Consider the following 113757-nt stretch of genomic DNA (forward strand, 5'->3'; position numbering starts at 1 on the left):
CCTCGGACCTGCTCGGCCGGCTGGTCAGCTACGCCGATGCGCTGCTCTCGGAACTGTTCGCCAATGCCACCAGCATCCGGCTGATGGAACACGCCGCAACGCTGGACCTGGAGGACTTCGAAGACCCGGACCTGCAGGACAAGCTGGACCGTGCGCGGCGCCAGACAATGGGCCGGATGAACCTGATGAGCCAGCTGTTCGGCCAGGTACAGGACGCGATCACCGTAGCCAGCCTCGCCGTTGGCCTGCTGGTCTACGCACCGTGGCTGATCCTGCTGCTGGCGCTGGCACTGGTGCCGGCCTTCATCGGCGAATCGCACTTCAACGCGGCCGGTTACAGCCTCAACTTCCAATGGACGCCCGAGCGCCGCCAGCTCGACTACCTGCGCCAGCTCGGTGCCAGCGTGGAAACGGCCAAGGAAGTGAAGATCTACAACCTGCACCGCTTCCTGGTGGAACGCTACCGGCGGCTGTCGGTGGCGCTGTTCCAGGCCAACCGTGCACTGGCCCGGCGCCGCGCGTTCTGGGGCACGCTGCTGGCTGCACTGGGCACGCTGGGGTACTACACCGCCTACGCCTACATCGCGTGGCGCACGGTGCGCGGCGACTTTTCGATCGGCGACCTGACCTTCCTCGCCGGCAGCTTCCTGCGCCTGCGCCAGCTGCTGGAAGGCCTGCTGATCGGCTTCTCGCAGGTCGCCAGCCAGGCGCTGTATCTGGATGACCTGTTCTCGTTCTTCCAGATCGAGCCGGAAATCCACTCGCGTGAAGGCGCCGTGCGCGTGCCGCAGCCAATCCGCCAGGGCTTCGTGTTCGAGAACGTCGGCTTCCGCTATCCCGATGCCGAACAGTGGGCGGTGCGCCATCTGGATTTCCAGCTGTACGCAGGTGAAGTGCTGGCCCTGGTCGGTGAGAACGGCGCCGGCAAGACCACGCTGGTGAAACTGCTGGCACGGCTGTACGAGCCGGACGAAGGCCGGATCCTGCTCGATGGCCGCGATCTGCGCGACTACGACCTGGACGACCTGCGCGCCAACCTCGGGGTGATCTTCCAGGACTTCGTGCGCTACAACCTCAGCGCGGGCGAGAACATCGGCGTTGGCCAGGTCGAGGCGATGGACGACCAGGCGCGCATTGCCGACGCCGCAAGGCGCGGCATGGCCGAGGAAGTGATCGAGGACCTGCCCGGTGGCTACGACCAGCAGATCGGCCGGCGCTTCAAGCAGGGCGTGGACCTGTCCGGCGGCCAATGGCAGAAGATCGCCATCGCGCGCGCATGGATGCGCGATGCGCAGGTCATGATCCTGGATGAGCCAACCGCAGCGCTGGATGCGCGCAGCGAGTTCGAGGTGTTCCAGCGGTTCAGGGAACTGGCGGATAATCGCACCGCAGTGCTGATTTCCCACCGCTTTTCCTCCGTACGCATGGCCGACCGCATCCTGGTCCTGGCCGACGGCCGGATCGAGGCCAGCGGCACCCACGCGCAGCTGATGGCACAGGGTGGCCGCTACGCCGAGCTGTTCGAGCTGCAGGCGGCGGGTTATCGCTGAGAACGCCTCTCGTTCCGCCCAATGAGAACCTGTCTCATTTGAGATAGAATCACCCCCGACGACTTTTGATAGATACGCCCATGTCCACCGCTTTTGGCGCCGAAACGGTGCTTGAGGTCCGCCACTGGACCGACGCCTACTTCAGTTTCACCACCACCCGCGACAGCGGCTTCCGCTTCGAGAACGGCCAGTTCGTGATGATCGGCCTGGAAACCGAGGCGCGCCCGTTGCTGCGTGCCTACTCCATCGCCAGTGCCAACTGGGAAGAGCAGCTGGAGTTCTTCAGCATCAAGGTGCAGGACGGCCCGCTGACCTCGCGCCTGCAGCACATCAAGCCGGGCGACAAGGTGCTGGTCGGCAAGAAACCCACCGGCACCCTGCTGATCAGCGACCTGCACCCCGGCAGGAACCTGTACCTGCTGGGCACCGGCACCGGCCTGGCGCCGTGGCTGTCAGTGATCAAGGACCCGGAAACCTACGAGCGCTTCGAGAAGGTGATCCTGTGCCACGGCGTGCGCTACGAGAAGGACCTGGCCTATCGCGACTACTTCGAGAAGGAACTGCGTGAGCACGAGTTCCTCGGCGACATGATCGGCGACAAGCTGCTGTACTACCCGGCTGTCACCCGCGAGCCCTTCGCCAACCAGGGCCGCCTGACCTCGCTGATGGAAAGCGGCCAGATGCAGCGCACCCTCGGCCTGCCGGAACTGAGCCCGGAAAATGACCGCGCGATGATCTGCGGCAGCCCGCAGATGCTGGCCGACCTTCGCACCGTGCTCGATGCCCGGGGTTTCCAGGTTTCGCCGCGCATCGGCCAGCCGGGTCACTACGTGTTTGAGCGCGCGTTCGTCGAGAAATAATCCATCGTATCTGTAGAGCCGAGCCCGCGCTCGGCTTGCGCGCGGCGCGCGCTCTCGGAGTCAGCCGGAAAAGCAGCCGAGCGTGGGCTCGGCTCTACAGCAGCGCTTCAATCGCGCCGCGCAGCTGTTCCGGCCTGGTGGTGGGCGCATGCCGCGACACCACCCGCCCTTGGCGATCAACCAGGAACTTGCTGAAATTCCACTTGATACGGGCACTGCCAAGCAGGCCGCGCTTCTCGCGTGACAGCCAGGCCCACAACGGATCAGCCCCCTCGCCGTTGACCTCGATCTTCTCCGACAGCGGAAAGCTGACCGGATAGTCCAGCGAACAGAACTGGCGGATCTGCGCCGCATCCCCAGGCTCCTGCGCACCGAACTGGTTGCAGGGAAAGCCGATCACCACCAGGCCGCGCTCGCGATAGTCCTGCCAGAGCTGTTCCAGCCCCCTGTACTGCGGGGTGAAGCCACAGCGGCTGGCGACGTTCACCAGCAGCAACGGGTGGCCCTGATAACGGGCCAACGCATGCGGCTGGCCTTCGAGGTCACGGAAACTGAAATCGTAGGCGCTGGTCATGATGGCGGGCCGTGGGCGGTGAATGCATGGTACCCGCGCCCGGCCCCGGCAACATGCCTTTTGACACAAGTGCGGACGCCGCCGGCCGGGTTACCCTCGGGCCCTTGTTTGCCTTACCGGAGTTCCTGCCTTGACCACCCGCCTTGCCCTTGCCGTGGCCATGTCCCTCGGCCTTGCCCTGCCCGCCTTCTCGGCCGGCGCCGCCCCGGCCGCCAGCAGCACCGCTCAGCAGGCCAATCCGTTCTTCGCCGAAAGCCCGTTGCCGCTGCACTTCCCACAGTTCGACAGAATCAAGGACAGCGACTTCGCCCCGGCCTTCGACGCCGGCATGGCGCAGCAGCTGAAGGAAGTGGAAGCGATCGCCAACAACAAGGCCAAGCCGACCTTCGACAACACCATCATCGCCCTGGAGAAGAGCGGTGACATCCTCGACCGTGCGACCACCGTGTTCTTCAGCCTGGTCGGCGCCGACACCAATGACACCCGCAAGAAGCTGCAGGCCGACTACTCGGCGAAGTTCGCCGCGCACAGCGATGCGATCGCGCTGAACGGCAAGCTGTTCGCCCGCATCCAGGCGCTGTATGACACCCGCAGCCAGCTGGGCCTGGACGCCGAAGGCGTGCGTCTGGTCGAGAAGTACTACGACAACTACGTGCGCGCCGGCGCCAAGCTGTCCGAGGCCGACAAGGCCAAGCTGAAGGAGATGAACGCCGAACTGGCCAGCCTGGGCACCAGGTTCAGCCAGAACGTGCAGTCGGAAGTGAACGCCTCGGCGATCACCGTCGACGACGTCAAGGAACTGGACGGGCTGTCCAAGGAGCAGATCGCCGCCGCCGCCGAAGCCGCCAAGGCCCGGGGCCTGGAAGGCAAGTATGTAATCACCCTGCTCAACACCACCGGCCAGCCGCCGCTGACCAACCTGGCCAACCGCGCCCTGCGCCAGAAGATCTACGAAGCGTCGGTCAGCCGCGGCAGCCGCGGCGGTGAGTTCGACAACACCGCGCTGGTTTCGCGCATCATGCAGCTGCGTGCCGACAAGGCCAAGCTGATGGGCTTCCCGAACTTCGCCGCCTACAACCTGACCAACCAGACCGCCAAGACGCCGGAAGCGGTCAACGCGATGCTGGGCAAGCTGGCCCCGGCCGCGGTGGCCAACGCCAAGCGCGAAGCCGCCGACCTGCAGGCGATGATCGACCAGGAACAGAAGGCCGCAGGCAAGCCGACCTTCAAGCTGGAACCGTGGGACTGGGCCTTCTACAGCGAGAAGGTGCGCCAGGCCAAGTACAACTTCGACGAGTCGCAGCTGAAGCCGTACTTCGAAATGAAGAACGTGCTGGAGAACGGCGTGTTCCATGCCGCCAACCTGGAATTCGGCCTGACCTTCAAGCAGCGCACAGACCTGCCGGTCTACCACGACGACGTGACCGTCTACGACGTGTTCGACGCCGACGGCAGCCAGCTGGCAATCTTCATCTTCGACCCGTACGCACGCGCCTCCAAGCGCGGCGGCGCGTGGATGAACTCCTACGTCTCGCAGTCGAAGCTGACCGGCTTCAAGCCGGTGGTCGCCAATCACCTGAACATTCCGAAGCCGCCGGCCGGCCAGCCGACCCTGCTGACCTGGGACGAGGTGAACACCACCTTCCACGAGTTCGGCCACGCCCTGCACGGCATGTTCTCCAATGTGAAGTACCCGTACTTCTCGGGCACCTCGGTGCCGCGTGACTTCGTCGAGTTCCCCTCGCAGGTGAACGAGATGTGGGCCGACAACCCGGTCATCCTGAAGAACTACGCCAAGCACTACCAGAACGGTTCGGCGATGCCGCAGGCGCTGCTGGACAAGGTGCTGGCGGCGGCCAAGTTCAACCAGGGCTTCGCCACCACCGAGTACCTGGGTGCAGCGATGCTGGACCAGCGCTGGCACCAGATCGGTGCCGACCAGGTGCCGACCGCCAAGGACGTGATGGCCTTCGAGCGCGCCGCGCTGGAGAAGGACGGCATCTACTACGCGCCGGTGCCGCCGCGCTACAAGACCCCGTACTTCAGCCACATCATGGGTGGCTACTCGGCCGGCTACTACGCCTACATCTGGTCGGAAGTGCTCGACGCCAACACCCAGAAGTGGTTCAAGGACAACGGTGGCCTGAGCCGCAAGAACGGCGACCACTTCCGCGCCACCCTGCTGTCCAAGGGTGGCAGCGTCGACGCGATGCAGCTGTTCCGCGATTTCGCCGGCCACGAGCCGCAGATCGAACCGCTGCTGGAAAAGCGTGGCCTGACCGGCGCCGGCAACTGATCGCCTGCGCGCTAGCGTGAAACGAAAACCGCCCGGGAGACCGGGCGGTTTTTTTCGTTGAGGTCATCGCCGGAACAATCGTTCCCACCATCGTTTCTGCGTGTTTGCCGCCGGAGCCGTATCCGTATCCAGGGTTTCCGGCACGAACTGCGCCAGCTGCGCCGCGACGGCCTCTGCGTACAGCAACGCGCCATCGGGGGCGCAGTTGAGCAGATTGCTCATGCTGGTCGATGCGTTGAGGTCCATCGGATTCGGCTCGACCACCTCGCTTGCTTCCAGCAATCCGCATCCCTTGCCGATGGCATCATCGACAACGCTCCAGAATACGGCCAGTCGACCATCGGAGAACAGCTCGTGCAGACGCGCGCGCAGGTCATTGTCCCCGGCGTAGTCCGCGCGCATCTGCTTCAGCCGGTCATGCGTGATGAACACACCACCACCGTAGTTTTCGCGCAGGTGGTTGCCTGCAGCGGCGTCCGCCCACTGTGGCGGCACCAGTTGCCGCCAGTCCGCGAAATAGCGGGCAACCACCGGATCGTCGATGAAGAACGAAAGGGCGCTCCCGCGAAGATAGTGATACCGGCGCAGGTGACCGGCCACGATCGCCAGGTACAAAGCATGCCCCTTCTCGAAGGGCACGTCTGCGCTGATCGAGCGAGCCTCGTCGATGCGTTCCTGGAGCTGCTCCATGTAGAACGGCTCGATCCGGAATTGCTGCTGCAGCGGCTCAACCAGCGTCGCGTCCTCCAGCGCACGGAAATAGAGGCCACGGATTTCCGAGTCCGCGACTGGATGGTAGGTGATGTCCCAACCCATGCTGCAACGCCTTCAGGAATGCGGTAATGCCGCCGACCCGACAGCTTAGCGTCGTCGGCACCCTTGCGGAGAGCAGGCCGTGCAATACCCGTAGTCAACGTCAATGAGTGTCGTATCAGGCCTGATCTATCCCTCTCTCCCGACGCAACACTACCGTGGCGCCACGTACCCGCCCGGCACGCCTTCCGGCGACAGCACCAGCTGCCACAGCTGCGCGTGCCGGCAGCGGAAGGTGGCCATCGACCCGGCCAGGTAGAAGCGCCACATGCGGCGGAAATGCTCGTCATAGCGCGCATCCAGCCGTGGCCACGCTGCTTCCACGTTGCGCCGCCATGCCTGCAGGGTCAGGTCGTAGTCGGTGCCGAAGTTGTGCCAGTCTTCCAGCACGAAACGGCCTTCGAACGCCCGGGTGATCTGCGCCGCCGACGGCAGCATCGAGTTGGGAAAGATGTAGCGCGCGATCCACGGGTCGGTGCGATGCCGGGAGACGTTGGTGCCGATGCTGTGCAACAGCAGCAGGCCACGCGGCGACAGGCAGCGTTTGGCCACCTCGAAGAAGCTGGCGTAGTTCTTGTCACCGACGTGCTCGAACATGCCGATCGAGAAGATCGCATCGAACGGTTCGTCCAGCTCGCGGTAGTCCTGCAATCGGATCTCGATCGGCAGGCCCGCGCACAGGTTCCGCGCGAACCCGGCCTGCTCCTGCGAAATCGTCACGCCGACGCCACTCACACCGTAGCGCTCAGCGGCGAACTTCAGCGCTTCGCCCCAACCACAGCCGATGTCCAGCACACGCTGGCCCGGGCGCAGGCCCAGCTTGCGGCAGACCAGGTCCAGCTTGGCTTCCTGCGCGGCATCGAGATCATCGGCATTGCGCCAGTAGCCGCAGCTGTAGACCAGACGCTGGCCCAGCATGGCCTGGTAGAGATCGTTGCCGAGGTCGTAGTGGCGGCGGCCGACCTCGTAGCTGCCCTGCCCGGCCTGCAGGTTGAACAGGCGCGCCTTCAGCGCATCGGCCACTTCGCGCCAGCCGTGCACCCGTTCATCCAGGTGCGCCTGCATCAGATGGACAAGGAATTCATCCAGGACGTTGGCATCCCACCAGCCGTCCATGTAGCTCTCGCCCAGGCCGAGCGAGCCGTGGGCCATGACCCGCGCGAAAAAGCGCGGGTCATGCACCTGGATGTCCTGCGGCTGGGTACCGCAGATGCGGACCCCGGCTTCGTGAAGCAGGCCGGTGACCCGCTCCTGCAACCCTGTATCCACGCCACCTCCTCCACTGCGGTCAACCGCGTGCGAACAGCTCCACGTAGTCCCTGGCCACGTGCGGCAACAGCACCGCCGCCGGTACATCGGCGGTCTGGGTGCCGTCCGAGTATGGACCCACCTGGTACGGAGGGAAAACAAAGCGCAGCGCGGTGATCTGCCCCTTGTCGTCGGTCAGTGGCTGGAACTGGCTGAAATTGTCGGCCTGCGGGCCAGTCCCGTCGGCGATCATGCGCGATGCGTTGCGCAGCGATTCCTGCAGTTGGGCCGGGTCCATGTCCTCGCCGCTGAGCCGCGTGGCCACGCGTTCGCGCAGCTGGTCGGCGACGAACTCACTGATCACCTTCCAGCCCTTGGCATCGGTCACCAGCTTGTCGGCACTGAGCATCTGCTGCTGCTGCGGCAGCCATACGAAGCGCGCCACCAGCGGTTCGCCGTGGGCGCCACCGGTGTAGCGGCTGCCATCAGCACTGACCACCACCAGCTGCGGGGTTTCCAGCAGTTTCTCGAAACTCAGCGACAGCTCGTAGGGCATGGTCGGCTTGTCGTTGCCGAGCCCGTCCAACGCCTGTTGCAGGTCACTGCGCGCACTCGTCGCATAGTTCTGCAGCGCACGGGCCAACCCCGGATAACGGTCGATGCCGGCCGGGTAGCTGATGCCCACCACTTCGCGCTCGTTGTTCTCGATCACGTCGCGCAGGTCCAGCGGCGCTTCCGTGGCCGGCGTTTCGGCTGCGGCGGTGGCCTCGACGGCGGGAGCCGCCTCAGCCGCCGGTGCCGGCTCGCTTTCACGCTGGCAACCGGCCAGCAACAGCACGCCCACCACGCCGGCCAACGCACTGCCGCGCAGTGGCCGGTTGTTTCCAATCTTCATCGGGATCCCCTGTTCATGTTTGTACATCATTGCCTGCCATGGCTGAAGCGTGGCCCGCCGGCGTTCAGCCAGCGAGCAGGTCGTGATACTCCTCATGCCGCTGCAGGAACGCCTCGGCGTAGGAACAGGCCGGCACCACCTTGTACTTCTGCTCGCGGGCGAAACGCAGTGCCACGCGGGTCAGCTCACCGGCGATGCCACGGCCGGCGATCGGCTCAGGCACCTCGGTGTGGGTGATGACCATGCGTTTGCGCTTGATCTGGTAGTCCAGCACCGCCAGCTGTCCACGCACACGGGCGGTGAAGCGATGGTTGGCCAGGTCGTGTTCGACCTCATAGGCCAGACCGGGGGGCGTGACCGAAGCCATGGAACTGTCTCCTGCGGCGACTGCGTGGATGGTGCGCAGCCGGGCGCCATGATCGCGTGAAGCCTGAACAGGGGCAAGTCTGATCCATTCACGTCAGTTTGCGACCCTCAAGCTGGAGCGCTGACGGCCGCTATCGCCTGTGGAGGGGTACGGCCAGCTTGGCACGCCCCTTGCGACCGTTGACCATGCGCACCCCCGCGGAGGCTCCGATGCACCCCAGCGATTCCCATTCAGATACTGACCGCGCCCTGCTGGAGGGCCTGCTGCAACTTGCGGTGGAAGGGCAGACCGAAGACCAGGATTTCCAGCGCATCGGCGAGGAAGTGTTCGCCCGCCTGCTGGATACCTACGGCCAGCAGCACACGCTCTGAAAACCGGGGCGAATCGTCACCGATTCGCCCCGCTACCCGCTTCAACCGCCGCCGAGGCGGAAGGTCGGGTTGGACAGTTCGCGCAGGAAGTGGTTGAAGATGCTCGGCTGCATGGCCAGCATGAAGATCACGCCGAACGCCGCACCGGCCAGATGCGCGCTGTGGTTGATGCGGTCGCCGCCGCGCTTGTCCATCCAGATGCTGTAGCCGACATAGAACGCGGCATAGATGATCGCCGGTGCCGGGATGAAGAACACCAGGATGATCGACCACGGCTTGATCAGGATGAAGGCGAACAGCACCGCCGATACCGCCCCGGACGCGCCAAGGCTGAGGTAGTTCGGGTTCTTCTGGTTCTTCAGGTAGCTGGGCAGGATCGAGACCAGCAGCGCGCCGATGTAGAACGCCGGGTAGGTCAGGTAGCTGCCGGTCAGCTGCACCATCACGCTCTCGATGAATCCCCCGAAGAAGAACAGGGTGATCATGTTGAAGATCAGGTGCGACCAGTCGGCGTGGATGAAGCCATAGGTCACCAGCCGGTCGTACTGGCGGTGACGGTCGATGGCCGGCGGCCACAGGATCAGGCGGTCGGCCAGCTTGCGATTGTTGAACGCCATCCACGACAGGAGGGCGGTGATGGCGATCAACAGCAGATTGACGGGGGTCATGTCAGGCTCAGGCGCTACGGTAGTTGTCGACCATACGATAGCGTTTCGCGTACCAACCGAAGGCCAACGCCGCGACGAAGGCGAAACCGGCAAAGAAGAACATCAGGAATGCCGCCTCGCTGAGGCCTGTACTGGCGATCTTGTGGGTCACCGCGTCGTTGCGCACGGCAGCGTTCGACAGCAGCACCCACAGGTTGCCGATGGTGGTGGTCAGGTTCCAGAAGCTCATCACCACGCCCTTCATCGCCTGCGGCGCCTGGCTGTAGGCGAACTCCAGGCCGGTGGCCGAGACCAGCACCTCACCGAAGGTCAGCAATGCATACGGCAGGATCTGCCAGAAGATCGACAAAGCGTTGCCGCCGTCCATCACCACCTGGATGCCGCCGACCACGATCCAGGCCAGGCCACTGAAGGCGATGCCGGCGGTCATGCGGCGCAGCGCGGTCGGCTCCAAGCCGAAGCGGCGCAGGGCCGGGTACAGCACCAGGTTGTTGAACGGAATCAGGATCATCACCAGCAGCGGGTTCAGCGCCTGCATCTGCGAGGCGGTGAACCAGCTCGGCATCTGCATCTGCTGGCCCTGCAGGACCCAGGTCGAGGCCTTCTGGTCGAACAGCGAGAAGAACGGCGTGGTCAGCGCGAAGATCACCAGCACGCGCAGCACCGAGCGCACGCCTTCCACGGCTTCGGCTGGATGCTGGCCACGGGCCCGGTCCAGCTGCAACCAGGTGCCGCCACCGATGCCGGCGAGAATGGCCACCAGCGCCAGGCACAGGCAGATCACGATGCCCAGCGAACCGACCAGGCCGAACGACGCCGCTGCCAGCACCAGGCCGAGCACGGCGATCACCAGGCCCGGGCGGCCCTGGCCGGCCGCGCGTGCGGTCAGCGCAGTGCGCACCACGTTGGCGAACGAGTGCGGGTCCTTCGGTGGCAGCGGCACCAGCACGTAACGCTTGCGGCCCAGCCAGAACACGAAGGTGGCGATGAACATCAGGATGCCCGGGATGCCGAACGCCCACTGCGGGCCCCAGTTCTTCAGCGCCAGCGGGATCAGCAGCGAGGCGAACAGCGAGCCGAAGTTGATGATCCAGTAGAAGGCGTCGAAGACGATCTTGGCCAGGTGCTTGTTGCTCTGGTCGAACTGGTCGCCCATGAAGGAGGCCACCAGCGGCTTGATGCCACCGGCACCCAGGGCGATCAGGCCCAGGCCGAGGAAGAAGCCCTCGCGGCTGTTCTCGAACAGGGCAAGGCACAGATGGCCGGCGCAGTAGACCAGGCTGAACCAGAGGATCGTGTGGTACTTGCCGAAGAACCTGTCGGCCAGCCAGCCACCGAGCAGCGGGAAGAAATACACGCCGATCATGAAGCTGTGCATGATGTCCTTGGCTTCACCGGCACGGCCTTCCGCAGTGATTTCCTGCAGCAGCAGCGAGGTGATCAGGAACTGGACCAGGATGTTGCGCATCCCGTAGAAACTGAACCGTTCGCAGGCCTCATTGCCGATGATGTACGGAATCTGGCGCGGCATCTTTCCTTGGCCGGCGATGGGGGCGACTGCGTCGTGGCTCATCCTGTAAGGCATTCCTGCAAAGCGAAAGGCGCAAGGTTACCGGAACCGGGGCTTGCGAAGCACGCTGCAGGGCTGCATGACAACGGTGCCAATCCATGGCAGGCAGTGCAGGCCCTGCCGGAAGTCACGGCACCTGCACGACAAAAGCGTAAACTTATCGTTATGCGCCCCCTCGCCCCCGCCCGCCTCCTGCTCAGCTGTCTCGTGCTGCTGCCGGCGTTGCAGGTACAGGCGCGGCCGCAGGCGCCGGCCGCCGCCAGTGAGAGCGCGCCCCGTCAGCTGACGGTGGCCGCGCTGGAGTTGCCCAGCCGCGATGACGCGCAATGGAAGCAACGCCGCGAGCAGGTCGCACAACTGCTGACCGACCTGCAGCCGGACGTGATCTCGGTGCAGCAGGTGCTGCAGCAGCAAGGCCGCAACCCGGCCTGCTGGCTGGCCAGCCGGCTGCGTTACAGCTGCGACTTCGTTACCGCCGATCCACCCAGCCAGACATTGCGGCATGGCAACGCGATGCTGACCCGGCTACCGGTCAGCGAGGACGGCGTAACCCTGCTGCATCCTCCCGGCACCTTCAGCGCGGCCGGCATGATGCGGCTGAAGCTGGGCGAGGCGCTGGTCAACATCTATGTGGCACGGCTCCGCCCCGACCCGGACGAGGCCGCCGCGCGCCAGCACCAGACCAGCGACCTGATGACCTGGATTGGTGCCACCGCCGAGGGCATGCCCAGCCTGATCGCCGGCGACTTCTCGGCCAACACGATGGAACTGGTGCGCAGCACGCCGGGCTTCCAGCCGGCGCGGCGCAATCCCGGCGGCCGAGCCGAGGCGCCTGCGGCCAGTGGTGGGGGCAGCACTGGCCATGGTCTGGATGTGCTCTTCCAGGTCAAGCATTTCGACGGCATCCGCCAGCAGCCGATCCTGCTGCCGGCCGACGGCGACCTGCCCGGCCTGCGCCTGGGCGTGATGGCCACGTTGCGCCTGCAAGGCAATACGGCCACCGCCGAATAGGGAGTACCGGCCGCTGGCCGGCTCCCCGGGGATCACACGATTGCCGGCCAGCGGCCGGCACTACCGAATGATTGCTGGAACAGAAAAGGCCGGGTTATCCCCGGCCTTCTCCGTTCATCCCATCACCGCGATCAGGCGATCGCTTCCTGGTAACGGCGCTCGACTTCGTTCCAGTCGATGACGTTGAAGAACGCGCCGATGTATTCCGGGCGACGGTTCTGGTACTTCAGGTAGTACGCGTGCTCCCACACGTCCAGGCCGAGGATGGGGGTGTTGCCTTCCATCAGCGGGCTGTCCTGGTTGCCGGTGCTTTCGACCACCACCTTCTTGTCCGGGGTCACGCTCAGCCACGCCCAGCCGCTACCGAAACGGGTCAGCGCCGCCTTGGTGAAGGCGTCCTTGAACTTGTCGAAGCCGCCCAGGTCCTTGTCGATGGCCTTGGCCACGTCGCCCACCGGGTTGCCGCCAGCATTGGGAGCCATCACGGTCCAGAACAGCGAGTGGTTGGCATGGCCACCACCGTTGTTGCGCACCGGACCCTGCAGGTTCTCCGGCAGCGACTTGAGCTTCTTCACCAGTTCTTCGACCGGCAGGTCAGCGTACTCGGTGCCTTCCAGCGCCGCGTTGACGTTGTTGATGTAGGTCTGGTGATGCTTGGTGTGATGGATTTCCATCGTCGCCGCATCGATATGCGGTTCCAGCGCGTCGTAGGCGTAGGACAGCTTGGGCAGGGTATAGGCCATGGTGCATCTCCTGATTGCGAGGGCACCCGACGTTGTCGGGCGGTGCGCGGTGAATGATGGGGACAGAACGGCAGATTACCAAGGGGGATGTAAAGGAAATTGCGTCCCGCCGGTGAGCACGACGGCAATTGTTACGCGGCGGTGACGCAGCCCCCTCCTCATGCGCCGTGCAGCGCGCAGGCGCTACAGTGCGAGCACCACCCTCGCCCGCTCCCTTGCCCATGCGCAACCCCCGGCTGCTGATCACCGCCATCGCCCTGCTGCTGCTCGGCCTGGTAGTCAACCATTTCATGCAGCGCCCGCCGGCGCCGCAGTTCGCGCCGGACCTGCAGGGTGCGCCTGCCGCGCGCGCACCGGCCACGGCCACGCCCGGCAAGGGCAACGGTCTGCCCGCCTTCCTGCCCGCCGAAGCCCTGCAGACGATCGCGCTGATCCAGCGCGGCGGGCCGTTCCCGCACCGCCAGGATGGCAGCACGTTCGGCAACCGCGAACAGCAGTTACCGCAGCGTCCGCGCGGCTACTACCGCGAATACACCGTGGACACCCCCGGCGCGCGCACCCGTGGCACGCGCCGCATCGTCACCGGCGGCGATCCGCCGGAGGCGTGGTACTACACCGACGACCATTACGAATCATTCCGCAGCTTCACCGTACCGGCCCAGGGAGCGCAGTGATGAGCCATGACGATTTCGGCCTCGGCCTGCACGACATCAACAATGCCGGTGTCTACGCCATCGACAGCGACGACATCGGCGCCCTGGCCGCCGCAATGCGCGATGCCGGGCTGAAGGTGATCCGCATCGATCTGGAAGGGGTGGCCGACAAGCGCACCCTGCTCGCACGGCTGGCCGCGCAGCTGGATTTTCCGGCCGGTTTCGGCGGCAACTGGGATGCGCTGTCGGACAATCTACGCGACCTGCAATGGCTGCCAGCCAACGGCTATGCACTGTTCCTGTGCGACGTGGACGCGCTGCGCGCCACCGCGCAGAAAGACTTCGACACCCTGCTGGACGTGATGGACGAGACCAGCCGCGACTGGCTTGGCCGCGACGTCCCGTTCTGGGTGTTCCTGTCGCAGAGCGCGTAAGGTCACTGCCGTGGTGGATGCCGACCTTGGTCGGCGCTTCTGCGCCAACCAAGATTGACACCTACCCAAGCGAGCCTGCCAGGGCGTGGCGCGCTCCCTAGCCTACCGGCTCCCGTTATCTTCCTGCAGTTCTTTCTTGAACGGAATGTCCGGCGGTGGCCGCGCCACGGCCGGCTGGTCCTGCATGTTCGGATTGGTAAGGCCACAGCCACCACCGGCCTGCAGGATCGAGATCACGCAGGAAATCTTCGTATTGGTACCCGGCAACGGAATCTCCATTGCCTTTATTCCCTTGCGCACCCACTCGGCCAGCAGCGATTCCTGCGGGACCCAGTATTTGTCGAATGACGTGGGCGTGTAGTCGTAAGGCGGTCGCTTCAACCAGGTGCCCGATTGCGCGATGCGTTCCTTGCTCCAGCCATCGTTGGCACCACCGGGCGCACCGCGCTCGGCACGTCCATCGCCTTCCTGGCCCGGCACGCGGACGCTGCCATCGGCGTTGAACAGGCCACTGCCCTTGCCGGTGGCGCTGGCCTGGCGGGCGCCCTTGTCGGCGCCGTCCTGTTTGCGGCTCGACGCCCCCCAGTCATCGCCCTTGGCGGGCGTGGCCCAGTTGCCCGGATCGGGGGCCGGGCGCGCTCCAGCCTGGGCCGGTGCCGTGCTGGAGGCGGACGGCCGTGGCGTGCTGCTTTCGGCCTGGCGCGCACTGCCACTGGCCGCAGGCGCGGCCGTTGTCGCTGGCGCGCTGCCGCTGGACGTTGAAGGCGCCGCCGCGGGTGCCGACGCGACTTCGCGCTCGCGCACCTGCAGGTCACGGCCTGCCGGCGCTCGCACGGTCGGCTCGCGCCCGGCCACAGCAGCCATCCGTACCTGCGGATCGACCACGGCCTGCACTTCGCGCTCGCGCACCTGCACATCGCGCTGCGGCACACGGACCTGTACATCGGCCGTGCGCAGCGGCTGCGATATCGCCGGTGCATCGACCGTACTGATTTCACGCTCCTGCACCGGGATGTCACGCAGCTGCGGCGTCCGCACCGCGATCTCCGGCGCACGCAGTGCGGCCGGGGCCGGCGGCACCTGCACCGGCTGCACACTGCGCTCGCGCACCGTCGGTACCGTGTCGCGCGGCACGATGCTGATCTCCGTGCGCGGCACGCTGACAGGTGGCACCACGAAATCCGTACTGGCCTGCGCCACTTCGGTGGCCTGCACCGGAGACGGCGGCGGTGCCGCGACCGGCGCCAGCTCGGATTCGGCGGGCGGCGGCGGCACGCTGGCCACTGCAGCCGGAGCGGGTGCGGACGCAGCTGCCGACGCGGACGCCGGACGCGGCTCAGGCGCCGTTGCGGCCCCTGCGTTCTGGCCAGCTGCAACCTGGCCCGGCGGTGCAGCGGCCGCCGCTTCCGCACCTGGCTGATCGCCGCCGCCTTCCTGGGTAGCGCGACCGACGAACTCCACCTGCACGCGCTCGCCCTCGGCGCCTTGTTCTTCCGGTGCCGAGGTGCGGATCACTGCCACCCATAGCAGCAGCATGAAGAACAGCAGATGCAGCAGCGCACTGGCCAAGGCCGAGACGCAACGCATCCAGCGCTGGTCGCGCGGCGCAGCATCCCAGTCCTGCCAGAACAAGCGGCGCAGCGCCTGCCACGGCGACAGCTGCGGCGATTGACCGGGTGGCCCCGGCAACGATCGGGGCAGCAATACCGCGATCACGTCGCGCGCGTGGTACGGCCGCGGCAGCGGCCCCAGCGAGCGCAGCCACAGCGCCCAGCCATAAGGCAGGCGCGTGGTCTTCTCGAGGACGGCGCGGGGCTGCTGGCGCGCCAGCAGTAGATCGATGAGTTGCTCGGCCCGGGTCAGAGGCACGCGTCAGCGATCAGGCGACGTTGTCGCGCGGGATGTACGGCGCGTGGCCGCTGTCGTGGTCGGTCGCGTCGCGCACGGCGGTCACGCCCGGCACGCGGCCCATCAGGGTCTTTTCGATGCCCTGCTTCAGTGTCACATCGGCCATGCCACAGCCCTGGCAGCCACCGCCGAAGCGCAGCAGTACCACGCCGTCGGCCGAGACTTCCTGCACGGCCACCTTGCCGCCATGCGAGGCCAGCTGCGGATTGACTTCGTTCTCCACCACCCAGTGCACGCGCTCGACCAGCGAGGCCGCATCACCGGGCGCTTCACCCTTGATGCGCGGCGCCTTGATGGTCAGCTGCTGGGTACCGGCACTGCCGGCGACGATGTCGATCTCGGCCCCGTCCAGCCAGCCGACGCTGCCGGCATCGACGTACAGGGTGAATCCTTCGCAGTCCACCGCCCACTCATCGCCGAGCAGGTCGGTCGGTTCGGCGAACTCCAGCCGGGCGTCGGCGCGCGGGGTGCCGGGGTCGACCGCGCTCAGGCGCACGCCCATGCCGGGCACGCCCTCGCGTTCGATCAGCTTGCGGAAGTGGGTCTGGGCAGTGTCGGAGATCTGGATCATCAGGCTATTCTAGCCAAGTACGCGTCAGCCGCTCATTCGGTTTATACACCGTCCGGCGCATTGTTCAGTCAACACGAGGTGGAGATTCCCATGGCCGACCTGATTCCACTGGCCCAGGCCCGTTGCGTGCCACGCAAAGGCAGCGACCACAAGCTCGGCGAGGCCCGCCTGGCCGAACTGCTGCCGCAGGTTCCCGGCTGGGAGCTGAGCGAGGGCAGCCAGGCCCTGACGCGCACCTTCCGCTTCAAGGATTACTACGCCACCATGGCCTTCGTGAACGCGCTGGCCTGGATTGCCCACCGCGAGGACCACCATCCGGACCTGGCCGTGCACTACGACCGCGCTGTGGTGCGCTTTTCCACCCACGACGTGGGCGGCCTGAGCGAGAACGACTTCATCTGCGCTGCGAAGACTTCGGCCCTGACGGAGCAACTGCCATGAACGTACGCTTGCTGAGCCTGTCCCTGATTGCTGCGACCGGCCTGGCCGGTTGTGGTGCCTCCGAGCCGCCGGCGCCGCCAGCGACCGCGCCGACCGAGGTGGCCGCGGTGAAGACGCCGCCGCCGCAGTACCCGCTTGAACTGGCCTGCATGGGCGTGGGTGGCACCAGCACGTTCAAGGTGACCATCGGCACCGACGGCAAGCCAAGCGAGGTCGCCCTGCTCACCGGCGCCGGCAATCCGCAGCTGGACGAGCTGGCCAAAACGGCCGTTCAGGGCTGGCAGTTCAAGGCTGCCACCCGTAACGGCGCTGCCGTGCCGGCCACCATCCAGGTGCCGGTCAGCTTCAACCCGCCGCAGCCGAAGCCCGATCAGTGCTTCGCCATCGAAGAACGCTTGCGCCGCGGCGGCTGATCGCGCGCGCCCCGACGAGGCCAGCCGACGCCCGCCTCGCCCTCCCCGCCCCGGGCTTATCCGGGGCGGCTGTCTGTTGACCAGGACCGCGTCGGTACATGCTGCAGATTCCCCCCGAAAATGTCTGGATCGCACTGGCGGTCACCCTCGCGGCCGGCCTGGCCACCGCCATCGGCAGCCTGCTGGTGCTGTTCTCGCGCCGCCCCAACCCGCGCCTGCTGGCCTTTGGCCTGGCCTTCGCCGGCGGCGCGATGGTCTACGTGTCGCTCTCGGAAATCCTCAACAAGTCCATCGCATCGTTCGCCCTGGCCTATGGCGAGCGCAGCGGCTTCACCTACGGCACCCTGGCGTTCCTGCTGGGCGTGATCGTCATCGTGCTGATCGATCACTTCATTCCCAATCCGCATGACAGCCTGGACAAGCAGGACCCCGCGTTCCGCGAAAACAGCCGCGAGTACCTGAAGCGGGTCGCGCTGCTGACCTCGGTCGCGATCACAGCGCACAATTTCCCGGAAGGGCTGGCGACCTTCTTCGCCACGCTGGAAAGCCCGTCGGTGGGCATGCCACTGGCCTTTGCCATTGCCATCCACAACATCCCCGAGGGCATCGCGATCGCGGTGCCGGTGTACTTCGCCACCCAGAACAAGGCCTATGCATTCAGTGCCAGCCTGCTGTCCGGCCTGGCCGAGCCGGTGGGCGCGGCGCTGGGCTACTGGCTGCTGTCAGGATCGCTGTCGCACGCCACGTTTGGCTGGGTGTTCGGACTGATCGCCGGCGTGATGGTGTTCCTGGCGCTGGATGAGCTGCTGCCGGCGGCCAAGCGCTATGCCAAGGGCCACGAGACGGTTTACGGACTGGTGGCCGGCATGGGCACCCTGGCGATCAGCCTGGTGCTGTTCAAGTGGTGAGGGGTTCCCGGCCAACGGGCTGAGCCCCCTCGCGGCTGGCGGAGCGACATTCCGGGTTGGGCCGGCCGAGGTGGGTTTGCGGGGGACGCCGTAAACCCATCCTTGGGGGCTTGGGCGCGCCATCCATGGCGCTTACACCCCCGCAAACCCACCTCGCCCGGCCTCTGACAGGCTATAGGCGTGCCAGCCGCGCGATGAAAGAATGAAAAAGCGAAGCCCGCGCTGCGCGCGTGAGTCGAGCGTGGCTCGACTCTACAAGGGCTGCGTGCGGGTATGGGTCTACGCTGCGGCTGTCAGGTCCGCCTTGTAGCGAGCCGAGCACCGCAGGTCCGGCGAGGGCGAAGAGGCGCGGGTGTCTGAGCGCAGCGAGTTCCGCGCCGCCCCTCGGCGGACCGAGGAGCGCAGGGTACCGGCGCGCAGCGCCGGCTCGCGGATGGCGGCGTGTTTCTTTGGTTACTTTACTTTGCACGAGCAAAGAAAGTGACGAGCCCACTCATCGCAGGGAAGCGACGGCGCCGACCAAGCACCCGGCCCCGCCGAACCGCCGTCAGCGCAGGCGGCCCAGCGCCTCAACCAGCTCATCGGCCAGCGGTGCATTCAGCACGTACGGGCTCTTGCCGTCATCCAGCGCGAACTCCAGCGAAGCCGCGTGCAGAAACAGGCGCTTCAGCCCGATCTGCTCACGAAGCCGCTTGTTCACCGCCGGATCGCCGTACTTGTCGTCACCGGCCACCGGGTGGCCCAGATGCTGGGCATGCACGCGGATCTGATGGGTGCGGCCGGTTTCGATGCGCACCTCGCAGTACGAATGGCCGCCGCGGCGCTCCAGCACCCGGAAGTGACTGATCGATTCCTTGCCGATCGCGTTGACCTGCACATGGCGCTCGCCGCCCTGGCGCAGGCCCACGTGCAGCGGCGCGTCCACCGTCATCACGCCATCGGGCATGCGCCCGGCCAGCAGGGTCAGGTAGCGCTTGCGGATGCCGGCGCCATGGTCTTCACGCAGCAGGGCCTGCAGTTCACTCAGCGCCGAGCGCTTCTTGGCCACGATCAGCAGGCCGGAGGTGTCGCGATCCAGCCGATGGACCAGCTCCAGGGTCTGCCCCGGGCGCAGCGCACGCAGGGTCTCGATCGCCCCGAAGCTGATGCCGCTGCCGCCATGACTGGCCACGCCAGAGGGCTTGTTCAGGGCCAGCAGGCGGGCATCCTCGAACACGATGGCCTGCTCCAGGCGGCGCATGAACGCCTCAGGTGGACCGGCCTTGTCTCCCTCCTCGCTGAGACGCACGGGTGGTACACGCACCTCATCGCCCGCCTCCAGCTTGCGCTCGGCCTTGGCGCGACCGCCGTTGACCCGCACCTGGCCACTGCGCACCAGCTTGTAGACCAGGCTGCGCGGGGCCCCCTTCAGCTGGCCGAGCAGGAAGTTGTCCAGGCGCTGGCCGGCGCGGTCGGCGGGAACGGTGATCATGCGCACGGAAGGCTTGTCGCCTGCGGGCTTGGTGGGGTCTTGGGCGGTCATCAGGCTGTTTATTCTGTTACACTCGGGGGGCGAGATAAGGGATTGATTTCGTTGGAAGTTACTCAGGGCCAGAAGCCCAGCTTCCGACGAATCCGGCACAGTGCGCGACCACCGCCCGCGGGGCGGCCATGTTAGCGGCTCACCGGCCTTCCCGGCCATCGCCGGATGCCTGACACGCAACCGTGCTGAACATGTCCCGCGTGGCGCTCCAGCCTGGCTGACAGCTGCCTGCGGCCCCGCAACACCCAAAACCCATAAGAGTGAAGCGCTCCCGCGGCCTGCCGTGGTGTCGTAGCGCTGGAAACCCAAGCCGCCCTCCCCGCGCTTGCGCGAATGGGCGGCGAGCCGTGTCCAGAGGCGAAACCCCATGGCGTTCCGCGCGGTAGCCGCTTGCGAGGAACGCAACAATGAAGCGAATGCTGATCAACGCAACGCAGGCTGAAGAGCTGCGTGTTGCCATCGTGGATGGCCAGTCGTTGTATGACATCGACATCGAGCAGCCGTCGAAGGAACAGAAGAAGTCCAACATCTACAAGGGCCGGATCTTCCGCATCGAGCCCTCGCTGGAAGCGGCCTTCGTCGAATACGGCGGTGGCCGCCATGGCTTCCTGCCGTTGAAGGAAATCTCCCGCGACTACTTCCAGGCCGGCGTCGACCACAACAAGGCCGGCATCCGCGAACTGCTGAAGGAAGGCCAGGAGATCGTCGTCCAGGTCGACAAGGAAGAGCGTGGCAACAAGGGCGCCGCCCTGACCACGTTCATCTCGCTGGCCGGCCGCTACATGGTGCTGATGCCGAACTCGCCCAGCGCCGGTGGTGTGTCCCGCCGCATCGAGGGCGAAGACCGGGCCGCGCTGAAGGACGCGCTGGACAAGCTGAACATTCCCGACGACATGGGCGTGATCATCCGTACCGCCGGCGTCGGCCGCGATGCGGAAGAACTGCAGTGGGACCTGGACTACCTGCTCAACGTCTGGCGCGCCATCGCCGAAGCCGCGCTGAGCAAGCCCGCTCCGTTCCTGATCTACCAGGAGTCGCGCCTGATCGTGCGCGCCCTGCGTGACTACCTGCGCGCCGACATCGGCGAGATCCTGGTGGACACCGAGGAGATGTACGAGCACGCCCGCGAGTTCATGCAGCAGGTGATGCCGCAGACCCTGCGCAAGCTCAAGCACTACAAGGACGACATCCCGCTGTTCAACCGCTTCCAGATCGAGTCGCAGATCGAAGGTGCATACGAGCGCAACGTGCGCCTGCCGTCGGGCGGCTCGATCGTGGTCGACCAGACCGAAGCACTGACCGCGGTCGACGTGAACTCCTCGCGCGCCACCAAGGGCAGCGACATCGAGGACACCGCGTTCCAGACGAACCTGGAAGCGGCCGAGGAAGTGGCCCGCCAGCTGCGCCTGCGCGACCTGGGTGGCCTGGTGGTCATCGATTTCATCGACATGGCCTCCAACAAGCACCAGCGCGAGGTCGAGAATCGCTTGGCCAACGCGCTGAAGTACGACCGGGCCCGCGTCCAGGTCGGCCGCATCTCGCGCTTCGGCCTGCTGGAAATGAGCCGCCAGCGCCTGCGCCCGAGCCTGGGCGAGTCCAGCCAGATCGTCTGCCCGCGCTGTGACGGCCACGGCCGCATGCGCAGCGTCGAGTCGCTGTCGCTGTCGATCATCCGCGTCGCCGAAGAGCATGCGATGAAGGAGAACACCGGGCAGGTGCTGGTGCAGGCCCCCGTGGAGATCGCCAATTACCTGCTGAACGAGAAGCGCAGCGCCCTGCGCGAGATCGAGCAGCGCCACGAGGCGCCGATCGTGATCGTGGCCGACGAGCAGCTGCATACCCCGCACTACACCGTCACCCGCCTGCGCGAGAACGAGTTGGGTGAAGAAAGCAGCAAGCCCAGCTACCAGCGGGGCACCCCGCGCAAGCTGCCGGTGCACGCGCTGACCAAGGGCCAGCTGAACATCCCGCCGCCGGCGGTGACCCAGGTCAAACACACCTCGCCCGCCCCGGTTCGCGAGGAAGTTGAGCCGGCCAAGGCAGCCCCGGCCCCGGTCGCGGTCGCACCGACGGCCCCGGCCCCCAGCGGCGGCGTGATCGGCTGGCTCAAGCGCGTGTTCGGTGGCGAGCCGGCCCCGGCGCCGGCGCCGGCCGCTCCGGCGGCGCGTCAGTCGCAGGACGGTGGCCGCAAGGACCGCAACAAGGATCGCAACAAGGACCGCAAGGACCGTCGCGACGACAGTCGTGGCAATGGCAACGCGCAGCAGCAGAAGGATGGCGGCAACCGCAAGGACCGCGGCGAGCAGCGCAAGGACGGCCGCAACGGCAACAACGGCAATGCGCAGCAGCAGCCGCAGCAGGGCAAGCAGAAGGAGCCGCAGCACAAGGATGGCCAGCAGCAGCCGCAGCAGCAGAACAAGCCGCGCAACGAGCAGCAGGGCCAGAACCAGAACCAGCAGCCAAAGCTGAAGCAGCCCAAGCAGCCGCGCCCGCAGCAGCAGGACGGTGACAAGCCGGCCGAGAAGCCGCAGCGCAATGCCGCCGAAGCAGCTGCCGAAGCCGTGACCGCAGCGGCAGCCGTAGCCGCTACGGCCGTCGCCGCCAACGGGGTGAACGCGCTGGAAGCCACCGCGCCGGTGACGCCGGTTGCTCCGGCACCCGCCGCTCCGGTGGAAGCCGCTGCGTCGGCCGACACCGCTGCCAACGCTGGCAGCGCGGCCGAGGTGACTGCGGTTGCCGGCGAGGAGGCTGCAACCGACACCAATGGCGAGCAGGCAGGCGAAGGCGCAACCCGCCGTCGTCGTGGCCGTCGTGGTGGCCGTCGCCGTCGTCGCGGTGGCACCGAGAATGCCGTCGGCAGCGACGCCCTGGGCGATGACCAGGACGATGGTGATGACGGTGAAGACACCGACGGCGCCGAGCCGAGCGTCAACAACACCGCCGGAACCGCTCCGGTTGCTGCGGTGCAGCCGGTCCGTTCGCAGCCGGAGTTCGACTTCGATGACGAAGTCGAGCCGATCGCCATCGAAGCCGGGAAGCCGGCCCGCGCTGCCGCCGCTGCGGTTTCCGCACCGGTTGCGGTGGTGAGCAGCGCCGTGGTCGAAGTCTCCGCCCCCGTCGCGGCTGAAGCGCAGGCGCCGGCCGAGGCTGCTGCGAAAACTGAAACGGTGTCCTCGCCGGTGCAGACCAGCATGCTCGATGCCATCGACGCTGCGACCCCGGTCCAGCCGGTCGCCGACGCCACTCCGGTGGTGGACGCTGCCGCGCCGGTGATCGAAGCAAAGCCGGTTGTGGCTGAAACGACCGCAGTGGCTGAAGCCGCTCCGGTGATCGAAACGAAGCCGGTCGCGGTCGAGGCCGCGCCGGTCGTGGAATCGAAGCCGCAGGTGGTTGAAGCAACCCCGGTGGTTGAAACCAAGCCGGTGGCCAGTGAGAGTGGCCCGGTGGTGGAGGCCGCCCCGGCCGTTGAAGCCACGCCGGTCGTCGAGACTGCGCCGATCGTGGAACAGCCGGTCGCGCCGGTGGCGGTGGAAGCCGCGCCGATCGAGGCCGCTGCCCCGGTCGCCGAAGCCGTGGTGACGCCGTCGATCGATCCGGTCGCCGATGGCCATGCCGACGCCGCAGCGCAGGCTGCAGAAGCCAGGGCCGATGAAGAAGACGAAGAGGCAGCCAAGCGCACGCCTCCGTCGAACTGATCGCGCCTTGATAGCGTGAAAACGAAACGGCGGGGATCAATGATCCCCGCCGTTTTTGTTTGTGCGTCGGGCCGAACCGTGCCGACCAAGGTTGGCACCTACCCAAGCGTGCCTGCGTCAGGGTTTCGGCGCGAACTGCAGGCGGGTCCACACGCCGTAGTGGTCCGAGGCCCAGCGACCGCTGTCATCGGGCTGGTCGAACAGGATCTTCGCCTCGCGTGCGACCATCTCGTCCTGCTGGAAGAAGATGTGGTCGATCCGCGACGGCGCCTGGTAATAGTGACGGTTGAGCGTACTGACCGCGGACAGATCGGTGTTGACATGCACGCTGCCGTAGCTGTCGCCGTAGTGGCTGCGCAGCTCGCTCAGGTCGCCGGCATCCACCAGTGCATTGAAGTCGCCGGCGATCACCACCGGTGCACCGGCCGAGGTTGCAGTGATGAAGCGCAGCAGGTCTTCGACCTGGGTGCGACGGATGCGCTGCCCGTTCTCGTCGCTGCGCTCGTTCAGATGCGTGGCGTAGATGTTTACCGGCGTGCCGTCGACGTCGATGCGCAGGTGGGCCACGGTGCGGTAGTCGTCCAGCGGCTGCAGCAGATGATCGCCCTGAGCGAGGATCGGCCGCCGGGTCAGCAGCGCATTGCCGTAGCGCTTGGGTGCCGCGACCGGATCGGTGGACACGAACACATACCTGTAGCCGAGTTGGCCGGCCAGCCATTGCGCCTGGTTTCGCACGTTGCGGCGCTGGATCACTTCCTGCAGGGCAACCGCATCCGGCTGCAGGCGCTTGAGCTCGGCCAGGATGGTGCGGCGCCGGCTCGGCCAGTCTTCGCGGTCGTGGTGCAGGTTGAAGGTGACCATGCTCATGCCCGGCGCGCTGGCAACGTCGGGCGCCACAGTCGTGCCAGCCGGTTCAGCCGCCATCATCACGCCCGGCAATGCCATTGCAATGGCCAGCCCCAGGGCGCGCACCGACGTGCGCACCTTCGCCCGCTGCTGCTTCATCGTTACTGCCCCTTGCGTTCGGCGCGGCGCACTGCGCTCGGCACGTCGATCTCGATCCGCGCCGGCAGCTGGTGCACGTGCAGTTCTCTGTTGATCCACTGGGCCGCTTCACCGTTGATGCTCGCCTCGCCCGGGTCGCCAGCATACGGCCACGGCAGCACCACACCACCGACCGGCGGCACCAGGCCCGGTTGCACCTCCAGCACCAGCTGCTTGTCGCTGCGCTGCAGGCGGTAGTTCAACTGCCCCTGCGGCGTGCGCAGGCCCTGCACGGCAATGCCCTCGCCCTGCAGCCACGCGGTCGGCACGCCGGCGGCCAGTACCAGCGCATCGTCCAGATCACGGTTGTAAGCGAACATGTCCAGCGCAGAGCGCACGAAGTCCGAAGCCACCCAGGCGTGCGGCAGGTCACCGACGAAGAACGGCTTGCGCGGCGTGCGCGAGACCACTTCGGCCCACTGGTTCCAGGCCTGTGGCGCGCGGTCCCTGAAGAAGAACTCGGTGGCCTGCCAGGCGCGGTCGCGCCAGCCCAGGCGCACGAACGCTGCCACGTTGCGCCATTCGTACGGGGTGTAATCCTTCCACTCGCGCTTGCCATCGCGACGGGCAACGAACTCGTTCCAGTAGCGCTCGAAGGTCGCCTCCAGCGCCTGCTGCGGCAGCCGGCCCTGCTCGCCGCCGGGGGCAAGCGCGATCGTGGTGGAGGTGGCGTCGAAGTCGCCCAGCTCGGCCGAGCCCGGCAGGTAATCGATGTTGTGCTGCTGCATCGCCGACAGCAGCGAGGCCTGCAGGTCAGCACGGAACTGGTCGCGCGATTCGGCGATCTGCATCGCCTCGACCTTGCCCAGCTGGGTCGCCAGCAGCGCCGCGTCCTTGTAGCCGCGCAGCGCCCAGAAGTTGTCCCAGTAGGAATGCATCGGCTTGGCCGAATAGCCTTCATGGCTGATCGAGGCCGGCATCATCCCGTAGAACGCCGGGTTGCGCGCGCGGTTTTCCTCGGTGCGCTCGCTGGCGCGCAGCTGCTCCATGTAGTTGTAGGCGCCCTGCACGTGCGGCCACATCAGCTCGGTGAACGTGCTGTCGCCGGTGTAGCGCCCATACTCGGCGATGCTGTAGATCAACTCGCCATGGCTGTCGTTCTCCGGCACCGGGTCGCTGCCGCGCGCGTCGACGCAGCACGGCACCTTGCCGTTTTCGAACTGGTACGGCGCATACCAGTTGATGTAATCGCGCACCGCATCACTGCGCCCCATGCGCAGCAGGCCCTCGGAGATCATCGCGCCGTCGCGGATCCAGCTGCGCGCATACGACCGCGTGCCCGGCTGCAGGCGCGGTCCGACACGCGAGATCAGCATGTGCGCCACCGCCGTGCGCAGGGTGTCGACCAGTGGCTGGCCTGCAGCAGGCACCTGCAGCGAAACCACGCCCAGCTTCTTCCGCCATTGCTCGGCCACCTGCGCCTGCGCCTTGGCCACATCCAGCGCCTGCGGCGCCCAGCCACCGGTCTGTGGCAGCACCACCGCCACCTCACGGTTCTGCCCGGGCTCCAGCCTGATCGTGTACACCAGCGCACCCGACGCCATGCCGGTGCTGTCCTTCACCGCCGTGGTCGCCGGGTACGTGCCGCTTTCCAGATGCATCGCATCGAGCTTGCCATCGAACGTACTGGCAAAGCGCGCGTCCGGTACCTGCAGCGGATAGATCCGCGGCTCACCGTTGACCCGAACCAGCTGCTCACCTACATCCAGGGCATCAATCCGGCTGAAGCCTCCGACGGTATTAAGGAACTGGGTGGGCGGATTGACCTGCCACGGCCGTATCGCCAGTGCCAGGGTGTATTCGTGCGCGACCTTGTCCGGATTGCTCAGCCGGTAGCGGCCGATCAGCTGCGCACGCTCGGGCGTGCCCTGCACGAAACCGGTCACCGAGAGTCCGGCCTTCTCATGCACCCAGTCGACGGTGGCGATCGGCAGGTAGTGATCCTGCAGCGACTGAGTGATAGCCACTTTCGACCAGTCCAGCAGCTTGCCGTCCAGGCGGATGAACGGCTCGATGCTGAAGCTGCCCTTGGCCGGCTCCAGCGCGCCATCTTCGCTGATCAGCGCCTGCTCCTGGCCACCATCGAGGCCGAGCAGGGTCCAGTAGGGCTGTTCGCCCACATACGCGCGCGGCAACGAACCGCGCGGCAGATCGGCGGCTACCGAGGACAGGAAGGCATTGGGCGTGGCGGCGAACGCCAGCGGCTTGAGTGCGATGTCACGGATGCCATAGCGCCAGTTCGGGCCATCGCGCAGATCGAAACGCACGTAGCGCGCGTCGGTATCCGGCAGGGCAAGCCAGTCGCGGCCACCGGCACCGCTGGTCACTTCGCGCACGATGCGCCAATCCCGGCCATCCTCGGACGTCCGCACGGTGTAGCGATTGGCTTCCAGGTTCGGCAGCCAATCGATCACGACACCGCCGATCTCGCGGCTCTTTTGCAGGTCCAGGCTGATGGTCTGCTGCTTGACGCCACCGCTGATCCAGAACGTGTCGCTCTTGCCGTCGATCATGCGGTCCTGCAGCGCGGTGGCGGTATCGGCAATCACCGACGGCACCAGCGCCGAATCATCCTGCGGTGGCAGCCCCTGCAGGGTCAGCCTGTCGAAGCATACGGTGCCGCGGCCGCCGACCTTGCTGTAGATCGTGAACTCGACTGCGGCGCTGCGCGCCATCTCCTTCTCGGGCGAGGGACCCCACGCCTTGTCGATCTGGCGGCGGCGGTACTCGACCGGCGTCCAGCCCTTGGGGAAACTGTAGCCGGGACGATTGACCCACCAGACGTTGTCACCGCTGGCATCGATCAACTTGAACTGCAGGTCGTTGCCCGGTGAATCACCGCGCAACTGGAAGCCGAAACGGTAATTGACCGGGTATTCGATGTTCAGCGCGCGGCGGATGCCGACGTAGCCGGAGACATCGTGGAAGTCATAGTCCAGGCACAGCGCGCGGCCGCCGCCAGCGCCACTGACCGGGCGCAGCGAACCGCTGACCTGGTCGGACAACACCAGCTTCCAGGCCGCGACGTCGTCGAAGTCGTCCAGCACCTTCGGTGCCGGCAGCGCCGGTGGCGCGGCGATCGCCAGGGAGGTCCACAGCAGGCCCAGTCCAACGGCGATCGCTCGCTTCATCCCTTGACGCTCCCCAGCAACAGACCTTGAATGTAGTACCGCTGCAGCACCAGGAACAGCGCCAGCACCGGGACCACGGTGACCACCGCGCCGGCCATCATCATTTCCACGTCCATGATGTGCTCGCGCGAGAGGGTGGCCAGCGCCACCGGCAAAGTGTAGTGCTCCTGATCGGTCAACACGATCAGCGGCCACATGAAATCGTTCCATGCGCCCATGAAGGTGAAGATCGCCAGGGTCACCAGCACCGGCTTGAGCATCGGCAGCACGATCTGGAAGAAGATGCGCAGCTCCCCTGCCCCGTCGATACGCGCCGCTTCAAGCAGCTCGTCCGGGATCGAACGCGCGTACTGGCGCACCAGGAAGATGCCGAACACGCTGGCCAGCGCCGGCACGATCACCCCACCAAAGCTGTTGACCAGGCCCAGCTGCTTCATCAGCAGGAACAGCGGCAGCATCGCCACCTGCGCTGGAATCACCAGCGCCGCCATCAGCACCTGGAACAGGCGCTCGCGGCCGACGAAGTTGAGCTTGGCGAACGCATAGCCGGCCATGGTGTTGAGCAACAGTGAGCCAAAGGTGATCGCCAGCGAGACGAGCAGGCTGTTGGCGAAGTTGCCGCCCATGCCAGTGCGCGCGAACAACTCATGGTAGTTGTGCGTGGTGATGCTGGAAGGCAGCAGCGGCGGCGGGAAATGGCTGGCCTCGCCCTGCGGCATGAACGAGACCGAGAGCATCCACAGCAGCGGTGCCAGGCTGACCAGGGCCAGCACCAGCAACGCACCATTGATCAACCACGGGTACCAGCGCGACTGGCCGATTTCACGACTCATACCAACTGCCTCTTGCGGCCGAAACGCAGCATCACGGTGGTCACCGCCAGGATGATCAGGAACAGCAGGAACGCCACGGCGGAGGCGCGTCCCAGGTTCCACCACTTGAAGCCTTCCTCGAACATGAAATACAGCACGCTGACGGTGCTCTGCAGCGGGTCGCCGCGGGTCATGACATACGGCTCGGCGAACAGCTGGAAGTAGCCGGACACGGTGATCACCCCGACCACCAGCAGCACCGGGCCGAGCATCGGCAGGGTGATGTGCAGGAACTGCTTCCAGCGCGAGGCGCCGTCGATGCGCGCAGCCTCGTACAGGTCATGCGGGATCGCCTGCAGGCCGGCCAGGAAGATCACCATGTTGTAGCCGAAGTTCTTCCACACCGCGAACAGCATGATGGTCGGCATCGCCCAGTTGGGATCGCCCAGCCAGTCGATCGGGCTGATGCCCAGGTGGCCCAGGCCGTAGTTCACCAGGCCGTAGCTGGTGTGGAACAGGTAACGCCAGATCACCGCCACCGCCACCAGCGTGGTCACCACCGGCGCGAACAGCGCGGTGCGGAACAGCGCCTTGAAGCGCGCGGCCGGCGCGTTGAGCAGCATCGCCGCGCCCAGCGACACGCCGATCGACAATGGCACCCCGATCAGCACGAAGTAGGTGGTGTTCCACAGCGACTTCCAGAACATCGGTGTCTGCAGCAGGTCGATGTAGTTGCCGAGGCCGACAAACCGCAGGTTGCTGCTGTCAGCCAGGGCATACAGGTCGAAGTCGGTCACGCTCAGCGCCAGCGCCGAAGCCACCGGCAGGCCGAAGAACACGCCCAGCACGATCAACGAGGGCCCGGCGAAGATCCAGCCGGCAAGCGAAGTACGTTTCATTGCGCGCTCCCGGCGGCTACGGCACTGCTGGACTGCGACGACGGTGCGCGCTGCTGCAGGCGTTGTTGTTCATGCATCCAGCGGCGCTTGGCCAGCACCTTGTCCACGCGCTGGTCCAGTTCTTCCACGGCCTTGTCCTGCGGCAGGCCACCGCGCACCACCTTCTCGGTGACGATGCGCATTTCCTGCACGATGCGCTCCCATTCGAGCACCTTCGGCGTCGGCTTGACCCGCTCCAGCTGGTCACGGAATGCCGCTGCCAGCGGATCGTTGGCCAGCGACGGTGCGTTCCAGGTACTGCGGCGCGGCGGCAGATCGCCGATGATCGAATGGAAACGCGCCTGGATCTGCGGCCGCGACAGGAACTCGATCAGCTTCCACGACGCTTCCTTCTGCTGCGACTTGCGGAAGATCACCAGGCTGGTACCACCGGCGATGCCGGCGCCGGGGCCGTCCGGACCCGGTAGCGCCGCGGTGCCCCACTGCCCTTCCAGTTCCTTCGGCTGCAGCTTCTTGAACTCGCGGATGTTCCAGGGGCCGGAGATGTAGAACACGTTGAAGCCGCGGAAGAACTCGTCCCAGACGTTGGAGATCTGCGTCTCGGACATCTTCGGCGCCCAGCCCTGCTCGAACATGTTGGCGTAGAAGGCCAGCGTGCGGCGGAACCCCGGGCTGGCGAAATTGCCGCGGGTGTCATCGTCGCGCAGCAGCGGATCGGGTTGCTGCAGTGCCAAGGACAACTGCTGCTCGAACTCATTGATCGGCATCAGCACCGCATAGCGGTTCGGCCCCTGCATGCGCTTGATCGCCGCCATCTGCTCGTCCCACTCGGCCCAGGTACGCGGCGGGTGGTCGTAGCCGGCCTTGGCCAGCAGGTCCTTGCGGTAGTAGATCAGGCGTGTATCGACGTACCACGGCACGCCCACCAGCTCGCCGTGGATCACGTTGGTATCCCAGATGCCCTGGAAGTAGTCCTTTTCATCAACGACCGCCGAGTGATCGACGAACGGCTGCAGCGGTGTCAGCGCATCGAGCTCGGCGAACTCGGGCACCCAGGTGTTTCCGAGCTGGCAGACATCCGGCAGGCCATCGGCAGCGAACGCGGTCAGCAGCTTCTCGTGCGCTGCCGTCCACGGGATGTTCTGCACATCCACCTTGATGCCGGGGTTCTCGGCCTCGAACTCGTGGATCAGCTCGCTGACCACCTCGGCTTCGCGACCCATCGCCCAGAAGCGCACGGTGGTGGTTCCAGGCTCGGTGCGGGCGCAGCCGGCCACGGCCAAAGCGGCCAGGGCGGGCAGCGCCCAGCGGCGCAGGCGGTCGATCCAGTTCGGCACCGGGTTACTTCCCCTGCCCTGTGTTGCGGTTGGCATTGTTTTTCTGTTCCTGCGCGGCAGCCGCGCGTGATTCGGCGATACCCACCGCGCGTGCCGCCGCGGCCTTTTCGTCCTTCTGCAGCTCCAGCGGCTGGAACGCGCCTTCCGGCGCCAGCCAGCCACCGCTGAACCCTGCCCGCTCCAGTCCCTTGCGGATGTAGGGGTTCTTCTTCATCACCTCCCACACGAAATCGTTGCGGTAGTTGGCGATCATGGTCAGGATCGGTCCCTGGTCGATGGCGATGTAATCGCTGGCGACCCAGCCGCGATCCGGCACCAGGCGGCCGGTCTTGATCGGGATGTCGTAGTTGAAGCTGGGGTTGAATGAATCCAGGAAGCCGTAGCTGGAATAGATGTAGTCGCCGTAGCGCTTGTGCATTTCCAGCGTGGCCGGGATCACCTGCTCCGGCGCAAACACCACCGAGGCGATCGCAGCAGTCGGGGCAATGGTGCCGTCATCGAAATTCTCGCGCAGCCCAGCGCCGCGCGAGGAGTAATGGCGGAACTGGCGCTGCTCGCCGCGGTACTCCTGCGTGGTGTTCTGCGGGCCATCGCTGGCGGTCAGGCCCCACACATTCTCGCCATACTCCTTCCACTGCATCGGGTTGGCGATGGCGTATTCGCGCTGGGCCAGCGCAGCCGAGCGGCTGTTGAGGAAATAAGTGCTGCCGCGCTCGCGCATGTATGCGTCCTGGATATCGCGGAAGTCGATCCAGACGTGGCTGTACTGGTGGCCGAACAGCGGGCCGAAGGACAGGTATTCCTGGCCCTGGTAAACACCCCAGTCGTTGTCGTAGGTGCGCGTCCACACCGTCCACGCATCCGGGCTGACCGGGTGCGTGGGCGACCCCAGGGCAAGGATGTAGACCATCATCGCCTCGTTGTAGCCCATCCAGTCGTGGTCGATGAAGCCGCTCTCGGGGAACCAGCCCATCGAGATCAGCGGCGCACGCTGCTGCAGCCACGGCCAGTCCACCTTCTTGTACAAGGTGTCGGCGATCTGGCGGATCTCCTTCTCGCGCGGATCATCGCCGTCGTAGTACGACTGCGCGAACAACACGCCCATCATCAGCAGTGCGGTATCCACCGAGGACAGTTCGACCCAGCTGTCGTAGCGACGGCCTTCCTGCATGTCCAGGAAGTGGTAGTAGAAGCCCTTGTAGCCGGCCTTGCCGGTGCGCTGCGGGCCCATCGGCACATCGCGGAAGAACTTCAGCGTTGTCAGCGTCCGATCGATCGCTTGGTTGCGGCTGACCCAGCCGTTTTCTATGCCGATCGGATAGGCGGTCAGTGCGAAGCCGACCGAAGCGATGCTGGCGAACGGCCGCGACGGATAGCGGTCCGGGGTCAGGCCGTTCACTTCGTTGGTGGTGTCCCAGAAGAACTGGAAGGTGCGGCGTTCGATGTCATCGAACAGCGGAGGAAGCTCCGGCTTCATCGGCCGCGGCGGTGCGTCGGCCTCGATCAGGATCACCGGCGGGCGGGGCTTGGCAGGTTCCTGCTGGGCCGGCTGGCAGGCGGCCACGGCCAGGCTCAGCGCTGCGGCGGACAACAGATGGCGTGCCTGCATGGCGCGGTTCCTCCGGTGGTCTGATCGATGGGAAAGCATAACGTCCAATGATCTGAAATCGTTTACAACGTGCGTTCTTAAAAAACCACGAAAAACGTGGCTTGACACCGCGATCATTGCCCACGCCGCTGCCCCTTGGCCGGCAGCGGCGTGGGCAATGGACCGGCACAGGGCCGGCCATTGCCGTTTTCACCGATGCCGCCAGCGAGCCGGCGGCATCGGGTCATGCATCACCGCCCGGGCTTAGAAGCGGAAGCCCACTTCGGCCTTGACCTGGCGCGGAGTACCGATGATGTCGCCGGTCTCGTTGTAGCTGGCCTGCAGCTTGCCGTTGGTCTTGACGTAGTTGTAGGTGGAGAAGTTGTCGAAGTTGAACACGTTGATGATGTCCAGGCGGGCGTACAGTTCGGTGTTGCCCGCCAGCTTGAACGTCTTCGTCGCCTGCAGGTCGACCGAACGGTAGCCGAAGATCTTGCCACCCACCAGGAATTTGCCGGTGGCGTTGGGCACGGCCGCCTGCGGAGTCGGCAGGGTGTAGCCGCTGGCCTGCATCACCGGGTACCAGTCGTTGACCGCGGTCGGGGTGGCCAGGGTGATCTTGCCGCCGAAAGTGATGCCCCAGAAGCCCGCGTAGGAACCGGTCACCACCAGGCGGTGGCGCGGCGCGCCGTTGGAGCGGATGGTCGGGTAGTCACCGATCAGGCCGCGATCAAAGGCGTACTTCTCGTTGATGTCGCGGTTGTGGCGCGCAGTGGTCCAGGTATAGGCGATCGAGGTGCCCCAGCCGCTTTCCTTGGTGAACGGCTTCTGTGCCGACAACAGGACCTGGGTGGCGCGGGTCTTGATGCCCTGCTGGCCGATGATCAGGCTGCCGAAGCCCGGCACGTTGCAGCTCCAGGCCTGGCTCAGGCCTGCGGAGGTGCCGCCGCACAGGCGCGGATCATCGAAGAACTGGCCGGTCGGGTAGCGGTTGCCCAGGGTGAAGGCGAAGCCGTCGTAGCTCAGGGTACGAGCGATGGTGGCATCGGTCAGCCAGTCGCCGATCTGGTTGCTCATGCCCAGGCTGAACTGATCGGAGTACGGCGCCTTCAGCTTGTTGTTCAGCAGGTCAACCTCCAGCCCGGCATTGCTGGTCGCGCCGACCAGTGCCTGCAGGTTGCCGATGCCGTTGAGCAGGTTCGGGTTCCAGTCATAGCAGGCGGCCTGGCCGTTGATGCAGGCGCCAGTGGCCGGGTTGCGGAAGTAGATGGTCGGCTGCGGCAGGGCCAGCTTGGTGGTTTCCAGCTGCAGGTTGTCGAACAGGTCACGGTCGTAGGAACGGCCGGCACCACCGTGGATCACGTGCTGCTCGTCGGCATTGATGTCATACGAGAAGCCCAGGCGCGGCTGCCAGGCATCCTTGAATGCCTTGCGGTTGTGGCCGTTGCTGATGTAGTCGCTGATGTCCAGGCCGCCCAGTGCCAGCGAATCGGCATAGGTCTGGCCGGCGGGGGCGCGCGGATCCTGCGAATAGATGGCGTCGACCACCTGCTGCGGGGTCACGAAGTCCAGGTAGGACGGGGTCTTTTCGTAGTCCCAGCGCAGGCCGATGTTCAGCTGCAGGTGGTCGTTGACCTGCCAGTCGTCCTGGATGAACACGCCGTACTGCTTGGACTTCGAACGCACTTCGCCGGACACGCCGGACACGCCGGTCACCGGCTTGACGAACTGCGCCTTGTACGGAATCGAATCGGGGAAGTCCGGATCGCCCAGCGAGTAGGTGAAGGTCGGGTTGATCTGTGCCGCATCGGATGCGTACAGATCGATCGCCTTGTACTTCACGCCCATCTTGATGGTGTGGTCACCGGCCCACTGGATGCCATCCAGGGTCAGGTTGTCTTCGATCGACCAGCCCTTCTGGCCCTTCACCTGCGAATCCAGTGCCGAGGCGCCACCGATCTTCACGATGGTGCGGTCTTCGGGGCCGTCCGGTGCGGTGTAGGTGATGCCGTTGGCCAGCGTCAGCGGGGTCGGGTTGTTGAACGAGTCTTCGTGGGTGACCATCAACTCGTTGTAGTAGCGCTCACCGCTGTGGTTCCAGCGCAGGGCGTAACGACGGTCGGTGTTGACCACTTCACGGCCGGCTTCCGGCGAGGTCTGGCCACTGAACTGCGACTGGGTTTCGTCGCGGTCCTGGAAGGTCAGCTCGATGCGATCGTTGTCGGTCGGCTCGAAGTCGATCTTGCCGAAGATCAGGTCCTGCTGGAACGGCTGGCTGGCCGGGCCAAGGCCGGCGGCGCCGGCCGGCGGCAGCAGGCCGGCAGCGCCGGTGACCGCGCCATCCGGCGCGATGGTGACCGGCAGGTCGAAGCGCTTGGCTTCGTAGGTCACGAAGAAGTGCGCCTTGTCCTGGATGATCGGGCCGCCCAGGGCGAAGCCGTATTCCTTCTCGGCCGAGACCATCTTCTCCTTGCCACCCTGGCGCTCGGCCGGGGTCTTGGCACGCATGTCTTCATCGGTGTAGCGGTAGAACGCCTCACCCTTGAACTCATTGGTGCCGGACTTGGTTGCAGCCGTCACCGCGGCGCTCGACACCTGGCCATACTCGGCCTTGTAGTTGCCGCTGATGACCTTGTATTCGCCGATGGCCAGCTGCGGGAACGGGTTGCCGGCGCTGCCGGACTGGCCGGCCACGCCGCCGCCCTTGACGTAGCTCTTCTGGCCCACGCCGTCGATGTACACGTTGGTGCCATCGGCATTGGTGGCGCCGCCGCGCAGCGAGGTGTTGCCCTTGGCGTCGCGGGTGAAGATCAGGCCCGGCACCGCGTCGGCGAACTCCAGGAAGTTGCGCGATACCTGCGGGGTGGTCTGGATCTGCTGCAGGCTGACGGTCTTGCCGACTTCGGAGGTGCGCACTTCCTGCAGCAGGGTCGGTGCAACAACGTTGACGGTGTCCAGGTTGGTGGCCGCGGTCGAACCCGGGGTGCTGCTGGCGGCACCGGCAAAGTTCAGCGTCGCGGTCGAGGCCACGGTGACGGTGACCTTCTGGGTCTGGCCGTTGGCGACCACGTTGTAGGTGCCCGGATCCAGGCCCATCAGCGAGTAGCTGCCGTCGGCGCGGATGGTGCCACGGCGGACGGTACCGGTGGCCACGTTGGTGGCGGTCACTTCGGTGCCTGCCTGGGCGCCGGCAACCTGGCCGCGCAGGCTGGCGTTGGCCGACTGCGCCATGACGTTGGGGGCGGCAGCCAGCATCAGGCAGCTGACCAGTGCGGTGCTCAGCAGCCGGCGCGCCGGCATGCGGAAGGTGGTATGCATCATCAACTCAATCTCCGGGTGGCGGTAACCGCTTGCGCGGTCCCTGCGATCAATCAAAAAAGAAGGAACGCCTCTGGCTTCAACGGCCGGATGGCGGAGTGGTGGAATCGCGAACAATCAAGCGGGGAACCAGGGTCTGCTTGTCCCCTGCCCCATCCGTGGAGGTGCCGTCCATCAACTGCATCAGACGCGTCATGGCCCGGTCGCCGAGCTCGGCGATGCTGACCTGCATGGTGGTCAGCGACGGGTGGACGAAACGCGCCAGTGGAATGTCATCGAAACCCGCCAGGGCAACATCGGCGGGCACACGGACGCCGGCCTGGGTGAATGCATACAGGCACCCCAGGGCCATCATGTCGTTGGCGGCGAATACGGCATCGGGCAGCGCTCCGGCTGCCAGCAACTCCTGACCGGCACGATGGCCGGAAGCTTCGTCGAAATCACCGGGCAACTCGATGCCTTCGGCGCCACCGCCAAAAGCCACCAGCGCGTCACGGAAGCCGCGCAGGCGCTCGCGCGCGTCGAAGTTGAGATCCGGGCCAGAAATGAAAGCGATGCGACGGTGGCCGGCGTCCAGCAGGTGGCGGGTCATCGCCATCGCACCTGCGTGGTCATCGATGCTCAGCACCGGGTGGTCCTGCCCGGGCAGATAGGTATTGATCAACACCGTCGGCAGCGACTGCGGCAGGTTGTCGGTCAGGAAGCCCGGGCTCTCGGCGTAGGGCGAGAGCACAAGCAGGCCGTCGACGCGGCCGCGCATGGCACGCAGGGCCGCGCCCTGCTGTTCCTGGTCGCCGTGGTAGCTGGACACCAGCAGGTGCTGGCGGCGGTTGCGGGCCACGCCGTCGATGCCGCGCATCAACTCGGAGAAGAATTCGCCGTACAGGTCAGGCAGCACCACGCCCACCGTATTGGTGCGGCGGCTGCTCAGGCTGCGGGCGGCGGCGTGCGGGGTGTAACGCAACCGTGCGGCCACCTCCAGCACAAGCTGGCGGACCGGTTCGGCGACATTTTCATGCCCGTTGAGCGCGCGGGAAACCGTGGCCACGGAGACCCGGGCTTCGCGTGCGACGTCTTTGATTGTGATAGCTGCCTTGTTCACGAAGCCGCCCTCCACGGCTTGGACCTACCAGCATTGGCGCGGAATGTAAGCGTTTCCATCTGGGCTTGTAAACAGTCCGTTAGGCGAATGTCCCGAAATGGACATGAAAACCTGTCCGTGGCGAGGCCCATGAAGGACCCGCCAGGACAGCGTGGGACAAGGGCTCAGCCCTGTTCTGACGGGGTCTGCGCGCGGATGGACAACGCGTGGATATCGGTCTCCATCATCGACCCCAGCGCGGCATAGACCGCGCGGTGCCGGGCCAGCGGACCCAGCCCGGCGAAGCGCTCACTGACCACATGCACGTTGAAATGGCCGCGGCCATCGCGTGCACCGGCATGACCGGCGTGACGATGGCTGTCGTCTTCGATTTCCAGCACGCTGGGGGCCAGCGCCTGCTGCAGTGCGTCACGCATCCGCTCGATCCGCTCCGCGTTCACGGCAGGACCTTGCGGAACGGCCGCACCTGCACATGGGTGTATACGCCGGCGGCGACGTACGGGTCGGCATCGGCCCAGGCCTGTGCCTGTGGCAGCGACTCGAACTGTGCAATCACCAGCGACCCACTGAAGCCGGCCGGACCCGGGTCCTCGCTGTCCACCGCCGGGCACGGCCCGGCCAGCAGCAGGCGCCCCTCGTCGCGCAGCGCATTCAGGCGCGCCAGGTGTTCCGGCCGCGCCTGCAGCCGCTGCGCCAGCACATCCTGGCCGTCATGCCCTTCGATCACATACCACACCGGCATTTCCTCGCTTGCTTTGTCGGGTGCGCAGATTCTAGCCAATGCGCTCCCTGCCCCGGCCCGGCTGGACACTGGCGCGACAAAGGCTTACCCTAGACTCCATTGCACGTGGTGGATGCAGCAGCCCGTCGGTTTTGCGGCCAACGCAGCCCCCGACGACCGTCCCGCTGCTTCAAACCGGACCATCCGGCCGGGCCACGTAGACGACCTCCCCGTAGTTCTGTCGCTGCCGTCTCCTGCGGCGCGTCCTGCTGTTTGATATGTGTGGAATCGCGCCGATCCCGGCGTGTCTGGTGCCCTGGGGCGCCGTGGCGTTGGCCCGGCGAACCCGGTGCCGCGACTGGTCCGTTGCAATCCTGATGTCCATTAGATGACTTCCGAACTCGCGCTTGACGCGAACCCGCCAACCCGGCCGCCCGCCCCCCAGCAGCAGGAAATGCCGCTGGCCGTGGTGCATGGGCAACCGGTCCTGCAGATCCCGCAGGACCTGTACATCCCGCCGGACGCGCTGGAAGTCATCCTGGACGCCTTCGAAGGCCCGCTGGACCTGCTGCTGTACCTGATCCGCCGCCAGAACCTGGATGTACTGGACATCCCCGTCGCCGAGATCACCCGGCAGTACGTGGAATACATCACTGTGATGCGCGAGCTGCGCTTCGAGCTGGCGGCCGAGTACCTGGTGATGGCCGCGATCCTGGCCGAGGTGAAGTCGCGGATGCTGTTGCCGCGCCCGGTCAGCGAGGAAGGCGATGAGGCCGACCCGCGCGCCGAGCTGGTGCGCCGGCTGCAGGAGTACGAACGTTTCAAGCAGGCCGCCGAGGACATCGACGCCCTGCCCCGTCAGGACCGCGACACCACGGTGGCGCATGCCTTCATGCCCGAACGCGCCACGGTGAAGCTGCCGCCGCCGGTGGACCTGAAGGAAATGCTGCTGGCTTTGCACGACGTGCTCAAGCGCGCCGAGCTGTTCAGCGGCCACGCCATCAAGCGCGAGGCACTGAGCGTGCGGCAACGCATGGGCGAGGTACTCGGCCGCCTGGAAGACGGCAGGTTCTATCGCTTCGAAGGGCTGTTCACGGCCGAAGAAGGCAAGCTGGGCGTGCTGGTCACGTTCCTGGCGGTGCTGGAGCTGGCCAAGGAACAGCTGCTGGACATCGTCCAGGAAGAACCGCTGGCGCCGATCTACGTCAAGTCGCTGGCGGCCGGCAACACCAACGCCCCGCTGCAGTTCAGCAGCGAGTTTGACGACAACGACGCCGCCAATGCCAATGAGTGAGCGCTGAGTGCCGATGGACCAATCGCTGATCGACCGCATTGTCGAGGGTGCCCTGCTGGCCTCCAGCCAGCCGCTCACCCTGGCCCAGCTGAAGGACCTGTTCCCGGAAGATGAGCCCGCACCGCCAGGCAGCATCGAACGTGCGCTGGAACGGCTGCGCGAGGCCTGCGAAGGACGCGGCGTGGAACTGGTCGAGGTCGCTTCGGGCTTCCGCTACCAGGTCACCAGCGAAGTGCATGGCTGGATCAGCCGGCTGTGGACGGAACGCAAGACCCGCTACACCCGTGCCACCCTGGAAACCCTGGCGCTGATCGCCTACCGGCAGCCGATCACCCGCGGCGAGATCGAACAGGTGCGCGGCGTGGCGGTCAGCAGCAACATCATCCAGGCACTGGAAGAACGCGAATGGATCCGCGTGGTCGGCCACCGCGACGTGCCCGGCAAGCCGGCACTGTTCGGCACCACCAAGGGCTTCCTGGACTACTTCGGGCTGAAGCGGCTGGACGAACTGCCGCCGCTGTCGGAACTGAAGGACTTGGGCGAGCTGGAACCGCAGCTGGCGCTGGACCGCGATGCTCCGGCCGTTGCCGGCGCCGACGGTCCGGACGTCTCGGCCGACGGCGCTGCCGCCAACGACGACGCCGGCCTGGCCGGCAGTGACACCCCCGATTCCGCCGATGCAGCGCCTGCGTCGGCCACCGATGAGCAAGCACCTTCGCCCCTCGATGATGGGCACCCCGATTCCGCGCCGGGCGAGCGCGCGGTGCCCCTGAACGAACGCGAAGACAACGCCGTCGCGATGACGACCGTGGCTGTTGACCAAGCCGATTCCGAACCAGAGGCCGACCTCGAAACCGTCGGCCGGAGCAAAACTGATGAGTGACACCCCCCGTAACAAGCTCTCGCTGAAGCGCGAAGCCACCTCCGAACAGTTCAAGCTGGAAGAGCGCCTGCACAAAGTGCTGGCCCAGGCCGGCCTCGGCTCGCGCCGTGCGCTGGAACAGCGCATCGCCGAGGGCCTGGTCAAGGTCAACGGTGAAGTCGCGCAGACCGGCATGTCGGTCAAGAGCGGCGACAGGATCGAACTGGACGGTCGCGGCTTCGTCGCCACCGCCCTGTCCGAACCGTCGCGCGTGCTGGTCTACAACAAGCCTGAAGGCGAAGTGACCACCCGCGAAGATCCCGAAGGCCGCCCGACCGTGTTCGAATCGCTGCCGCCGCTGAAGGGCGCGCGCTGGATCGCGATCGGCCGCCTGGACATCAACACCACCGGCCTGCTGCTGGCCACCACCGACGGTGAACTGGCCAACGCCATGATGCACCCGTCGTTCGAGGTCGAGCGCGAGTACGTGGTGCGCGTGCGTGCACCGGAAGGCGAGGAAAAGGTCTCCGACGCCATCGTCGATCGCCTCAGCCGTGGCGTCGCGCTGGAGGACGGTCCGGCCAAGTTCGATGAGATCGAACGCATCGGCGGCACCGATTCGCACGACTGGTTCCGCGTCGTGGTGAAGGAAGGCCGCAACCGCGAAGTGCGCCGCCTGTGGGAATCGCAGGGCTGCCAGGTCAGCCGCCTGAAGCGCACCCGCTACGGCAAGGTGAGCCTGCCGCGCGAACTGGCCCGTGGCCATTCGGTGGAACTGGGCACCGCCCAGGTTGAAGCCCTGCGTGCGCAGCTGAAGCTGGAAGAAGGCGCGCCGTCGGCGCTGACCCTGCAGCCGGTGATCGGCCAGCGTCGCGCCGCCAAGACCACCGTGCGCGTGCGCGAAGGTGGCCGCGGCAATGCCTACGTCAATGGCCACAACACCGCTGACGAAGGTCGCGAGCTGCGCCGTTTCGACAACGTCCGCGAAGACCGCGGCCGTGGCCGCGGCGGCAAGGGTGGCGGCTTCAAGGGCGGCCTGACGGTCAGCGGTGAAGCGGCAGCCAAGCAGTCGCAGAAGCCGTTCAAGCAGCGCGCCCCGAAGAATGATCGCTCGCTGCCGGAAGGCAATCCGGCGGCATTCCGCACCTGGTACGTGCCGGATGGCGTGAGCACCGGCCCGAGCGGCCATCGCAACGCCGGTCCGGGCGCGCGCGGCCCCGGTGCCCGTGGTCCGGGTGCAGGCGGCCAGGGCCGTCCGTATGGCAAGCCGAAGGGTCCGGGTGCAGGCGCCGGTGGCGGGCAGGGCCGTGGCGGTTTCGGCGGTGAAGGCCGTGGCGGCGCAGGCGGCCAAGGTCGTCCGGCCGGTGCCGGCAACCGCTCGCAGGGCCAGGGCAACAGGCACCCGTACGGCCATCCGGGCAATGCCCCGAGCTTCCCGTCCGACCACGCCACGCCGGGCTTCAACCCCTACGGCAGCCCGAAGCCGGCGCACGGTGCGCGTCCGGGCGGTCGTGGTCCGGGCGGCGGCAACCGTGGCCCGGGCGGCAATCGCGGCCCTGGCGGCCCGGGTGGGAACCGTGGTCCGGGCGGCCCCGGTGGCAACCGCGGACCGGGCGGCCCGCGCCGCAGCGGCCCGCGCGGCGGCTGATCACCGGCACGACTGAAATGAAAACCCCGGCTCCGGCCGGGGTTTTTCTTTGAAAAGGGGACGGAGGGGATTAAGTCGTTTTTGCCACGGCCTGTATCAAAGGGGCGAAAGCGACTTAATCCCCTCCGTCCCCTTTTGCGTGGCGCTGGAACGCGGCGGGCGTGGTGCCGGTCATGCCGCGGAAGAAGGCGATGAACGGGCTCTCGGCGGAGAAGCCGGTGTCCTGGGCCACATGCACGACGCGATGACCGAGCAACAGCAGCTCCATGGCCCGCATCAGGCGCCATTGCTGGCGCCAGGCCTGATAGCCCATGCCTGTATCGCGTTGCATCAACCGGCCAACCGTACGCGCGCTCAGGCCGGTACGCGTGGCCAGTTCGTGCAGTTCGGGCGGCAGCTGTTCGGCCAACGGCAGGCAACGTGCAATGCGCGGATCACGCGGCAAAGGCAGGTCCATCGGCGCCACCGGTGCAGCAGCGATTTCCAGCACGCACAACGCCAGTTGGTGGTGCGCGCGCGGCGACTGCCAGTCATGGTCGAACGGCGCCTGCGCAATCGGCTCCAGCAAGGCCTGCAGCAGCGGCCCCACGCCGATGATCGCCGGTTGCCGGGGCAGCTGGGCTGACAGGGTGGCGTCGAAGTACAACGAACGGTAGTCGACCGCCTGGCGCATCTGCGCGCGATGGCGTAGCCCACCGGGAATCCACGCGGCGCGCGCGGGCGGCAGCAGGCTGATGCGATCACCGTAGGTGAGGCGCGTGCAGCCCTGCCGGGTGTAGAGCAGTTGCGCGCGTGCATGCTGGTGCCAACCCGAGTCGTGATCCGCCAGTGAGGCTGCGATCCCCAGCACCGGAGCGCTCCAGGCATCGGCGTCGAAGTGCGTGTGCGGCTGCAACCAGGCCATGTCTGATTTCATACATTCGATGACAGGATAGACAGGGTGCGTCATTGCAGTCGCGACCACAATGCGCAGCCCCGTTTCTGGAGCGCCCGCATGTCGCGCCGCCTGTTGTTGCTCACCATTGCACTGCTGATGTTTCCGCAGTTGGCACAGACCCTGTACAGCCCGGCCCTGGCCGATCTGGCCAAACGCTTCGCCCTGCCGCCGGGTACCGCCAGCCAGGCCATGAGCCTGTATCTGTTCGGCTTCGCTGCAGGCGTGCTGCTGTGGGGGCGCCTGGCCGATCGTATCGGTCGTCGCCCGGCCCTTCTATGTGGCTTGGGCGTCTTTGCCGTGGCTGCACTGGGCGGCCTGCTCGCTGGTAGCTTCGGCCAGGTGTTGCTGGCCCAAGCGCTGGCCGCGGTTGGCGCCGCCGCCGCTTCGGTGGTCACCCAGACCGTGCTGCGCGACCACCTGCAGGGACCCGCGTTGGCGCAGGCATTCTCCTGGATCGGCATGGCCCTGGCCCTGAGCCCGGCCATCGGCCTTGCACTGGGCACGCTGCTGGTCGCCGTCCATGGCTATGTCGGCGTACAGTCCGGCCTGCTGCTGACCGCTGCCGTGCTGGCAGTCGCATGCCTGGCTGGCCTGCGCGAAAGCCGCCCTGCACATATCCCGCACACGCCCATGCTGCCGCTGCTGCGGCAACTGCTGTGCGATCGCTGGATCTGGTCACACGCATTGCTGGTGATGGCTTTCAACGTAGCGATGTACAGCTGGTACGCGCTCGGTCCTTTCGTATTTGCGCGCCTGCACTGGCCCGCCGCCTGGTTCGGCGCCAGCGGCGCGTTGCTGGCACTGGGCTCGGCACTGGGTGCATGGGGCAATGGCCGCCTGTTGCGTGCCGGCGTTGCCGCGGCCACGCGCATCCGCACCGCCGCAGGCCTGGTTCTGACGGGAGGCCTGCTGGCTGCGCTGCTGCATGATCACCCTGCCGTGGTCGCGACGATGGTGCCGGTGGTGACGGGCTTCGGCCTTGCCATTCCCAATGTGCTGGGCCAGGCCCTGCGCGGCTACCCACATTGTCTTGGCAGTGCAGGCGCACTGTTCGGCCTGCTCTACTACCTGTTGATCGGTGCGGCAATGGCGTTGGTCGGTGCAGTGCAGCTGCTGGCCCCGACGCTCATCGTGTGTGGCCTGCTGGCCTTCTGGCTGCAGCGGCGGCGTCCCGCTGCGACCTAGGAATTGCTGCAAAAACAGCGCACTGTGCGCGGCTTCCGGGAACGGCTTTGATTCGCTGGCTATCGTGCGCGCTGTCCCACACAAGACCGATGCCCATGATCACCATCACCGCCGAACAGGCCCGCGCCAACGCTGACGCCGCCAAGCGCCCGATCGAACTGTTCTACCGCGACCTCGACAACGCCATCCAGGCCGCCTCGGAAAATGGCCGTCGCTACATCGTGTTCGGCTTCAGCCAGGTAATGGCCAGCGAGCAGCTCGTCGAAGACGCGGTCGCACAATTGCTGAAAAATGGTTTCGATGTCGAACGGCTGTTGAGCGATTCCGAACAGCACTACATCCGCATCAGCTGGGGAACTGCCCAGCCGACGCGCCTCAGCGCCGGCTGATGGTGAAGGCGGCGCCGTCCACGCCCAGGTCCCAGCCCTTGCCGGTACCGGACAGGGCCAGCGAGATGTCGCCCTTGGTCATCACCTGCGCGTTGCTGGATTTCACCGCACCCGCATGCGCACCCACCGACGCGTAGGTACCCAGCAGTTCGTTGACGCTGACCGCACCGGTGAAGCTGCCACGCCCATTGGTGATCTTCGACTTGCCCACGGTCAGGCCCCCGCCCTTCACTTCGATACGCACCGGCATGCTGGCGCCATTGGCGCAGGTGACCGTGCCGGTGCCGGAAGCGGTCTTGTAGATCAGCGACCAACCGGACAGGTTGTAGCGCAGCTGGCAATCGAGATTGCCGGCGGCGTGTGCAGCTGGGGCCAGCGTTGCAGCAGACAGGGCCAGCAGCAGGGCGAGAGGCTTGTTCATGGCGGCACTTCCAGTTCGGTCGGACTGCCGGCGAATCTAGCAGCGCGCGCGTGCAGATTGGATGCAGGCGCGCGCGCTGGTGCGGCGGTGTTCAGGCCGTGGCTCAGGCCTGTTCGTCCAGGCGAAAGGCATCGGCATCGAGCATCGCCGGGAAGCGCGCACGATGCGCGGCCAGTGCTTCGGCCGAAATGGTGGTGGTCACCACCTGTTCGCGTTCGCGGATCTCCACCTGCGGCTGGCCGAGGAAGTCGATCACCGCGCTGTCGCCGGCGTAGTGCAGCTGGTTGCCGTCCACGCCGACGCGGTTTACCGCCGCCACGAAGCACAGGTTCTCGATCGCGCGCGCACGCAGCAGGGTTTTCCACGCATAGGCGCGCGCCGACGGCCAGTTGGCCACGAAGATCTGCAGGTCGAAATCCAGCTGCTGCGGGCGTTCGACGTTGTAGCGGTTGCGGCAGAACACCGGGAAGCGCAGGTCGTAGCAGACCTGCGGATTGATCCGCCAGCCCTTCCATTCCACGCTCAGGCGCTCACGGCCAGCGGCATAGCGCTCGTGCTCGCCGCCGTAACGGAACAGGTGGCGCTTGTCGTAGTACTGCAGGTTGCCATCGGGGGTGGCGAACAGCAGGCGGTTGTACACGCCCTCGCCGTCGCGCAGCTGCACGCTGCCGATCACCGCCGCACCCAGGGCCCGGGCCTGTTCGCGCGCCCAGGCCACGGTCGGGCCGTCCATGCCTTCGGCCTGGGCAATGGCGTCATTGGAGAAGCCACTGGTGAAGGTCTCCGGCAGGATCACCAGGTCGGTGGTGCCGGCCAGCGGTGCGAGCAGCGCGCCGTAGTAGGCGCGGTTGCCGACCGGATCGTGCCAGCGGGTGTCACCCTGGACGAGGGAAATGCGCAGGTCCTGCATGTTCACGCCTCCGCTCAGAGCAGGCGCAGGCGTTCGATCGCCGCGTCCATCGTTGCTTCATTCTTCGCAAAGCACAGGCGCACCAGGCGCTGGCCGGCCGGCGGCGTCTCGTAGAACGGCGACAGCGGGATGGCGGTCACGCCCTTCTCGATGGTCAGCCACTTCACGAACTCATGGTCCGGCAGGTCGCTGATGGCCGAGTAGTCGACCAGCTGGAAGTAGCCGCCCGGGACCGGCAGCGCCTTCAGGCGGGTACCGGTCAGCTGCTCGCGGAAACGGTCGCGCTTGGCCTGGTAGAACGCGCCCAGTTCCAGGTGGTGTTGGGGTTCGTCGCGGATCATCGCGGCGAAGCCGTACTGGGCCGGGCCGAAGCTGGTGAACGTGTTGTACTGGTGCACCTTGCGGAATTCAGCGGTCAGCAATGGCGGCGCCACGGCGTAGCCGATCTTCCAGCCAGTGCAGTGGTAGGTCTTGCCGAAGCTGGAAATGACGAAGGTGCGCTCGCGCAGTTCGGGATGGCGCAGCGCCGACTCATGGCGGCGACCGTCGTAGATGATGTGCTCGTACACCTCATCGGAGACCAGGTAGATCTGCGTGCCGCGCAGCAGCGCGGCCAGCGCCTGCATGTCAGCCTCGTCCAGCATCGCACCGGACGGATTGTGCGGGGTGTTGACCATCAGCATGCGGGTGCGCGGGGTGATTGCCGCGCGCACGCGGTCCCAGTCCACAGCGAAGGTCTGCGGGTCCAGCGGCACGTGCACGGCCTTGGCACCGGCAAGCTCGATCGCCGGCTCGTAGCAGTCATAGGCCGGGTCGAGCACGATGACTTCCTCGCCGGCGCGCACCACCGCGTGGATGGCATTGAAGATGGCCTCGGTGGCGCCACTGGTGACGGTGATTTCGGTGTCCGGATCAATGGTGGCGCCGTACAGGTCCAGCGACTTCTGTGCGATGGCCTGGCGCAGCGGCGCCACGCCGGTCATCGGCGGATACTGGTTGAGGCCGGCCGCCATCGCCCTGGCGGTCTCATCGATCAGGCGCTGCGGCGCGGAAAAGTCCGGGAACCCCTGGCCCAGGTTGACCGCGCCATGTTCGGCAGCGAGCTGGGACATCACGGTGAAGATCGTGGTACCGACCTTGGGCAGCTTGGTGGTGGGTTGCATCGGCCTGGACTGTGGAGAACAAGGGCCCCCGAGTTTACGCAATCCGCACGTCGGTAGTGCCGGCCGCTGACCGGCAACCTCGGCTGGCAGATGGCGAAATTGCCGGCCAGCGGCCGGCACTACCATGTGAATTCACCGCTACAATTGCCATCGCACTCCGGCATGAAGACCCCTGCCCCTTGAACACCCCTGCATTGCTGGCCGCCAGCGGCCTGAGCTTCTCCCGCAATGACGAGCCGGTGTTCGGCCCGCTGGACTTCCATGTGGACGCCGGCGAGGCACTGCTGGTGCAGGGTGGCAATGGCGCCGGCAAGACCACCCTGCTGCGCGTGCTGGCCGGCCTGGCCCGGCCCGGCGCCGGCCAGGTGCGGATCGACGGCAAGCCCGCCAGCAACGCCGAGCGTGCGCGCTATGTCGCCTATCTCAGCCACCTGCCGGCGCTGAAGCCGGACCTCGGTACGCTGGAGAACCTGCACTTCCTGTGTGGCCTGCACGGCCGCCGCGTGCGGCAGATGCCCGGCAACGCGCTGGCCATCGTCGGCCTGGCCGGTTACGAGGACACTCTGGTACGCCACCTGTCGGCCGGGCAGAAGCGGCGGCTGGCACTGGCGCGCATCTGGCTGTCGCCGGCGCCGCTGTGGCTGCTGGACGAGCCCTATGCCAACCTCGACCTGGAGGGCATCACCCTGGTCAACCGGATGATTTCGGCGCACCTGCGCGCCGGTGGCGCTGCGCTGGTCACCACCCACGGCGCCTATGCCGCACCGCCGGTGCGTACCCGCCAGCTCGACCTCGGCGGTGCCGCATGATCGCGCCGGGTACCGAACCGGGCCTGTGGCAGACCGCAGGCGCCCTGCTCAAGCGCGACCTGCGCCTGCTCTGGCGCCGCCGCGGCGACGCGCTGCAACCGCTGCTGTTCGCGGTGCTGGTGGTGGTGCTGTTCGCGCTGGCGCAGGGCCGCGAGCCACAGCTGCTGGCCGCCACCGCCGGCGCGGTGCTGTGGCTGGCCGTGCTGCTGGCGGGACAGCTGTCGCTGGATTCGCTGTTCCGTTCCGATGCCGAAGACGGCTCGTTGGAACAATGGCTGCTGGCGCCGGTGCCGCTGGCCTGGCTGGTGCTGGTACGCGTGCTGCTGCACTGGGCCACCACCGCCCTGCCGTTGATCGTGGTCAGCCCGCTGCTGGCCGAAATGCTGCATCTGCCGCATGACCAGCTGCCGATGTTGCTGGCATCGTTGCTGCTGGGAACGCCGTTGCTGAGCCTGATCGGTGGCGTGGTCGCTGCACTGACCGTCGGCATCCGGCGCTCTGGTATTCTCGTGGCGTTGCTGTCGTTGCCGCTGTACGTGCCCGTGCTGGTGTTCGGCGCAGGCAGCCTGGCGGCAGCCGGGCGCGGGCAGGATCCGGTCGGTGCGCTGCTGATGCTGGGCGCTGGCCTGCTGGTCGCGCTGGTGCTGGCTCCGCTGGCCACTGCTGCTGCAATACGTATTTCTCTGAGTTGACCGAGCTGAGAGCCAATCCACCCCTGCTGGATAGCCGCCACGCATGAATCCGATTGTCCGCTGGTTCCACCAACTCGGTTCGCCTCCCACGTTCGACCGTTTCGCCGCCCGCTGGTCGCGGGTGTTCTACCTCGCCGCAGTGCCGGTGCTGCTGGTCGGCATGTGGCAGGCGCTGCTGGTGGTTCCGCCGGAAGCCAAGCAGCTGGACAGTTTCCGCATCCTCTACATCCACGTCCCCAGTGCCTGGATGAGCCTGTTCGTGTTCGCACTGATGGCGCTGTACGCGGCCATCGCGCTGATCTGGCGGATCAAGGTCTGCGAGATCCTGGCCATGGCCTGCGCGCCGATGGGCGCCGGTTTCACCCTGATCACCCTGCTGACCGGCAGCATCTGGGGCAAGGGCACCTGGGGCACCTGGTGGGACTGGGACCCGCGCATGACCAGCGAGCTGGTGCTGCTGTTCCTGTACCTGGGCGTGATCGGCCTGTACCACGCCATCGAGGACCGCCGCAGCGCCGCACGCGCGGCCGGCCTGCTGGCCATCGTCGGTGTCAGCCTGCTGCCAGTGATCCGCTATTCGGTGGACTGGTGGGGCGGCCTGCACCAGCGCCAGTCCATCAACGTGTTCGGTGAATCGGCGATCAGCAGCGCGATGATCGCGCCGCTGTGGTGGATGGTGATCGGCACCAAGTTCTGGTTTGCCGGTTCGGTGCTGGCCAAGGCGCGCTCTGACAATCTCGACCGCGAGGCCGGCAAGGCCTGGGTCGGTGGACGTGTCGGTGCCGAACGCCCTGTCCCGGAGGCCCAGCCATGACCCACCTTCCCTATGTGATCGGCGCCTACGCCGTGTTCGTACTGGTGCTCGGCGCCGATGCCATCGGTTCGTGGCTGCGACTGCGCGTGGCACGCCGGCTGGCACTGGCCCGCCAGCAACGCCAGCAGACCCGGGCGGGCAGGCAGGACGCAGCGACGCCGCTGTCGACGGAGCTGGAACGATGACGCCGGTACAACGCCGCCGCCTGGCCTGGGTACTGCTGGCACTGCTCGCCTCCGGCCTGGCCACCGCGCTGGTGGCGATGGCACTGGAGCGCAACATCGCCTACCTGTACACCCCTTCGGAAGTGCTGCGCGGCGATGTCGATGCGCAGTCGCGCTTCCGCTTGGGCGGCATGGTGGTGAAGGGCTCCTTCAACCGCCCGGTCGGCTCGCTGGAGGCGCGCTTCGAAGTGACCGACGGCGATGCACAGCTGGCGGTGACCACCTCGCGGATCCTGCCGGACATGTTCGCCGAAGGCACCGCGGTGGTCGCCAGTGGCCGCCTGCAGGACGGTGTCTTCGTCGCCGACGAAGTGCTGGCCAAGCACGATGAGAAGTACGTGCCGAAGGAAGTGGCCGACAAGATGGGCGATGCCCATCGCAGGCACGACGTGCCGGTGACGGCCCCCGAGGTGCGCTGAGTGCTGCCCGAACTGGGTCAGATCCTGCTGTTGTGTGCGTTGCTGGCCTCGCTGCTGCAGGCCGGCCTGCCGCTGGTCGGTGCGCATCGCAACAACGCGGCATGGATGGCAGTGGCGCGGCCTGCCGCCTTCGCGCAGCTGCTGCTGTTGGCCGGCGCGTTCGCGGTGCTGACCGCCGCGTTCGTGCAGCAGGATTTCTCGGTGCGCTACGTGGCCGAGAACTCCAATTCGCTGCTGCCGATGATCTACCGCTATTCGGCGGTGTGGGGTGCGCATGAGGGCTCGCTGCTGATGTGGGCGCTGGTGCTGGCATTGTGGACCGGCGCGGTGGCGCTGTTCTCGCGGCACCTGCCAGCACCGGTGCAGGCGCGCGTACTGGCGGTGATGGGCATTGTCAGCGTCGGCTTTCTCGCCTTCCTGATCTTCACCTCCAATCCGTTCCTGCGCCTGAACCCGGCGCCGCTGGAAGGCCGCGACCTCAACCCGCTGCTGCAGGACCCGGGGCTGATCATCCATCCGCCGATGCTGTACATCGGTTACGTGGGTTTCGCGGTGCCGTTCGCGTTCGCGGTGGCCGCGCTGCTGGAAGGCCGCGTCGATGCGCGCTGGCTGCGCTGGACGCGGCCGTGGACCAACGTCGCCTGGGGCTTCCTGACTCTTGGCATCGCGCTGGGCAGCTGGTGGGCCTACTACGAGCTGGGCTGGGGTGGCTGGTGGTTCTGGGACCCGGTGGAGAACGCCAGCTTCATGCCATGGCTGGTCGGTGCGGCACTGATCCATTCGCAGGCCGTCACTGAAAAGCGCGGCACGTTCGGCAGCTGGACCCTGCTGCTGGCGATCGCGGCCTTCGCGCTTTCGCTGCTGGGCACCTTCCTGGTGCGCTCGGGCGTGCTGACCAGCGTGCATTCGTTCGCCGCCGATCCGTCGCGTGGCCTGTTCATCCTGGTGTTCCTGTCGGTGCTGGTCGGTGGCAGCCTGCTGCTGTACGCGCTGCGCGCCAGCCAGCTGAGCGTGGACGCCGACGATCCGCGCCGTGGCTTTACCGCCACCTCGCGCGAGACCCTGCTGCTGGCCAACAACCTGCTGCTGGCCACCGCCTGCGCGATGGTCCTGCTGGGCACGCTGTACCCGCTGCTGGCCGATGCGCTGTCGCTGGGCAAGATCTCGGTCGGCCCGCCCTACTTCGGCAGTCTGTTCCTGCTGCTGATGGCGCCGATGATCCTGCTGCTGCCGTTCGGCCCGCTGGTGAAGTGGCAGCGCGACCAAACTTCGCGTGCATTCGCGCTGCTGGCGCCATGGCTGGGGCTGGCCGTGCTGCTGGGCGCGCTGGCCTGGTGGCAGGCGCCGCAGAACGGCTGGAAGGCCGGCATCGGCGTCGCCGCTGCGGCCTGGGTCGCACTCGGCACCGCACGCTTCGTCTGGCAGCGCCTGCGCGGCAATGGCCGCTTCACCGCCGAGATGCTCGGCATGATCGTCGCCCACGCCGGCATCGCCGTGTTCCTGGCTGGCGCGCTGCTGGTCGAAGCGCTGAACGTGCAGCGTGAAGTGGCGCTGGCACCGGGCCAGCATCTGGTGGTCGGTCGCTACGAAGTGCGCTTCGAGGGCGTGGACCATCGCGAAGGCCCCAATTTCATCGCCGACCGCGGTCACCTGCGGGTGTTCCGCGACGGCCGCGAACTGGCCCTGCTGCACCCGGAGAAGCGCCAGTACGCCAGCGGCGGCCAGGTGATGACCGAGGCCGGCATCGATGCACGCTTCGACGGCGATGTCTACGTGGCATTGGGCGAGCCGCTGGGCAACAATGCATGGGCGGTACGGGTGCACATCAAGCCGTTCGTGCGCTGGATCTGGCTGGGCGCGCTGTTGATGGCCCTGGGCGGATTCATCGCCGCCGCCGACCGCCGTTTCCGTCGTCCGTAGGAGTTTCCATGTCCGAGTCCCCTGCCCCGCGCCCCTCCCGCCCGCTGCCGCCGGTAGCCATCGTGATCGGCGTGCTGTTCTTCTTCGGCCTGCTCGGGCTGATGATCTACGGGGTGATGAAATCGGGTGACCCGCAGCGCGACGTGCTGCCGTCTGCGCTGATCGACAAGCCGGCACCCGCGTTCGCGCTCCCGGTGCTGCACGATCCGGAGATGATCGTGCACAGCGACGACCTGCGCGGTGCGCCCTACCTGCTGAACGTATGGGGCAGCTGGTGCGCGGCCTGCCGCGAGGAACACCCGGTGCTGACCCGCTTCGCGGAAAGCAAGCGCGTGCGCGTGATCGGCTACAACTGGAAGGATGATCCGAAGGACGCGCTGCACTGGCTGGAGCAGCTGGGCAACCCGTTCATGGTGGTGCTCAGCGACGTCGAGGGCCGCACCGCGATCGACTGGGGCGTGACCGCTGCGCCAGAAACCTTCCTGGTTGATGGCAGTGGCATCGTACGCTGGAAGTACAGCGGAGCGATGACCCAGCGCGTGGTCGACGAGAAGCTGATCCCGGCACTGGAGAAGATCGAGAAGGCCCAGGGCAGTGCCGGCAACACCCTGCATACGGCGCCCTGAGCCGATGCGCTGGCTGCTGGCGCTGCTGCTCCTGATGCTGCCGCTGGCCGCGCTGGCCCAGCAGCCGCTGCACGATCCGCAGCCGCTGCAGTTCCGCGATGGTGCCGAGGAACGCCGCTTCCATGACCTGGCCGCGCAGCTGCGCTGCGTGCAGTGCCAGAACCAGTCGCTGGCCGACTCCAACGCGCAGATCGCCCAGGACCTGCGCCGGGAGGTGCTGCAGTTGATGCAGCAGGGCCACGACGACGCACAGATCAAGCAGTTCCTGGTCGCCCGCTATGGCGACTTCGTGCTCTATCAACCGCCGCTGCAGCCGGGCACCTGGCTGCTGTGGGGTGGGCCTCTGCTGATGCTCGGCGCCGGTGCACTGGTGGTGCTGGGCATCGTCCGCCGACGTGGACGCACCGTCGGCGCGGCGCCGGCCGGCAAGGCCGATGAAGGAGACGAATGGTGAACCATTGGCTGCCGGTGCTGGCCGGCCTGGTTGCTGCGCTGATGGCAGCACTGGTGCTGTGGCCGTTGCGCCACCACGGTCGTCGCGGTTTCGTGGTCGGCGTGTTCGCACTGGGCGTGGCCGGTGCCTGCCTGTACCTGCTGGTCGGTGATCCGCGTGCAGCACAGTTACAGCCGACGCCGTCGGTAGCCACCCTGCGCGATGGCGTGCAGGCCCTGCAGGATGCACTGAAGCGCGACCCTCAGCGTGCCGATGGCTGGGCATTGCTCGGGCGTTCGCAGGCAGAACTGGGCAATGCCTCAGCTGCGGCAGACGCCTTCGCGAAGGCCGCCGAATTGGCACCGGATGATCCTGGTGTGCTGGTGGAAGCCGCGCAGGCGCGCGCGCAGGCTGATGCCGGCAAGCAGTTCGATGACACCGCGATGGCCTGGTTGCAGCAGGCACGTACACAGGCCCCTGACGCCGAGCGCGCCAGCTGGCTGCTGGGCATCGCCCTGCGCCAACGCGGAAGGAATGCCGAGGCCGCGGATGTGTGGAGCGGCCTGCTGCCGCGACTGGAACCGGGTGCCGCGCAGGCGCTGCAGGCGCAGATCGCGATTGCCCGCGAGGCCGCCGGCCATGCGCCCGATGCTGGCGTTGCGGCGCCACCGGCGCTGCTGCAGGTGCGCGTGCAGCTGCCGGCACTGAACAACGACGAGTGGCCCGCCAGCACCCGGGTGTTCGTGCTGGCCCGTGCCGTCGGCGGCCCGCCGATGCCGGTGGCCGCTCGCAAGCTGCCGCTGAGCGGATTCCCGGACACGGTCGGGCTGGGCGACGGTGACAGTCCGATGCCAACCGCACCGCTGTCGGCCCATCGCGAAGTGGAAGTGCTGGCACGCATCTCGCGCACCGGCAGCGCCAATCGCAGCGAGGGCGACCTGCAAAGCGACGTGGTGCGGGTGACGCTGCCGCATGACGGCGTGGTTGAGCTGCGGTTTCCCTGACTTGTAGAGCCGAGCCCACGCTCGGCTGCGATTGGGTTGCCGGCGCCCGCCAGCCGAGCATCGGCTCGGCTCTACAGCAGATCCACGCCATGCGTGGATACGACGGTCCGGTCCGCGTCCACCCGCTGCTGGAAACCAGCGTGTCGCCAGCTCCACAGGCCGCCCCGCTAGAATGCGTGCATGACCGAATTCATCCCGCCCGGCACCCGCTTCCACGCCCTGCCCTCGCCCTTCCCGTTCAAGCGCGGTGGCGCCCTGCATGGTGCACGGGTGGCCTACGAGACCTGGGGAACGCTGGCGACTGACGCCAGCAATGCGATCCTGATCGTGACCGGCCTGTCGCCGGATGCGCATGCGGCGGCCAACGAGGCCAATCCGGCACCGGGCTGGTGGGAAGCGATGGTTGGCCCCGACAAACCCATCGATACCAACCGCTGGTTCGTGGTGTGCGTGAATTCGCTGGGCAGCTGCAAGGGCTCGACCGGCCCGGCTTCGCTCAACCCGGCCAACGGTGAGCCCTACCGCCTGGACTTCCCCGAACTGTCCATCGAGGACGGCGCTCGCGCCGCGATCGAAGTCGTGCGTGCGCTGGGCATCGGGCAGCTGGCCTGCGTGGTCGGCAACTCGATGGGCGGTATGACGGCCCTTGCCATCCTGATGCTGCATCCGGGCATCGCGCGCAGCCACGTCAACATTTCCGGCAGCGCGCAGGCGTTGCCGTTCTCGATCGCGATCCGCTCGCTGCAGCGCGAGGCAATCCGCCTTGACCCCCGCTGGAATGGCGGCCACTACGACGACGACGCGTATCCCGAGTCCGGCATGCGCATGGCGCGCAAGCTGGGCGTGATCACCTACCGCTCGGCGCTGGAGTGGGATGGCCGCTTCGGCCGCGTGCGGCTGGATTCGGACCAGACCGACGACGATCCGTTCGGCCTGGAGTTCCAGGTGGAAAGCTATCTGGAAGGCCACGCACGGCGCTTCGTGCGTTTCTTCGATCCGAACTGCTATCTGTACCTGAGCCGCTCGATGGACTGGTTCGACCTGGCCGAGTACGCCGATGGCGATGTGCTGGCCGGGCTCGCGAAGATCCGGGTGGAGAAGGCGCTGGCCATCGGCGCCAACACCGACATCCTGTTCCCGGTGCAGCAGCAGCAACAGGTCGCCGATGGCCTGCGTGCCGGAGGCGCTGACGCCCATTTCATCGGATTGGAGTCACCGCAGGGCCATGACGCCTTCCTCGTCGATTTCGAGCGTTTCGGCCCGGCCGTGCGCGGCTTCCTCGACGCATTGTAAGTGGCGTGGCGGCGTAACCTCGCACTGGCCGCGTTCGGCGCGTTGATCGCGCTGATGATCAGCGGCGTGCTGCCGCTGTGGCTGGGCGGCTGGTGCCTGCTGGCCAGTGCGGTGTCGTTCGGCCTCTATGGCCATGACAAGCGCGCGGCGCAGCGAAAGCAGTGGCGTATTCCCGAGCGCACCCTGCAGCTGCTGGCCTTTGCCGGTGGTTGGCCCGGCGCACTGCTGGGCCAGGCGATGTTCCGCCACAAGCACCGCAAGGCCGCGTTCCAATGGGTGTTCTGGCTGTGCGTGCTGGCCAACGTGGCCTCGATCGCGGTGATGCTGCGCGAGTTTTCGCGATAGCCAACCTGTAGAGGCGAGCCCATGCTCGGCTCCGTACAGAGGCAGCCGAGCATGGGCTCGGCTCTACAGTAGATCCACGCCACGCGCGGATGTGCATCGGTCAAAGTTCGCGGACCAACACCCCGTCGCGCAATCTGTACTGCGTATCGACCACGCCTTGAGGCAGATCATCGTGGGTGATCATCAGCAGGCTGCGCCCGTCCAGCAACCCGGAAAGGTCCTGCAACAGCGCGCGTGCGGTATCCACGTCGAGGCCTTCGGTCGGTTCGTCCAGCAGCAGGATCGGCGCATTGCGCAGCAGCGCGCGCGCCAGTGCCAACCGCCGCGCTTGGCCGGCTGACATCGTCGCGCCGTTCTCGCCCACCCAGGCCTGCAGGCCGCCGTTGCGCTCGGCCCATTCGCCCAGACGCACGCGGCGCAGCGCCGCCCACAACGCGGCGTCGCTGGCATCGGGATAACCAAGGCGCAGGTTCTCGGCCACGCTGCCGGCAAACACCGGCGCGTTCTGCGGCAGCCACGCCAGTTGCCGGTGCCAGTCAGCCTGGGCGAAATCACGCAGATCGCGGCCACCGTAGGTCAGCCGTCCCTGCTGCGGATCCCACAGCCGCAGCAGCAGGCTGGACAGCGTGGTCTTGCCGCTGCCGCTGTCGCCGCGAATCGCGATGCGCTCGCCCGGCGCCAAGGTCAGATGCAGGCCGGACAGCACCGGCCGCGCCGCACCGGGCCACTGGAAATGCACGTCATCCCACTGTACGCGCGCGGCCTGCGGTACCGGCTGCGGCGCCTGCGGATCGTCCACCGTCGGCGGTTGCTCGACGATGGCCTGCAACCGATCGGCGGCAATGCGCCCGGACTGCAGCGACTGCCAGGCCAGGCCCAGGCCGGCCCACAGCTCGATCAACGCCACGGTCAGGAACACCAGGCCCGCGGCCATCTCCGGCGCGATGCGCTGCTGTTCGGCCGCATGCAGGGCCAATGCCAGCATCGCCACCAGCCCCAGCCCGGCGACCAGACCGTGCAGCGTCGAGGCCGCGATCAGGCGCCAGCGGCGGCGGCGATCACGCGAGGCCAGCTGCTTGGCAGCTACGCGTACCTTGAGCTGCCAGGCCGCATCGGCGTGCAGCGCGGCCAGGTCACCCGCACCTTCCAGCCCTTCGAATGCAGCGGTACGCAATGCGGCACGATGCGCGGCACGGTCGGCCTCCTCGTCGTCATGGCCACGCACGCCCAGCCACGGCACGCCGAAGGCGATCAGCAGCGCCAGCACCGCCATCAGCACCGCAGCCGACGGCAGGATCAGTGCCGCCGAAACGATCGCGACCAGCGACAATCCGCCCAACGCCACCAGCGGCCCGATCGCACGCACCAGCAGGCCGTCCACTTCACCGATATCGCCGAGCAGGCGCGCCAGAAGGTCGCCGGTGCGCGTAGCCCCCAACCGTGCGGGTGCCAGCGGCAACGCGCGGCGGAAGAACCACACGCGCAGGTCGCGGGCGATGCGCAGCGTGGCGTCGTGGCCGACCAGCTTCTCGAAATAGCGCGACACGATGCGCGCCATCGTCAGCCCGCGTATGCCAGCGGACGGTGAAAAGAAGTTGAAGCCTTGGCCGAGGCCGGCCGCGCCAGCCAACGCGGCGGCGGTGAGGAAGCCACCGGACAGACCCAGCAGAGCGGTGCCGGCCAGCATGGTGGTCCACAGCAGCAGCACGGTGAGCAGCAGGCGCGGCCGATGGCGCAGGAACACCGCGCGCAGCGAATCAGGCGAACGGCTCATGCGCGCACCGCCTGTGCCGGCTCGACCAGGCGGCCTTCCGGCAACAGCAGGCAACGGTCGGCCCAGGCGATCACCGCCGGGCTGTGGGTGGCGACCACCACGCTGCGGCCACGTGCATAGGCGGCCAGGCTGCGCAAAAGCGCCGCTTCGGTATCGGCATCGAGGAACGCGGTGGGTTCGTCCAGCAGCAGCACCTGCGGATCGCGCAGCAACAACCGGGCCAGGCCGATACGACGGGCTTCGCCGCCGGACAGGCCGAAGCCACGTTCGCCGATCACCGTGTCCAGGCCCAGTGGCAGGCGCTGTGCGAACTGCAGCACCTGCGCGGCCTCGGCCACCGCACGAAGACGCGCATCGCTGGCACCCGGATCGGCCAGGCGCAGGTTGTCGGCAATGCTGCCGTGGAACAGGTAGGGGCGCTGGCTGGCATAGGCCACCTGCACACCGGGACGCAGCTGCAGCTTGCCGGCGCGCGGCGGCAGCCAGCCGGCCAGCGCTTCCAGCAGGGTGCTTTTACCGGAGCCGCTGGGACCAACCAGGGCCAGGCGCTGGCCCGGCTCCAGCCGCAGGTCCAGATCCTGCAGCACATCCTGCGGCGCGCCCAGCGGGCGCAGCACCAGCCCTTGTGCCTGCAGCGGCGGCAAGGCGGCCTCGGCCGGCTCCACCGCCAAAGGTGCAACCTCGTTCTCGATCAGGCCCTGCTCATCGGGCAGCGACTGCAGCAGGCGCTCCACTTCGGCGGCGGCGGCCAGTGCATTGGCGCGATCATGGTAATGCGCGGCCAGCCGTCGCAGCGGCGCATAGAATTCCGGTGCCAGCAGCAGGCAGAACAGCCCCGCACCCAGCGTCGGCACCGCTGCATGCAGCGACATCATGCCCAGATAGCTCAGGCCCAGGTACAGCGCCACCATCGCCACGCTCACCGAGGCGAAGAATTCCAGCACCGTGGACGAGAGGAAAGCGATGCGCAGAACCTTCAGGGTGCGCACGCGCACGCCTTCGGCAGCCGCCTCGATCCCCTCCAGCTCAGCTTCGCCGCGGCCATACAGGCGTAGCAGGCCCAGGCCCTTGATCCGGTCGGCGAAATGGCCGCTCATGCGTGCCAGCTCACCCAGCTGCGCACGGCCGGCCGCTTCGGCGCCCCAGCCCACCAGCATCATGAAAAATGGCACCAGCGGCGCAGTGAACAGCAGGATCAGCGCCACCACCCAGTCGACCCAGGCGACAGCGGCCAGGATCAGCAGCGGCACCACCACCACTTCAGTGCGCACCGGCAGGAAGCCGCTGTAATAGCTCTCGATCGCATCACCGTGATGCAGCATCAGTTCGCCCAGTTCGCCGGTGCGGCGCTGCCGCAGCCACAGTGGGCCGTGGCCCAGCAGGCGTGCGAACACGCGTTCGCGCAATGCCAGGCGTGCGGCGTCGGCCACGTCACCGGCAGCCGCCTGGGTGGCGCTGCCCAGCAGCGTGCGCAGCACCAGGATCACCGCCAGCCCACCCAGCGCTGGCAGTCCCGAGGCCAGCGGCACGCGCTCCACCAGCACCTGCTGCACCAGCCAGGCGATGGCGGCAGCCTGGCCGATCAACAGCGCGCCGGACAGGCTGATGCACAGCGCGGCCAAGCGCTGGCGGCCCCGGGCGGAGCGTGCCAGGTCGGCCAGCCAGGCCGTGCGCACACGCCGCTGGCGGGCGGTTTCAGCTTCCGGGGACAGGCCGTCAGGGGTCGTTTCGGCAGCGCTCAAGAGGTCTTCACGGGCAACGGGGGAGACACGGCATTGTAGGCGCAGGCAATAGCCCGCCCCTGCGGCCGGCGGTCGCAGTCTTCATCAGGTTGGCATACGATCAACCGGGGCACCTGTTCATACATTGATCTGGATCAAGGCTGTTTGAAGTAGTCGGTCACATCATTCACGTCGTAGACCACCCTTCCCGCCACCTGCAACGGCACTATCCAACGAGGTAGCCAGGCCATGATTGATCAGACAGTCGTAGAACTGTCGCGGCTGCAATTCGCGCTGACCGCGATGTACCACTTCCTATTCGTACCGCTCACCCTCGGCCTGTCCTTCATGGTGGCCATCATGGAGAGCGTGTACGTGATGACCGGCAAGGAGATCTGGCGCAGGATGACCCTGTTCTGGGGCGTCCTGTTCGGCATCAACTTCGCCATGGGCGTCGCCACTGGCATTGTCATGGAGTTCCAGTTCGGCATGAACTGGTCCTACTACAGCCACTACGTGGGTGACATCTTCGGTGCGCCGCTGGCCATCGAAGGCCTGATGGCCTTCTTCCTGGAAGCCACCTTCGTCGGCCTGTTCTTCTTCGGCTGGAACCGCCTGAGCAAGGTCAAGCACCTGATGGTGACCTGGCTGATGGCGCTGGGCACCAACCTGTCGGCGATCTGGATCCTGGTCGCCAACGGCTGGATGCAGAACCCGACCGGTGCGGTGTTCAACCCGGAAACCATGCGCATGGAAGTGGTCGACTTCATGGCGGTGGTGTTCAACCCGGTGGCGCAGGCCAAGTTCGTGCACACCGTCAGCGCCGGCTACGTGACCGGTGCGGTGTTCGTGATGGCGATCAGCGCCCTGTTCCTGCTGCGCAACAAGCACAAGGACCTGGCCCGACGTTCGTTCGCGGTGGCCGCGGCGTTCGGCCTGCTGTCCTCGCTGTCGGTGGTGGTGCTGGGTGACGAGAGTGGCTACGCCGCCAGCGAACACCAGAAGATGAAGCTGGCCGCGATCGAAGCGATGTGGGAGACCGAGCGTGCGCCGGCCGACTTCACCGCCTTCGGCATCCCGAACCAGGACACCCACCAGAACGACTACGCGGTGAAGATCCCCTACCTGATGGGCCTGATCGCCACCCGTTCGTTGAACCAGCCGATTCCGGGCATCCTGGAACTGGTCGAGCGCGCCGAACACCGCGTGCGTGGCGGCCAGCTGGCCTACGGCGCGCTGGAACGCCTGCGTGCGAACAAGAACGACGTCGAAGCACGCGAGATGTTCGACCGCCACTGGCAGGACCTGGGCCACGGCCTGCTGCTCAAGCGCTATCGTGATGACATCCTCAACGCCACCCCGCAGGAAATCTCGCAGGCGGCGATGGACACGGTGCCGCGCGTGATGCCGTTGTTCTGGACCTTCCGCGTGATGGCCGGCCTCGGCTTCTACCTCATCGCCTTCTTCGCCCTGGCCTTCTACTACTCCTGCCGCAACAATTTCCAGGACAAGCGCTGGTTCCTCAAGCTGGCCCTGTGGACGCTGCCGGCACCGTGGATCGCGATCGAGTGCGGCTGGTTCGTGGCCGAGTATGGTCGCCAGCCGTGGGCGGTCGATGGCGTGCTGCCAACCTTCTATGCGGCATCGGGGCTGGCCCTGCATGAAATCGTGCTGACCCTGGCCGGCTTCACCGCCATCTACACCGCGCTGATCGTGGTCGAGATCAAGCTGATGCTCAAGGCGATCCGCAAGGGTCCGGACGAGCTGCTGCCATCGCTGCAGTCGCCCCAGCCGCATGCTTCCCACAATGCCTCGGCGCCGGCCGCCGGCCAGGCCTGAGGCAGGAGAACCAAGATGGATTTCATTCTTCTGGACTACACCACGCTGCGCGTGATCTGGTGGCTGCTGCTCGGCATCCTGCTGATCGGTTTTGCCGTGATGGATGGTTTCGACCTGGGCGTAGGCACCCTGCTGCCCTTCGTCGCCCGCACTGACGCCGAACGCCGCCGGGTGATCAACACCATCGGCCCGGTCTGGGAAGGCAACCAGGTGTGGCTGATCCTGGGTGGCGGCGCCATCTTCGCCGCCTGGCCGCCGCTGTACGCGGTCAGCTTCTCTGGCTTCTACCTGGCGATGTTCGTGATCCTGTTCGCCCTGATCCTGCGCCCGGTCGGCTTCAAGTTCCGCAGCAAGATGCCCAGCGAACGCTGGCGCAACACCTGGGACTGGGCGCTGTTCATCGGTGGCTTCATCCCGGCGCTGATCATGGGCGTGGCAGTGGGCAACGTGCTGCTGGGCGTGCCGTTCCATTTCGATGACAGCATGCGCATCTTCTACACCGGCTCGTTCTTCGGCCTGCTGATGCCCTTCGCGCTGCTGGCCGGCCTGCTGAGCGTGTCGATGCTGGTCGCCCACGGTGCCGCCATGCTGGTGATCAAGACCGACGGCGCGGTGGCCGAGCGTGCCGCCCGATTCGGCAGCATCGCGGCGATCATCGCCTTCGTGCTGTTCGCGGTGGGCGGCGCCTGGGTGGCCTTCGGCCTGCCGGGTTACCAGATCACCTCGCAGGTGGTTACCGATGGCGCCACCAATCCGCTGCTGAAGACCGCCGAACTCGGCGCCGCCGGTGGCTGGATGCGCAACTACAGCGCGATGCCGGCCACGATCCTGGCCCCCCTGCTCGGCCTGGCCGGCCTGCTGGCCAGTGCGGTGCTGCTGCGGGCCCGTCGTGGTGGCCTGGCCTTCATCGCCTCCGGTGCGGCCATCGCCGGCGTCATCCTGACCGTCGGCTTCGCCATCTTCCCGTTCCTGCTGCCGTCCTCGAGCCAGCCCACCTCCAGCCTGACCGTGTGGGATGCCTCGTCCAGCCACCTGACCCTGTGGATCATGCTGCTGGCCACGGCGGTGTTCCTGCCGATCATCCTCGCCTACACCACCTGGGTGTACCGCGTGCTGAAGGGCAAGACCACCTCCGAAGAGATGGGCAACAACCCCAACGCGTATTGATTGCTTGCACGTGTGCCGATCAACGGTCGGCACCTACCCGGAATGAAGGAGACTGATCATGTGGTATTTCGCCTGGATTCTCGGTGCCGGCCTCGCCTCGACGGTGGCCATCCTCAACGGCATGTGGTTCGAAGCCCGCGAGCAGAACCGCATCGAGAACGAAAATCGTCGCTGAGATGTAAAAAGACCTTGCCGCCTTGGCCTTCACACGGTATCTTAGGCGGCTCCTTCGGGGTGTAGCTCAGTCTGGTAGAGCGCTACGTTCGGGACGTAGAGGTCGCAGGTTCGAATCCTGTCTCCCCGACCACTTCGGTGGTGGCATTGAAGCCTGGTGATGTCGCCCAGGCTTTTTTGTTCCCTGAAGTGGCACCGCTTTCGCGGTGTGAAGAAAACAGCGTTCACCCCTTGCCGCCATCGGGATGAATCGCTAGAATAGGCGGCTCCCTTCGGGGTGTAGCTCAGTCTGGTAGAGCGCTACGTTCGGGACGTAGAGGTCGCAGGTTCGAATCCTGTCTCCCCGACCACTTCGGTGGTCACCAAGAAGCCTGGAAGACATCACTGTCCTCCGGGTTTTTTTGTACCAGGCGCCAGGCCTCCCGCATGACGGGACCTTGCCAGGCAGCGCACGTACAATGGCCGCGCTGCCGGCCCGCCAGCAGCCCCTCCCCCACCTGCCGCTTCGGCGTAGACCGATGCCGGCGCTGCATGCCATTGCCCCGGCGTGCGACACCTGCAAGGACCACCGATGAGTTCCTCCACTTCCGATTCGCCGTCGCTGCTGCACGGTCGTGTCCTCGCGTTTGCCGCGATCCTGCTGGCAGCGGTCAACCTGCGCACTGCGGTCACCTCGATCACCCCGCTGCTGGACGTACTCGGCCAGCAATTCGGCTTCGGCACCACCATGACCGGCGTGCTGGGCATGCTGCCGACCGCCTCGTTCGCGGTGTTCGGCGTGGCCACGCCGACGCTGGCGCGGCGCCTGGGCCTGGAGCGCACCACGCTGCTGGCGATGGTGATGGCGATGGCCGGCCTGCTGCTGCGCTCCAGCGCCGGCAACGTCGGCACGCTGCTGCTCGGTTCGGTGCTGGCACTGGCCGGCATGGGCATCGGCAACGTGGTGGTGCCGCCGCTGGTGAAGCGCTACTTCGCCAACAAGGTCGGCACCATGAGCACGCTCTACATCAGCGTGCTGCAGCTGGGCACCATGCTGCCCGCATTGCTGGCGGTACCGGTGGCCAACGCCGCTGGCTGGCGCGTGTCGCTGGGCATGTGGGCACTGCTGGCACTGGCCGCAGCATTGCCGTGGCTGGTTCTGGCCAGGCGCGCACCGAAGCCGCAGGCAGATGCCATCGACCCGACCGCACAGCCGCATGGGAAAGTCTGGCGCACCTCACTGGGCTGGAGCATGACGCTGATGTTCGGCATGACTTCGCTGATGACCTATTCGATGTTCACCTGGCTGCCACGCATCGTGGTCGAGGCCGGCGGCACACCGGCCTTTGGTGGCGTGATGGTGGCGGTGTTCTCGGCGCTCGGGCTGCTGCCGTCGCTGGTCATTCCATCCATGGCAGTTCGCATGCAGAACCCGTTTCCGCTGGTGCTGATCGGCTTCTTCTCGTTCGTGATCGCCTTCACCGGCCTGCTGCTGGCACCGATGAAGGCCCCCCTGCTGTGGGCGTGCCTGCTCGGCGTCGGTCCATCCACCTTCCCGCTGGCGCTGACCCTGATCAACCTGCGCACGCGCACCCCCACCGGCTCGGCGGCACTGTCCGGCTTCATGCAGGGCGTGGGTTACAGCTTCAGCTGCCTGGGGCCGTTCCTGGTCGGCTGGCTGCATACGGTCAGCAACGGCTGGACGCTCCCGTTCAGCTTCCTGTTCGGCTGCGCCACCCTGATGCTGTGCGCCTCCTGGGTGGCCTGCAAGCCGCGCAAGCTGGAAGACCTCTGGTAAGCCGCGCAGGGCCTCGCAACCGGCCCCACCTACCGCTCGTCAGCCCGTCTGCGCATTTTGACGCCGGGCTGACAATTCCGGGCGGATAGTGCCCACGAATGCCCATCCTTGCCGCGTGCCGGCATCGGGCATGGGGGCGGCAGCGCCGCCCAGGCCACCATTCGGTGTGCGGGGGACTCTCGTTTCAGACAAGACATTGCAGGTCGCTGTCCGGGTTTGTATCCGTCCTTGCTGGACGGGAATGCACGAAGGGAGTGACGCGGGCCACGGCCACGCCAAAAGCTGGCATGTGATGTGCGTCACATTTCTCAGGTTGTCTGGTTCGGAAGCCAAGGGGGTCCCCAATGGTTGTCCACCGCCGGCTGGCGCTCTGCGTCGGCCTTGCCTGCACCGCCCTGGCCTGGGCCAGCGGCGCCGCCCCGCCTGACCGCGAGGCGGCCTTGGCCGAGATCGGCCGCTACCGCGACCAGGCCCGCTGGCTGGATGCCCTCGGCGCGATCGAGCGCGCCAGCCAAGAGCAACCCAACGACGACCTGCTGTTCAAGCTGCGCGTACTGACCCTGGGCGACATCGGCAACGCCTGGCGCGCCTGGGAGCTGTACCAGCAGCGCCCGCAGCTGTTCGACGCTGCACAGAAGCAGCGCATCGAAGGCGACTACCTGGCCAAGCGGGTGGTGTGGAGCCTGGCCTACAGCAGCAGCGAAGACAGCCGCCTGGAAGAAGCCGAATCGACCCTGGCGCGCATGCAGCGCTACCTGGGCAGCGAAGGCACCCCGCCCGCGCAGGCGCCGCTTCGCGTCCGCATGGACCGGCTGATCCTGCTCAACCGGCTGGGCCGCCATGCGCAGGTGCGCGAGGAAGCCCGCGCACTGCAGGCCGAAGGCCATGCCCTGCCCGACTATGTGCTGCCTGCGGTCGGCGATTCGCTGATGGGCACCCTGCATCCGGAAGAAGCCATACCGGTGCTGCAGGCGGCAGTGGCCGGCGACCCGACACGCGATGCTTCGCATTCGGAACTGGCCTATGCCTACCTGGAGAGCGAGCAGCAGGAAAAGGCGATCGACCTCCTGCAGGCCTGGCGTGACAAGGAGCCGGCGTGGCGCTGGAGCAACGGCAAGTCACCGTACGCGAACTGGTCACGTTACGAGGCCGACCTGAATCTGGCGATGGTACGCGCCTACAGCGGCGACCTGCGCACCGCACAGCATGACCTGGAATCGATGGTCGACATCGCACCGGGCAACGGCGGCCTGCAGAGCGCGCTGGGCAACGTGTACATGATGCGCGGATGGCCAAGCATGGCACTGCAGCGCCAGCAGATGGCACATGCGCTGGACCCTCGCGACATCGAGCCGCGGCTGGGGATGGAGGAGGCCTACGTCGCCCTGCAGCGCGATGACCTGGCAAGGCCACTGCACGACGATCTTGTCGCACGCTACCCGACCCAACCCGCCGTCGAACGCATGGACCAGGCCTGGCGGGCGCATCGCGGTTGGCAGCTGAAGGCATGGACCGACATTGGTCGCAGCTCCGGCGGTGGCGGCACCTCGCCGCTGGGCAACAACGACCGTCACTACGGCATCGAAGTGCAGACACCGGTGCTCGACGACCGCTGGCGGTTGTTCGCCTTGGCCGACAGGCGCTCGGTCGACTTCCAGGACCAGCGCATCGACCCGCTGTGGCTGGGCGCGGGCGTACGCTACCGCTTCGGCCAGCTGGATGCGGAAGCGGCGGTACTGCGCGCCAACGACCACATTGGCGATACCGGCCTGCGCATCGGCGTGGGTTGGCAGTTCAACGATTACTGGCATGCTGGGCTGGTGGCCGCACGCAATGACCCGGAAGCCTCGATGCAGGCGCGCGTGGCGGGCATCACCGCTGACAGCGTGAGCGCGCAGGTCGACTACCGGCGCAGCGAGCTGACCCACTGGATGTTCGGCGCCAGCCGCTTCCGCTACGACGACGGCAACCACCGCGAGCTGTTCAGCACCAGCATCGAACAGCGCCTGCTGACCCGCCCGCGCTGGTTGATCGACGGCCTGGCCAGTGCCTACACCAGCCGGGGCAGCCGCGACGACACGCCCTACTTCAACCCGAAGCGCGACCGCATGGTCGAGATCGGGCTGCGCATCGACCAGCAGCTGTGGCGGCACTACGAGCGCCACTTCCGGCACCGCCTGACGGTCTCGCTGGGTGACTACTGGCAGGACGGCTTCGGCAGCGCTCTGGTCCCTTCGGTGTCCTACATGCACGAATGGCAGCTGGGCCAGGGCCGCGTGTTCGAGTACGGCGTGCGCTGGTCGCGGCCGGTCTACGACGGCCACCGCGAGCGTCATATCGGCTTCGAAGCCGCACTGCGCTGGGGAGAGTGACATGGCCCGCATCCTGCGACTGATCGTGCTCCTGCTGCTGGCCGCCACGCCGCCGGCGTTCGCGCAGCAGGCCCTGCATCTCGATGCCACTGACAACGGCCTGCTGATCCTCAGCTACCACGACATCCGCGACCGGGTCGCGGCCAAGGGCGATGCCGATACCTATGCGGTGAGCACGCAGAACTTCGCCGCACACCTGGACTGGCTCGGCGCGCATGGTTATCACCCGGTCTCGCTGTCGCAGGTGATCGATGCCTCGCAGGGGCGGGCCACGCTGCCGCCCAAGCCTGTGCTGCTGACCTTCGATGACGGCCTGCGCAGCATCTACGACAAGGCCTTCCCATTGCTGCAGGCCTACCGCTACCCGGCGCTGGTGGCGGTGATCACCGATTACGTGGACATGGCTCCGGGCCGCACCATCGACTACGGCTACCGCCCGTTCGGCCGCGATGACTTCGTCACCTGGGCGCAGCTGAAGCAGATGCACGACAGCGGCCTGATCGAAGTGGCCAGCCACACCGACGACCTGCACCACGGAGTGCTTGCCAATCCGCAGGGCAATTCGACGCCAGCGGTGGTCACCCGCATCTACCGGCCGGCCACGCGCAGCTACGAGAGCGAGGCGCAGTACGAGCAGCGCCTGCGCGCCGATCTCGGCCGCAGCGTGCAGCGCATCCAGCAGCATCTGGGCGTGCGCCCGCGCGCCATTGTCTGGCCGTACGCCGCCTACAACCAGTTGAGCAACGACATCGCCGAACAGCTGGGCATGCCGGTGTCCTTCGATCTGGAAGGCCGCAGCACGCCAGTGACCAGCGACCTGCATGGGCTGGCGCGCTTCCTGGTCAGCGACAACCCGACCGTGGAGGGCCTGGCCTACGAGCTGCGCCGCGATGTCGCGCTCGATGGCATCCGTGCCCTGCAGATCGACCTGGATGATGTCTACGACGCAGACCCGGCGCAGCAGGCACGCAACCTCGATGTGCTGGTCGAGCGGGTCAAACGCATCTCGCCCACCCACGTCTACCTGCAGGCCTTCGCCGATCCCGACGGTAACAACACCGCCGATGCACTGTACTTCCCCAACCGGCACATGCCGATGCGTGCGGACCTGTTCAGCCGGGTCGCCTGGCAGCTGAAGTCGCGCGCGGGGGTGAAGGTCTACGCATGGCTGCCGGTGCTCGGCTTCGAGCTGCCCGAACCCGTGCAGCGCAAGGCACTGGCGATCCGCAACGGCGATCCCGATGGCATGTACCGGCTGGACTTCACCAATCCGAAGGCCCGCCAGATCATGCTCGACATCTACGAGGACTTGGCGGTCAACTCGTACTTCGAAGGCCTGCTCTTCCATGACGATGGCTATCTACGCGACACAGAACTGCCGACGCTGGCGGCCGGCGACGATGGCAGCGCTCGCACCCGGGCGCTGATCGACTTCACCCTGGCCCTGCGCGACAGTGCGCAGCGTTGGCGGCCGAAGCTGGCCACGGTGCGCAACCTGTACGCGGAGCCGGTGCTGCGTCCGCAGAGCGAGGCCTGGTTCGCGCAGCGCCTGGACCTGTTCAACAAGGCCTACGACCAGACCGCACTGATGGCGATGCCGTGGATGGAAGGCAGCAGGCATCCGGAACGCTGGCTCGACCAGCTGCTGGCCGCGGTGCGCGCGCACGATCCCCAGTTGCAGCACACCCTGTTCGAACTGCAGACCGTCGATTGGCGCAGCGGGCAACCGATTCCCGCCGAGCGGCTGCGCGCGCAGATCCGCCAGCTGCAGGCGCAGGGCGTGCACCACTTCGCCTGGTACCCGGATGACTTCATCGCCGGCCAGCCTTCCACCCATGATGCCCGCGCGGCGATGTCCGCCGGCAACTTCCCGTACCCGGAGAAGTGACATGGACATGCATCCGCTGCTGCAGGTCCTGTTCCAGTTCGCCTTCTACTACCCGATGGTGATGGCGTTCTTCTGGATGTCGGGCGGCCTGTATTACTACTTCCGGCGCGAACGCCATTCGCGCCCACGCAACGACCCGCCGCTGATGGTCGATCCACCGTTCGCGAGCCTGTTGATTCCCTGCCACAACGAGTCCGCGAACCTCGACGACACGCTCGGCGCGGCGCTGGCACAGCGCTATCCGGCCGACTACGAGGTGATCGCCATCGACGATGGCAGCAGTGATGACACCGGCGCCCGGCTCGACGTGCTGGCGGCGAAGCATCCGCGGCTGCGCGTGCTGCACCTTGACCGCAACCTCGGCAAGGCCAACGCGCTGCGCATGGGTGCGCTGGCGGCCCGCTCGGAGTACCTGGTGTGCATCGATGGCGATGCCATGCTGGAGGAACACGCCCTGCACTGGATGGTCTGGCACCTGGTCAGCGGCAACCGCGTCGGTGCGGTCACCGGCAACCCGCGCATCCGCAACCGTTCCACCCTGCTTGGACGCCTGCAGGTGGCCGAATTCTCCTCGATCATCGGCATGATCAAGCGCGCGCAGCGCGTGTACGGGCGCATCTTCACCATCTCCGGAGTGATCGCAGGCTTTCGCCGCACCGCCCTGCACCAGGTCGGCTGGTGGTCGGACGACATGGTGACCGAGGACATCGACATCAGCTGGCGCCTGCAGCGGGCGCATTGGGACATCCGCTACGAACCCAACGCGCTGTGCTTCATCCTGATGCCGGAAACGCTGAAGGGCCTGTGGCGGCAACGGCTGCGCTGGGCGCAGGGTGGCGTGGAAGTGATGCTGCGGCATGCGCGTTCACTGCTGCACTGGAAGGAGCGGCGCATGTGGGGCGTACTGCTGGAGTACGTGCTGAGCGTTATCTGGGCCTACACCATGTTGTTCATCGTGGTGCTGTGGGTGCTGGGCAAACTCATCGACATGCCGCCGCAGCTGTACATCGCCAGCCTGCTGCCGCAATGGCATGGCGTGATCCTGGCCCTGGTCTGCCTGATGCAGTTCGCCAGCAGCCTGATCATCGACCGTCGTTACGAAACACAGATTGGACGCAACTACTTCTGGGTCATCTGGTACCCGATGGCGTACTGGCTGATCAGTCTTTCCACCACCCTGGTGGCGTTGCCGAAGACCCTGCTGCGCCGTCGCAGCAAGCGCGCCACCTGGACCAGTCCCGATCGGGGGATCCGATGAACGCACAACGCCCGTCCAACCGCTTCGACTCGCGGATGATCCGCAAGCCGCATCGCCAACCACGCTTCCAGCGCACCGCCTGGGGCTTCGTCACCCTCGCGTTCTGGGGGTTCTACTTCTACCTGTGGGCACCGTTGGTGACCCTGTTCTCGTGGCTGATCGGCGGCCAGCTGGCCTGGCAGCAGCTGTACGAACGGCAAAGCCACTTCGACCCCTATGTGCTGGTGGCACTGCCGCTGATGCTGCTGTGTGCCAGCGTGCTGCTGATCGGCTGGGCCGAGTACAACCGCGCGCGCTTCCGTGGCCACGAGCGACGCCTGCCGCGACCACTGGCCAGCCTCAATGAAGTCGCGGCCGATCTGGGTGCCAGCACCGGCCTTGCCGAGCGCCTGCTGGGCTGCAAGGCCGCCACGCTGCACATGGACGATCACGCGCGGCCGATCGGTATCCGCCGCGAGGTGGTGTGACGCCCCGGTAGTCGCCGACCCGGGTCGGCGCTTGCTTTGGTAGCTGCCGATCCTGGTCGGCGCTTGGGCCTGGTGGGCGCCGACCTTGGTCGGCACCGGGGTCTACCGCGAAGTGCATCCGCGCATCGCGTGGATCTACTTGCGCGTCTGCCCTTCGCCGCGCACGACAAATCGTTCGACGGTGAGTGCTTCCAGGCCCATTGGGCCGTACGCATGCAGGCGCGTGGTGGAAATGCCGATCTCGCTGCCCAGGCCCAGCTGGCCACCGTCGGAGAAGCGCGACGAGGCATTGACCATCACTACCGCCGAGCGCAGCGCGGTGACGAAGCGCTCGGCATGGCCGGCGTCTTCGGTGGCGATCACTTCGGTATGGTCGGAGGTATAGGCACGGATGTGCGCGATGGCCGCCTCGAGGTCATCAACCACGCGCACGGCCAGCACCAGGTCGAGGAACTCGGCAGCGTAGTCGTCTTCGCTGGCGGCGGTGCTGCCCGGCAGCAGCGGCTGCGCGTTCGTGTCGGCGCGCAGCTCCACGCCACGCTCACCGAGCGCCTGCGCCACGCGCGGCAGGAAGGCTTCGGCCACATCACGATGCACCAGCAGGGTTTCCAGCGAGTTGCAGGCCGACGGACGGCTGCACTTGCCGTCCACCAGAAGGTCGATGGCTTTGCCGAGGTCGGCGCTGGCATCCACGAACAGGTGGCAGACACCCTTGTAGTGCTTGATCACCGGCACCCGCGCATGCTCGGCAACGAAGCGGATCAGGCCTTCGCCGCCGCGCGGAATCGCCAGATCGATCAGTTCATGCAGCTGCAGCAGTTCCAGCATTGCTTCGCGGCGCAGGTCGGTCAGCACGGTCACTGCCGCCGCCGGTACGCCATTGGCCTGCAGGGCGCCGGCCAGCGCCTGGGCGATGGCGGTGTTGGAGTGGATCGCTTCGGAACCACCGCGCAGGATCACGCCATTGCCGGCCTTCAGGCACAGCGCGGCCGCTTCGGCGGTCACGTTCGGGCGCGCCTCGTAGATCATCGCGATCACGCCCAGCGGCACGCGCACCTTCTGCACGCGGATGCCGTTTGGACGCACATCGTCGCGGGTGATCTGGCCGACGGGATCGGGCAGCGCGGCGACCTCTCGCACGGCTTCGGCCATCGCGAACAGGCGTGCCGGGTCCAGCGCCAGGCGGTCGAGCATGGCACTGCCAATGCCTTTCTCGCGCGCAGCGGCAAGGTCGCGCGCATTACCGGCCAGGATCAGCCCGGCATTCACTTCCAGTGCCTGGGCCATCGCCAGCAGCAGCGTGCGGCGCGTCGCACTGTCGAGGCCGGCAACGGTCTGGGCCGCGTCACGGCAGGCACGCGCCTGCGCTTCGATGTCGCTCATCGGCGAGTCCTTCAATCCGGTCATGGCAGCACCAGGTCGTCTCGATGGACGACGCTACCGCCGTAGTTGTAGCCCAGCACGGCCTCGATGTCGCGCGAATGGCGGCCGGCGATCCGGCGCACATCATCGGCCGCGTACTGGCTGACTCCGCGCGCCACGCAGACGCGGCCCTGTGGCGCGTTCCAGCACACCTGCACCATGTCGCCACGGCGGAACATGCCCTCCGCGCCGGTGATGCCGCCGGGCAGCAGCGAGGCGCCCTTCTCGCGCATCGCCTGCGCCGCGCCGGCATCGATCACGATCGCACCCTCGACCAGCGGCGCGTGCCGCAGCCAGTGCTTGCGTGCCGCCTCGCGGCTGCGCGCAGCGTGAATGCGGGTGCCGAACAGGCGGTCCTGCGCCAGCGCGCGCACCACGTCACCGCTGCGGCCGTTGAACAGATAGGTTTCGATGCCAAGGCGCCCGGCCTTCGCCGCCGCCTCCAGCTTGGTCCGCATGCCGCCGGTACCAGCCCGTGAGCCGGCGCCACCGGCCATCGCCAGCACCTCGTCACTCAATTCCGGTACGTCGTGCAACGGCCGCGCGTCGGCCACGGTGCGCGGGTCGGCACTGTACAGGCCGTCGATATCGGTGGCGATGAACAGTGCATCGGCATCGACCAGCGCCGCCACCGTCGCCGCCAGGTTGTCGTTGTCGCCAAGCTTGAGCTCGTCCACCGACACGGTGTCGTTCTCGTTGACCACCGGTAATGCTCCCAGCCGCAGCAGTTCGTTGAGCGTAGCGCGTGCGTTGAGGTAGCGGCGACGGTTGCGCAGGTCGTCATGGGTCAGCAACACCTGCGCCACCGGACGCTCGAAGAAGCGCTGCCAGAGCCCGATCAGTTGGGCCTGGCCGAGCGCGGCCAGCGCCTGGCGCGCCGCCATCGCCGCACCGGGCTCATCGGCCCGCGGCAGGATCGCGCGCCCGGCCGCAACCGCACCGGACGACACGATCACCACCTCACGTCCGGCCAGTACATTGGCAGAAACGAACTGTGCCAGGCCCAGCGCGTGGCGGGGCGACAGGCCGCCGCCATCGGCGGCGAGCAGGCTGCTGCCCACTTTCAGCACCGCACGCCGCCACGGCGGCAGCGCCTGTTCCGGGAACGGCGAAGCGACGTGGCTGGCATGCAGAGTCATCAGTCAGGGCCTCAGCGGGTGTTCCATTCGTGCACGGTCAGGTCGGAGGCATGCATCGTCACCAGCGGATCGGTGGCGACGATGGCCTGCGCCTGCGCCAGGCTGTCCACGTTGCACAGCACATAGGCGCCACCACTGCCGTCGGCGAAACCACCAGTCAGCTGCAGCTTGCCCTGCGCCTGCAACGCATCGAGGAAATCGCGGTGCGGCTGCACCGCTGCATCGTTGAAGTCCGGCCGGCGCATCGCCATCACCAGGTAGACAGTGCCCGCCATCAGGACAGCGCCTGCCAGCGCGCGCGCAGTTCGTCCAGGCGCAGGTCGGCGGCCGAACCCGGCGACACGCGCGCGGCGAGGCTGCCTTCCGGGGTACGCCCCTGCCCTGCACTGTCGGCACCGGCAGCTGCGGCCTTGTAGGCCTCACGGAACGGCACGCCGGCCACGGCCGCTTCCACCGCCACGTCGGTGGCATACATGCCCGAATCGATGGCCGCACGCAGCTTGTCGTCACGCCATTCCAGATTGGCCAGCAGCGCCGGCAGCAGTTCCAGCGCGGCCAGGCCACGGCCGAAGCCGTGGAAGATGGCCCCCTTGGACGACTGCAGGTCGCGATGGTAGCCGGACGGCAGCGACAGCAGCTGCTCGATCTCGGTGCGCGCGGCGGCGACGCTGGCGTGGGTGGCACGCATCAGCTCGATCACATCCGGATTGCGCTTGTTGGGCATGATCGAACTGCCGGTGGTGTACTGCGCCGGCAGCGCGACGAAGCCGAACTCGGCGCTGGTGAACAGTGACAGGTCCCAGGCAATGCGGCGCAGGTCCAGCGTGGCGCCACCGAGCGCTTCCAGTGCAGCCAGCTCGAACTTGCCACGCGACAGCTGCGCATAGATCGGCGAGATCTGCATGCGCGCGAAGCCGAGCGCCGCCGTGGTGTGCTCGCGGTCCAGCGGCAGGTTCACGCCGTAGCCGGCAGCGGTACCCAACGGATTGGCGTCGACCAGCGCATGGGTATCGCGGGCGCGGATGGCGTTGTCGATGAAGGCCTCGGCCCAGCCCGCCCACCACATGCCGGCCGAGGACACTACGGCGCGCTGGATGTGGGTGTAGCCGGGAATCGGCAGGTCCTTCTCGGCCTGTGCGCGGTCCAGCGCAACCTTGGCCGCTTCGGCGCTGAGCTGTGCCACGCGCTGCAGCTTCTCCTTCAGCCAGAGGCGGGTGGCGACCAGGATCTGGTCGTTGCGGCTGCGGCCGGTGTGGATCTTGCGGCCGGCATCGCCGAGGCGTTCGGTCAGGCGCGCTTCGATCGCCGAGTGGCCATCCTCATACTGGGTATCGAGCACGAAGCGGCCTTCGCGGAAATCCTGCGCCAGGATCTCCAGTTCGCGCAGCAGGCCGTCCAGCTCGTCGGCACTGAGGATGCCGATGTGCTGCAGGCCTTGTGCATGTGCGGCGCTGGCAGCGATGTCATGCAGGAAGAACTCGCGGTCGAGGATCACGTCGTCGCCGGCGAGGAAGGTCTGGATCTGGGCGTCGACGGCGACGCCGGGCTTCTGCCAAAGAAGGTCTGCCATGGGGGCTCCGGAATGCGTATTCAGTGCGGGATCGACGTCAGTTCGTCGATGCCAAGCGCGAGGTTGAGGTTCTGCATGGCCTGGGTGGCCGCGCCCTTCAGCAGGTTGTCCAGGGTCGCCACCACCACGACCCGCTTGCCGCCCGGGGCCAGGGTGAAGCCACCGACCTGGGCACCGTGGCGACCGGCAATGCGGCTGACCCACGGCGCTTCATCCACCACGTCGATCAGGGGTTCGCCGGCATAGGCCTGCTGGAAGCGCTCGACGATCTGCTCGCGGGTCTGCACCCGGTTCAGCCAAAGATTGGCGGTGAGCGTGATGCCACGGAAATGCGGCGCGACGTGCGGCATGAATTCGACCGCCACGCCCAGCTGCACGGACACTTCGCGCTCGTGCACGTGGTTGGTCAGCGCGTAGGGCATCAGGTTGTCGGCCAGCAGTTCGACGTTGTTCTTGTCCGACGGCGTGGTACCGGCACCGGAGTAGCCGGAGACACCGAAGCACTGCGGCGGACCGGCCAGCAGGTCCAGCAGCGGATGCACCGCCAGCTGCATGGCGGTGGCATAACAGCCCGGGTTGCTGATGTGCTTCTGGCCGTTGTAGCGGCCACGGGTCAGCTCCGGCAGGCCGTAATACCAGCTGTTGTCGAAGCGGTAGTCGGCCGAGAGGTCGACGATGACGGTGTCCGCCTTCTCCGCCTCCAGCGCGGCCACGAACGGCGCGGCCAGGCCGTTGGGCAGGGCCAGGATCACCGCATCCACGCCCTTGGCCGCCACCGCGTCGGCGTCCAGGTTCTCGTACTGCAGATCGCCCTGGAATTCCGGGTGATGGTCGGACAGGCGCTGCCCGGCGCGCTCGCGCGAGGAGACGAAAGCCAGTTCCAGCCGCGGATGGGCGGCCACCAGCTTGATCAGCTCGGCGCCGGTATGGCCGCGGGCACCGACGATGCCAAGGGTAAAGGTCGAATCGTTCATGCGTGGCTGTCCAGGCGGTACTGCAGGTGGCGCTTCACGCCCTGCCATTCCGCATCGATGATGGAGAAGATGACGGTATCGCGCGGCGTGCCATCGGCATGCCGCTTGTGGTTGCGCAGCACGCCATCCTGCTTGGCGCCCAAGCGCGCGATGGCGGTGCGCGAGGTGACGTTGAACCAGCTGGTTTCCAGTACCACGCTGATGCAGCCCATGGCCTCGAAGGCGTGCTGCAGCAGCAACAGCTTGGCTTCGGTGTTGGCGCCGGTGCGCTGCACGCGCGGCGTGTACCAGGTGTAGCCGAGGCTGAGCCTGGGCACGCTGGCATCCATGTCGTAGAAGCGCGTGCTGCCGATGATGTCACCCGCCGCATCACGGATCACGAACGGCAGCACCTTGCCTTCGCTCTGCGCCTGCAACGCGGCCCGCACATAGGCCTCGGCCTGTTCCGGCGATGGCACCTGGGTGTACCAGAGCTGGTCCAGGCCGCTGCCTTCAAGCGCATCGCGCAGGCCGGGCACGTGCTCCATCTGCAGCGGCTGCAGGGTTACGTGCTGGCCGCGCAGGGTAGGAACCGTGTTCCAAGCATCGAGGTTGCTCATTGCTCAGCCCTGCAGGCTCGGGGTGCGCTGCGCGCAATGATCGACATAGGTCTTGATCCGGTCGATGCCATCGGCACCGAACCAGAATACCTTCCACTGATCCTGCTTGTAGCAGCCATCGGACTCGGCGTAGTAGAAGTGATTGATCGGGTTGCCATGGCGCGAGCGCCAGAACAGCTGCGGCGTTTCTTCCAGCATCACGTTCCAGACCGCACGGCCGAGGCCTTCGCCCTGTGCGTCGTCGAGCACGGCGAACTTGTCCAGGTACACGCCTTCGGCCTCGTCGGTGAGGATGACCGCGGTGCGGTAGTTCTCGCTGACGTAGGCGCGCAGCAGCCTGGTCTTCTGGAAATAGTCCGGCACCAGGGTGCGGCCGAAGCTGGATTCGATCAGGCCCTTCAGGCGCGGCAGGTCCAGTTCGTTCCAGGCGGTGGCGCGCAGCACTTTTTCGCCCTTGCGCACCAGCGTGCCCGAGCCCTTGTGGGTGAACAGTTCCTTGGCCAGGTCGGCCGGGCGGGTGATCGACACCGACGATTCCAGCGGCAGGCGATCGAGCAGATCCTTGATCTGTTCGATCTTCACCTTCATGCCGCCGTGGATCCACGGCTGCGCGATCAGGTGGTCGTACTCGGTGGACAGGTTGATCGAATCGATCACGTTGCCCGCCTCGTCCAGCAGGCCGCCGGTGCCGGTCAGGAAGATGATCTTGTACGGCTGCAGTTCCTGCACCAGCTCGTTGGCGGCGAAGTCGGCGTTGACGTTGAGGATCTGGCCACCGGCGGTTTCACCCAGGCTGGTGATGACCGGGATCGAGCCCGCACGCAGGCTGGCCTCGATCGGCGCCAGGTTGACCTTCTTCACCTCGCCGACCAGGCCGTAGGTATCCACGTCCAGGTACTCGGCCTCGAACACGCCACCGGTGATGGAGGTGGCGCGCGCGCCGTTCTGCTGCAGCGCCTCGACCAGGCGCAGGTTGGACTGCTGGAACACCCGGCGCACGATCGCCAGTGCTTCCGGCGAAGTCACGCGCAGGCCGTTCACGGTCTGCTTGTCGATGCCGGCCGCCGACAGCTCGGCATCCAACTGCGGGCCGGCGCCGTGCAGCACGATCGGGGTCAGCCCGACTTCCTGCAGGAACGACAGCGAAGAGGTCAGCGCGTCGAGATCGTCGCGCAGCACCGCGCCGCCGACCTTGACCACGGCGAAGCGCTTGGCATCCAGCTGCGAAAAGCGCTTGAGGTACTGGCTGATCTCCTTCGCGCTGGCCATGCTGGAAAGCAGGCGCACGATGGTCTGGCGGGTCTGGCGGTGGGGCTGGAGGGCAGGAGACATTTCGGTTTCGTCGGAAAGGGAAGAATCAGGCGCCGGCGGCGATGATGCGGTGCACGGCGTCGGTGTAGCGCTGCAGCTGGTCCAGCGTCACGAACTCATCGGCGGTGTGGGCCTGGGCAATATCGCCCGGACCAAACACCAGGGTGGTGTAACCGGCGGCGGAGAACAGCGAGGCCTCGGTCCAGAAGTCCACGGCGTTGCCGATCGGCAGCTCAAGCGCGTCGGCCACGTCACGTGCCAGCAGGCGGCGGTTCTCGGCTTCGGCGATGTCGCCGGCCGGCAGGCTGGGGCCACGGAAGGTCTCGGTGAATACCGCCGCTTCCGGCTCGGCGAACCCGGCGAAGGTGGCCAGCAACGCGTCGATGTTCATCGACGGCAGCGGCCGGAAACCGAAGCGCACTTCGGCAGCGGGCGCGATCATGTTGGCCTTGATCCCGCCTTCGACGCGACCGATGTTGAAGCGCAGGCCCGTCAGCCCACCGAAGCGCGCCGAAGCCAGCGATTCCACATGGTCCAGCGCGCGGTTGCCCCAGCGCATCGCCTGGTGCAGCGCGCTGGCAGCCGCATCCTGCTTGCCCGAGGCGTGCCCGGCACGACCGGCGAACTGCATCAGCACCGAGCTGATGCCGCGATGCGCCAGCACCGCTTCGCTCATGGTCGGCTCGGCCACCAGCACCGCTTCATACGGCAGGCCACGGGCCAGGAACGCGGCGATGCAGCGCGGATCGTTGGCTTCTTCATCGCTGGAGAACAGGAAGGCCGCGTCACCGTCGCTGGCATTGGCTGCGGCCACCAGTGCGGCGGCCGCGCCCTTGATGTCACACACGCCCAGACCGACCACGCGGTCGTCCAGGCGGCGCATCACGTGCGGGTCGGCGCTCCAGTGCGGCGAATCGGGCACGGTATCAAGATGTACGTTGAACAGGTACTTCGGCGTCCCGCGCACGGCGTACAGGCTGACCGCACCGGCGCCGTGGTCGATCACCTCGACGTTGAAGCCGGGCAGGTTCGCGCGCAGGTAATCGAAGATGCCACCGGTGGTGATCGCGCGCGGCGGGTTGCGGGTGTCGAAGGACACCAGGACCTGCAGGTGATCGAGCGTCTGTTCAAGCATGAAACAAAGATCCTGTGGAATTCCGCCGGGCATGGCCCGGCGCTACCGTGATGCGTCTGGTGGAGAGCCCCCTTCTTGTTGAAGGGGGCGCGCCAACGGCGCAGGGTTAAGGTGGAATGCGCGGGAGACGCGCGCGCAATTCAATCGCTCAGCGATTGACTTGCGCGTAAAGCGTCGAGCTCATACCGAACAGCTTGATGAAGCCTTCAGCCTCCTCCACGCCCCAGTCGGCCGACTGCGCGTAGGTGGCACCCTTGGTGTTGAGCAGGTGCGGCGACTTCACGGCCACCGCATCGACGCGGCCACCACGGGTTTCCAGCACCACTTCACCGTTGACCTTGGCCTGCGAGGACTTCAGGAAGGCTTCGATGTCGGTCTTCAGCGGGTCGTGGTAGAAGCCTTCGTACACCAGCTCCACCCACTTGCGCGCCACGTCCGGCTTGAAGCGGTTCTGCTGCTTGGTCAGCACCGCATCTTCCAGCGCGCGGTGTGCGGCCAGCAGCGAGACCAGGCCCGGGGCCTCGAACACGATGCGGCCCTTCAGGCCGATCACGGTGTCGCCGGTGTAGACGCCGCGACCGACGCCATACGGGGCGAACAGCTTGTTGAGCTGGGCCAGGATCTGGTCGCCCGGCAGCGCCTTGCCGTTCAGTTCAACCGCTTCGCCTTCAATGAACTTCAGGGTGACGGTCAGCGCTTGTTCCGGCCATTCGCTGCGCGGCGAGCACCAGCCACGCGCACCTTCGCCCGGGGTTTCCCAACGGTCGATCTCGCCACCGGACATGGTCACGCCCAGCAGGTTCTCGTTGATGGTGTAGGCCTGCTGCTTGGCGCGCACGCCGAAGCCGCGCTCTTCCAGGTATTTCTGCTCGTAGGCACGGGTCTGGGTGTGTTCCTTCTGGATCTCGCGGATCGGCGCGATGATCTGGTAGTCACCCAGCGCCTTCACGGCCAGGTCGAAGCGGACCTGGTCATTGCCCATGCCGGTGCAGCCGTGGGCGATGATGTTGGTGCCCAGTTCGGCGGCACGCTTCAGCGCGGCATCCACGATCAGGTAGCGGTCCGACACCAGCAGCGGGTACTGGCCCTGGTAGCCTTCGCCGGCCCACACGAACGGCTTGACGAAGCCTTCCCAGATCGCCGGGCCACCGTTCACAGTGACATGGCTGGTCACGCCCAGCTCGGCGGCACGCTTCTCGATGAAATCGCGCTCTTCATCATCCACGCCGCCGGTGTCGGCGAACACGGTGTGCACGTTGTAGCCACGCTCCTGCAGGTAGGGCACGCAGAAGCTGGTATCCAGGCCGCCGGAGAAGGCGAGAACGACGTCTTTATTGCTCATGGGGAGGGTATGTCCTGGTAGCGCCGGGCCGTGCCCGGCGGAAATGATTGAATCGGAAAAAATCAGCGCCCGGCAACCGCGGCCATGATCGCCTTCTGCACGTGCAGGCGGTTCTCGGCTTCGTTGATGGCGATGCACTGCGGCGAATCCATCACCGCATCGGTGGCCTTCACGTTGCGACGCAGCGGCAGGCAGTGGCTGAACACACCGTTGTTGGTCAGCGCCATCTTGCGTTCGTCGACGATGAAGTGCTTGAACTGGTCGCGGATCGGCTTTTCCGGTTCCCAGTTGCCGAAGAACGGCAGCGCTCCCCAGCTCTTGGCGTAAACCACGTCGGCGCCGGCGTAGGCGCTGTCGAGATCATGGCTGATCTTCAGCGAACCACCGCTCTCGGCCACGTTCTGCTCGGCCCAGCCCATGTAGCGCTCGTCGAGGATGTAGTCGGCGGTCGGGCAAAGCAGTGTCACGTCCATGCCCATGCGGGTGGCGATGGTCAGCGCCGAGTTGGCCACGGCGGTGTTGAGCGGCTTGGGGTGGTAGGTCCAGGTCAGCACGTACTTCTTGCCACGCAGGTCCTGGGTGCCGAAGTGCTCCTGCAGCGCCATGATGTGGGCCAGCTCCTGGCACGGGTGGGTGATGGTCTCCATGTTGATGACCGGCACCGGCGAATACCTGGCGAAGCTGTTGAGGACGATGTCCTGGCGGTCGTACGCCCAGTCCTGGAACTTCGGGAACGCACGCACGGCGATGATGTCGCAGTAACGGCCCAGCACCTTGGCCACTTCCGCGATGTGTTCCTCGGTATCGCCGTCCATCACCGTGCCGAGGTTGAACTCGATCGGCCACGCATCCTTGCCCGGCTGCAGCACCACCGCATGGGCGCCGAGCTGGAACGCGCCCAGTTCGAAGCTGGTGCGGGTGCGCATGGACGGGTTGAAGAACACCAGCGCGATCGACTTGCCCTTGAGCTGGTCGCCGAGCTTGTTGCGCTTGAACAGCGCGGCCTGGGTCAGCAATGCGTCGAGATCGCTGCGGCTCCAGTCCTGGGTGTTCAGGAAGTGCTTGGGGGACATCTTCTTTCCTTGCGTGGCGGCGCCGGGTTCGACGCGGTGGAAGGGAAAACAGGAAGCAAAGGTGAAACGAAAAGGTTGCAGTTGCAGCTTTCAGAACGCGGAAACGAAAAAACCCAGCCGGCGGGCTGGGTTTTTTTTCGGACGAACAGCAAAAAGCTCCGGTTACCCAGCGAGAATGTGGGGTTCCGGTCGACGCGCACGCGAGGTCATGCCCGACGCCTGTCGGGCTGCGCTGCTGTCGTGCTGGAAGTCGGTGAGCTTCATGGCCGAATATCTTTGCATGCGGCCGTGACCGGCGCAAGGGGCCGGGGTCGCAGAATCAGGGATTGCCGGCGGCGCCCTGCTCAGGACCGACCCAGGGGGTGATCGACACCCGGATCTTGAGCCGGTTGCCCGGGTCTTCCGGCAGCCGCGACCGATACTTGGTGCCCTTGTAGACGTAGTCCACGTCGTAGGCGATGGGCCGGCGGAATTCACGCCCCACCGGCACGATGCGGCAGTCACGGGTCAGCATCGGGCCATTGTTGGCAGGCGCCGGGGCCGGCGTTTCGGGGCCGGCCTCTTCGGAGGGCTCCTCGTCGCTGCGCTTGAATATCGAGCGCACCGAGTCCCAGAAACGGCTGATCCGGCCCTTGTCCTCGACCGGCTCCTCGCCGGTCACGTTGACCGGGGCCAGGGTGCGGGTCGACACCGGCTCGCAATGCTCCTCGGTACGGGTCGCGCGCAGGGTCTGGAATACCGGCTCGACGTTCAGTACCTGGGCGTAGTCGAACTTCACGTTCTCCACGATCACCACCCGGTTGCGGGGCTCGGCCTCCTGCGCCAGCACCACGGCGGGCAGCGCCGACAGGCAGGCCAGGGTCAGCAATGCGGTGGATTTCAGTGGCGACGGGAGCAAGGACACGGCGATAGTGTAGGCAGTGGCGAGCGCAAGGGGCTGAACATTACCCGTCCACGCCGCTCCTGCCCACCCCACCCTGGCTCCCTCCGGCGTCCACCGGTGGCAACCAGCGCCCCCAAAGGGAGCGACACGTTCTAAAATCACAGACTTGTCCCCCAGCCACAGCCCCATGACCCTGCGCCTGCACAACAACCTGACTCGCCAGCTCGAACCGTTCACCCCGCTCGACCCGGCCTGTCCGACCCTGTATGTGTGCGGCCCCACGGTCTACAACTACGTGCACATCGGCAACGCCCGTGGCCCGGTGGTGTTCGGGGTGCTGGCCGACCTGCTGCGGCGGCGTTTCGGCGCACTGCGCTACGCCCGCAACATCACCGACGTGGACGACAAGATCAACACCGCCGCGCGCGAGCAGGGGGTGCCGATCAGCACCATCACCGACAGGTTCGCCGCCGCCTACCGTGAAGACATGGCCGCGCTGGGCGTGGTGCCGCCTGACATCGAACCGGAAGTGACCGCGCACATGCCGCAGATCATCACCATGATCGAGCAGTTGATCGCCAGTGGTCATGCCTATGCCGCCGAAGGCCACGTGCTGTTTGCGGTGGCCAGCTTTGAAGGCTACGGCAAGCTCTCGCGCCGTGATCCGGAAGAGATGCTGGCTGGCGCCCGCGTCGATGTCGCCCCCTACAAGCGTGATCCGGGCGATTTCGTGCTGTGGAAGCCATCCAGCGACGACCTGCCCGGCTGGGAATCGCCCTGGGGCCGTGGCCGCCCGGGCTGGCACATCGAATGCTCGGCGATGGCCGCCGCCCACCTGGGCGAGACCATCGACATCCATGCCGGCGGCGTCGACCTGCAGTTCCCGCACCATGAAAACGAGATCGCGCAGAGCGAATGCGCGCATGGCGGCAGGATCTTCGCCCGCTACTGGCTGCACAACGGCATGCTCAACTTCGGCGGCGCCAAGATGAGCAAGTCACTGGGCAACATCGAGCGCGTGCATGACCTGGTTCGCCAGCATCCGCCGGAGGCACTGCGCCTGGCCCTGCTGTCGGCCCACTACCGTCAACCGCTGGACTGGTCCGATGCGCTGATCGAACAGTCGGTGCGTACGCTGGACCGCCTGTACGGCACCCTGCGCGAACTGGCCTCGGTCGAGGCCAGCGCGGTGATTCCGGCCACGGTCGAAGCGACCCTCGACGACGACCTCAACACCCCGCAGGCGCTGGCCGAAGTGGCCCGCATCGCGGCCGAGGCGCGTCGTGCCACGGACCCGGCCGAACAGTCGCGCCTGAAGGCCGAGCTGCTCGGTGCCGGCCTGGCGCTGGGCCTTCTGCAGGCCGATCCGGCGCAGTGGTTTGGTACCGCTGCGGGCGCTGACGGCGACGATGCCCGTATCCAGGGCCTGATCGACGAGCGCGCTGCGGCCAAGAAGGCGCGCGACTTCGCCCGTTCCGATGCCATCCGCGACCAGTTGGCCGCCGAAGGCATCGTGCTGGAAGACACCCCGCAGGGCGTGCGCTGGTCGCGCAAGCGCGGCTGACCTGCTGCCCTGCCCCGTGGCCGGCCCGCCGGCCACGCCCCCACTGTAGAGACTGTTGTGACCGACTCCCCGTTCCCGCTTGAACCCACCGCCGCCGAGGCCCAGACCGCCATCGCCGAGGAATTCGGCTTCTTCGGCGACTGGTCCGAGCGCTACCAGTACCTGATCGACCTCGGCCGCAAGCTGCCGGCCTTCCCGGAAGAATGGAAGACCGAAGAGCATCGCCTGCTCGGCTGCCAGTCGATGGTCTGGATCGTGCCGGAAGGCAATGCGCAGTCGCTGCGCTTCCATGCCATCAGTGATTCGGCCATCGTCTCCGGCCTGATCTTCCTGGCGCTGCGCGTGTACTCCGGGCGCTCGGCGCGGGAGATCCTGGCCACCGAACCGAGCTATATCCAGGACATCGGCCTGGCCCGCCACCTGTCTCCGACCCGCAGCAATGGTGTGGCTGCGATGCTGGCCTTCATCCGCGAGACCGCGCAGACCCAGCTGCAGCGCGATCCGTCGTGAACGAGCCTGCCACAGCCGAGGACACCGCGCTGGGCCTGCTGTCCCGGCCCGGCTTCGCCAAGCTGCTGGCCTACCGCATCTTCGCGATGCTGTCCTACCAGGTGGTGGCAGTCACCGTCGGCTGGCACATCTACGAAGTCACCCGCAATCCGTTCTCGCTGGGCCTGATCGGTCTGGCCGAGGTGCTGCCGTTCTTTTGCGTGGCGCCATTCGCCGGCTACCTGGTCGACCATCTGCCGCGGCGTCGGTTGGGCATGGCGGCCTGTTCCGGGCTGATCGCCACCGCGCTGGTACTGACCAGCGTGGCCAAGGGCTGGCTGCCGTTTGAAGGCGTGTGGCCCATCTATGCAGCCATCGCCCTGACCGGCATGGTCCGCGCCTTCCTGTCACCTATCTACAACGCACTGTTCGCCCGCGTGCTGGCCCGCGATCAGTTCGCGCGCGGCGCAGGCCTCGGCGCGGTGGTGTTCCAGGCCGGCATGGTCGCCGGCCCGGCGCTGGGCGGCGTGCTGGTCGGCTTCGGCGGCAAGGGCCTCTCCTACGCGGTGGCTACGGCCTTTGCGCTGGTGGCGATGGCCTGCCTGGCTACATTGAAGGTGGAAGAACCGGTGCACACCGGTCCCGCCGCGCCGATCTTCAAGAGCATCGCCGAAGGCGCGCGCTTCGTGGTCGGCAACCGGATCATGGTCGGGGCGATGGCGCTGGACATGTTCTCGGTGCTGCTGGGCGGCGTGGTGGCGATGCTGCCGGCCTTCCTGCACGAGATCCTGCACCACGGTCCGGAAGGCCTGGGCGTCCTGCGCGCGATGCCGGCGCTCGGTTCGGTGTGCGTGGGCCTGTGGCTGGCCCGCCACCCGCTGCACCGCAATGCCGGCCGCGTACTGCTGTTCGCGGTGGCCGGTTTCGGCCTGTGCGTGATCGGCTTCGGCCTGTCGCAGCACTTCTGGCTGTCGGCGCTGATCCTGCTGTTCTACGGGGCCTTCGATGGCATCTCGGTGGTGATCCGATCGACCATCCTGCAGTTGGCCACGCCGGAAGAGATGCGCGGCCGGGTGTCGTCGATCAACGGCATCTTCATCAGTTCGTCCAACGAGCTGGGCGCGTTCTATGCAGGCACGATGGCGAAGCTGCTCGGCCTGGTGCCGGCCGTGGTGCTGGGTGGGTTTGCGGTGCTGAGCGTGGCCGGGATCACCGCGTGGAAAAACCCGACATTGCGGAAATTGAATCTGCGTGATCTGCAGTAGCGTCGGCTCGTCGTTTCCGCGACAGCCGCTTTACGTGCGCCGACGCATTGGTAGCGCCGGGCCATGCCCGGCGGCCCTTTTCCGCGACCGCGGCGGGGTGTCACTTTCTTTTCGCGAAAAGAAAGTAACCAAAGAAACGCTCCGCCATCCGCGAGCCGGCGCTGCGCGCCGGTGCCCTGTGCTCCTCGGTGAATCAGGGGACGGCGCCGAACTCGCTGCGCTCAAACAGCGGCGCCTCTTCGCCCCTGATTCCCCTGCGGTGCTCGGCTCGCTACAAGGCGGACTCAAGTCAAGAGCCGCAGCCGCGCACGCAGGCTTCGGTAGCGCCGGGCCATGCCCGGCGAGCGAAGTGGTGGTCTTTGCTCTCATCCTCCCTCCAAGCCCGCGCCTTCGGCCTGAGCCGAGCGTGGGCTCGGCTCTACATCGGCCGCGCACGCAGGAAACCGTCGAGAGCCTGCGGGTGGGTCCGGGCAGGACCGTCCGCGGCATGGATGCCGCGGCCGAGCTTACAGGGATGTACTTGCAGCGTGTCCTGCCCGGACCCACCCGCAGGCTCCACCCGATACCCGGAAGGCGCTGCTCTACACAGCCAACTCGAACCCAACAAAAAACCCGGCCGAGGCCGGGTTTTTCGCATGACCATACAACGAGCAGGAATCAGTCGCCCTGCTGCTTCTGCAGGTGCTCCCAACGCTCCTGGGCGTCGATGGTGCGCTCGGCGGTCAGGCGCGCTTCGAGGCGCTCCAGGCCGATTTCTTCGCCGGTGTCGACGCAGTAACCGTAGTCGCCCGCTTCCAGGCGCTTCAGGGTGCTGTCGATCTTGCCGATCAGCTTGCGGTAGCGGTCGCGGGTACGCAGCTCCAGCGAGTTCTCGGTCTCGCGGGTCGCGCGCTCGGCTTCGTCGCCGATGTCACGCACTTCCTCACGAAGATTCTCGATGGTCTGCTTGGACTCTTCCACCAGGTCCGCGCGCCAGTTCTGCAGACGCTGACGGAAGTACTCCTGCTGCAGCGGGCTCATGTATTCCTCTTCCGAGGACGGCTTGTAGCCAGTCGGCAGGATCGGGCGGCCGGTGGCCTCGTCGGTCTTGTACTCGACCACCTTGTACTTGCTGCGCGGGGCCGGTGCAGCCGAGCGGGCGGCGACGGCCACGGCAACCTTGCCGACAGGGCGCGACACGGTCTTCGGGGCGGAATCGGATTTCACGGCGGTTTTGGCAGGCGATTTCGAAACGGGCACGGGATTCTTGGATTGCGGGGCCTTCGAAGCGGCAGGAGCGGCGGCCGGGGCCGGCTTGGAGGCCGGTTGGGCTGCTGCCACTGCCACGGTCTTGGCCGGGACAGGCTTGGCCGGAGCCGGCTTGGCAGCAGGCTTCGGTGCGGACTTCACTACTGGGGCCGGGGCCGGCTTTACGGCCGGCGCGGCAACATTCTTGGCACCCTTCTTTACAGCGGCAGGCGTGGCGACCGGCTTGGCCGCAGCGACCTTCTTTGCTACGGGCTTGGCGACCGGCTTGGCTGCAGCCTTCTTCACCACCGCCTTCGGCGCCGGCTTGGCGGCGGCCTTCTTGGCCACCGGCTTGGCGGCAGCTTTCTTCACCGGCGCAGCCTTGCTGACGGTCTTCTTCGCCGGCGCCTTCTTGCTGGCAGCGGCTGGCTTGGCCTTGGCGGGCGCAGCGGCCTTCTTCGCCACCGGCTTGGTTGCCTTGACCGGCGTTTTCTTTGCGGTGGCCTTCCTGGCCGCCGGTTGCGAGGACGCTGCCTTGGTCGCCGGCTTGCTGGCCGGCTTCTTGGCAACGGGCTTTGCCGCCAACTTCTTCACAACAGGCTTGGCGGTTTTCTTGGCGGCCGTTGCGGCCTTCTTTGCAGTTTTTTTAGCAGCCACGAAACGCTCTTCCTTGGATTCCCCGGGGCCCGGGAAAGCGGGCCTTTATAGCCTACCCGACCCGCAGCAGCAACCTCGGCACCCTGCCCCATTCAGTCCTGGAGCCAAGGCGCCCAATGGGCAGTCCGACGAACACGGACCGCCTTGCGCGGTACGGAACCTGGCCAGCACCCGACGGTGCTGGTACCGGTCGCAGGCCATCGGCGACATGCGACCAACGGCCCATCCTGCACAAATGCGGCCTTCATGCCAACTGGCATAAGATGACTGGGTGATCTCGCGCCTGCTCATCGCCTTGCTGCGCTTCTACAAGCGCTTCATCAGCCCCTTGCTGGGGCCCCGCTGCCGTTTCGTGCCGAGCTGTTCTGAATACGCGATGGACGCGATCTCGCGGCACGGCCCGCTGCGCGGCAGCTGGCTGGCTGCGCGCAGGCTGGGCCGCTGCCACCCGTTCCATCCCGGCGGCTTCGACCCCGTGCCCGAGTCCCCCAACGCCCCCTCTTGCCGTTGCACAGGAAAACATTGACATGTCCTCCACCCTCATCACCAATGCCCGCATGGTCAACGAAGGCCGCACCTTCGACGGCGACCTGCGCATCGAGAACGGCCGCATCGCGCAGATCGGCAACGGGCTGGCGCCGCGCGACGGCGAGCAGGTGGTGGACGCGGCCGGGCGCTGGCTGCTGCCCGGCATGATCGATGACCAGGTGCACTTCCGCGAACCGGGCCTGACCCACAAGGGCGACATCGCCAGCGAATCGGCGGCCGCCGTGGCCGGTGGCCTGACCAGCTTCATGGACATGCCCAACACCAACCCGCCGACGCTGGATTCGACCATCCTGGAAGCCAAGTACGAGCTCGCGCGCGGCCGCGCCTGGGCCAACTACGGCTTCTACCACGGCGCCAGCAATGACAACCTGGACGCGATCCGTGCGCTGGACCCGAAGAAGGCCCCGGGCGTGAAGGTGTTCATGGGTGCTTCGACCGGCAACATGCTGGTCGACAACCCGGAAACGCTGGACGCGATCTTCCGCGAATGCCCGACCCCGATCATCACGCACTGCGAAGACACGCCGATGATCGATGCCAACCTGAAGGCCTTCCAGGAAAAGTACGGTGATGCGCTGACCCCGGACATGCACCCGGACATCCGTTCGCGCGAAGCGTGCATCAAGTCGACCCGCCTGGCGATGTCGCTGGCACGCAAGCACGGCACCCGCCTGCATGTGCTGCACATCTCCACCGCCGACGAGCTGGCGCTGTTCGAGAAGGGCCCGCTGATCCGCGCCGATGGCAGCCGCAAGCAGATCACCGCCGAAACCTGCGTGCACTTCCTGCACTTCGCGCGCCCGGACTACGCGACCAAGGGCAACCTGATCAAGTGCAACCCGGCGATCAAGGAAGTGTCCGACCGCGAGGCAATCACCGCTGCACTGGCCGATGACGTGCTGGACGTGCTGGCCACCGACCACGCGCCGCACACCTGGGAAGAGAAGCAGAAGCCCTACGCGCAGGCGCCGTCGGGCCTGCCGCTGGTGCAGTACGCACTGGTGGCCGCGCTGGAGCGGGTGCACGAAGGCAAGCTGACCCGCGAGCAGGTGGTGCAGAAATTCGCACATGCGCCGGCGCAGCTGTTCGACGTGGAAGAACGCGGCTTCCTGCGCGAGGGCTACTTTGCCGACCTGGTGCTGGTGGAGGACGTGCCGTTCACCGTCAAGCGCGAGGACGTGCTGTCCAAGTGCGGCTGGTCGCCGTTTGAAGGCACCACTTTCCGCTCGCGCATCGCCTCCACCTGGGTCAACGGCCAGCTGGTGTGGGACGGCAGCAAGCTGGTGGGCGAACCCGCCGGCCAGCGCATGACCTACGACCGCTGATGCGTTCGGCACTTCTGTTCGGAGCGCTGCTGCTGGCCGCGCCCCTGTTCACCGCACCGTCGGCGCAGGCACAGGACGGCATCGGCAGCCTGATCGACAGCCGCGTGGTGTTCCCGGCCAGTGCGTCACAGGGCGCGCTGGTGATCGGCAAGGTGCCCGCTGGCAGCCGCGTGCAGTACGCCGGCCGCCAGCTGCGGGTGAGCGGCTATGGCAGCGTCGTGTTCGGCATCGGCCGCGACGAGAAGGGTCCGCTGCACGTGCAGGTGCAACGCCCCGATGGTGGCAGCGAGACCGCAACCATCGCGGTGACGCCGCGCGACTGGCCCACCGAGCGGGTCAACGGGGTGCCACCGAAGACGGTGAATCCGCCGGCGGCGATCGCCGAGCGGATCAAGCGCGAACAGGCGCAGGTAACCGCTGCACGTTCGCGCGACGACGACCGTACCGACTTCACCCAGACCTTCATCTGGCCGGTCCAGGGCCGCATCAGCGGCCGCTTCGGCAATGCGAGGGTGTACAACGGCCAGCCCGGTGCCGGTCATTCCGGCATGGACATCGCGGTGCCGACCGGCACGCCGGTAAAGGCACCGGCCGCCGGCATCGTCACCTTCGCCGGCCCCGACCTGTACCTGACCGGTGGCACGCTGCTGCTCGACCACGGTTTCGGGGTCAGCTCCAACTTCCTGCACCTGTCGCGCATCGACGTAAAAGTCGGCGACCGTGTGGAGCAGGGCCAGGTGATCGCTGCCGTCGGCGCCACCGGCCGTGCCACCGGCCCGCACCTGCACTGGGGCATGAACTGGTTCGAGACCCGTATCGACCCGCTGCTGGTGCTGGAGCGCAAATAACGCCCATCGCCCGGTGCAGCGGTGAGCCACTGTTGTAGAGCCGAGCCCACGCTCGGCTGCTGTCGCGCAGAGATGAGCCGAGCATGGGCTCGGCTCTGCAGACAGCATTCAATCAACCGCGCGAGGTAGCGCCGGGCCATGCCCGGCGGAGCGCGGGATCAGCCGCGCGCCGCCCACCACACGCGCAGCAGGGTGCGCACCGGAGTGGCTTCGATTGGCTTGCCTGCGGCCTGCGCGGCCACACGGGCACGTGCCAGGCTGGACCACACGCGGCGCGGGCGCGGGCCGGGCACGCGGGTGCCCCACCCCTTCAACAGATGCTGCGCCCAGCGCTGCGCAGCGGTGCTGGCATCACCGTCCAGCAGGCTGCGCGGCACACCGGCCACGCCGGCATCCTGCAGGCGCTGGGCCAGGGTCTGCAGCTGCACCGCGCGACCGGCACCGGTGCGCGGCTTGTCCGCGAACAAGGTTGCCTCCACTGCGGCTACGGCCTCGGCGTAGTTGGCCAGCGCGCGCTCGGCGCCGGCTGCATCGGGCGCGACGGTGCGTGCTTCAACCAGATCCGGCAGCGCTTCGGCCAACTGCGCCCACGGCGCACGCACCGGCTCCAGCAGCCGGCCCAGCGGATGGCGCGAACGATGCCCGGCCCAACTGCGCAGCTCCTCGCCCCACCACGCCAGCTTGGCGTCGGCCGGCAACGGGTCGCCGCTGGTGTTGAGCATGTCGTCGAACTCCTGCAGCAGCGCAAACCACGCCACGGCCAGCTCGCGTTGCGATTCGGCCACGAACGGGGCGGCCACCGACCATTCCGGCCAACGGCTGCGCCACTTGTCGAGGAAACTGTCCAGCGCGGTACTGCTCACTACACCATTCCTTACGGCTGGGCCGGGGTTGCCGGCCGGGTCGGCCAGAGACTGGCCAGTTGCAGAAGTTCAGCGTTCTCGACCAGCACGTCGGCCTGCCAGGCCAGCGGATCGTCGCTGTGCAGGCGGTAGCCCCACAGCGCCGCCACCGACGGCATGGCCGCGGCCCGCGCGGCGATGATGTCGCGCTCGTCGTCACCCACGTACACGCAGTCTTCGGCAGCAACGCCAATGGCCTGCGCAGCGTGCAGCAGCGGCAGCGGGTGAGGCTTGCGCTCGGCCAGGCTGTCACCGCCGACCAGCACCGCGCAACGCTGCTGCCAACCATGTTGCGGCAGGATCAGACGCGCCAGGTACTCCGGCTTGTTGGTGACGATGCCCCACACCGTACCGGCCTCATCCAGCGCGGCGAGCATGCCGGCCACGCCGTCGAACAGCACTGCGTGCTGGCCGATCAGCGCTTCGTAGCGCTGCAGGAATTCTGGGATCAGCGCGTCACGTGCGGCGACGTCCAGTTCCGGGAAGGCAGCCGAGACCATCGCCCGCGAGCCCTTCGACACCACCGGGCGCAGTGCGGCCGGATCGATGGGTGCACGACCACGTTCGGCCAGCATCGCGTTGCAGGTAGCGACGAAGTCCGGCGCGCTGTCCAGCAAGGTGCCATCCAGATCGAACAGCACCGCGCGCGGGAAGCGTGCAGAGGTCATGCCGGCTTGACCGCGTAGGCCAGATAGTTGATGTCGGTGCGGCTGCTCAGGCGGGCATGGTTGCGCCACGGCTCGTAAGCCATGCCACTGACATCCACCAGCTGCACATCAGCCTCGCGCAGCCAGCGCGCCAGCTCGGCCGGCTTGATGAATTCCTGGTAGTGGTGCGTGCCCTTGGGCAGCAGGCGCGCCACGTACTCGGCGCCGACGATCGCCACCGCGAACGCGGCGGCGGTGCGGTTGATGGTCGACAGGAACAGGTGGCCGCCCGGCTTCAGCAGGCGATTGCAGGCGTCGATGATCGCGCCCGGGTCGGGCACGTGCTCAAGCATTTCCATGCAGGTGACCACATCGAAACTGCCCGGCTGCTCGGCGGCCAGATCCTCGGCGGCCTGCACGCGGTAGTCGACCTTGGCGCCGCTTTCCAGCGCATGCAGGCGCGCGACCTTCACCAGCTCCGGGGCCAGGTCGATGGCGGTGACGTCGGCGCCGGCCTGGGCCAGCGCTTCGCTCAACAGGCCGCCACCGCAACCGATGTCGAGCACACGTGCGCCGCGCAGCGGCACGCGGTCGGCCACGTATTTCAGGCGCACCGGGTTCAGCGCATGCAGCGGCTTCTGCGGGCCGTCAGCGTCCCACCAGCGGTTGGCCAGCGCGGCGAACTTGTCCAGCTCGGCCTGATCGAAATTGGAGGAAGCGTGGGGGGCAGTCATGAGGGGTCCTTGCGGCGCCAGGGATCAGGCGCGGATATGACGGATGCGCTCGCGCCACTGGCGCGCGTTGGCGATGATGCCCGGCAGGTCCATGCCGACCAGCTCGCGCTGCACCAGCTTCGGCTTGCCGGCGATCCAGACGTCGCTGACCTGCTGGCGGCCGGTGGCGTACACCAGTTGCGACAGCACGTTGTGCAGCGGCTGGGTTTCCAGCGCAGACAGGTCGACGCAGACCAGGTCGGCCTGCTTGCCGACTTCGATCGAGCCGATGCGGTCACCGAAGCCCAGCGCGCGTGCGCCACCCAGCGTGGACGCGCGCAGCGTGGTTGCCGCATCCAGTGCAGTGGCGTCGTCGGCCACGGCCTTGGCCAGGATCGCTGCGGTGCGGTTCTCGCTGAACATGTCCAGGTCGTTGTTGCTGGCGCAGCCATCGGTACCGATCGCCAGGTTCACGCCTGCGCGCTGCAGGGCGCAGGCCGGGCAGAAACCGGAGGCCAGCTTCAGGTTGGATTCCGGGCAATGCACCACGCTCACGCCGCGCTCGGCGCACAGGTGGATTTCCGCATCGGTCAGCTGGGTCATGTGCACCGCAATCAGGCGGTCGTTGACCAGGCCGAGCCGATCCAGCCGCGCCAGCGGGCGCTGGCCGTGCAGCCTGATCGAATCGTTGATTTCCTGCGCGGTCTCGTGGGTATGCAGGTGCACCTGCATGTCGAGCTGGTCGGACAGCATCCGCACCCGCTCGAAGTTGGCATCGTTGACCGTGTAAGGCGCATGCGGCGCGAACGCGGTGGCGATCAGCGGATCGGTGCGCCACTGGTCGTGCAGTTCACCGGCCTTGGCGAAGTACTCGTCGTCGGTCTTGGCCCAGGCGGTGGGGAAATCGATGATGACCGCGCCCACCAGCGCGCGGAAACCGTGTTTCTTGTAGACCGCGGCCTGCACGTCGCCGAAGAAGTAGTTCTCGTTGGCGCAGGTGGTGCCGCCGCGCAGCATCTCGGCGATGGCCAGGGTGGTGCCGTCGGCAACGAATTCGGGGCCGATCACCGCCGCTTCCACCGGCCAGATGTGCTGCTGCAGCCAGGTCATCAGCGGCAGGTCGTCGGCGACGCCGCGCAGCAGGGTCATCGGGTTGTGCGTGTGGGCGTTGACCAGGCCCGGCATCAGCGCGGCCTCGGGGCGACTGACTACCTGGGCGGCACGGAAGCGCGCGCGCGCCTCGGCACGCGGCAGGATGGCCACGATCTCGCTGCCACGCACGGCGACGGCATGGTCTTCCAGCACCACCGCATGCGGCTCGATCGGAACGACGTAACCGGCTTCGATGAGCAGGTCGCAGGCTTCGGGGAGGTGCGGGCTATCGCTCATGCGGGCTCACTGGCTATTGGAGAAGGGCCTGGCGGGAGGCGGTAGCGCCGGGCCATGCCCGGCGGCTGTCCGCTGCGGCGCCATGGGCGCCAGCAACGGGTTCCGGGTTATGCCCGGAAAGCCGAGCATGGCTCGGCTCTACAGGTAATCCGGCTGCGCCGGATTACTTGACGCGTGCGGAGTACTCGCCCGAACGGGTGTCGACGCGGATCACTTCGTCCTGGTTGACGAACAGCGGCACGCGGACCACGGCGCCGGTTTCCAGGGTGGCCGGCTTGCCGCCGCCGCCCGAGGTGTCGCCACGGACGCCCGGATCGGTCTCGGTGATCTTCAGCTCGACGAAGTTCGGCGGCTGCACGAAGATCGGCTCACCGTTCCACAGGGTGACCACGCAGGACTCTTCGCCCTTCAGCCACTTCTCGGCGCCGCCCATGCCGGCCTTGGTGGCCTGGACCTGCTCGAAGGATTCCGGATCCATGAAGTGCCAGTACTCGCCATCGCTGTACATGAAGTTCATGTCGGTGTCGACGACGTCGGCTGCATCCAGCGAGTCGGTCGACTTCATGGTCACTTCCTGGGTACGGCCGTCCTTGATCAGGCGGTACTTCACGCGGGTGAAGGCCTGGCCCTTGCCCGGCTTGACGTATTCGGTGTCGATGATGACGGCCGGTTGGTTGTTGACCAGGATCTTCATCCCGTTCTTGACGTCGTTCATGCCGTAGCTGGCCATGCGTAAACTCCTGAGTGGCAGAAACGCCGCGGGTGCGGCGAGCCGTTAGAATGGAAAGCCCACCGGGTGCCGGTGGGCAACTGTTTTTCTGCCCCCATGATAACCGCAGGCCCCCTCTCCATGCAGCTTTCCGCCTTCCCCCGGCCCCAGTCGCCAGGCGCGCCCGCGCGCTGGCAGCAGCTCTGGCGCCAGGCACTGCGCGACCCACAGGCCCTGCTGGCCCGGCTGCAGCTGGACCCGGCCGCGCTGGGCGTCTCGGAAGCGGCCATGGCCCAGTTCGCGCTGCGCGTGCCGGAGGGCTTCGTGGCCCGCATGCGCAAGGGTGATCCGGCCGATCCGCTGCTGCGCCAGGTGCTGCCGATCGACGAGGAAATGCGTCCCGCGCCCGGGTTCAGCTTCGATGCGGTGGGCGATGGCGCGGCCAAGAAGGCCACCGGCGTCATACAGAAGTACCGTGGCCGTGCCCTGCTGGTCGCCACCGGCAGCTGCGCGATCAACTGCCGCTACTGCTTCCGCCGCCACTTCGACTATGGCGCGGAGAACGCCGCCAAGGGTGGCTGGCAGGAGGCCGTAGCCGCCATCGCCGCCGACCCGGACATCGACGAGGTGATCCTGTCCGGTGGTGACCCACTGTCGCTGGCCACGCACAAGCTGGTCGAACTGACCGATGCCCTGCGCCCCATCCCGCATATCCACCGCCTGCGCATCCACACCCGGCTGCCGATCGTGCTGCCCGAGCGCGTGGACGATGAGCTGGTCTCCTGGCTGGGCAGTCTGCCCTGGCCGCTGGCGATCGTGGTCCACGCCAACCATGCCAATGAATTCGACGCCAGCGTGGACGCGGCGATGGCCCGCCTGCGCGCTACCGGCGCCCAACTGCTGAACCAGGCGGTGTTGCTGCGCGGGGTCAATGACAGCGTGCAGGCCCTGCAGGACCTGAGCGAGCGCAGCTTCGACGCCGGCGTGCTTCCCTACTACCTGCATCAGTTGGACCGGGTCGAGGGCGTGGCCCACTTCGAAGTGGATGACGCCCAGGCCAAGGCGCTGATTGCCGGCCTGACCGCGCGCCTGTCCGGTTATCTGATCCCGAAACTGGTGCGCGAACTGCCCGGCGACCCGAGCAAGCGTCCGCTGTAGCCCCAAAAAAGGGGACGGAGGGGATTAAGTCGCAAATGCACAAGCGACTTAATCCCCTCCGTCCCTTTTTTTTGTGTCGGTCAGAGGCCCGATTCGATCATCCGCACCACTTCGGTGGCGGTCACCGGATGACTCAGCCAGTAGCCCTGGCCAAGATCGCAGCCGCGCTGCACCAGCAGCTCGAACTGTGCCTGCTGCTCGATGCCCTCGGCCACCACGGTGATGCCCAGTGCGTGGGCCATGGCGATGATCGCCGTGGTCAGCGCCAGATCGTCGGGATCGCGCTGCATGTCGGCCACGAAGCTCTTGTCGATCTTCACCCCGTCCACCGGTACCTGGCGAAGATGGCTGAGACCGGAGAAGCCGGTGCCGAAATCGTCCAGCCAGACCTTCACGCCGGTGCGGTGCAGCTTGTCCAGCAGCTGTGCGGCCACCATCTCGTCGCCGATCACGGCGGTTTCGGTCAGCTCCAGATGCAGCCGCGAGGCCGGTAGCCCGGACTCATGCAGGCACTGCGCCACCAGTGCCGGCAGTTCGCCGCCGCGCAACTGCCGTGGCGACACGTTGACCGACACGAACAGGTCGTCCCCGGCCGTCCCGGGCGGCCATTGCGCGGCCTCCATGCAGGCCGCACGCAGCACCTTCGGGCCGATGACTTCGATAAGGCCACTCTGCTCGGCCACCTCGATGAACACCGAAGGCGGGATCGTGCCCAGGGTCGGGTGCTGCCAGCGCAGCAGCACTTCAACGCCGACCATGCGGCGGTCGCGCATGCGGAAGATCGGCTGGTAGGCCAGGCGCAGTTCGCCGCGCTCCCAGGCGCCGCGCAGCTCCTGTTCCATATGCACGCGACGCTCGACTGCATGGTCCATCGCCCGGCTGTAATAGCGATAGCAGTTCTTGCCCGCCATCTTTGCCTGGTACATGGCAATGTCGCCGTTCTTCAGCAGGGTGGTGGCATCGGCCGCATCGTCAGGGAACAGGGTCACGCCGATCGAGGTACCCAGGAACAGTTCCCGGCCCTGCACCACCAGCGGCTTGCCCAGCTCCCGCACCAGCACTTCAGCCAGCAGCCGCGCATTTGCGGCCACATCACCATCGCCCACCAGGATCACGAACTCATCTCCGCCGAAGCGCGCCAACAGGGCTTCATCGCCCCCGGCTTCGGTGACCGCGCGATCGATACGCTGTGCAAACTGCAGCAGTGCTTCATCGCCAGCTTCGTGGCCAAGGGTGTCATTGACTCGCTTGAAGTCGTCGATATCGGCGAACAACAGGCCCAACCGGTGATTGGCGGCACGGGCAGCCATCAACCGATGATCAAGCGCCTCGCGGAATGCCAGCCGGTTGGTCAGCCCGGTCAACGCGTCGGTATAGGCCATGCGCCGCACTTCGCGGTCATGGCGGGCGATCGCATCACGCATGCGGGCAAAACCGCGCACCAGTTCACCCACCTCGTCGTCGCGGGTGTTCTCGGCCAGCGGCGTCTGGTAGTCGCCCGCCTCGATGCGACGGGCAGCGACGGCGAGATCACGGATCGGCGCAACCAGAGTACGCTGCACGTACAGGATCACGACCACGCCGATCACCACCAGTAGGCCCAGCATCAACAGCAGCCAGCCCAGGTGACGGCTGCCGACCTGCTGCAGGCGTTCGCCCAAGGTGGCGTTGGCTGCCTGCTCGCGCTGCTGCACCTCATCCAGCGCCATGCCGACGCGGACGCCGCCAATGCGCTGGTTGCCGACCATGATCGGCATGGTGTTGTCGAGCACCTTCGGCGACTCCTGCACGACCAGCGCCTGCGCAGCCGCGGCCCTGGGTGCAAGAGGATCAGCCATCGGCTGGCCGAAACCGGATACTTCGACCGAGCCGTCGTGAACCAGCCGGCCGCGTTCGTCGAACACCAGCACGTAGCGCACCACGGGCTGGCGCGCAGTACTGCGCACCAGTACGCCAACCTGGTCCAGGTCACGGTAGTACAACGGGTTGGCCAGCGCATCGGACAACTCGCGCGCCATCGCCTCGCCGCGGCTGCGCACGCTGCGGTCGAACAATTCATGGATGACGCCACCGCTGAGGTTGCGCACCTCGCCCTGCATCGCCGCTTGCCGCCCCAACAACACTGCCAGGATCGCGATCACCACGACCATTGCCCCGCCCATCGCGAGCAGGAACCGGGCCTGCATCCCCGAGCCAAGCCACTTCATTCCACTTCCATCCGCACGCGCGTCAATCCTTGTTTCAATTCATCCAGCCGCTGCTGCGCATGCGCATCGACGCGGTGGAACCCGGAAGTGCCAAAAAACCGATGCAGCGCTCCCCGTGCCCTCGGGTCGCCGGCCGCCTGCAGCAGCACTTCCTGCAGGCGATCGCGCACGCGTGGATCAAGGTTGGCGCGGACCATCTCCACCGCACGCGGGTAGGGTTCGGTGCGCAGCAGCTCGCGGAAGTCGCGCCGGAACGCTGCTGGCATCCGCCGTTCGTCATTCCAGTCCACGCTGCTCACTGCTCCCACGTCAACCACCCCCTTGTGCACGAACGTCGCGATGTTCAGCTCGCTGCGTGCAAATACGTAGCCCACGCTATCTGGGCCCGGCATTTCCCATGCACCGGCCAGGATCTGCGGCGACAGGCCTTCCTGCAGCAACGTCATCACCGGCACCAGGTAGGCACTGGTGGACGACGTGTTCTGCAGGGCCAGGCGATGGCCCCGCAGATCCTGCATGCGCTGGATCGGGCTGTCGCGGCGCACGAAGAAAACCGTCTGGTACTCCCGCACACCGTTGCGCTCGGTCAGCAGCAGCGGACGGGCGCCACTGCGCTGGCCCAGCGCCACCGCCGTACCCGAGGTTTCCGTGACCCAGTCGACACGACCGCGCCGCAGATAGCTGGCCATCTGCTGTGGATCGCGTGCCATCAGGATCCTCCCCTCCTTGATGCCAACGTCGTGCATGCGCGCCACCACGTAATCCAGCAAGGGCTGAAGCTGCTCGTGGTGGGCCTTGGGATCATCGCTGATCCGGCCCAGCACCAGCACGTGGTCCGGTGCTGCACGCACCGTCCCGGCCAGCAGGACCATGGCCAGGCTCAGCAGTCCCCCCTGCATTGCCTTTCGCAGACCCGACACAGGCTTCATCCCCCCCTGGGTATCCAGACAGACTACCCGAAAAAATGAGAACGTCGTCAGCTGTCCTTGTTGCCTGCTTGTGCCAGTCGCGCCATGCGCTGGGTGTCGGCGAGGATGCCGCGCAACAGGCGCACTTCCTGCTCGCTTGGCTCGCTACGCAGGAACAGGCGGCGCAGCTTGCGCATCGCCGATTCCGGCGCGCGGCCCTTGTGGAAATCGATCTCGTCCAGCGTGTCGCCGAGCTGGGCGAAGAAGCTCTCCATCTGCTCATGGCTGGCGGCCTGTTCGCGGAAGCCGGGCTCGGGATTGGGGGCCGGCTGCGCGCCCAGCAGCTGCATGCGCGTTTCATAGGCCAGCACCTGTACGGCGGCCGCCAGGTTGAGCGAGCTGAACTCAGGATCGGACGGGATGTGCACCGCCGCATGGCAGAGCTGCAGTTCCTCGTTGGTCAGGCCGGTGCGCTCACGACCGAACACCAGCGCCACCTCGGCGCCCTCGCCCGCCTTGGCCACCGCGCGGGCGGCGGCATCGGCCGGCAGGTACTCCTCCAGCTGCACGCGGCGGGCACGCGCGGTGCAGCCCAGCACCAGGCGGCAATCGGCCACGGCCTCGGCCAGGGTGGCGACCACCGGGGCGTCCCCCAGCACATCTTCGGCCCCGGCCGAGCGGCGGAAGGCCTCCTCGTCCAGAGGCTTTTCGGGAGCGACCAGCACCAGGCGGGCCAGGCCCATGGTCTTCAGGGCACGGGCGGCGGCCCCCATGTTGCCGGGATGCTGGGTACCGACCAGGACGAATCGGAGGCGGGTGGCGGCGGGAAACTGGGACATGAACAGGGAAAAGGTCGAGCTGGACGATGACCAATGGTAAACTGTGCGGCCGGCCACTGCGCCGGACCCGCTCTTTTCCCCCGCCAGTCCATCTCTTCTGCCTTTCCGGGAGCCAACGCCATGCAGAAACCCGCCGTCACCGTCATGGTCAAGGCCGCCCGCCTCGCCGGCAACGTCCTGTTGCGCAACATCAACAAGCTCGAGGCACTGAACGTCGTGCAGAAGGGCCGGATGGACTACGCCAGCGAAGTGGATGCGGACGCGGAAAAGGTCATCGTCAAGGAACTCAAGCGCGCTTACCCGGACTACGGCATCTTCGGTGAAGAAGGTGGCGTGCAGGGCGAGCGTCGCCAGATGTGGGTCATCGACCCGCTGGACGGCACCAGCAACTACCTGCGTGGCGTGCCGCACTACTGCGTGTCGATCGCGCTGGTCGAGAACGGCGAGCCGACCGATGCGGTCATCTTCGATCCGCTGCGCAATGAACTGTTCACCGCCAGCCGTGGCGCGGGTGCCGTGCTGAACGACCGCCGCATCCGCGTGGCCGACCGCAAGGACCTGGAAGGCACCATGATCCACACCGGCTTCGCGCCGCGCGAGCGCAGCCGCGCCAGCGCCCAGCTGAAGGCGGTGGACGCCCTGCTGGTACACGGCGAGGACATCCGCCGCACCGGCTCGGCGGCACTGGACCTGGCCTACGTGGCCTGCGGCCGCGCCGACGCCTACTTCGAAGCCGGCGTGAAGGCGTGGGACATCGCCGCCGGCCTGCTGCTGGTCCGCGAGGCGGGCGGCAAGGTCTGTGACTTCAAGGGCGCGACCCTGGGCCGCATGGACAACCGTGGCCCGGAGACCCACCAGATCGTGGCCGGCAACCTGAAGGTGGCCGAGTCGCTGCAGAAGGTGCTGGTGAACACCGGCTACGCCGCCGAGTTCGACGCAAAGTTCTGAGGTCCCGCGTAAGGCGGTTCATGGAGACGGCACCTGCGAAGGTGCCGTTTTCGTTTGTGCGCACGGAGAGTCGTTTCCGCGACCGCGGAGGGGTGTCACTTTCTTTGCTCGTGCAAAGAAAGTAACCAAAGAAACACGCCGCCGGGGCGCGAGCCGACGTGCTGCGCACGCCGGTACCCTGCGCTCGCTCAAGGCGGACCCAACGTCAAATGCCACAGCTGCACCCAGTAGATCCGCGCCACGTGTGGATGCTGTCGATCTTGATCTTGATCTTGATCTTGATCTTCCAGTCCGCCTTGAGCGAGCCGAGCATCGCAGGGGAATCAGGGGCGAAGAGGCGCCGGTGTCTGAGCGCAGCGAGTTCGGCGCCGTCCCCTGATTCGCCGAGAAGCGCAGGGTACCGGCGCGTAGCGACGGCTCGCGGCTGGCGGAGCGTTTCTTTGGTTACTTTCTTTGCGCGCAAAGAAAGTGACACCCCTCCGCGGTCGCGGAAATGATCCTAGGCATCGCCTGGCGCCACCAATGCGTGCGCGCGCAAAACAAAAACGCCCGGCGCGAGGCCAGGCGTTCCTGCACTGCTTTACGAGCGAAAGCTCACGCCACCGTCGACGCCCGCAGCGCGGCGATGCGCTCTTCCAGCGGCGGGTGGCTCATGAACAGCTTCTTGGCCGTCGAACCGGCAATACCGAACGCGGCGATCTGGGTCGGCAGCGTGCTCTGGCCGTGGTTGAGCTGCAGGCGCTCCAGCGCGGCGATCATCTTCTGGCGGCCCGCCAGCGAGGCACCGCCTGCATCGGCGCGGAACTCGCGGTGGCGCGAGAACCACATGGCGATCATCGTCGCGAACAGGCCAAACACCATCTCCAGCACGAACACGATGATGTAGTACGCGAAGCCACGGCCGCCGCCTTCGCGGTTGCCCGACAGCGCGCTGTCGATGATGCCGCCGACCACGCGGGCCAGCACGATCACGAAGGTGTTCAACACGCCCTGCAGCAGCGCCATGGTGATCATGTCACCGTTGGCGACGTGGGCGATCTCGTGGCCCAGCACCGCTTCGGCCTCGTCTTCGCTCATGTTGTGCAGCAGGCCGGTGGACACCGCCACCAGCGCGTTGTTGCGGTTGGCACCGGTGGCGAAGGCGTTGATCTCCGGGCCGTCATAGACCGCGACTTCCGGCATGCCGATGCCGGCGGCCTTGGCCTGGCGCTCGACCGTGGCCAGCAGCCAGCGCTCGGTCTGGTTGCGCGGCTCGGTGATCACCACCGCACCGGTGGAGCGCTTGGCCATCCACTTGGACAGCAGCAGCGAGATGAAGGAGCCACCGAAACCGAAGATGCCGGCCATCACCAGCAGGCCGCTCATCGAACGCGCGTCCACGCCCAGGATCGACATGACGATGCCGGCCAGGATCAGGACCGCGAGGTTGGTCGCCAGGAACAGGGCAATACGGGTGAACATGGGAAAATCCGGCTCGGAAGGGGTCGATATCCGTCAATTTGCGGTGCGCTCAGCTTGAATTCAAGCGCCAACCTGACCGACGATTCAGCCTGCATGACCGCCATTGTTCCCTGCGGCCGCTTCGCGCCCTCGCCGACCGGCCTGCTCCATCCCGGATCCCTGCTCGCCGCCTTCGGCAGTTGGCTGCTGGCCCGCCACCATGGCGGCCTGTGGCGGCTGCGCATCGAAGACGTCGATCCGCCGCGCACCGTGCCCGGTGCCGCCACATCACAGCTGCAGGCGCTGGCCGCGTTCGGCCTCGCCCACGACGGCCCGATCCTCTGGCAGAGCACCCGCGGCGAGGCCTACCAGGCCGCACTGGACGTGCTGCTGGCCAGCGATCTGGCCTTCATCTGCCACTGCAGCCGCAGCGAGTTGGCCGCCAACGGCGGCATCCATCACCGCTGCGTTGCGCGGCAACCGCGACCGGACCCTGCCGTCCGCTTCCGCGTGCCACCGGGCAGCGTCGTGCGCTTCAATGATGGCCTGCGCGGGCCGCAGCACCAGGACGTGCATGCCGAAGTCGGCGACTTCGTGCTGCGCCGTGCCGACGGCTGCTGGGCCTACCAGTTGGCCGTGGTGGTCGATGACGCCGAGCAGGGCGTGACCGAAGTGGTGCGCGGCGCCGACCTGCTCGACTCCACCGCGCGGCAGATCCTGCTGCAGCAGGCGTTGGGGCTGGCGGTGCCGCGCTACTGGCACCTGCCGCTGCTGCTCGATGCCCCAGGCCACAAGCTGTCCAAGTCGCTGGCGGCGCTGCCGGTGGACAGTTCGCGCCCGCTGCCAGTGCTGCGCCGGCTCTGGGAGTTGCTTGGCCAATCACCTCAAGCGCTGGAACCTGCCTGCGATCTGGATCCGCTGCTGGCGGCCGCCCGGCAGGCCTTCGACCCGGCACGGCTGCCACGTGGCGACATCCTGTTGCCGGCCGGCGCACTTTCCGCGCCGATGTTGCAGAATCCCCCTTCCCCCACCTGATTCCGGACAGCATTCCATGACATCTCGCGTCGCACTGGTCACCGGCGGAACCGGCGGCATCGGTACCGCCATCTGCCAACGCCTGGCCGACCAGGGCCACCGGGTCGCCACCAACTACCGCGACGAGGCCAAGGCCCGCGTCTGGCAGCAGGCGATGACCGAGCGCGGCTACCACGTGGCGATCTTCCCGGGCGATGTCTCCGATCCAGACAGCGCCGAAGCGCTGGTGCGCGCCGTCGAGGCCGAGCTGGGCCCGGTCGAGATCCTGGTCAACAACGCCGGCATCACCCGTGACACCACCTTCCACCGCATGCGCGCGGACCAGTGGCACGATGTGATCAACACCAATCTCAACTCGGTGTTCAACGTCACCCGGCCGGTCATCGAAGGCATGCGCCGCCGCGGCTGGGGCCGGGTCATCCAGATCAGCTCGATCAACGGCCTGAAGGGCCAGTACGGCCAGGCCAACTATGCTGCGGCCAAGGCCGGCATGCACGGCTTCACCATCTCGCTGGCCCGCGAGAACGCCGGCTTCGGCATCACGGTCAACACCATTTCGCCCGGCTACGTCGCCACCGACATGGTGATGGCAGTTCCGGAGGACGTGCGCGCCAAGATCATCGCCGACATTCCCACCGGGCGCCTCGGCAAGCCGGAAGAAATCGCCTATGGCGTGTCCTTCCTGGTGGCCGAGGAAGCCTCGTGGATCACCGGCAGCAACCTGGACATCAACGGCGGCCACCACATGGGCTGGTGAGCCGCGCAGGGGGCGCCGCGGCATGCACCGGCGGCCCCTGCCGATGGTCATGCTGCGCAGCACGCAAACCCTTGTTGCGCAACATGATCGCCCCTGAAAGCCAAGCCTGGCGGGGGCTGGGGCGGTTGCAACCGCTGCTGCACTGCGCCATGCTGCGCGTCTACTGTGACGAGTACCGCTTCATGGCTGCGACCCGCATCATCAAGAAGTATCCGAACCGCCGTCTCTACGACACCGAGATCTCCAGCTACATCACCATCGAGGACGTGCGGCAGCTGATCCTGGACGGTGAAGACTTCGAAGTCCGCGACGCCAAGAGCGGCGACGACCTCACGCGATCGGTCCTGCTGCAGATCATCGCCGACCAGGAACAGGACGGCGAACCGATGCTGTCCACGCAGCTGCTGAGCCAGCTGATCCGCTTCTACGGCGATTCCCTGCAGGGCTTCATGGGCAACTACCTGGAGCGCAGCATGCAGGTCTTCCTCGACCAGCAGCAACAGTTCCGCCAGCAGATGGGCAACCTGCTGGGCCAGACCCCGTGGGCGATGATGAACCAGCTGACCGAGCGCAACCTGGAGCTGTGGCAGGAATTCCAGCGCAGCATGGGCAGCGGCTTCGGTGGCCCGCGCCCGGGCGGCACCGGCACGGGCACCGGCAACAAGCCGAACGAACCGGGCACCGGCACCGGCAGCAAGACCCGCCGCTGAGCCGCTTCACAGGCTGATACGAAAACGGCGCGCCCCTGGCGCGCCGTTCTGTTTGGCATCGCGCCAACGATGCGTCAGCGTTTCGCCTTGCACCCCGTGCACACGCGCTCGACCTTGTACCCCTTCGCCTTCAGCTTCTCGACCACGCCATCACTGCCCAGCAGGTGCAGCGTGCCGACCACCACCAGCGTACCGCCCTGCCCGGCCTGCAGGTACGGCTGCAGCTTCGGCACCCAGGCATCGTTGCGCCCGGTGTTGATGCGCTGGTACAGCTGCGGGTACTGCTGGCGCATCTCTGCCGCCATCTTGGTCCACAGCAGGCGATCATCACCGCGGCGCCACGCATCATGCAGCAGCCGCGCCTGCTCATCGGCCTTGCCGGCCTGGTCCAGTGCTTCGGCCAGCATCTGCCGCTGTTCCTGCAGCGTCATTCCGTCAAGCATGCCGATCTGGGTATCAATGTCCTCCAGTCCCGCCGTCTTGCGGCCGGTCTTCTGCGCGCGCTCCATGAAGTGGCGGTCCAGGCCCAGCGCCGGGTCCAGGCCGAGCTTCTGCATCTGCCCGATCGAAATGCTCAGGCCGACGAACCAGGGCTTCATGCCCTGCATCTGCGCCAGCGGCAACTGGTTCTGGGCAGCAAAGGCCTGCAGCTTCTGCCAGGTGGCCGCATCCAGATCACGCTTCAGCTCGCTGCCATCGGTGCGGATCGCCGCCTGCACCATGCGGCTGGCCAGCTGGGGCGACTGCATGTCTTCCGGCGACAGTTCGAACACTACCCGCTGTGAGGCCTCGAACGCCTGTTCGACATCGGGCGACAGCGGGTAGTCCTGCGGCTTCAGCAGGTGGAAGGAACCGAGCAGGTAGAGGCGTGAGTCGCCTGGGCCAGTCACTTTCCACAGCAACGGCACCGGCGGCCTGGCCGCCGCTGCGCCAGCGGTGTCGGCTTGCAGGGTACGTGCTGCAACCAGCGGTGCCAGCGCACAGGCCGCCAACAGAACGGCGGCACGCAACAGTGATCTGATCGGCATCTCAGCCTTCTCCTTCAGGCAGGTGGTAGGCCTTCTCGCCCGCTTCCACGCGCAGGTCCAGCCGGTTTTCAGGCGGCGCCAACGGGCAGGTTGCATAGGCGGTGAACGCACACGGTGGGTTGTAGGCATGGTTGAAATCGATGCGCACCGTACCATCGGCGCCTGGCGCATCGGTGTCCAGGTAACGCCCAGCCGGATAGCTGCCGCGACCGCTGGTGCGGTCGGCGAAGATCAGGAACAGCGGCTGCCCGGGTGCACCTATCGCCTCCAGCCGCCAGTTGCGGCCATCACGCTGGAACTCGACCGCGCCCGCGTTCGGCATCTCGGTGGTCAAGCCAGTGATATCGACGATCGGCAGGGTCTTGCCTGGCGGGTGCGCGATGAAGCGCGCCTGCACCTGCCAGTCAGGACCGCCCGGCCAGTACTCCAGGCCGGCGAACCCACGGCGTGCAGGCGCATCGGCGTGCTTGACCCGCAGCGCATCGCGCGGACCGCGACGGATGATGCTGAGCTGGCCTTTGCCACCATCGAAGGCCAGCAGCGTCGGCTGCGGATCCTTGTCGGTGTCGATGCGGATGCGGCCGCGCACCGGTTTGCCCCCATGGCTGACATCCGTACCGGCTTCGGGAGTGAACCACCATTGGCTGCCTTCGCGGCGCAGCAGGCCCAGCTTGTCCGGCCCCACCGCCAGGCGGATGCCATTGGTCGCGCCACTGCCGACAAAGTGCGATCTGTTCTGCAGCCAGTGCAGGCCGACCAGCGCTGTCCAACCGTCCGGGCGGGTCAGGTCCTGATAGCGTGCCACCCGCCACTGCTGCTGCCCGGCGGCATAGGACGGATCCTCCGCGGCCGAAGCCGGTGCCGGCGGCGGCGCGGGGCTGCAGGCGGCCAACACCATGGCGACCAGCAGGCCGCCCATTCCCCGATAACGCATCGATGCTCCCCTCAACGTCCGCGCAGGAACCAGCGGTCGATCTCCGCCAGCGAAAAACGGGCCCAGGTCGGCCGGCCGTGGTTGCATTGGCCGGACCTCTCGGTGATCTCCATGTCGCGCAGCAGCGCGTTCATTTCCGGCACGGTCAGGCGACGGTTGGCACGCACCGCGCCGTGGCAGGCCATGGTCGACAGCAGCTCGTCGCGCGCGCTGGCCACGCGGCGGCTCTGGCCGTGCTCGCGCAGGTCGGTCAGCACGTCGCGCAGCAGGCCTTCCGGTTCGGCATGCGCCAGCAGTGCCGGTATGCTGCGCACGTGCAGTGAACCGGGGCCGGCACGGGTCACTTCGAAGCCGAGTGCGGCCAGCGTGTCGGCTTCGCTTTCGGCGGTATCGGCCTCGCGCTCGCCCACCGCCAGCGTGATCGGCACCAGCAACGGCTGCGACTGCAGGCCGATGCCATCGTGCGCGTTCTTCAGCCGCTCGTAGCCGATGCGTTCGTGGGCCGCATGCATGTCGACCACGATCAGGCCTTCGGCGTTCTCGGCCAGGATGTAGATGCCATGCAGCTGCGCGATCGCATAGCCCAGCGGCGGCACGCCTGCGTCGGCACTGGTTACCGGCAGTCCGTTCTCGGTCGGCATCGGCGGCAGCGCAGCACCGCGCTCGGCGCCGGCCGGCGTGGCATACAGCGCGGCATAGGCAGCCGGTGCATCGGCCACCTGCAGGCCCAGGGGCTGCTGCGGGCGCCAGCCGGAAAAGCCACCGCCGCCTGCGCCCGAGCCGGCACCGGGCGCAGGCCCACGCACCAGCCCGAAACCCGATGCGCCCGCGCTCGATGCCATCGATGCAGCAGCGGCGTCCACCGGATGCACCGGACCCGCACCGATCTCCTGCGCCGACATGCCCGCGCGGGTATCAGCCAACGCGTCCTTCAGCGTGCGATAGACGAAGTCATGCACCAGCCGCGAATCACGAAAGCGCACCTCGTGCTTGGCCGGGTGCACGTTGACATCAACACGGGTCGGGTCCAGTTCGAGGAACAGCACATAGGCCGGCTGCCGACCGTGGTACAGCACATCGCCGTACGCCATCTTCACCGCGTGGGCGACGCTGCGATCGCGCACCGAACGGCCGTTGACGTACAGGTACTGCTGGTCGGCGCTGGCACGCGAGTAATGCGGCTGCGCGATCCAGCCATGCAGGCGCAGGCCGGCGCCACTGTGATCCACGCGCACGGCCTGGTTGGCGAAATCCTCGCCCAGCGTTTCTGCCAATCGCGTATCGGAATACAGATCGCCCGGCTTGTAACGGCGCGAGGCCTTGCCGTTGTGGGACACGCGCAGTTCGACGTCCGGCCGCGCCAGGGCCAGCGAGCGCAGCCATTCTTCGATATGGCCCAGCTCGGTGCGCTCGGCGCGCAGGAACTTGCGCCGCGCCGGTACGTTGTAGAACAGCTCGCGCACTTCCACCGTGGTACCCGGCGCATGCGCGCGCGGCGTCACCTCACCGATCTTTCCACCTTCGATCTGCAGCGCGGAACCATGCTCGTCATGTGCGCGACGCGAGGCCAGGGTGAAGCGACTGACCGAGGCGATCGACGGCAGCGCTTCGCCACGGAAACCGAGCGTGGCCACCGATTCAAGATCGTCCAGATCGGCGATCTTGCTGGTCGCGTGGCGCGATACCGCCAGCGGCAGCTGCTCCGGCGCGATGCCACTGCCGTTGTCGCGGATGCGGATCAGGCGTACACCGCCCTCTTCAAGATCGATATCTACGCGGCTGGCACCGGCGTCGATCGCGTTCTCGACCAGCTCCTTGACCACCGAAGCGGGACGCTCGACCACTTCGCCAGCGGCGATCTGGTTGATCAGGATCTCCGGCAAGGGCCGGATCGGGCGCGGACCGGGCGCGCTCATGGGAGAGGATGGGCAGCAGACTTCATGGGTCGATGATAGCGGAGCGCCCGTGGGTAGAGTCGACTGTCAGTCGACTGCTCTCCGCCCGGGCGCCGAAAAGCCCCGCGCTGCGCACGTAGTCAACCAACAGTCGACTCTACCGCGCTCTACAGGAAGCGGATTACTTGCTGCCGCCGGCCATGGTGGCTGCGGCGTCGATCTCGGCCTGGGCACGGGCCGCGTACAGCGTGCCGGGCGGTGGCTGGCGGCTGAAGAAGGTGTGCACGCCATCGAGCACGGCACCGGCGATCTTGCGCTGGTAGGCCGGGTCGGTCAGGCGACGCTCTTCATCCGGGTTGGAGATGAACGCGGTTTCCACCAGCATCGCCGGCATGTCCGACGTACGCAGCACCGCGAAGTTGGCGCGCTCGATGTTCGGCTTGTGGTTGTTGCCGATCCGCTTAAGGCCGCCCAGCACGTGGCCGGCGGCGTCTTCGGACGCCTTCATGTAGCCGCTCTGCGCCAGGTCCAGCAGCACATTGGCAAGCGTGCCCTCGGTCTGCTGCAGGCGAACGCCACCGACCAGATCGGCCGCGTTTTCCTTGTCTGCCAGCCAACGGGCGCGCTGCGAAGAGGCGCCCTTGGTCGACAGCACGTACACCGACGAACCGGTGGCCGAACGGTTCTCGGCCGCGTCGGCATGGATCGAAATGAAGATGTCGGCCTTGTTCGCACGCGCCTTCTGCGCGCGCATGGGCAGCGGAATGAACACGTCGCTGTCGCGCGTAAGATAGGCCTTCAGGCCCGGAGTCGCATTGACCTGACGGGCCAGTTCCCGCGCCACCGCCAGGGTGACATCCTTCTCACGCTTGCCGGTCGGGCCGATCGCGCCCGGATCCTGGCCTCCGTGACCGGGATCGATGGCCACCACCAGATGGCGCATGCCGGCCTGCATGCGGATGCGGGAGGCATCACTGGGCATGGCCGGGCGCGGCGGTTCCACCGGCGTCGGTGCCGGCGCAGGCACCGTGGCCGGCGGCGTGGTCACCACCGCTGCGGTGCGCTGCCCAGCGAGGATCGCGGCCGGCGAGGAAGAAGGCGAACTGCTGGCCACGGTACCCGCCGCCGCGACCTGGGCCGGCGCGGTGGATGGCGCCGGGGTAGGCGTGGCCGGCGCGGCGGCGGTGGCACTGGCCTGCTGCCGCACCTGGGCAGTCAGCAGCGCCGTGGCACGCGCGGCATCGGTACGCGCCTGCGCGCTCTCCGCCGGCGTCGGCGTCGGTGCGGGCGTGTTGGCCGGCGCCTGCGGCGGCACCGCCGGCGTCGCTGCCGGACGGCTGGCGGCCACGGCCGGGCCATCGCCCGGCCATTCGATCACCAGCTTGGATTCATTGCCCTCGCGCTGCATCTGTGGGCGGAACGGCGCCACCGATTCAGCAAGGTCGAAAACGACACGGAAGGTACCCGGCACCGGCTGTCCGGTGCGCACTGCGGTGACCACGCCCTGCGCCGCCGGCATTTTCAGGTTGCGTACGGCGCTGGAGTCCGGGAAATCGACCACCAGGCGGTTCGGTCCGGCCAGCGACAGCGTCTTGTAACCGCCACTGCCCACCAGCGAGATCTCGGCACGGGTGCCGGTGGCACCGGTATTCAGCAGGACCTGGCGAATTTCACCGGCCCACGCGCTGACGCTCGCCAGACCCAGTCCGACGGCGGCACAGATGGCGATGAGACGGTTCCCCGGGCGCATGGCTCAGGATTCAATCACCGCGCTGAACGGAATGCAACACCTTTTTCCTTAATAATCCGTAACCTGCCGGTGTTTGTTCTCGTCAGCCGACAGATATGGCCTGCAAGTCGCCTCCTTGGGGAAGCCGTTTCAGCCATTCATGCCCTGCGTCGCTGGCGCCAGTGAGACGAACGCGACGCCCTTGTCCCTCGATCTCCAGCGCCACCACCAGGTCGGTTGGCGGCAGCGCACCGGCACCGCGTTCCGGCCATTCAACCAGCCACAGTACCGCGCTGCCCTCGTCCAGCCCGAGGAAATCGAGTTCGCCGGCCTGCCCGATCCGGTACAGATCCAGATGCCAGGCCTCGCCACCGCCGGCCAGCGGATAGCGCTCGACCAGGGTGTAGGTCGGGCTGCGGATGGCGCCCTGGACACCCAGCGCGCGCAGCAGTGCGCGGGCCGTGGTGGATTTGCCGGCCCCCAGGTCGCCGCGCAGTTCGACCAGCGCCTGCGGCGGCCGCGTGGCCGCCAGCCATTGCCCGAGCAGTTCAGTGGCATGGCTGTCGGCAAGGAAGAAATCGATCATCGGGAAAGTTCCGGGTTGGCCAGTCGCCGCAACGGCGACAGCAGATCAGTAGGAAGCAGGCCGCGCGCGCCATCGGCGGCTGCGGCGTCGCCCGCGAGCCCATGCAGCAGCGCACCGGCCGCGGCGGCGTCGAAGGCGGCCAGGCCCTGCGCGCGCAGGCTGGCGATGATGCCGGTGAGCAGATCGCCCATGCCTCCCACGGCCATGCCGGGATTGCCTGCAGCGATCAGGCGTGGCGCCTGCCCGGGCGCCGTCACGATGCTGCCTGCGCCCTTCAACACCACCACGGCGTGGAAGCGTTCGGCCAACGCCTGCGCACAACGGTAGCGATCGGCCTGGATGTCAGCGGTACTGCAGCCGAGCAGGCGCGCGGCCTCGCCCGGATGTGGCGTAAGGATGGCGTCCGGCAGCGCGCGCGGATCCTGCGCCAGCAGGTTCAGTGCATCGGCATCGACCACCAGCGGTCTGGCGCTGGCCAGCGCCCGCGCAAACAGCGCGCGCGCCCATTCGTCCTGGCCCAGGCCCGGCCCGATCGCCACCACCCTGGCCTTGTCCAGCAGCGCCGGCAGCACATCGCCGTCTTCCAGCGCATGGGTCATCGCCTCCGGCAGGCGCGCCAGCAACGGGCCGACGTGATCGCGGCGGGTGCCCAGGCTCAGCAATCCGGCGCCGGCACGCAGCGCGGCCTCGGCCGCCATGGCGATGGCACCGCCGCTGCCATGGTTGCCGCCGACGCACAGCACGTGCCCGGATTCGCCCTTGTGGCTGTTGGCGCGGCGCGGCAGCAGCAGTGCCGGCAAGCGCGCCTGGGTCCAGTGCTCCACGGCGGGTGACACGCCCTGCCATGCGGCCGCGGGCAGCTGCAGCGGCGCCAGCGCCTTCCGCCCGCAATGATCCAGCGCATCGCCGGTATACAGCCCGCGATGCGGCACGATGAACTGCAGGGTCAAAGCGGCCTTCACCGCCACGCCCGGTACTGCACCGCGATCAGCGTCGACGCCACTGGGGACGTCCAGCGCCAGAACCGGTGCCGCCTGCGCGTTGAGGGCGACGATCAGCGCCTGCGCCACACCTTCCGGCACGCGATCGAAGCCCAGACCGAACAGGGCATCGACCCAGATATCGGCCTCGGGCAGCACGCCGTCGAAATCGGTGAGGGTGCCGCCACCGGACTTGAATTCCGATGCGGCACGCTGCGCCAGCGACGTCGCCGGTGGCTTGCCCGGCAAGGCGATCACCGTCACCGTACGCCCGGCCTGTCGTGCATGGCGGGCCAGCACCAGGCCATCGCCGCCGTTGTTTCCTGCGCCAACCACCACGCCGATCCGCTGCGCTTGTGGCCAATGCTGCAGCAGGCACTGCCAGGCGGCGTGGCCGGCCTGCGCCATCAGGCTCCAGCCGCCCTCGGCAGCCAGTGCCGAGGCCTGCGCATCAAGCGCACGCGCGGCAGCGGAATCGAACAGAGCGGCAAGGTTGGCCATGCGGGGATTTTATACTGGTGCATATGTCTCCCGCCCCCGCCCCTGTCGATCCGGCCCAGGCCGTACAGCGCATCCGCGAACTGGCGCGTGCGCATGGCTTCCAGCGCTGCGGCATCGCCGGCATCGAGCTGGGCGAGGACGAGGCGCACCTGGCCGACTGGCTGGGCCAAGGCCTGTACGGCACGATGGACTGGATGGCGCGCCACGGCACCCTGCGCGCGCGCCCGGCCGAGCTGCTGCCCGGCACGGTGCGGGTGATCTCGGTAGGCATGGACTACAGCCACAAGGACGACACCGAAGCCTGGGCAACCCTGGCCGACCCGGGCCGCGCCTACGTGGCCCGTTACGCCTTGGGCCGCGACTACCACAAGCTGATGCGCAACCGCCTGCAGAAGCTGGCCACGCAGATCAACGATGAAGTGGCACCGCTGGGCTACCGGGTATTCGTCGATTCGGCGCCGGTGCTGGAGCGCGCACTGGCGCGCAACGCGGGGCTGGGCTGGATCGGCAAGCACACCTGCCTGATCGACCGCAACGGCGGTTCCTGGTTCTTCATCGGCGAGATCTACATCGATATCCCGCTGCCGATCGATGCGCCGGCTACGGCACACTGCGGCACCTGCACGCGCTGCATCGATGTCTGCCCTACCCGCGCGATCACCGGCCCGCAGCGGCTGGACGCGCGGCGCTGTATTTCCTACCTGACCATCGAGCACGACGGTGCCATCCCCGAAGACATGCGGCCGTTGATCGGCAACCGCATCTACGGCTGTGACGACTGCCAGCTGGTCTGCCCCTGGAACAAGTTCGCCAAGCGTACCGACGAAGCCGATTTCCGCGCGCGCAACAACCTCGATACCGCGCGCCTGGACCAGCTGTTCGCCTGGGACGAAGCCGAGTTCCTGCGCCGCACCGAAGGCAGCCCGATCCGGCGCAGCGGCCATGAGCGCTGGCTGCGCAACATCGCCGTGGCGCTGGGCAATGCGCCGTCCTCGGCCGAAGCGCTGGCTGCCCTGCAGACCCGCATCGACGATCCCTCGCCGCTGGTGCGTGAACACGTGCAGTGGGCACTGGGCCAGCACACGGTGCGCTGACGTGCGATCCTGAGCCCCCGTTCCGCCCGCAGCACGCCGTTCCCATGCAGCCACGCAACAACGACATCCTCACCCCCAGCCAGCTCAACACCCTGGCCCGCGACCTGCTGGAAGGCAGCTTCCCGGCGATCTGGGTCGAGGCCGAACTGGGCAGCGTGGCGCGTCCCGCCTCCGGGCATCTGTATTTCACCCTGAAGGACGCACGTGCGCAGCTGCGCGCGGCGATGTTCCGAATGAAGGCGCAGTATCTGAAGTTCGTGCCGCGCGAAGGCATGCGCGTGCTGGTGCGCGGCAAGGTGACCCTGTACGACGCCCGTGGCGAGTACCAGATGGTGCTGGACCACATGGAGGAAGCCGGCGAAGGCGCACTGCGCCGCGCCTTCGAGGAGCTGAAGGCACGGCTGGAGGCCGAAGGCCTGTTCGACCCGGCACGCAAGCGGCCGCTGCCGGCGCACGTGCAGCGCCTTGCGGTGATCACCTCCACCACCGGCGCCGCTGTGCGCGACGTGCTGAGCGTGCTCGGCCGCCGCTTCCCGCTGCTGGAAGTGGACCTGCTGCCGACCCTGGTGCAGGGCAGCAGCGCCGCTGCACAGATCACCCGCCTGCTGCAGGCCGCCGATGCCAGTGGCCGCTACGACGTGATCCTGCTGACCCGTGGCGGCGGTTCACTGGAAGACCTGTGGGCCTTCAACGATGAAGCACTGGCCCGTGCGATCGCCGCCAGCCGCACCCCGGTAGTGTCGGCGGTGGGCCATGAAACCGACTTCAGCCTGAGCGACTTCGCCGCCGACCTGCGTGCACCGACGCCATCGGTGGCAGCCGAGCTGCTGGTACCGGACCAGCGCGAACTGGCCCTGCGCCTGCGGCGCACCGCGGCACGCATGGCGCAGCTGCAGCGGCACACGATGCAGCAGGCGATGCAACGTGCTGACCGTGCCCTGCTGCGCCTGAACGCGCAGAGCCCGCAGGCGCGACTGGACCTGTTGCGCCGCCGCCAGCTCGATCTGGGCCGGCGCCTGCATGCCGCGTTCAACCAGCAGCAGGAGCGCCGTGCTGCGCGCCTTCGCCATGCAGCGGCGGTCCTGCGCGGGCACCACCCACAGCGCCAGCTCGACACGATGCAACGCCGCCTGGCCGCCCTGCGCGGACGACCGCAGGCAGCGATGCAGCGTCTGCTGGAACGCGATGCGCTGCGCCTGCGCGGGCTGGCGCGTTCGCTGGAAGCGGTCAGCCCGCTGGCGACTGTAGCGCGCGGCTACAGCATCCTGACCCGCAGTGACGATGGCACGCTGGTGCGCCAGGTCGATCAGGTACAGCCCGGCGACGCATTGCAGGCGCGCGTGGGCGACGGCGTGATCGACGTGCAGGTCAAGTAAAGGGGTTCGGGAGGGCTGCGCCCTGCACCTGCAGAGGCAAATGCAACAGCCGAAGCAACAGCGAAAGCGGCTCTGGACTGCTGATAGCTTGGCGGGGTGGTGTGGCTGTGCAGGACACGCCGTAAACCCATCCCTGGGGGCTCGATGGCGCCATCCATGGCGCCAACGGTCCTGCACAGCCACACCGCCCCACCCTCGACAGTGTCCCGATGACGGTCGGTAGATCCACGCCATGCGTGGATGAATCTCTTTCAGATATCGAATCAATTCGGGGTCAGATCCGTTTTCCTGCGGAAAACGGATCTGACCCCAAGCGCCATTCCGGCAGATCGCGGACATCTGTCGAAGGCGGGGTGGGTCCGGTTGCGGGGGCGTGAGCCGCATGGATGCGGCGACCGAGCTTACATGGACGTACTTGCAGCGGCCCCCGCAACCGGACCCACCCCGCCATCCCACGGAATGCACGCTGTTGCTGTTGCTGTTGCTGTTGCTTCGGCAGGTGCAGGGCTGCAAGCCCTGCCGAACAACCCCCTACTTTGCCTGCTCGCAGAACTTCTGCCGGTACTCGAGTGCCTTCGGCATCAACGCCTGCAGGTTCTGGATACGGGTACC

At 67.0% G+C, this 113757-nt stretch carries 103 protein-coding genes and 2 tRNA genes (2 of these 105 cut by a window edge); 50 read left to right on the top strand and 55 right to left on the bottom strand.

Translation table 11 applies throughout. The features are described 5' to 3' along the window. Both AC5P8C_RS03410 and AC5P8C_RS03415 read left to right on the top strand, forming a co-directional pair. A protein-coding gene (locus AC5P8C_RS03410; RefSeq protein WP_021203023.1) for an ABC transporter ATP-binding protein crosses the window boundary here: on the top strand, positions 1–1550 show its 3' portion. The gene continues 322 nt to the left of window position 1, outside the view; 1550 of the gene's 1872 nt are visible here — the last part of the coding sequence; its start codon lies beyond the left edge, outside the window; its stop codon occupies positions 1548–1550. Positions 1551–1630: 80 nt separating this feature from the next. After that, a complete protein-coding gene (locus AC5P8C_RS03415; RefSeq protein WP_019660436.1) occupies positions 1631–2410 on the top strand; it encodes a ferredoxin--NADP reductase in 780 nt (259 codons plus the stop codon). Positions 2411–2504: 94 nt separating this feature from the next. Here the strand turns inward: AC5P8C_RS03415 and AC5P8C_RS03420 are convergent, their stop codons facing one another. Then, positions 2505–2984 carry a glutathione peroxidase gene (locus AC5P8C_RS03420; RefSeq protein WP_019660437.1) on the bottom strand — a complete coding sequence of 160 codons (480 nt, stop codon included), beginning with the start codon at positions 2982–2984 and terminating at the stop codon, positions 2505–2507. Positions 2985–3114: 130 nt separating this feature from the next. On the opposite strand from AC5P8C_RS03420, the gene AC5P8C_RS03425 reads away from it, so the two are divergent. Then, the gene (locus tag AC5P8C_RS03425) at positions 3115–5280 is read left to right on the top strand and encodes a M3 family metallopeptidase (protein ID WP_019660438.1); all 2166 of its coding nucleotides are present in this window, start codon (positions 3115–3117) and stop codon (positions 5278–5280) included. A gap of 63 nt (positions 5281–5343) precedes the next feature. On the opposite strand, the gene AC5P8C_RS03430 is transcribed toward AC5P8C_RS03425, so the two are convergent. The 4 genes from AC5P8C_RS03430 to AC5P8C_RS03445 all read right to left on the bottom strand — a co-directional run bounded on the left by AC5P8C_RS03430 (position 5344) and on the right by AC5P8C_RS03445 (position 8603). Continuing rightward, positions 5344–6096 (bottom strand): hypothetical protein, encoded by a 753-nt coding sequence (locus tag AC5P8C_RS03430; protein ID WP_134732269.1) that lies wholly within the window; start codon positions 6094–6096, stop codon positions 5344–5346. A 150-nt stretch (positions 6097–6246) separates the two neighbouring features. Next, complete coding sequence (cfa, locus tag AC5P8C_RS03435) at positions 6247–7362, bottom strand: cyclopropane fatty acyl phospholipid synthase (RefSeq protein ID WP_233653951.1); 1116 nt, start codon at positions 7360–7362, stop codon at positions 6247–6249. A gap of 19 nt (positions 7363–7381) precedes the next feature. Further along, positions 7382–8263, bottom strand: a complete 882-nt coding sequence (locus AC5P8C_RS03440; RefSeq protein WP_134732265.1) for a DUF3298 and DUF4163 domain-containing protein — start codon at positions 8261–8263, stop codon at positions 7382–7384. 37 nt (positions 8264–8300) lie between these two features. Next, positions 8301–8603 carry a GNAT family N-acetyltransferase gene (locus AC5P8C_RS03445; protein WP_019660442.1) on the bottom strand — a complete coding sequence of 101 codons (303 nt, stop codon included), beginning with the start codon at positions 8601–8603 and terminating at the stop codon, positions 8301–8303. Between the two features lie 209 nt (positions 8604–8812). Here AC5P8C_RS03445 and AC5P8C_RS03450 point away from each other — a divergent pair, with 209 nt between their 5' ends. Beyond that, positions 8813–8974 carry a hypothetical protein gene (locus AC5P8C_RS03450; protein ID WP_167692790.1) on the top strand — a complete coding sequence of 54 codons (162 nt, stop codon included), beginning with the start codon at positions 8813–8815 and terminating at the stop codon, positions 8972–8974. 41 nt (positions 8975–9015) lie between these two features. Here AC5P8C_RS03450 and AC5P8C_RS03455 read toward each other — a convergent pair whose 3' ends face one another. Next, positions 9016–9642: a rhomboid family intramembrane serine protease gene (locus tag AC5P8C_RS03455; protein WP_164145193.1), complete on the bottom strand. Its 627-nt coding sequence runs from the start codon at positions 9640–9642 to the stop codon at positions 9016–9018. Between the two features lie 7 nt (positions 9643–9649). Beyond that, positions 9650–11215, bottom strand: a complete 1566-nt coding sequence (locus AC5P8C_RS03460; RefSeq protein WP_111098433.1) for a POT-type proton-dependent oligopeptide transporter — start codon at positions 11213–11215, stop codon at positions 9650–9652. A gap of 162 nt (positions 11216–11377) precedes the next feature. Here AC5P8C_RS03460 and AC5P8C_RS03465 point away from each other — a divergent pair, with 162 nt between their 5' ends. Continuing rightward, complete coding sequence (locus AC5P8C_RS03465) at positions 11378–12223, top strand: endonuclease/exonuclease/phosphatase family protein (protein WP_233653950.1); 846 nt, start codon at positions 11378–11380, stop codon at positions 12221–12223. A gap of 131 nt (positions 12224–12354) precedes the next feature. Here AC5P8C_RS03465 and AC5P8C_RS03470 read toward each other — a convergent pair whose 3' ends face one another. Next, entirely contained in the window at positions 12355–12966 is a 612-nt protein-coding gene (locus AC5P8C_RS03470) for a superoxide dismutase (RefSeq protein ID WP_005410310.1), read from the bottom strand. A gap of 221 nt (positions 12967–13187) precedes the next feature. Here AC5P8C_RS03470 and AC5P8C_RS03475 point away from each other — a divergent pair, with 221 nt between their 5' ends. Both AC5P8C_RS03475 and AC5P8C_RS03480 read left to right on the top strand, forming a co-directional pair. Beyond that, complete coding sequence (locus AC5P8C_RS03475) at positions 13188–13640, top strand: guanyl-specific ribonuclease (protein WP_111101752.1); 453 nt, start codon at positions 13188–13190, stop codon at positions 13638–13640. Next, the gene (locus tag AC5P8C_RS03480; RefSeq protein WP_019660448.1) at positions 13640–14053 is read left to right on the top strand and encodes a barstar family protein; all 414 of its coding nucleotides are present in this window, start codon (positions 13640–13642) and stop codon (positions 14051–14053) included. The genes AC5P8C_RS03475 and AC5P8C_RS03480 overlap by 1 nt, the downstream gene beginning before the upstream one ends. Before the next feature lie 102 nt (positions 14054–14155). Here AC5P8C_RS03480 and AC5P8C_RS03485 read toward each other — a convergent pair whose 3' ends face one another. Both AC5P8C_RS03485 and AC5P8C_RS03490 read right to left on the bottom strand, forming a co-directional pair. Then, positions 14156–15922: a hypothetical protein gene (locus AC5P8C_RS03485; protein ID WP_233653949.1), complete on the bottom strand. Its 1767-nt coding sequence runs from the start codon at positions 15920–15922 to the stop codon at positions 14156–14158. A gap of 10 nt (positions 15923–15932) precedes the next feature. Further along, a complete protein-coding gene (locus tag AC5P8C_RS03490; protein ID WP_233653948.1) occupies positions 15933–16532 on the bottom strand; it encodes an NfuA family Fe-S biogenesis protein in 600 nt (199 codons plus the stop codon). Positions 16533–16622: 90 nt separating this feature from the next. On the opposite strand from AC5P8C_RS03490, the gene AC5P8C_RS03495 reads away from it, so the two are divergent. From AC5P8C_RS03495 to zupT, 3 genes are all read left to right on the top strand, one after another. Beyond that, on the top strand, positions 16623–16973 hold the full coding sequence (locus AC5P8C_RS03495) for a 4a-hydroxytetrahydrobiopterin dehydratase (protein ID WP_233653947.1): 351 nt from the start codon (positions 16623–16625) through the stop codon (positions 16971–16973). Beyond that, positions 16970–17386, top strand: coding sequence for an energy transducer TonB (locus tag AC5P8C_RS03500; protein WP_019660452.1), 417 nt, complete (start codon positions 16970–16972; stop codon positions 17384–17386). The genes AC5P8C_RS03495 and AC5P8C_RS03500 overlap by 4 nt, the downstream gene beginning before the upstream one ends. 98 nt (positions 17387–17484) lie before the next feature. Continuing rightward, on the top strand, positions 17485–18294 hold the full coding sequence (zupT, locus tag AC5P8C_RS03505; protein WP_019660453.1) for a zinc transporter ZupT: 810 nt from the start codon (positions 17485–17487) through the stop codon (positions 18292–18294). Positions 18295–18841: 547 nt separating this feature from the next. Here the strand turns inward: zupT and AC5P8C_RS03510 are convergent. Then, positions 18842–19816: an RluA family pseudouridine synthase gene (locus AC5P8C_RS03510; protein WP_495218341.1), complete on the bottom strand. Its 975-nt coding sequence runs from the start codon at positions 19814–19816 to the stop codon at positions 18842–18844. A gap of 407 nt (positions 19817–20223) precedes the next feature. Between AC5P8C_RS03510 and AC5P8C_RS03515 the strand changes: the two genes are divergently transcribed. Then, complete coding sequence (locus AC5P8C_RS03515) at positions 20224–23511, top strand: Rne/Rng family ribonuclease (RefSeq protein WP_495218342.1); 3288 nt, start codon at positions 20224–20226, stop codon at positions 23509–23511. 117 nt (positions 23512–23628) lie between these two features. On the opposite strand, the gene AC5P8C_RS03520 is transcribed toward AC5P8C_RS03515, so the two are convergent. The 10 genes from AC5P8C_RS03520 to AC5P8C_RS03565 all read right to left on the bottom strand — a co-directional run bounded on the left by AC5P8C_RS03520 (position 23629) and on the right by AC5P8C_RS03565 (position 37478). After that, the gene (locus AC5P8C_RS03520) at positions 23629–24516 is read right to left on the bottom strand and encodes an endonuclease/exonuclease/phosphatase family protein (RefSeq protein ID WP_019660456.1); all 888 of its coding nucleotides are present in this window, start codon (positions 24514–24516) and stop codon (positions 23629–23631) included. A gap of 2 nt (positions 24517–24518) precedes the next feature. After that, on the bottom strand, positions 24519–27686 hold the full coding sequence (locus tag AC5P8C_RS03525; protein WP_495218343.1) for a discoidin domain-containing protein: 3168 nt from the start codon (positions 27684–27686) through the stop codon (positions 24519–24521). Beyond that, complete coding sequence (locus tag AC5P8C_RS03530) at positions 27683–28519, bottom strand: carbohydrate ABC transporter permease (protein ID WP_111097843.1); 837 nt, start codon at positions 28517–28519, stop codon at positions 27683–27685. The genes AC5P8C_RS03525 and AC5P8C_RS03530 overlap by 4 nt, the downstream gene beginning before the upstream one ends. Then, positions 28516–29397 carry a carbohydrate ABC transporter permease gene (locus AC5P8C_RS03535; protein WP_005410323.1) on the bottom strand — a complete coding sequence of 294 codons (882 nt, stop codon included), beginning with the start codon at positions 29395–29397 and terminating at the stop codon, positions 28516–28518. The genes AC5P8C_RS03530 and AC5P8C_RS03535 overlap by 4 nt, the downstream gene beginning before the upstream one ends. Further along, positions 29394–30770: a sugar ABC transporter substrate-binding protein gene (locus tag AC5P8C_RS03540; protein ID WP_194445152.1), complete on the bottom strand. Its 1377-nt coding sequence runs from the start codon at positions 30768–30770 to the stop codon at positions 29394–29396. The genes AC5P8C_RS03535 and AC5P8C_RS03540 overlap by 4 nt, the downstream gene beginning before the upstream one ends. Next, positions 30739–32343, bottom strand: coding sequence for a glucoamylase family protein (locus tag AC5P8C_RS03545; RefSeq protein WP_019660460.1), 1605 nt, complete (start codon positions 32341–32343; stop codon positions 30739–30741). Before AC5P8C_RS03545 ends, AC5P8C_RS03540 begins: the two co-directional genes overlap by 32 nt. 243 nt (positions 32344–32586) lie before the next feature. Then, positions 32587–35643: a TonB-dependent receptor gene (locus AC5P8C_RS03550; RefSeq protein ID WP_019660461.1), complete on the bottom strand. Its 3057-nt coding sequence runs from the start codon at positions 35641–35643 to the stop codon at positions 32587–32589. A gap of 76 nt (positions 35644–35719) precedes the next feature. Further along, on the bottom strand, positions 35720–36757 hold the full coding sequence (locus tag AC5P8C_RS03555; RefSeq protein ID WP_019660462.1) for a LacI family DNA-binding transcriptional regulator: 1038 nt from the start codon (positions 36755–36757) through the stop codon (positions 35720–35722). A 149-nt stretch (positions 36758–36906) separates the two neighbouring features. After that, complete coding sequence (locus AC5P8C_RS03560; RefSeq protein ID WP_032953611.1) at positions 36907–37158, bottom strand: BolA family protein; 252 nt, start codon at positions 37156–37158, stop codon at positions 36907–36909. A 20-nt stretch (positions 37159–37178) separates the two neighbouring features. Continuing rightward, positions 37179–37478, bottom strand: coding sequence for a YciI family protein (locus AC5P8C_RS03565; RefSeq protein WP_495218392.1), 300 nt, complete (start codon positions 37476–37478; stop codon positions 37179–37181). A 373-nt stretch (positions 37479–37851) separates the two neighbouring features. Here AC5P8C_RS03565 and AC5P8C_RS03570 point away from each other — a divergent pair, with 373 nt between their 5' ends. Genes AC5P8C_RS03570 through AC5P8C_RS03580 form a run of 3 tightly spaced genes read left to right on the top strand, consistent with a single transcriptional unit; the run spans position 37852 to position 41267 of the window. Continuing rightward, entirely contained in the window at positions 37852–38757 is a 906-nt protein-coding gene (locus tag AC5P8C_RS03570; RefSeq protein WP_019660465.1) for a segregation and condensation protein A, read from the top strand. A 13-nt stretch (positions 38758–38770) separates the two neighbouring features. Beyond that, entirely contained in the window at positions 38771–39640 is an 870-nt protein-coding gene (scpB, locus tag AC5P8C_RS03575) for an SMC-Scp complex subunit ScpB (RefSeq protein WP_019660466.1), read from the top strand. Next, positions 39633–41267: a pseudouridine synthase gene (locus tag AC5P8C_RS03580; RefSeq protein WP_021203003.1), complete on the top strand. Its 1635-nt coding sequence runs from the start codon at positions 39633–39635 to the stop codon at positions 41265–41267. The genes scpB and AC5P8C_RS03580 overlap by 8 nt, the downstream gene beginning before the upstream one ends. Before the next feature lie 115 nt (positions 41268–41382). On the opposite strand, the gene AC5P8C_RS03585 is transcribed toward AC5P8C_RS03580, so the two are convergent. Further along, positions 41383–42171 carry an AraC family transcriptional regulator gene (locus AC5P8C_RS03585; RefSeq protein WP_233653943.1) on the bottom strand — a complete coding sequence of 263 codons (789 nt, stop codon included), beginning with the start codon at positions 42169–42171 and terminating at the stop codon, positions 41383–41385. A 90-nt stretch (positions 42172–42261) separates the two neighbouring features. Between AC5P8C_RS03585 and AC5P8C_RS03590 the strand changes: the two genes are divergently transcribed. After that, positions 42262–43389, top strand: coding sequence for an MFS transporter (locus AC5P8C_RS03590; RefSeq protein WP_495218344.1), 1128 nt, complete (start codon positions 42262–42264; stop codon positions 43387–43389). Positions 43390–43484: 95 nt separating this feature from the next. After that, on the top strand, positions 43485–43778 hold the full coding sequence (locus AC5P8C_RS03595; RefSeq protein ID WP_111097848.1) for a hypothetical protein: 294 nt from the start codon (positions 43485–43487) through the stop codon (positions 43776–43778). On the opposite strand, the gene AC5P8C_RS03600 is transcribed toward AC5P8C_RS03595, so the two are convergent. The 3 genes from AC5P8C_RS03600 to AC5P8C_RS03610 all read right to left on the bottom strand — a co-directional run bounded on the left by AC5P8C_RS03600 (position 43765) and on the right by AC5P8C_RS03610 (position 46272). Next, on the bottom strand, positions 43765–44199 hold the full coding sequence (locus AC5P8C_RS03600; protein ID WP_111097849.1) for a hypothetical protein: 435 nt from the start codon (positions 44197–44199) through the stop codon (positions 43765–43767). The two genes, AC5P8C_RS03595 and AC5P8C_RS03600, sit on opposite strands and share 14 nt — an antisense overlap. Positions 44200–44302: 103 nt before the next feature. Then, positions 44303–45109, bottom strand: a complete 807-nt coding sequence (locus AC5P8C_RS03605; RefSeq protein ID WP_019660472.1) for an amidohydrolase — start codon at positions 45107–45109, stop codon at positions 44303–44305. A gap of 14 nt (positions 45110–45123) precedes the next feature. Next, entirely contained in the window at positions 45124–46272 is a 1149-nt protein-coding gene (locus tag AC5P8C_RS03610) for a pyridoxal phosphate-dependent aminotransferase (protein WP_495218345.1), read from the bottom strand. A 56-nt stretch (positions 46273–46328) separates the two neighbouring features. On the opposite strand from AC5P8C_RS03610, the gene ccmA reads away from it, so the two are divergent. The 11 genes from ccmA (at position 46329) to AC5P8C_RS03665 (ending at position 54851) form a co-directional block, all read left to right on the top strand. Next, entirely contained in the window at positions 46329–47081 is a 753-nt protein-coding gene (gene ccmA, locus AC5P8C_RS03615) for a heme ABC exporter ATP-binding protein CcmA (protein WP_425605135.1), read from the top strand. After that, positions 47078–47773: a heme exporter protein CcmB gene (gene ccmB / locus AC5P8C_RS03620; protein ID WP_006456616.1), complete on the top strand. Its 696-nt coding sequence runs from the start codon at positions 47078–47080 to the stop codon at positions 47771–47773. Before ccmA ends, ccmB begins: the two co-directional genes overlap by 4 nt. Before the next feature lie 43 nt (positions 47774–47816). Next, a complete protein-coding gene (ccmC, locus tag AC5P8C_RS03625; protein WP_019660475.1) occupies positions 47817–48587 on the top strand; it encodes a heme ABC transporter permease CcmC in 771 nt (256 codons plus the stop codon). Further along, positions 48584–48772, top strand: coding sequence for a heme exporter protein CcmD (gene ccmD / locus AC5P8C_RS03630; RefSeq protein ID WP_019660476.1), 189 nt, complete (start codon positions 48584–48586; stop codon positions 48770–48772). The genes ccmC and ccmD overlap by 4 nt, the downstream gene beginning before the upstream one ends. Continuing rightward, positions 48769–49230 (top strand): cytochrome c maturation protein CcmE, encoded by a 462-nt coding sequence (ccmE, locus tag AC5P8C_RS03635; RefSeq protein WP_019660477.1) that lies wholly within the window; start codon positions 48769–48771, stop codon positions 49228–49230. The genes ccmD and ccmE overlap by 4 nt, the downstream gene beginning before the upstream one ends. Further along, positions 49231–51150, top strand: coding sequence for a heme lyase CcmF/NrfE family subunit (locus AC5P8C_RS03640; RefSeq protein WP_134729933.1), 1920 nt, complete (start codon positions 49231–49233; stop codon positions 51148–51150). A gap of 8 nt (positions 51151–51158) precedes the next feature. Continuing rightward, positions 51159–51776 (top strand): DsbE family thiol:disulfide interchange protein, encoded by a 618-nt coding sequence (locus AC5P8C_RS03645; RefSeq protein WP_180832187.1) that lies wholly within the window; start codon positions 51159–51161, stop codon positions 51774–51776. Between the two features lie 4 nt (positions 51777–51780). Continuing rightward, positions 51781–52230, top strand: a complete 450-nt coding sequence (locus tag AC5P8C_RS03650; protein WP_495218346.1) for a cytochrome c-type biogenesis protein — start codon at positions 51781–51783, stop codon at positions 52228–52230. After that, on the top strand, positions 52224–53213 hold the full coding sequence (locus AC5P8C_RS03655; RefSeq protein ID WP_495218347.1) for a tetratricopeptide repeat protein: 990 nt from the start codon (positions 52224–52226) through the stop codon (positions 53211–53213). The genes AC5P8C_RS03650 and AC5P8C_RS03655 overlap by 7 nt, the downstream gene beginning before the upstream one ends. A 180-nt stretch (positions 53214–53393) precedes the next feature. Continuing rightward, positions 53394–54506: a homoserine O-acetyltransferase MetX gene (gene metX, locus AC5P8C_RS03660; protein WP_019660482.1), complete on the top strand. Its 1113-nt coding sequence runs from the start codon at positions 53394–53396 to the stop codon at positions 54504–54506. Continuing rightward, positions 54507–54851: a DUF1294 domain-containing protein gene (locus AC5P8C_RS03665; protein WP_019660483.1), complete on the top strand. Its 345-nt coding sequence runs from the start codon at positions 54507–54509 to the stop codon at positions 54849–54851. It abuts the gene before it with no gap. A 100-nt stretch (positions 54852–54951) separates the two neighbouring features. On the opposite strand, the gene cydC is transcribed toward AC5P8C_RS03665, so the two are convergent. Beyond that, the gene (gene cydC, locus AC5P8C_RS03670; RefSeq protein WP_233653937.1) at positions 54952–56625 is read right to left on the bottom strand and encodes a thiol reductant ABC exporter subunit CydC; all 1674 of its coding nucleotides are present in this window, start codon (positions 56623–56625) and stop codon (positions 54952–54954) included. Further along, a complete protein-coding gene (gene cydD / locus AC5P8C_RS03675; protein ID WP_134735486.1) occupies positions 56622–58367 on the bottom strand; it encodes a thiol reductant ABC exporter subunit CydD in 1746 nt (581 codons plus the stop codon). The genes cydC and cydD overlap by 4 nt, the downstream gene beginning before the upstream one ends. Before the next feature lie 228 nt (positions 58368–58595). On the opposite strand from cydD, the gene AC5P8C_RS03680 reads away from it, so the two are divergent. From AC5P8C_RS03680 to pgaD, 10 genes are all read left to right on the top strand, one after another. Beyond that, positions 58596–60185 carry a cytochrome ubiquinol oxidase subunit I gene (locus tag AC5P8C_RS03680; RefSeq protein ID WP_134968853.1) on the top strand — a complete coding sequence of 530 codons (1590 nt, stop codon included), beginning with the start codon at positions 58596–58598 and terminating at the stop codon, positions 60183–60185. A gap of 15 nt (positions 60186–60200) precedes the next feature. Next, the gene (gene cydB, locus AC5P8C_RS03685) at positions 60201–61352 is read left to right on the top strand and encodes a cytochrome d ubiquinol oxidase subunit II (protein ID WP_019660487.1); all 1152 of its coding nucleotides are present in this window, start codon (positions 60201–60203) and stop codon (positions 61350–61352) included. Between the two features lie 58 nt (positions 61353–61410). Then, complete coding sequence (cydX, locus tag AC5P8C_RS03690; protein ID WP_021204639.1) at positions 61411–61527, top strand: cytochrome bd-I oxidase subunit CydX; 117 nt, start codon at positions 61411–61413, stop codon at positions 61525–61527. A 55-nt stretch (positions 61528–61582) separates the two neighbouring features. Then, a tRNA-Pro gene (locus AC5P8C_RS03695) sits at positions 61583–61659 on the top strand. Positions 61660–61799: 140 nt separating this feature from the next. Further along, positions 61800–61876 (top strand) — tRNA-Pro (locus tag AC5P8C_RS03700). Positions 61877–62097: 221 nt separating this feature from the next. Next, a complete protein-coding gene (locus AC5P8C_RS03705; protein ID WP_019660489.1) occupies positions 62098–63303 on the top strand; it encodes a CynX/NimT family MFS transporter in 1206 nt (401 codons plus the stop codon). A 344-nt stretch (positions 63304–63647) separates the two neighbouring features. After that, positions 63648–65675: a poly-beta-1,6 N-acetyl-D-glucosamine export porin PgaA gene (gene pgaA / locus AC5P8C_RS03710; protein WP_495218348.1), complete on the top strand. Its 2028-nt coding sequence runs from the start codon at positions 63648–63650 to the stop codon at positions 65673–65675. Position 65676: 1 nt separating this feature from the next. Next, positions 65677–67563 carry a poly-beta-1,6-N-acetyl-D-glucosamine N-deacetylase PgaB gene (gene pgaB / locus AC5P8C_RS03715; RefSeq protein WP_495218349.1) on the top strand — a complete coding sequence of 629 codons (1887 nt, stop codon included), beginning with the start codon at positions 65677–65679 and terminating at the stop codon, positions 67561–67563. A gap of 1 nt (position 67564) precedes the next feature. Next, the gene (gene pgaC / locus AC5P8C_RS03720; protein WP_005414000.1) at positions 67565–68821 is read left to right on the top strand and encodes a poly-beta-1,6-N-acetyl-D-glucosamine synthase; all 1257 of its coding nucleotides are present in this window, start codon (positions 67565–67567) and stop codon (positions 68819–68821) included. After that, entirely contained in the window at positions 68818–69288 is a 471-nt protein-coding gene (gene pgaD / locus AC5P8C_RS03725) for a poly-beta-1,6-N-acetyl-D-glucosamine biosynthesis protein PgaD (RefSeq protein WP_019660492.1), read from the top strand. Before pgaC ends, pgaD begins: the two co-directional genes overlap by 4 nt. A gap of 135 nt (positions 69289–69423) precedes the next feature. Here pgaD and AC5P8C_RS03730 read toward each other — a convergent pair whose 3' ends face one another. From AC5P8C_RS03730 to AC5P8C_RS03780, 11 genes are all read right to left on the bottom strand, one after another. Next, a complete protein-coding gene (locus tag AC5P8C_RS03730) occupies positions 69424–70695 on the bottom strand; it encodes a glutamate-5-semialdehyde dehydrogenase (RefSeq protein ID WP_019660493.1) in 1272 nt (423 codons plus the stop codon). Beyond that, positions 70692–71849, bottom strand: a complete 1158-nt coding sequence (gene proB / locus AC5P8C_RS03735) for a glutamate 5-kinase (RefSeq protein ID WP_019660494.1) — start codon at positions 71847–71849, stop codon at positions 70692–70694. Before proB ends, AC5P8C_RS03730 begins: the two co-directional genes overlap by 4 nt. Before the next feature lie 11 nt (positions 71850–71860). Continuing rightward, entirely contained in the window at positions 71861–72124 is a 264-nt protein-coding gene (locus tag AC5P8C_RS03740) for a YciI family protein (RefSeq protein ID WP_019660495.1), read from the bottom strand. Next, a complete protein-coding gene (gene argH / locus AC5P8C_RS03745; RefSeq protein ID WP_495218350.1) occupies positions 72124–73419 on the bottom strand; it encodes an argininosuccinate lyase in 1296 nt (431 codons plus the stop codon). Before argH ends, AC5P8C_RS03740 begins: the two co-directional genes overlap by 1 nt. Before the next feature lie 20 nt (positions 73420–73439). Continuing rightward, the gene (gene argC / locus AC5P8C_RS03750; protein WP_019660497.1) at positions 73440–74393 is read right to left on the bottom strand and encodes an N-acetyl-gamma-glutamyl-phosphate reductase; all 954 of its coding nucleotides are present in this window, start codon (positions 74391–74393) and stop codon (positions 73440–73442) included. Next, positions 74390–74992, bottom strand: coding sequence for a GNAT family N-acetyltransferase (locus tag AC5P8C_RS03755; protein WP_019660498.1), 603 nt, complete (start codon positions 74990–74992; stop codon positions 74390–74392). Before AC5P8C_RS03755 ends, argC begins: the two co-directional genes overlap by 4 nt. A 3-nt stretch (positions 74993–74995) precedes the next feature. Continuing rightward, entirely contained in the window at positions 74996–76324 is a 1329-nt protein-coding gene (locus AC5P8C_RS03760) for an acetylglutamate kinase (RefSeq protein WP_019660499.1), read from the bottom strand. 25 nt (positions 76325–76349) lie between these two features. Then, entirely contained in the window at positions 76350–77438 is a 1089-nt protein-coding gene (locus tag AC5P8C_RS03765) for an acetylornithine deacetylase (RefSeq protein ID WP_111097865.1), read from the bottom strand. A 148-nt stretch (positions 77439–77586) separates the two neighbouring features. After that, entirely contained in the window at positions 77587–78780 is a 1194-nt protein-coding gene (locus tag AC5P8C_RS03770; protein ID WP_021204186.1) for an argininosuccinate synthase, read from the bottom strand. Between the two features lie 62 nt (positions 78781–78842). Further along, positions 78843–79853, bottom strand: coding sequence for an N-acetylornithine carbamoyltransferase (locus tag AC5P8C_RS03775; RefSeq protein WP_164144815.1), 1011 nt, complete (start codon positions 79851–79853; stop codon positions 78843–78845). Between the two features lie 319 nt (positions 79854–80172). Next, on the bottom strand, positions 80173–80736 hold the full coding sequence (locus AC5P8C_RS03780; protein WP_026347073.1) for a glycine zipper 2TM domain-containing protein: 564 nt from the start codon (positions 80734–80736) through the stop codon (positions 80173–80175). A gap of 187 nt (positions 80737–80923) precedes the next feature. Between AC5P8C_RS03780 and cysS the strand changes: the two genes are divergently transcribed. The 3 genes from cysS to AC5P8C_RS03795 are packed head-to-tail and all read left to right on the top strand — an operon-like array spanning position 80924 to position 84054. Next, a complete protein-coding gene (cysS, locus tag AC5P8C_RS03785; RefSeq protein WP_058979683.1) occupies positions 80924–82300 on the top strand; it encodes a cysteine--tRNA ligase in 1377 nt (458 codons plus the stop codon). 57 nt (positions 82301–82357) lie between these two features. Then, on the top strand, positions 82358–82810 hold the full coding sequence (locus tag AC5P8C_RS03790; protein WP_019660505.1) for a SufE family protein: 453 nt from the start codon (positions 82358–82360) through the stop codon (positions 82808–82810). Then, entirely contained in the window at positions 82807–84054 is a 1248-nt protein-coding gene (locus AC5P8C_RS03795; protein WP_233653930.1) for an MFS transporter, read from the top strand. Before AC5P8C_RS03790 ends, AC5P8C_RS03795 begins: the two co-directional genes overlap by 4 nt. 657 nt (positions 84055–84711) lie before the next feature. Here AC5P8C_RS03795 and dksA read toward each other — a convergent pair. Continuing rightward, positions 84712–85938 carry an RNA polymerase-binding protein DksA gene (gene dksA, locus AC5P8C_RS03800; protein ID WP_495218351.1) on the bottom strand — a complete coding sequence of 409 codons (1227 nt, stop codon included), beginning with the start codon at positions 85936–85938 and terminating at the stop codon, positions 84712–84714. 271 nt (positions 85939–86209) lie between these two features. Between dksA and yidD the strand changes: the two genes are divergently transcribed. Genes yidD through AC5P8C_RS03815 form a run of 3 tightly spaced genes read left to right on the top strand, consistent with a single transcriptional unit; the run spans position 86210 to position 88660 of the window. Continuing rightward, positions 86210–86464: a membrane protein insertion efficiency factor YidD gene (gene yidD / locus AC5P8C_RS03805; protein WP_014037867.1), complete on the top strand. Its 255-nt coding sequence runs from the start codon at positions 86210–86212 to the stop codon at positions 86462–86464. 1 nt (position 86465) lies between these two features. Further along, positions 86466–87812: a dihydroorotase gene (locus AC5P8C_RS03810; protein ID WP_019660508.1), complete on the top strand. Its 1347-nt coding sequence runs from the start codon at positions 86466–86468 to the stop codon at positions 87810–87812. After that, entirely contained in the window at positions 87812–88660 is an 849-nt protein-coding gene (locus tag AC5P8C_RS03815) for a M23 family metallopeptidase (RefSeq protein ID WP_164144710.1), read from the top strand. The genes AC5P8C_RS03810 and AC5P8C_RS03815 overlap by 1 nt, the downstream gene beginning before the upstream one ends. Before the next feature lie 158 nt (positions 88661–88818). Here AC5P8C_RS03815 and AC5P8C_RS03820 read toward each other — a convergent pair whose 3' ends face one another. From AC5P8C_RS03820 to efp, 5 genes are all read right to left on the bottom strand, one after another. Beyond that, positions 88819–89523 (bottom strand): squalene/phytoene synthase family protein, encoded by a 705-nt coding sequence (locus AC5P8C_RS03820; protein ID WP_019660510.1) that lies wholly within the window; start codon positions 89521–89523, stop codon positions 88819–88821. Between the two features lie 11 nt (positions 89524–89534). Further along, on the bottom strand, positions 89535–90230 hold the full coding sequence (locus AC5P8C_RS03825; RefSeq protein WP_019660511.1) for a phosphoglycolate phosphatase: 696 nt from the start codon (positions 90228–90230) through the stop codon (positions 89535–89537). Further along, a complete protein-coding gene (gene ubiG / locus AC5P8C_RS03830) occupies positions 90227–90943 on the bottom strand; it encodes a bifunctional 2-polyprenyl-6-hydroxyphenol methylase/3-demethylubiquinol 3-O-methyltransferase UbiG (RefSeq protein ID WP_019660512.1) in 717 nt (238 codons plus the stop codon). Before ubiG ends, AC5P8C_RS03825 begins: the two co-directional genes overlap by 4 nt. Positions 90944–90967: 24 nt before the next feature. Then, on the bottom strand, positions 90968–92311 hold the full coding sequence (locus AC5P8C_RS03835; protein WP_019660513.1) for a TRZ/ATZ family hydrolase: 1344 nt from the start codon (positions 92309–92311) through the stop codon (positions 90968–90970). 163 nt (positions 92312–92474) lie between these two features. Next, positions 92475–93041, bottom strand: a complete 567-nt coding sequence (gene efp, locus AC5P8C_RS03840; RefSeq protein ID WP_005410381.1) for an elongation factor P — start codon at positions 93039–93041, stop codon at positions 92475–92477. A gap of 96 nt (positions 93042–93137) precedes the next feature. On the opposite strand from efp, the gene epmB reads away from it, so the two are divergent. Then, positions 93138–94178 carry an EF-P beta-lysylation protein EpmB gene (gene epmB / locus AC5P8C_RS03845; protein ID WP_154081333.1) on the top strand — a complete coding sequence of 347 codons (1041 nt, stop codon included), beginning with the start codon at positions 93138–93140 and terminating at the stop codon, positions 94176–94178. An 80-nt stretch (positions 94179–94258) separates the two neighbouring features. On the opposite strand, the gene AC5P8C_RS03850 is transcribed toward epmB, so the two are convergent. From AC5P8C_RS03850 to AC5P8C_RS03860, 3 genes are all read right to left on the bottom strand, one after another. Beyond that, the gene (locus tag AC5P8C_RS03850; protein ID WP_019660515.1) at positions 94259–96385 is read right to left on the bottom strand and encodes a putative bifunctional diguanylate cyclase/phosphodiesterase; all 2127 of its coding nucleotides are present in this window, start codon (positions 96383–96385) and stop codon (positions 94259–94261) included. Then, the gene (locus AC5P8C_RS03855; RefSeq protein ID WP_495218352.1) at positions 96382–97284 is read right to left on the bottom strand and encodes a phosphate/phosphite/phosphonate ABC transporter substrate-binding protein; all 903 of its coding nucleotides are present in this window, start codon (positions 97282–97284) and stop codon (positions 96382–96384) included. Before AC5P8C_RS03855 ends, AC5P8C_RS03850 begins: the two co-directional genes overlap by 4 nt. A gap of 77 nt (positions 97285–97361) precedes the next feature. Further along, a complete protein-coding gene (locus AC5P8C_RS03860) occupies positions 97362–98132 on the bottom strand; it encodes an RNA methyltransferase (RefSeq protein WP_019660517.1) in 771 nt (256 codons plus the stop codon). 120 nt (positions 98133–98252) lie between these two features. On the opposite strand from AC5P8C_RS03860, the gene AC5P8C_RS03865 reads away from it, so the two are divergent. Further along, entirely contained in the window at positions 98253–99080 is an 828-nt protein-coding gene (locus tag AC5P8C_RS03865; protein WP_005417749.1) for an inositol monophosphatase family protein, read from the top strand. Between the two features lie 594 nt (positions 99081–99674). Here the strand turns inward: AC5P8C_RS03865 and htpX are convergent. Then, on the bottom strand, positions 99675–100541 hold the full coding sequence (gene htpX / locus AC5P8C_RS03870; protein ID WP_019660518.1) for a protease HtpX: 867 nt from the start codon (positions 100539–100541) through the stop codon (positions 99675–99677). Positions 100542–100634: 93 nt separating this feature from the next. On the opposite strand from htpX, the gene gluQRS reads away from it, so the two are divergent. From gluQRS to phaR, 3 genes are all read left to right on the top strand, one after another. After that, positions 100635–101555 carry a tRNA glutamyl-Q(34) synthetase GluQRS gene (gene gluQRS, locus AC5P8C_RS03875; protein WP_495218353.1) on the top strand — a complete coding sequence of 307 codons (921 nt, stop codon included), beginning with the start codon at positions 100635–100637 and terminating at the stop codon, positions 101553–101555. Between the two features lie 16 nt (positions 101556–101571). Beyond that, a complete protein-coding gene (phbB, locus tag AC5P8C_RS03880) occupies positions 101572–102312 on the top strand; it encodes an acetoacetyl-CoA reductase (protein ID WP_019660520.1) in 741 nt (246 codons plus the stop codon). Positions 102313–102494: 182 nt separating this feature from the next. Next, positions 102495–103022: a polyhydroxyalkanoate synthesis repressor PhaR gene (gene phaR / locus AC5P8C_RS03885; protein WP_026347074.1), complete on the top strand. Its 528-nt coding sequence runs from the start codon at positions 102495–102497 to the stop codon at positions 103020–103022. Between the two features lie 74 nt (positions 103023–103096). Here phaR and AC5P8C_RS03890 read toward each other — a convergent pair whose 3' ends face one another. The 6 genes from AC5P8C_RS03890 to AC5P8C_RS03915 all read right to left on the bottom strand — a co-directional run bounded on the left by AC5P8C_RS03890 (position 103097) and on the right by AC5P8C_RS03915 (position 110675). Continuing rightward, the gene (locus AC5P8C_RS03890; protein ID WP_111102814.1) at positions 103097–104050 is read right to left on the bottom strand and encodes a TraB/GumN family protein; all 954 of its coding nucleotides are present in this window, start codon (positions 104048–104050) and stop codon (positions 103097–103099) included. 1 nt (position 104051) lies between these two features. Continuing rightward, the gene (locus tag AC5P8C_RS03895) at positions 104052–104984 is read right to left on the bottom strand and encodes a DUF1684 domain-containing protein (protein WP_019660523.1); all 933 of its coding nucleotides are present in this window, start codon (positions 104982–104984) and stop codon (positions 104052–104054) included. An 11-nt stretch (positions 104985–104995) separates the two neighbouring features. After that, complete coding sequence (gene mutL, locus AC5P8C_RS03900) at positions 104996–106900, bottom strand: DNA mismatch repair endonuclease MutL (protein ID WP_019660524.1); 1905 nt, start codon at positions 106898–106900, stop codon at positions 104996–104998. 160 nt (positions 106901–107060) lie between these two features. After that, positions 107061–108629, bottom strand: a complete 1569-nt coding sequence (locus AC5P8C_RS03905) for an N-acetylmuramoyl-L-alanine amidase (RefSeq protein WP_019660525.1) — start codon at positions 108627–108629, stop codon at positions 107061–107063. An 82-nt stretch (positions 108630–108711) separates the two neighbouring features. Continuing rightward, the gene (tsaE, locus tag AC5P8C_RS03910) at positions 108712–109194 is read right to left on the bottom strand and encodes a tRNA (adenosine(37)-N6)-threonylcarbamoyltransferase complex ATPase subunit type 1 TsaE (RefSeq protein WP_495218354.1); all 483 of its coding nucleotides are present in this window, start codon (positions 109192–109194) and stop codon (positions 108712–108714) included. Then, positions 109191–110675, bottom strand: a complete 1485-nt coding sequence (locus AC5P8C_RS03915; RefSeq protein WP_495218355.1) for an NAD(P)H-hydrate dehydratase — start codon at positions 110673–110675, stop codon at positions 109191–109193. Before AC5P8C_RS03915 ends, tsaE begins: the two co-directional genes overlap by 4 nt. 23 nt (positions 110676–110698) lie before the next feature. Between AC5P8C_RS03915 and queG the strand changes: the two genes are divergently transcribed. Together queG and xseA are read left to right on the top strand one after the other, a co-directional pair. Then, entirely contained in the window at positions 110699–111769 is a 1071-nt protein-coding gene (gene queG, locus AC5P8C_RS03920) for a tRNA epoxyqueuosine(34) reductase QueG (RefSeq protein WP_019660528.1), read from the top strand. Between the two features lie 44 nt (positions 111770–111813). After that, the gene (gene xseA / locus AC5P8C_RS03925) at positions 111814–113145 is read left to right on the top strand and encodes an exodeoxyribonuclease VII large subunit (RefSeq protein WP_019660529.1); all 1332 of its coding nucleotides are present in this window, start codon (positions 111814–111816) and stop codon (positions 113143–113145) included. Positions 113146–113676: 531 nt separating this feature from the next. Here the strand turns inward: xseA and AC5P8C_RS03930 are convergent. Beyond that, positions 113677–113757, bottom strand: the 3' portion of a protein-coding gene (locus AC5P8C_RS03930; protein ID WP_019660530.1) for a M48 family metallopeptidase. The gene runs 816 nt beyond the window's last position; 81 of the gene's 897 nt are visible here — the last part of the coding sequence; the start codon falls outside the window, past its right edge; it ends in the stop codon at positions 113677–113679.

Source organism: Stenotrophomonas sp. YJH_SMC_46 (assembly GCF_059370315.1).

Bases quoted from the DNA above. Each gene is read 5' to 3' on its own strand.
- AC5P8C_RS03415 (WP_019660436.1), top strand. From the start codon at position 1,631: ATGTCCACCGCTTTTGGCGCCGAAACGGTGCTTGAGGTCCGCCACTGG.
- AC5P8C_RS03420 (WP_019660437.1), bottom strand. From the start codon at position 2,984: ATGACCAGCGCCTACGATTTCAGTTTCCGTGACCTCGAAGGCCAGCCG.
- AC5P8C_RS03430 (WP_134732269.1), bottom strand. From the start codon at position 6,096: ATGGGTTGGGACATCACCTACCATCCAGTCGCGGACTCGGAAATCCGT.
- AC5P8C_RS03440 (WP_134732265.1), bottom strand. From the start codon at position 8,263: ATGTACAAACATGAACAGGGGATCCCGATGAAGATTGGAAACAACCGG.
- AC5P8C_RS03445 (WP_019660442.1), bottom strand. From the start codon at position 8,603: ATGGCTTCGGTCACGCCCCCCGGTCTGGCCTATGAGGTCGAACACGAC.
- AC5P8C_RS03450 (WP_167692790.1), top strand. From the start codon at position 8,813: ATGCACCCCAGCGATTCCCATTCAGATACTGACCGCGCCCTGCTGGAG.
- AC5P8C_RS03455 (WP_164145193.1), bottom strand. From the start codon at position 9,642: ATGACCCCCGTCAATCTGCTGTTGATCGCCATCACCGCCCTCCTGTCG.
- AC5P8C_RS03460 (WP_111098433.1), bottom strand. From the start codon at position 11,215: ATGAGCCACGACGCAGTCGCCCCCATCGCCGGCCAAGGAAAGATGCCG.
- AC5P8C_RS03465 (WP_233653950.1), top strand. From the start codon at position 11,378: ATGCGCCCCCTCGCCCCCGCCCGCCTCCTGCTCAGCTGTCTCGTGCTG.
- AC5P8C_RS03470 (WP_005410310.1), bottom strand. From the start codon at position 12,966: ATGGCCTATACCCTGCCCAAGCTGTCCTACGCCTACGACGCGCTGGAA.
- AC5P8C_RS03475 (WP_111101752.1), top strand. From the start codon at position 13,188: ATGCGCAACCCCCGGCTGCTGATCACCGCCATCGCCCTGCTGCTGCTC.
- AC5P8C_RS03480 (WP_019660448.1), top strand. From the start codon at position 13,640: ATGAGCCATGACGATTTCGGCCTCGGCCTGCACGACATCAACAATGCC.
- AC5P8C_RS03490 (WP_233653948.1), bottom strand. From the start codon at position 16,532: ATGATCCAGATCTCCGACACTGCCCAGACCCACTTCCGCAAGCTGATC.
- AC5P8C_RS03495 (WP_233653947.1), top strand. From the start codon at position 16,623: ATGGCCGACCTGATTCCACTGGCCCAGGCCCGTTGCGTGCCACGCAAA.
- AC5P8C_RS03500 (WP_019660452.1), top strand. From the start codon at position 16,970: ATGAACGTACGCTTGCTGAGCCTGTCCCTGATTGCTGCGACCGGCCTG.
- zupT (WP_019660453.1), top strand. From the start codon at position 17,485: ATGCTGCAGATTCCCCCCGAAAATGTCTGGATCGCACTGGCGGTCACC.
- AC5P8C_RS03510 (WP_495218341.1), bottom strand. From the start codon at position 19,816: ATGACCGCCCAAGACCCCACCAAGCCCGCAGGCGACAAGCCTTCCGTG.
- AC5P8C_RS03515 (WP_495218342.1), top strand. From the start codon at position 20,224: ATGAAGCGAATGCTGATCAACGCAACGCAGGCTGAAGAGCTGCGTGTT.
- AC5P8C_RS03520 (WP_019660456.1), bottom strand. From the start codon at position 24,516: ATGAAGCAGCAGCGGGCGAAGGTGCGCACGTCGGTGCGCGCCCTGGGG.
- AC5P8C_RS03525 (WP_495218343.1), bottom strand. From the start codon at position 27,686: ATGAAGCGAGCGATCGCCGTTGGACTGGGCCTGCTGTGGACCTCCCTG.
- AC5P8C_RS03530 (WP_111097843.1), bottom strand. From the start codon at position 28,519: ATGAGTCGTGAAATCGGCCAGTCGCGCTGGTACCCGTGGTTGATCAAT.
- AC5P8C_RS03535 (WP_005410323.1), bottom strand. From the start codon at position 29,397: ATGAAACGTACTTCGCTTGCCGGCTGGATCTTCGCCGGGCCCTCGTTG.
- AC5P8C_RS03540 (WP_194445152.1), bottom strand. From the start codon at position 30,770: ATGCCAACCGCAACACAGGGCAGGGGAAGTAACCCGGTGCCGAACTGG.
- AC5P8C_RS03545 (WP_019660460.1), bottom strand. From the start codon at position 32,343: ATGCAGGCACGCCATCTGTTGTCCGCCGCAGCGCTGAGCCTGGCCGTG.
- AC5P8C_RS03550 (WP_019660461.1), bottom strand. From the start codon at position 35,643: ATGATGCATACCACCTTCCGCATGCCGGCGCGCCGGCTGCTGAGCACC.
- AC5P8C_RS03560 (WP_032953611.1), bottom strand. From the start codon at position 37,158: ATGCGTGACGCACTGCAGCAGGCGCTGGCCCCCAGCGTGCTGGAAATC.
- AC5P8C_RS03570 (WP_019660465.1), top strand. From the start codon at position 37,852: ATGACTTCCGAACTCGCGCTTGACGCGAACCCGCCAACCCGGCCGCCC.
- scpB (WP_019660466.1), top strand. From the start codon at position 38,771: ATGGACCAATCGCTGATCGACCGCATTGTCGAGGGTGCCCTGCTGGCC.
- AC5P8C_RS03580 (WP_021203003.1), top strand. From the start codon at position 39,633: ATGAGTGACACCCCCCGTAACAAGCTCTCGCTGAAGCGCGAAGCCACC.
- AC5P8C_RS03585 (WP_233653943.1), bottom strand. From the start codon at position 42,171: ATGGCCTGGTTGCAGCCGCACACGCACTTCGACGCCGATGCCTGGAGC.
- AC5P8C_RS03590 (WP_495218344.1), top strand. From the start codon at position 42,262: ATGTCGCGCCGCCTGTTGTTGCTCACCATTGCACTGCTGATGTTTCCG.
- AC5P8C_RS03595 (WP_111097848.1), top strand. From the start codon at position 43,485: ATGATCACCATCACCGCCGAACAGGCCCGCGCCAACGCTGACGCCGCC.
- AC5P8C_RS03600 (WP_111097849.1), bottom strand. From the start codon at position 44,199: ATGAACAAGCCTCTCGCCCTGCTGCTGGCCCTGTCTGCTGCAACGCTG.
- AC5P8C_RS03605 (WP_019660472.1), bottom strand. From the start codon at position 45,109: ATGCAGGACCTGCGCATTTCCCTCGTCCAGGGTGACACCCGCTGGCAC.
- AC5P8C_RS03610 (WP_495218345.1), bottom strand. From the start codon at position 46,272: ATGCAACCCACCACCAAGCTGCCCAAGGTCGGTACCACGATCTTCACC.
- ccmB (WP_006456616.1), top strand. From the start codon at position 47,078: ATGATCGCGCCGGGTACCGAACCGGGCCTGTGGCAGACCGCAGGCGCC.
- ccmC (WP_019660475.1), top strand. From the start codon at position 47,817: ATGAATCCGATTGTCCGCTGGTTCCACCAACTCGGTTCGCCTCCCACG.
- ccmD (WP_019660476.1), top strand. From the start codon at position 48,584: ATGACCCACCTTCCCTATGTGATCGGCGCCTACGCCGTGTTCGTACTG.
- ccmE (WP_019660477.1), top strand. From the start codon at position 48,769: ATGACGCCGGTACAACGCCGCCGCCTGGCCTGGGTACTGCTGGCACTG.
- AC5P8C_RS03645 (WP_180832187.1), top strand. From the start codon at position 51,159: ATGTCCGAGTCCCCTGCCCCGCGCCCCTCCCGCCCGCTGCCGCCGGTA.
- AC5P8C_RS03650 (WP_495218346.1), top strand. From the start codon at position 51,781: ATGCGCTGGCTGCTGGCGCTGCTGCTCCTGATGCTGCCGCTGGCCGCG.
- AC5P8C_RS03655 (WP_495218347.1), top strand. From the start codon at position 52,224: ATGGTGAACCATTGGCTGCCGGTGCTGGCCGGCCTGGTTGCTGCGCTG.
- metX (WP_019660482.1), top strand. From the start codon at position 53,394: ATGACCGAATTCATCCCGCCCGGCACCCGCTTCCACGCCCTGCCCTCG.
- cydC (WP_233653937.1), bottom strand. From the start codon at position 56,625: ATGAGCCGTTCGCCTGATTCGCTGCGCGCGGTGTTCCTGCGCCATCGG.
- AC5P8C_RS03680 (WP_134968853.1), top strand. From the start codon at position 58,596: ATGATTGATCAGACAGTCGTAGAACTGTCGCGGCTGCAATTCGCGCTG.
- cydB (WP_019660487.1), top strand. From the start codon at position 60,201: ATGGATTTCATTCTTCTGGACTACACCACGCTGCGCGTGATCTGGTGG.
- cydX (WP_021204639.1), top strand. From the start codon at position 61,411: ATGTGGTATTTCGCCTGGATTCTCGGTGCCGGCCTCGCCTCGACGGTG.
- AC5P8C_RS03705 (WP_019660489.1), top strand. From the start codon at position 62,098: ATGAGTTCCTCCACTTCCGATTCGCCGTCGCTGCTGCACGGTCGTGTC.
- pgaA (WP_495218348.1), top strand. From the start codon at position 63,648: ATGGTTGTCCACCGCCGGCTGGCGCTCTGCGTCGGCCTTGCCTGCACC.
- pgaB (WP_495218349.1), top strand. From the start codon at position 65,677: ATGGCCCGCATCCTGCGACTGATCGTGCTCCTGCTGCTGGCCGCCACG.
- pgaC (WP_005414000.1), top strand. From the start codon at position 67,565: ATGGACATGCATCCGCTGCTGCAGGTCCTGTTCCAGTTCGCCTTCTAC.
- pgaD (WP_019660492.1), top strand. From the start codon at position 68,818: ATGAACGCACAACGCCCGTCCAACCGCTTCGACTCGCGGATGATCCGC.
- AC5P8C_RS03730 (WP_019660493.1), bottom strand. From the start codon at position 70,695: ATGACCGGATTGAAGGACTCGCCGATGAGCGACATCGAAGCGCAGGCG.
- proB (WP_019660494.1), bottom strand. From the start codon at position 71,849: ATGACTCTGCATGCCAGCCACGTCGCTTCGCCGTTCCCGGAACAGGCG.
- AC5P8C_RS03740 (WP_019660495.1), bottom strand. From the start codon at position 72,124: ATGGCGGGCACTGTCTACCTGGTGATGGCGATGCGCCGGCCGGACTTC.
- argH (WP_495218350.1), bottom strand. From the start codon at position 73,419: ATGGCAGACCTTCTTTGGCAGAAGCCCGGCGTCGCCGTCGACGCCCAG.
- argC (WP_019660497.1), bottom strand. From the start codon at position 74,393: ATGAACGATTCGACCTTTACCCTTGGCATCGTCGGTGCCCGCGGCCAT.
- AC5P8C_RS03755 (WP_019660498.1), bottom strand. From the start codon at position 74,992: ATGAGCAACCTCGATGCTTGGAACACGGTTCCTACCCTGCGCGGCCAG.
- AC5P8C_RS03760 (WP_019660499.1), bottom strand. From the start codon at position 76,324: ATGTCTCCTGCCCTCCAGCCCCACCGCCAGACCCGCCAGACCATCGTG.
- AC5P8C_RS03765 (WP_111097865.1), bottom strand. From the start codon at position 77,438: ATGCTTGAACAGACGCTCGATCACCTGCAGGTCCTGGTGTCCTTCGAC.
- AC5P8C_RS03770 (WP_021204186.1), bottom strand. From the start codon at position 78,780: ATGAGCAATAAAGACGTCGTTCTCGCCTTCTCCGGCGGCCTGGATACC.
- AC5P8C_RS03775 (WP_164144815.1), bottom strand. From the start codon at position 79,853: ATGTCCCCCAAGCACTTCCTGAACACCCAGGACTGGAGCCGCAGCGAT.
- cysS (WP_058979683.1), top strand. From the start codon at position 80,924: ATGACCCTGCGCCTGCACAACAACCTGACTCGCCAGCTCGAACCGTTC.
- AC5P8C_RS03810 (WP_019660508.1), top strand. From the start codon at position 86,466: ATGTCCTCCACCCTCATCACCAATGCCCGCATGGTCAACGAAGGCCGC.
- AC5P8C_RS03815 (WP_164144710.1), top strand. From the start codon at position 87,812: ATGCGTTCGGCACTTCTGTTCGGAGCGCTGCTGCTGGCCGCGCCCCTG.
- AC5P8C_RS03825 (WP_019660511.1), bottom strand. From the start codon at position 90,230: ATGACCTCTGCACGCTTCCCGCGCGCGGTGCTGTTCGATCTGGATGGC.
- ubiG (WP_019660512.1), bottom strand. From the start codon at position 90,943: ATGACTGCCCCCCACGCTTCCTCCAATTTCGATCAGGCCGAGCTGGAC.
- AC5P8C_RS03835 (WP_019660513.1), bottom strand. From the start codon at position 92,311: ATGAGCGATAGCCCGCACCTCCCCGAAGCCTGCGACCTGCTCATCGAA.
- efp (WP_005410381.1), bottom strand. From the start codon at position 93,041: ATGGCCAGCTACGGCATGAACGACGTCAAGAACGGGATGAAGATCCTG.
- epmB (WP_154081333.1), top strand. From the start codon at position 93,138: ATGATAACCGCAGGCCCCCTCTCCATGCAGCTTTCCGCCTTCCCCCGG.
- AC5P8C_RS03850 (WP_019660515.1), bottom strand. From the start codon at position 96,385: ATGAAGTGGCTTGGCTCGGGGATGCAGGCCCGGTTCCTGCTCGCGATG.
- AC5P8C_RS03855 (WP_495218352.1), bottom strand. From the start codon at position 97,284: ATGCAGGGGGGACTGCTGAGCCTGGCCATGGTCCTGCTGGCCGGGACG.
- AC5P8C_RS03860 (WP_019660517.1), bottom strand. From the start codon at position 98,132: ATGTCCCAGTTTCCCGCCGCCACCCGCCTCCGATTCGTCCTGGTCGGT.
- AC5P8C_RS03865 (WP_005417749.1), top strand. From the start codon at position 98,253: ATGCAGAAACCCGCCGTCACCGTCATGGTCAAGGCCGCCCGCCTCGCC.
- htpX (WP_019660518.1), bottom strand. From the start codon at position 100,541: ATGTTCACCCGTATTGCCCTGTTCCTGGCGACCAACCTCGCGGTCCTG.
- gluQRS (WP_495218353.1), top strand. From the start codon at position 100,635: ATGACCGCCATTGTTCCCTGCGGCCGCTTCGCGCCCTCGCCGACCGGC.
- phbB (WP_019660520.1), top strand. From the start codon at position 101,572: ATGACATCTCGCGTCGCACTGGTCACCGGCGGAACCGGCGGCATCGGT.
- phaR (WP_026347074.1), top strand. From the start codon at position 102,495: ATGGCTGCGACCCGCATCATCAAGAAGTATCCGAACCGCCGTCTCTAC.
- AC5P8C_RS03890 (WP_111102814.1), bottom strand. From the start codon at position 104,050: ATGCCGATCAGATCACTGTTGCGTGCCGCCGTTCTGTTGGCGGCCTGT.
- AC5P8C_RS03895 (WP_019660523.1), bottom strand. From the start codon at position 104,984: ATGCGTTATCGGGGAATGGGCGGCCTGCTGGTCGCCATGGTGTTGGCC.
- mutL (WP_019660524.1), bottom strand. From the start codon at position 106,900: ATGAGCGCGCCCGGTCCGCGCCCGATCCGGCCCTTGCCGGAGATCCTG.
- AC5P8C_RS03905 (WP_019660525.1), bottom strand. From the start codon at position 108,629: ATGCGCCCGGGGAACCGTCTCATCGCCATCTGTGCCGCCGTCGGACTG.
- tsaE (WP_495218354.1), bottom strand. From the start codon at position 109,194: ATGATCGATTTCTTCCTTGCCGACAGCCATGCCACTGAACTGCTCGGG.
- AC5P8C_RS03915 (WP_495218355.1), bottom strand. From the start codon at position 110,675: ATGGCCAACCTTGCCGCTCTGTTCGATTCCGCTGCCGCGCGTGCGCTT.
- queG (WP_019660528.1), top strand. From the start codon at position 110,699: ATGTCTCCCGCCCCCGCCCCTGTCGATCCGGCCCAGGCCGTACAGCGC.
- xseA (WP_019660529.1), top strand. From the start codon at position 111,814: ATGCAGCCACGCAACAACGACATCCTCACCCCCAGCCAGCTCAACACC.